Genomic DNA, 103,191 nt, shown 5'->3' with positions numbered 1-103,191 from the left:
ACAATGAAGCCTTTTTTATTTTAGGCATAGAGAATTTATATCAATCAAATATATTGAGCTGTGGAGTAATTTTTTCTATCTTGGCTTTAGGTACATAGGAACATTCAAACTCTTCCACTGGAAATCCCTGCATAAACTGGAACATTTGATTCGGCCGTTTCAAGCTTAGCCAATCATCCAGACGCTCATGTGGAATCACCACAACTGACCTTTTTACATCACCTGGTTCATGAAATTCTTTCATCATGGGATGATCTATCGCGTCCATTGTCAGCATTGTTGCTGAACGAATCACTTCATCATTTATTTTGCAGATTTCGTAAAGTGCAGCGATAAAGAAAACCTTGTCATCTCTACGGCGCACTCCCCATCGTTGGGGTTTATTATCAATATATTTACTTTCATAAAACTCAGTAACAGGGATTACACCAAACTTACATTTATAGGCGGCTTCCTGAAAGCTGGGCTTCTGAAAAATGGTTTCGTGTCTAGCATTATACGTACGTTTAGAAACATTGCTATCCTCTGCCCACTTGGGTACTAAGCCAAATAAAACCTCTCGCCATTCCAGCCCATGCTCAGATTTAAACAATAAGGGAGTTTTATAAGCAGGATAAACTTCATCAGAATATTCAAACGGAATTTGTGGCAAACCTAATTGTTGCGCTTGTGAACGAGTTAAAGGTTTAAAGTTGGCACACATACATTACCAAATCCATTCTATATCATATTGATGGATACTTTCATCTGCTGTAATTAATGGTATGTTCTCATATTTTGCTGTTGCAATAATCAGTCGATCAAAAGGATCTCGATGAATAAATGGTAAATCAAACACACCTAACATATATTCATCTTTAATTGGCAATATTTCAAAACCATTTTGTCGTACAAGTTGGCAAAAAGCAGAAAAGCCACCAACAAATTCATATTTACCAATATTCATTTTAATTGCAACTTCCCACAAAGAAGCAGCACTGACAAAGTTTTGTCCAAAAATAATTCTGTCACGTAAATTAGGGGATAATTTTTCGCCATTCAGAAACCAAAGTACAATATGAGTATCAAGCAATTGCTTCATTCCATATAATCCTTTAATTCATCAAGCGGTTCATCAAAATCATCTGCAATACGCATTAGCCCTTTACCCGAACCATAGACAGGACGGGTTTCTACTTTTTCTGTTTCATACATTACAATAATACGTGCTTTTTTTGCTTTAATATTTTCAGGCAGTTGTACATGTATTTGATGATTAGAATCAATTTCTACAGGTAACTCAATTGCATGCATCAAATATTCTCCCTAAAGATATCAAATACTTTCATTGAGCATAACATAATTTTTTCGTGATCACGAAAAACAAAAACCTTTCGATACGAAAGGTTTTTGCTAGATTCAAATAACTAATCGAAATTAGTCACCTGTATAACCTTTAAGTTTTAAACGTGCAGCATGTAACAATGGCTCTGTATAACCTGATGGTTGCTCAGCGCCTTTGAAGATCAGGTCAGAAGCTGCTTGGAACGCGATACCATCAAAGTTAGGTGCCATTGGTGTATAAAGTGAATCATTGGCATTTTGCTGATCGACAATCACTGCCATACGCTTCAACACTTCTTCAACCTGTTCACGCGTTACAATCCCGTGACGCAACCAGTTCGCAACGTGTTGAGAGGAAATACGCAATGTTGCACGGTCTTCCATCAAACCAACGTTGTTGATGTCTGGAACCTTAGAACAACCTACGCCCAAGTCAACCCAACGAACTACATAACCCAAGATACCTTGACAATTATTTTCAAGTTCATTATTCAACTCTTCAGCAGTCCAGTTGGTTTCTGAGGCAAATGGTGGTGTTAACAAATCATCCAGAGACAACATGTTTTCATTTGCCAACTCATCCTGACGTGCTTTGACATTGATTTGATGGTAATGCAATGCATGAAGTACCGCACCTGTTGGAGATGGAACCCATGCACAAGAAGCACCCGCATTTGGATGTGCAGTTTTGGTCGCCAACATATCTTTCATGCTGTCTGGTTTTGGCCACATGCCTTTACCAATTTGCGCCTTACCTTGTAGGCCGCATGCTAAACCAATCGCAACGTTACGGTTTTCGTAAGATGCAATCCATTTTTGGGTTTTAACCGCTTCTTTACGAACCACTGGCGCAGCTTCCATAGAAGTATGGATTTCATCACCTGTGCGGTCCATGAAGCCTGTGTTAATGAAAATCGTACGATCTTTTGCAGCAGCGATACAGTTTTTCAAGTTGACAGAGGTACGACGTTCTTCGTCCATGATACCGATTTTAAGCGTCTTCGCTGGCAAGCCAAGTGCCTGTTCTGCACGCTCAAACAATTCAACCGCGAATGCAACTTCTTCTGGACCATGCATTTTTGGCTTAACAATATACATTGAACCTTTACGAGAGTTGTGGTTTTCGTTTTGACCACGGATATCAGCAATTGTCAGTAACGGCGTTACCAACGCATCCATGATCCCCTCGAATACTTCCTCACCTTCTACAAGGATCGCTGGATTTGTCATTAAATGACCAACGTTACGAAGAAGCATCAATGAACGACCATGTAAAGTTGTGGTGCCACCAATCAGGTTTTGAACTGTACGGTCTTTGTTCAAGGCACGTGTAATGGTTTTACCATTTTTCTCGATAGACTCTTGTAAGTCACCTTTCATCAATCCTAACCAGTTACGGTAGCCTTCAACTTTCTCTTCTGCGTCAACAGCCGCAACAGAATCTTCCAAATCCTGAATGGTTGTGATTGCTGCTTCAAGGGTTAAATCCTTTACACCAGCAGCATCAGTTTTACCCACTGGGCTGTTTGCATCAATATCAATGATAACGTGCAGGCCATTATTTAATAAAACGATTTCAGTTGGGTTTGCAGCTTCACCGTTGAAGCCAACAAATTGTGCTTCATGCGCCAAAGAAGTAGTCGAACCATCTTTTAAAGTCACAACTAAACGATTGTGATCAACCGCATATTGAGTTGCATCAGCATGTGAGCCTTGTGCCAACGGGAAAGTTTGGTTTAAGAAATCTTTAGCGAATGCAATAACCTTGTCACCACGCACTGGGTTATAGCCTTTACCTTTTTCCGCACCATTTTCTTCAGAAATTACATCTGTACCATAAAGCGCATCGTATAAAGAGCCCCAACGTGCATTGGCTGCGTTTAAGCAATAACGTGCATTACGTACTGGTACAACTAGCTGTGGACCTGCCAACAATGCGATTTCTTCATCCACATTTTCAGTCGTCACCTGGAAATCCGCAACTTCTGGTTCCAAATAACCAATTTCAGTCAAGAATGCTTTATAGGCATTCAGTTCAAATTTATTATTGCGGTGCCATTCATCAATCTTGGCTTGTAGTTCATCACGCTTAGCCAATAATGCCTTGTTTTTTGGGCTAAGATCGACAACGACTTGCTCGAAGTTTTTCCAGTAAGTTTCACTATCTAAACCAGATCCTGGTAAAGCTTCATTTTCGATGAAATCGTAAAGTTCTTTAGCAATCGCTAGCTTGCCTTGTTGAATACGTACAGTCATTGTCTTTCCTGATGGTGCTAACTTTTTATAACAAGATTCCTAGTATACCGATTTATACTAGCCTGAATAGTAATATCACATTCCTAAATAGTAAGCATTTTCTCTATAAGACGTATTGACAAGCGCAACTTTATCTCTTTATCAAAAAATCAAATCCTGGGTACTTACAGTTTAGGCCTGCAATGTCCTCACATTTTTAAACGACTTTATTTATAGCAAAATTCAAACAACAATAAAGCTTTCTCTATGTAAATTTATAAAAAAAGACATTCCGAAGAATGTCTTTCTAATTTTATGAAGTTTTTGCAACCTGTATCTGTCGATGTTCAGAATGCAGGTAATCATCCGACTGCATTTCCAGCAAGCGTGAACGTGTCCGTTCAATTTCAAATGCCAGTTTCTGACCTTCATACAGCTCAATAATCGAGTCTTCAGAAGTCAGCAACAGCTTCACACCACGGTCATAGAACTCATCGACCAGATAAATAAAGCGTCGTGTTCCTTCTGACAGGAAATCGGTCAAATGCGGAATATTGCTAACCAATACAGTATTGTAAATATTGGCAATTTCAATAAAGTCTGCTGGACTACGTGGCTTAAAGCATAATTCAGAGAACTCACACCACAATACATCTTCTGTATGCCCTAGAGTCTCAACCACACGATTATTAATCATGATGGGTGTATTAGAGAGCATTTGAGTATGTGTAAGCGATTGAAAACGTTCAAACATCCATGATTGTGTATCATTGCTTAATGGATGTTTAAACAATTGTGCCTGTTTCAATACACGTAAGCGATAATCCACACCTGCATCAACATTTAAAACCACACAGTTTTTTTGTACCAGTTCAATGGTTGGCATAAAACGGTCACGGTGAATCCCATTTTTGTATAAACCGTCTGGTGCAATATTAGAGGTTGCAACCAGGGTAATGCCGCGCTCAAATAGTTTCTGGAATAAATCACTGAGAATCATTGCATCTGTCACGTTCGATACAAAGAATTCATCAAAACAAATCACAACTGCATCTTTATAAATTTGATCAGCAACCAAATCCAACGGATTACGCTGGCCTGACAGCTTGTTTAATTCTTTATGAACGTGTTGCATAAAGTGATGAAAATGCATACGGGTTTTGCGACGGAATGGAACAGCATCATAGAACTGGTCCATTAACCATGTCTTGCCACGCCCTACGCCGCCCCACATATAAACCCCTCTCGGATAGGTTTGGCGACGGAAACGTCGAAACGCTTTCTTGGATGCTTTATAACGCGTGAGTAATTCTTTCCATACTCGATCCAACTCTTGCACTGCCTGAGCCTGAGCTTCATCAGGCATAAACTGACCTGACTCAAGTGCTTGAGTATAACGCTCGGCAGGTGATGTAGGAATAAATGCAGTGCTATGTGAGTCTGGTTTAGAATTTGACATAAGGACTTATTGCAATTTTAATTGGTGAAAATTATATCGAACATTCTGTTCAAAGGCATTAGATTTTAGGCTTAATTATGATGCTGTTTAAACATCATAATCTACCATTTTTAATTATTTAGCTATTTCGATGATATTGTCTAGGGCTTTGTCCAAACCATCTTTTAAAGGCATGATTAAACGCCGCAGGTTCAGAATATCCCAACATTTCGGCCACCTGTTCAATTGAATACGAACTATTTTCAATAAATTTTAATGCCTTTTGTTTAATCAGTCTTTCCCGAATTTCCTTATAGCTGGTCTGCATTTGCTGTAATTGATGCCTTAAGGTTCGCTCAGGCATGTTCAGTGCACAGGCCGTTTCCGCCATGGTTGGAATCACGCCATTCTGCATTTCCAGATAATCTTCAACATATTCGACAACGGTCAGCTTGAGATTCTCATTCTTCTCTAGCTTGGCCAGATCCTGTAGGCATTTTTCCTCATACACCCGATAGGTCAATGTATCTGCGGAGGGAACTTTAATTTTTAGAATATCAATGTTATCCAGAATGAATGCAGCTTGTTCACACTCAAATTTAACATCCTGTCCATAATAGTCCTGATAGGCAGCCATCAATGCCAAGTCTTTTGGCCTTTTAAATGGCAATTCAATTTGAATGTGGGGAATTTCCAGTCCCATCATCTTAAAAATATCCTGTAAAAACTTATAGGTACCTGAGATTTCACATTGTGCTCGGAGATGGCCCAATGGACTCATCAAGTCAATGGGCTGGTAATTTAAATGAATTAAAGATTGGTCTATTGTTAATTGTAATGAACCAAATAAATGGGTTAAGCGTTGAAATCGCACCCCGTTTTTTAAAGCGGAATGGAGTGTGTCACTGGTTACAAGCAGCATTAAAAATGGACCATACCCTGCAAGAGCATAATGCTGGCCGATGAATAAACCTTGTTCAGGGGAAATATCCTGACTAATATGCTGCAAGATATCCCATTCAATCTCATCTGGAATAATTGAAGCTGGATCAAGTGCATCGGCCTGTATGCCCATATTTGCCAGACGCGTGTCCACATCAATACCGACATGACGCATGCCTTGAATCAAATACATTAATCCGAGGATAGATCTCTTCATAATTCCAAATGCAATTCTCAAAACTTTAGGGACTGTTGGTACTTTATCTATGATTGCGACAGAGGATATTTTTTAGACGATACAAGGCATGTTTTGCGAGATTTAGTATTCTAAATGAGCAGAACATAACGCAGTAGCGGCAAAAAATATCCCTGTCCCGTAGGGTTGTGGCTAAAAATCCCTCATACTTCGTTATGAAACTTGGCAAGGGAATAGCCATTCCCTGCGTTTCATGCCTCGTCTGATGAGTTTTTAGCCTACAACGCAATTCATTTATAAAGCAGCAACAGCCCCTATGTTGTACTATAAAAAAGCATGTAAATGAATTGCCGAAATGATCAAGTTCTGCGTCTATACAATCATATTTAATCTCGATAAAACCTTTAAACTTGCACGAAATTTAGCTGTGCAGGGCGTGAACTATGCGTGACGTAACCAAAAATGCGATTCAAAAAACTAAAGTTGCCATTATTGGTGCAGGTTTTGGTGGTTTGGCAATGGCAATTCGACTATTACAAAGTCAAATCAATGATTTTGTGATTTTGGAAAAGACCAATGATGTTGGTGGTACATGGCGAGAAAACCAATATCCAGGCGCAGCATGTGACGTTCAATCGCATATGTATTCCCTTTCATTTGCACCTAAAACTGACTGGTCCAAGCGTTACGCAGAAGCAGATGAAATCTTTGGCTATATTCAGGATATTACCGAACAATACAAACTTAAGGATTACTGCAAGTTTAACCATGAAGTAACTCATGCTGAATTTGATGAAAACCGTAATGTCTGGACTGTAGAGTTGAAAGACCAGCCAACAATTGAAGCACAATTTGTGATTTTTGCTTCTGGCCCATTGCATGTACCACAAATTCCACATATTAAAGGCATTGAGAACTTTAAGGGTAAAGTGTTCCATTCATCAAAATGGGAACATGATTATGATTTAACAGGTAAATCTGTTGCCTCTATTGGTACAGGTGGCAGTGCCATTCAATATATTCCTGAGATTGCACCAGAGGTAAAACAGCTTTATGTGTTCCAGCGTACCGCAGCCTGGGTCATTCCACGTGATGAACGTAAGTATTCACAACTGAGTAAGTCCTTATTTAAGGCATCTAACATTTATCGTCAAATTCACCGTACTCGCCTGTACTGGACCAATGAATCCCGTGTGGTACCCATTGTACAGCCACAAATCATGAAATATGGTCAAAAACTGGCAGAAGCTTTTATTCGTTTTCAGGTAAAAGATAAAGAGCTTGCCAAGAAACTGACGCCTGACTTTGTTATGGGCTGTAAGCGTATTTTGATTTCCAACAAATATTTTCCAACCTTTAATCGTAAAAACGTTGAATTGGTTACAGACGGTATTCAGGAAATTACGGCAAATGGCATCATCACCAAAGATGGCCAAGAGCGTCAGATTGACTGTTTGATCTATGGTACAGGCTTTATTACCGATCCACGTATCTACTTAAAGCATTTTGATTGTGTGGGCCGTAATGGCATTGAGCTTAAACAGGCATGGAAAGATGGCGCTGAAAGCTATTATGGGATTGCCACCAAGAACTTCCCTAACCTGTTCCAGTTACTCGGCCCAAATACGATCCTAGGTCATAACTCTGTGATTTTCATGATTGAATCACAAGTGAACTATATTCTCCAGTTGATCCAGACCGTTGATAAAACAGGTACTCAGGCGGTTGAAATCAAGCATGATGTACAAGATCAGTTCAATGATCGTGTACAGGAACAGCTCAAAGGGACAGTATGGCAAGCAGGTGGCTGTAGTAGTTGGTATCAGGCGGCTGATGGCAAAAACTTCTCCTTATGGCCAACCTATACCTGGAAATATTGGTTAGAGACTCGTAAAGTGAATGTGGCTGATTACAACTTTATTAACACCACTACAAATGCAAAAAGCAATGCAGCCTAATCTATAATTCTCCATAATAAGCAGGTTATTCTTAACCTGCTTTTTTTATGCAATCTTTTACACTGATCTTCCAAATTTTTATTGCAATTAGCTTAGGCTATTTTATCGCTCCTCATCTTTCACAAGCCATTAAGAAATTTGTATTTAAAATTCTTCCCTATTTTTCCTATATTTTATTGATCGCAGTCGCATTTGAACTCACTAAGGCTTTAAACCATATCCAGAACCCAGCAACTATTTTGCCACCAGCCCTATTAATTGCATTTACTACTTCGATTGGCTCATTCTCTATTTGTTTGCTGACCTTTAAACTGGTTGATCGTCAAAGTATACAAGGCAAAATTTCCTTTCATCTCTTTATAAATGCCTTAAAAAATATAGCCAAAGCTTTTCTGGCACTGGCTGTAGGTATCCTGCTTGGCATCATCGTAAATTTATCAAATTTAGATATTGCATTTAACAGTTGGTATTTACTACTGGTCTTTATCTTTCTAATTGGTATTGAACTGGCATTTACCCAATTTGATCGGAGTTGGCTAAGCTGGAAAATTTTACTTGTTCCGATTGCGGCATTTATTGGCTCGTGTCTGGCTTCGGTTTTAAACTATTTCCTCTTATTAGATCACTATAAGTTGAATGAAGTCATGGCCTTGGCACAGGGTTACGGCTGGTATTCCATGTCAGGAATTTTATTTACAGAACTGCACTCTGCCCAATTGGGGGGCATTGGCTTACTTACCGATTTGTTTAGGGAAATTTTTGCGATTTTATTGATGTATTGTCTGGGCTGGCGTTTTCCGCGCTCCGCTATTTCCAGTGCGGGCGCAACCTCAATGGATGTTACCCTCGCCATGGTGAAACAGTCATGTGGCACGCATTATGTGCCACATGCCATGATGAGTGGACTCATCTTGACGCTCTTGGCACCACTCTTAATCAGTTTATTTTTAAATTTGAAGCTTTAAATGGTGTTGCAACGCAAATGAGAGGTAACCATAAGTTGCCTCAAATTTTATGGCATCTTCATCTTAGAAATTAATATCAATATTGCTAAAAACATCACCCAAAAAATCCAAAATATCTGCACCAATTTCAATTACATCCACGCCCGATGTCCAATCTGTACTCTGACTTTGTTGTGCCTGCTGTTGTTCGGTTTCTTCTAACTGTTGTGCAATTTCATCGGCTTGTTGTTGTAAATCTGTCGTATTTAATTCAGGGGACATGAGAGAATCCTCAATTAAAAAATCACACCATATTCAAAATGAATAAAATGCTTTTAATTACAATCACTATAAATGAAAAGCCTTTCTTAAAAAAGGCTTTTCGTACTCATATGACAGAGTAAAAATACAACAATTACAACGTCGCTAGAATATCTTTTAAGGTCTGATTTGGATTGGCGGCTTGTGTAATTGGACGACCAATCACCAAATGGGTTGAGCCATCCAGCATTGCCTGTTTAGGTGTCACGATACGTTTTTGATCATCCGCATTAGAACCTTCAGGACGAATACCTGGTGTGACCAATGCAAAATCCCCCCCTAACATTTCACTGAGTATTTTTGCTTCCTGTGCCGAACAAACCACACCATCCAGACCACTTTCTTGGGTTAGTTTAGCCAAGCGTTTTACTTGCTCTACAGGTTCAATATCCAGACCAATATCACGCAGGTCTTCACGTCCCATCGAAGTTAATACTGTGACCGCAATCAATTGTGTTTGATAATTTCCTGCTTGCAAACGCTCTACACAGGTTTCCATCATCTTGCGGCCACCAGATGCATGCACATTGACCATCCAAACACCTAGATCAGCCGCCGCACAAACCGCCTGAGCGGTGGTATTCGGAATATCATGGAATTTTAAATCTAGAAAAACCTCAAAACCCTTGTTCTGTAAGTTTTTAACAACAGATGGCCCCTCATGAGTAAAAAGCTCCTTGCCAACTTTGACGCGACATAGAGTAGGATCAAGCTGTTCCACAATTGTCAGAGCGTCGTATTCGCTTTTTGCATCCAAGGCAACAATGATACTCAAGAGCTTTTCTTCCCAATAAAAATAAAGCCCATATTATAATGGGCTTTTATTTTCTGTGTGAATATCCAGCACAGTTTTTTCATGTCTTGTACTTGCGGCAGCCTGAGCGGCAGCTTGTTGAGCCACCTGAATTTGTTCTTTCCGCAAATGATCAATGTCTTTACGTAAACGTTTAATTTCCCAATTGGTTTGGAAAACCCTAAATACCTGAACACCAAGAAGTAGACCAACAATAATGCCTAACGCCAATGTTAATAGAAGCAATAGACCTAAACGCATCGCAGGTACTTGGGTAAACAATAAGTTTACCTCCAGCTCTGCTGGATTCTGCAAAACCAGGGCAAGCGAATAACCAAATATAGCAATAAGTAATGCGATTAAAATATAACGCATAAACACCTCGAATATTATTCAGCAGATTCGTTTACCGCATCACGAAGTGCTTTACCTGGTTTAAAGTGAGGAACAGCTTTTGCTGCAACATCGACAGCTTTACCAGTTTTAGGATTACGCCCTAAACGTGGTTCACGATGATGTAATGCAAAGCTGCCAAAACCACGAATTTCGATACGATCACCATTTGAAAGCGCTTCAATCATTTGGTCAATCATGATCTTAACTGCATCTTCAACTAAAGGCTCAGCCAAGTGTGGGTTTTTAAGTGCAATCCGTTCAATCAAATCAGATTTATTAAGTGCTTCAGTAGTCATCGATGACCTCTTTAATTATTGCTACTTTTCAATGTTTTTAATAATAACCTGTTTAAATACAAAACGGTAGCGCAGTACATCAATACTACGCTACCGTTTACAGTATTTTTGTATAAAAAAGTACTTCTCTGTTACAAGAAACGTACTTTTTAACAAATTACTTCATTTGAGCTTTAATTAAGTCACCAATAGTCTTAGGACCATTGCTGTCAGCAACTTGTGCAGCAGCAGCTTGACGAGCATTGTTTACAGCTTCTTTCTCTTCAGCTTCGTCTTTCGCTTTGATAGACAAGTTGATTGAACGAGACTTGCGATCAACGTTGATGATCTTCGCTTCAACTTCCTGACCAACTTCTAGGAATTTAGTCGCATCTTCAACGCGGTCACGGTTGATTTCAGAAGCTTTAAGTGTTGCTTCGATGTCATCAGCCAATTTAACTGTAGCACCTTTAGCATCAACAGCAGTTACAGTACCTTTAACCAAGGCACCGCGCTCATTCGCAGCCAAGAAGTCATTGAATGGGTCGCTATTTAATTGCTTGATACCAAGGCTGATACGGTTGCCTTCAGCGTCAACAGATAAGATAACCGCTTCAACTGTGTCACCTTTCTTGTAACGACGAATTGCTTCTTCGCCCTGCTCGTTCCAAGAAATGTCAGACAAGTGTACTAGACCGTCAATACCACCAGATAAACCGATGAAGATACCGAAGTCAGTGATTGACTTGATCGTACCAGAAACTTTCTCGCCTTTCTCATGAGACTTGGCAAACTCTTCCCATGGGTTAGCACGAGTTTGTTTGATACCCAATGAAATACGACGACGTTCTTCGTCAACTTCAAGAACCATAACATCAACTTCATCACCGATCTGAACAACTTTAGATGGGTGGATGTTTTTGTTGGTGTGGTCCATTTCTGAAACGTGTACCAAACCTTCAACGCCTTCAGCGATTTCAGCAAAGCAACCGTAGTCAGTTAGGTTAGTAACACGCGCCTTAACGATAGAACCTTTAGGATAACGGCTCATGATCGCCAACCATGGATCTTCGCCTAATTGTTTAAGGCCTAACGATACACGGTTACGGTCACGGTCAAATTTAAGTACTTTAACAGTAACTTCCTGACCAACTTCAACAACTTCTGATGGATGCTTGATACGTTTCCAAGCCATATCAGTGATATGGAGAAGACCATCAATACCACCAAGATCAACGAATGCACCGTAATCTGTAAGGTTCTTGATTGTACCAGTAACAGTTTGACCTTCTTCAAGCTGAGCAAGCAATGCTTCACGGTCAGCTGAAGATTCAGCTTCCATTACGGCACGACGGGAAACCACAACGTTGTTGCGTTTAGCATCAAGCTTGATAACCTTGAACTCCAACTCTTTACCTTCAAGGTGAGTTGTGTCACGAATTGGACGAGTGTCAACCAAAGAACCTGGCAGGAATGCACGTACAGGACCGATGTCAACAGTGAAACCACCTTTAACCTTACCAGAGATAACACCAGTAACGATTTCGCCATCTTCAAAGATTTTCTCAAGTTTAGTCCAGGTTTCAGCACGTTTTGCTTTTTCACGTGATAAAACTGTTTGACCCATACCGTTGTCAAGTGCCTCAACAACAACATCAACTTCGTCACCAACCTGAACTTCAAGTTCACGTTGTTCATTTAAAAACTCAGCACGGTCAACAACGCCTTCAGATTTAAGGCCAGTGTCAACAGTTACCCAGTCAGAGTCGATGCTAACAACGATACCTTTAATTACGGCACCTTTGTCAATATTAAGGGTTGATTCGCTTTCTTCAAAGAGGGCTGCAAAAGATTCGGTCATGATATACCTAAAAAATTCAACGGTCTTGGATCAGACAAGATCGGTTTAGTTAAGTTGTTACATAGCCATAAAAATCTGACCAGACCATGCTTCAACTGAAAATTCATTGAATATCTATTTATATACGACTATCGATATAATCAACCATGAGCTTAAAGACCTCATCAATGCCTATTGTAGAGCTATCAATGATGTAGGCGTCTTCCGCTGGCTTGAGTGGAGCGACTTCACGCTCCATATCTCTTTTATCTCTAGCCTGTATGTTAGATAAAATGTCGCTTATTTTAGCATCAACCCCCATACCCTGCAACTGTTTTACACGTCGCTCAGCACGGGACTCAGCTGATGCTGTAAGGTATAGCTTGGCTTGCGCTTCAGGAAAAATGGAGGTTGCCATGTCACGACCATCGGCAACCAGTCCTGGATGCTGGATAAATGCGCGTTGACGTTGGAACAATGCCTTGCGCAGTTCAGGAACGGTTGCAACTTTAGAGGCATACTCACCCACTTGTTCAGTACGAATCGTATTGGTGACATCTGCACCCTCAAGCAAAACCTGCGTAGCGGTCTCACTTGATTTAAATTCAATATCCAAATGAGTTGCATAATCAATACATTGATCTAGCTTTGCTTCAATTTGGTTCAACAAGCCCTTTTGAAACAATGACAGCCCAAGTAAACGATAAAGCGCACCAGAATCCAATAAATTAAAATGATAATGTGCAGCTATTTTCGCCGCCAATGTTCCCTTACCAGATCCACTCGGACCATCAATCGTAATAATTTGAACTGTCATTCCTGTCTCTTATGAAGCAACTGATTTTGCTAGTTTTGAAAAACCTAGTGTAATCGCTGCCTTGAGTTGTGCAAGAACTAATTTACTTACAAATGGTGCTTTTGCGGTAAATTCAATCTTATAGGTCACCAAAGTGATGTAGGGTGTGATTTCCCTAAAATCAATTTGTCCCAAATGATGTTTTACCAATGGGTTGTTAATCAGCTTATATTCAATCCGCTTGTTTTCTTCCAGCAGGGTAATCTCTTCCTGTAATGGCTTAATCGGGCCAAAACCCATGCGACGAATTGAACCGATGCCATCAGGACGTTGAGGGTCAGCAGAATCCTTTATACGCACCACCTGTAAAGGTGCAAACGCCTTGTTGTAGGTTGCATGTTTTGACAATAAATCAAAAACATCAGAGATCGGTGCATTGAATTCTTTTTGTATGGTGATTGCATTACGCATAGCTTCGCCTTTTTGATCTAACCAAAATCATGGGAGGGCCTAGTTTGCCACAACTACAAGGGCATTATGAATCATTTAAGGACGTTTTTGACGAACGGATTTTTCTCTTTTCCTCACGTCTACGCTTAAAAAACGCACTTAACTGGGTTGAGCATTGGGCCTGCATACAGCCCTGTTCGAATGTGAATTTATGATTGTAATAGCCACTTTCAAGTAACTGTCTTGCGCTGACCAAAGAACCCGCTTTAGGCTCAGTGGTTGCAAACACCACGCGTTGAATCCTCGCATGGATTAAAGCTCCCACGCACATGGTACAGGGTTCAAGCGTCACATAAAGTATGGCATCATCTGGCAAACGGTAATTATCTATGGCCTGGCAGGCAGAACGAAGTGCCTGGATTTCAGCATGTGCAGTTGGATCGGAAAGCGTGATGGGCGCATTATAACCCGAACCAATCACCTTACCCTGGCTTACAATTACCGCCCCAACTGGAATTTCATCCTGTGAGGCAGCCAGGGCAGCTTGCTCATAGGCAAACTGCATCCAGTATTCATCATTCGTTTCAGTTGAACTCATATAGGGTTAAACAATCACACCATATTGTCTTAACAATGCGTTCCAGCTATCAATCGTGGTCACTGGAGGGCAGTCAGATAAAATATCTTGTAACGTAATTTTTTCGGCTGCTTTCCATTCTGGTGACAAATCTTTATCGACCAAACGGGCACGCACCCCCTCGACAAAATCGGGATGACGAATTTTCCAGTCAGAAATTTGTGATTCAAGCGCAAAAACCTCATCCCAAGCATGGCCCTGCTTGCCCCATTGCCACAGCAACCAAGTAATTGCGGCTGTGCTTGGTGAACCTTTTTGCAGATTTTCACTTGCCTGACGCAACCAGTCACTGCTTGCCTCACTCAGACCAATAATTGCCTGATAGTCATCTTCAAATTTCTGACCACGGCAAACGCTATGGATCACATCAATTGAGTTTTGTAGAGGACCTGCCGCTACAGGACGATGTAAACTATTTAAAGTATCATCAATGGCACGGAACGCACCTGCTGGGTAATCATTCCAGTCTATACTTAATATTTTTTGCAATACGTTATCACGCTGAGCCTCACAAATATGGGTCGCCCAACCCACACTATACGCGCCAGCCGCTGTCATGATTGAACCCGTTAAACCCGTAAAGAGACCGATTGGCCCTCGGTCTGCAAGGAAACGGCTTCCACCCACATCTGGGTATAAACCGATATTGATCTCAGGCATGGCCAAACGCGAGTAAGGCGTTACCAAACGGAATGGTGCGGCCATAAACAGGCCCAGACCTCCGCCCATGACATAGCCCTCACCCCAGACCACAATCGGTTTTGCATAATTATGCAACAGCAAGTCAAGCGCATATTCCTGTGTAAAGAACAGGTTGGCTGTGTCAACTTCCTGATTGATCACAAGCTGGCGTAGTTTACGAACATCTCCACCTGCACAAAAGGCTTTAGGTGTAGTTGAATCAAACCAAATCGCCGTAACACTGTCATCACTGTGAAAATATTCAAAAACTTGCAACAATGCACTGACAATAGACTCATCTAGGGCATGTAAGGATTTTGGACGGTTCAGGCGAACAATACGCCAGCCATTTTTTGCTTGTTCAATAACCAAGTCAGGATGATAGCTATTTAGGTCAGGAGAAGTCATTATGCGTCCAGTTGCCAGTCTATGGGCTCAATGCCATGTTGTTTCAAATATTGATTGGTTTTTGAAAATACTTTGCAGCCAAAAAAACCACCTCTGTTTGCAGACAAAGGGGATGGATGTGCCGCAGTTAATACAAGGTGCTTGTTTCGATTAATACGTTGTCCTTTTCGCTGGGCATACGCACCCCACAAAATAAAGACCACATGCTCCCGCTGTTCATTCAACACATCAATGACAGCATCGGTAAACTCTTCCCATCCCTGTTTCTGATGCGATGTCGGTTGCCCTGCCGCGACGGTAAGTACGCTGTTGAGTAACAGCACGCCTTGTGCCGCCCATTTACTCAGGTCACCATGACGAGAAATTGGAATACCAAGATCAGTATTGAGTTCATGAAAAATATTACGCAAAGATGGAGGTAATGCAACCCCTCTATGCACAGAAAAACTTAATCCATTTGCCTGATTTGGGCCATGGTAAGGATCTTGTCCCAAAATCACGACTTTTACATCATTTAAAGGTGTGGTATTCAGCGCACTAAAAATCTCTTTACTGGGCGGATAAATGGTTTTTTGGGCGAGTTTTTCCTGCTGCAAAAACTCACGCAAATGGTCCATTTTATGACCCAGTAGAAATTCGGATAATGAGGTTTTCCAGGACTCATCCAACTGAACTTTATTTAACTTGTCCTGCTGTTGTTCAGTAAATTGCATCAACATTCCCTGCAATAAATTCATTTGTTGTAAAGTAACAGACCACTCAAATATTGACTTGCAGTTCTACGTTTGGATTCTGGAATCTTATTCCTTTTTTCAGATTTTCATACATTTGAGGATCACTCCATTCTGTCTGTACCTGTTCTGAAAAAACAATCTGATCTAAACTTAAAATACCCATTTGTTCATTTTCAATATCTTCTATGAAACTTTGTGCATAACCTGTATCCGTTTCATGCACAATCACCGAATAGACTTCTACATCACCCTCACCATTTTGGGTAGTGGTTGAGTGAAGCACCTGCTGCGCAAGATAAAAGAAAATTCGTGAAAATTGCTCGGCAGATGGCGAAACAGGTAAGGCAATCCAGCGTGCACTAAATGTTTGACATGCGGCGATATATTCAGGGTCATCTTTCTGCCAATAGCAAATGGCATGATCAAAACTGTCAAAAAGCTCCTTAATCACACCTTTTAACAACCCAAAATCATACACCATTTGCCCATGATCCAGCTTTGAGGCTTTTAACAGTAATTCAACTTTATAGCTGTGCCCATGAATCGAACGCTTACAACGGTCCGATGTACAGTTACGCACAATATGAGCATTTTCAAACTTAAATAATTTACGAATTAACATGCACCAAGCTGATCTTTATTTGCAAAACGGATTTTATTATAAAGCAAAAAAACCAAGCATTGTGATTGATTTTAAACCCTGTGACCATTCAATAATCCAATTTATACATTTTAGGTTTACCCACTAGATTTCTATGGTGCTGGCACCACTGTATTAAATGGCGCAAGGCTTCTGGAATAGACTGTTACCTGCTTGTCTTTGCGCATCATGGCACTGGTAAACTGTCGTTTGCGTTCACTTAAAACCACTTCAATTTGAGCAGTGAAATAATTCGATTTACTGTCTAGCCATGCCGCAGCATCGGTCTTGTTTTGTGGTTCTATTCCAGAAAAAGTATTCAGTTTCCATAAATCTTCAACACTATTGAAATAGGTCAATTCTGCCTGTTTCGCTTTTAATTCCTGTTCTAGCATTTTCACATCTATTTTGGGATCAATACTTGCCAATAATAAGGGAGCCGCCGTGTTCATGTTGATTTTTGTGGCTTCTGGCAATGCGGTGACATACGGTGCAATGAGGTCATAATTTTTTCCCTCGAATCCTCTGACCAGCTTTAACTCCTCTACCTGATGAAACTTGGTATTGGAAGCCAAATAGGATGGATCCAAACCCTGATAATAATTACTTTCCGCACCCATCGCGCCCGTGGTTTCATCATCGGCATCTTGCCAGTCAATTACGGCCTGACTCAGTTCAGCAGGCAACCCGACGCGTTGCAATAATTTTTCAAACCAGCGTCGTGCTGAATCATCCACACTGCCATCAGCTTTTAACAAATTATTTAAATTGAATTTTCCAGACTCATCCAGCAAACGGCCTGAAACAAAACCATCATCTACAGGAAAGGCTGGCATTGGTTTTGCCCAGTTTTCCTGTAGATGATCAATATTACCGCCATTGTCACTGTCCTGAATCAGCAATTCAGAGAAAAATGCCTCTGCACTTTTGGCATAAAGTAAGGATTGATCCTGACGCATCAAATAACCTGTATTTTCAGAGGTATTGGTCTGTCGTTTGGCAATGGTTGCAGCCAGAATTGTGGCTAAGGCCACCATCACTAAAATAGTGAGTAATGCGATACCACGTTGAGATGAATCATTCTTCATAGCAATCATGGCCCTGTTTTATTTTCTGACAATTTATTGGTATTCAGTAGACTATAAATCCACTCATAATCTGTGCCTGCAACAGTCAACTGCACCTTAAACCCTAAAGGTAGTTTTTTTAATTCAGTCACATTGTTTGGATCACTGATATTTTCAGGCCATTGGGTCAGTTCTTGTGGGTTGAGAACGGTAATTTTAAACTGGTCCACCCGTTCTAACAGCGTACTGGAAATCGGTTGCACCCGATTAGGGATATTGAGATTTGCATATTTTAAACGATAGACTTTCTTCTGTGCAGAATCATAGCGATATTCGATACGTTCATAAGGCGACACACCCTGCTTTAATGGATCTGAGACACCAGCCTTACTAAACATAAAACTTCGATCATTTAACAATAAAGCCGCTTGTAATTGTCTGCCATCATTGGCAGTCAATGGAATGATTTGCAGGCTATCCCTTAAAATTTGCTGATAAGCGTCCTGTAGTTCAAACAGATAGCTTTCATGTTCCGCATTACGGTCTTTAACCTTTAACAAATAATCAAAGACTTTCCAGCCCAGCATTGAAAGTACCGCAAAAATGGCAATCGCAACCAACAATTCAACCAAGGTAAATGCTTGTTTATATTTCATGATGTTTTGGCTTTTACTGGGTAGTTAAAAAACACCATATTGGTGACCCCTGCTTCAACTTTACCTTGTTCTGTATTAAAAAGGCTCACCTGCAATTCTATCCGCTGAATATTAGGACTAATGGTTGCGTGTGCCTTTTTGTCAATCTGCCAGGTTTCCCCCTGTGAGGTGACTTGTTTGGACTGCGTTCCCTCCAGCCATTCCTGATTCATTTCCATCATGGCCACTTCATTCATGGCCACAAATTGTGCCTTGGTCCGCAAAATCGCATTGGAGGTTGACTGTGTGTATTGCATGGCAATTTTAGTTAATGCAATCGCTGCCACAGCAAAGATAGCAAGTGCCACCATCACTTCAAGTAAGGTAAAGGCTTTAATCTTGTTCATTTATTTTACCCAGGTGATCGAGTTCCAGCTCATGGCCAATGGGTTGCTGTTCATAATAAAACTGAATACGAACAGGTTTGGCCTCGCCATTGCCAAACCAGATCAACTGTGGTGATTTACCACCTAATAAATCTTCATTCTTGGCTTTCGAATAATTCTCGCCATCTAAACTTTGAATGCTAAACGAAACCTGATCAGGTAACTGGCGTGGTTTAAATTCAGGATAAGGTTGCCAAGTACGATTAGCCTGTTGGATTTGCTCAAGGCTTTGATCATGATATTCAAATAAATTATAGCTAAAAGGTGCAACATCGGTTGCATTTTGCGTATTTAATGCCAGCACCTTGGCTTGATCGGTTGCTTCCTTATTTATTTTTTTTAAATCGAGAATAAACATTTCTCTGGCTTGCATGGCACGGCGCTGATCAACACCACCAATATTTAATACCACCAAGGATGCCATGATGGTCATAATCACAATCACCACCATAATCTCAATGAGGGTGAATGCCTGTTGTAATCGACGAGGTGATCTCATTTGCCTGACCAATTATGAAGCAGCCACTTGTTCAAGTTGTTTTGGCATAGCCAAAGCTTGCTCAATATAGGCAACGCGCAATGTATCTCGAGAGCCCAAATAACGCTGATAAAAACTTGAGTTGAGAATCACCGCAGCACCATAAGTCAAAGACCAGATGGAAGCCAAATAATCCCGAGTAGTCATGCTGCTATGGATATCCGCCAGATAGCTTTCTGTCATACGAATGATAATCCGCAGACGTTGACGGCGAATTTTATACAATTCGCTGAATAGCAATTGAATCCCTTGTCCTGTGGTGGAGAGACGTTCCTCAATCTGGTGAAACAAGGCGGTACGTTCAGGATGATGGAGATGATGCAGCATAAAAAATGCCAGATGTTCAGGAAAAGCCTTTTCAGTATCCTGAATCATTTCCAGCAACATTTTCTCGTTACGAATAATCAGCAACATATACAATTCATCTTTACTCTGAAAATGCTTGTATAAAGTCCCTTTCGCAAGATCCAGTTCAGCAGCCAGCGCATCAAGCGTCATGCCAGCTTCACCATTTTCCAATAAGAGTTGTTCAGCAATCTGAAAAATCAAGACTTCTCGTGCTCTAAACTGAGCTTGGCGATCCATTTTCACGTGATAACTCTTCCTAGTGCAACAAAACCGTTTATTTCAAATTTAAAAGATTTTCAAAATTCTGGGCAGTGATCATGCCAATCTCTTCGACCGATTTATCATATACATCACCGAGCGCTTTTGCTACATACGGCACATATTTCGGTTCGTTGGTTTTACCACGATAAGGTACAGGTGCCAAATAAGGACTATCTGTTTCAATCAGTACACGGTCAAGTGGAACCTGTTTGGCGACATCTCGCAAATCCTGTGCATTTTTAAATGAGATGATGCCAGAGAATGAAATGTAGTAGCCATAGTCCAGAACAGCTTTCGCAGTTTCCCAGTCTTCGGTAAAACAATGCAAAATTCCATGCGTTGACTGCTCCGCCTTTATAATATCAACCGTGTCATGCTTAGCCGAACGTGTATGCACCACCACAGGTTTCTTTAAAATCTTTGAGGCCTGAATATGCCGTGCAAAACACTGCTTTTGCGCTGCAATAAAATCGGTGCTGTGATAGTAATCCAGACCAGTTTCACCCAAAGCCCAGACTTTTTCAGATTGGGCAAGCTCCACCAAATAATCTGTTGTCGCACGTGCCATGGTCTGCTCATCCTCACATGGATGAATACCAACCGTATAGCCAACATCAGCATGTCTGGACGCGATCTGTGACAATTGAATATGGTCATCCAGATCAACTGAAATTCCCATAAATTTTGACACACCCGCGAGTCTGGCCTGTGCAAGTGCCTGATCCAGATCTCCTTGATAAGGCGTTAAATCCAGCATGGTTAAATGGCAATGCGTATCAACAAACACTCTTTTTTTCCTATCTATAACGCTTACATGGTGTAACTTGGACGATCGAGGCCTTTTGAACCTGCCAGTAACTTTTCAGCCTCATTTTTATAATACACACCTTTTTCACCCATCAGTTGGATTGCAAAACCCTGTGGTTTAAAATGTGTTTGTTTATAAGAAATCCAGATCACTTTACCCGTCAATGGAATCTTCTGTGCCTGATCTGGTAAGGTTGCCAGAACAAATACCTCCTGTCCCATCTTGACCGCCTGCTTGGTTGGAACAAATAAACCGCCGCCTTGAACAAAAGGCATATAACTTGATTGCAACGTTGCTTTATCAGGAATATTAACCTGTATAATTCCACCCATCATTTGTGGTTGCATAACATTCCCCTGTTAACACAAAAACCGAACACTTTATATCACGCTGATTAATCTAACAAATTGAACCGTCTATAAAAATCAATCTAACTCACACTTAGCAGATAAAAGATAAGTAATGAGTTAAAACATTTACATCATTACTTTTTGATTATAGGAAACATTGCTGGAAACAACAAATAATGTTTAATAAAAACGTTCAAACCAAAGGAATTTGCTTATTCTTTAAACAGAAGAAATTTTCTTTATATTTTTTATCTACATAAATAATATGAGCAAATACTCCAATAAATAAAACAGGACTTTAATAGTCCTGCCTACTTTTTTAAATTATAAATTTTTATAAAAATCTATCACTTAGGATTTTTGACAATCTCCACTTTATCAAATGAGAACCAACATTCACCCTGTTCAGACCATTTTGATTCCGTGGTTCCCAATACGCCTGTCACTGTAATCCGATCACCCACTTTCAGGCTACTGATTTTATCGGTATTGACCTTAAGGTCATCTCGCGTCAGTCCCTGACCTTTACATTTACTATTGACAGGATCCTTAAAGATCACGGCAATCTGGTTTTGAAACACCACATCACCCGTTTTGGTAATACGGGTCACAATTCCTGGCACCTCTAAACGTTGAGAATCCCACTTACGTTTTGCAGTGATTTCATTCTGTTGCCAGTCTTTCCAGATTTCCGACAATGTTGCTTTCTTTGCAGGAGCAAGGCCACGAAAGTCTCCACTAAGAATATCCCCTGTTTTATTCAATATGCCATCTGTTGCAGACATAGCAGAGTCCATAACCTGACAACCAGTTAACAATACAATTCCCAAGCCAACCATGCTTGCTTTTATATACATTTCGAAGTTCCTCTGTCGAACTAGATAATTACCCGTATGTGAAAAAATAACATATTAAATTGTAAATGTGAAATTTTAACACTCTTTAATTAATCTTTCACTGTGACTCTCAAAACGTAAAAAAACCGCCATAAAAGCGGTTTTTTTATTGAAGTTAAAGGTCTATTTATTTTTTAAAACACTTATAGTCAAAGTTTAATCTGCTGATCATTTGATCAGTATTACGCGTAATAACCGCGATATTATTTACCCCAGCTTCAATGTAGAATTTTCCACTCACCTGATTTGGCGTAGAATTTTGAGGGTGATTAAATGAATAAGTATATACACACTCATAAGCCTGTGAACCAACATTAGAGGCATTGATTACAAAGGAAGAGCCATTAATATCTGATATAAATTGTGGTTCCGCCATTGTAAGCATTGGTATAATTGTGAAGGATAGGGCGATTGCTATAGATTTTATTTTCATCACTATATTCCTTATTTTTTAATATTATTGTGAAGTACCTCACATTTTATATTTTTTTTATACAGATGAAAGACTACAAAACAATTTAGATACAAATGTTACAGAAACACCTTAAAGTCATTTAATTAAGCCGATGTCTTAACCTTTCACAAATGCCTGTAATAGACGTCATTTTGATACAAGATTTTTTGACGGTACAAGATATGACAATAGCAACAAAACTTAAGCATTCATTAATTGTATAAACAGTTCATCAAGCACCAATTGCATCTGAACATTTTGCTCCACCATCAATTTCTTCTGCTGTAGATCTGAATAAATTGAAAACAGCCATTCCAAGTCATAGCATTGAATAATTTCTTGAAAATCCAGATCTCCATTCTTGGTTGACTGATTTAATTTTAAGGCAATGACATCAGCTAAAAGATATTCAAACATCATCAGAAATTCTGAAAAATTTAATTCCTTAGACCACTTGTTTGCGTAGTGCAAAGGCATATTCTTTTCAGATACCAGCTTCAGCCAATCGTTTAAAAATGTAGCCCGTTTCTCTAGCCAGTGACTCTGTTGAATCTCGATTGCCTTTAATGGCATATCATTGCCAAGATTCAACAACAGTGAAGTTTGCTCAGATGTTAAATCTGGAATTTGCTGTTGCACAAAAGTCTGTGACTCTTGAGGGGTTAAACGATCTAAGGCGAAATGCTGTAGCCGACTGCGGATGGTTGCGGGTAGTTTTAAGTAATGATCGGCAAGTAAAATCAGCACCACACGCTCACCTGGTTCTTCCAAGGTCTTGAGCAATGCATTGGAAGAGGCAATATTGAGTGCTTCTGCTGGCTCAATCATCACCACACGCCAGCCTTCACCTGTCTGCTGCACAAAAGGCAGTAAATCACGGATTTTTTCAATTTTTATTTTTGCATTTTGCTTTTTATTGTCTTCGTCTGTGGTGATATGCACATAATTGGGATGGGTGTCAGATTTCAGCCATTGGCAGCTAGAACACTCACCACATGCCGCCTCAGTCTGTTTATTCAGACAAAGTACCCATGCAACAAACCGTTCGGCAAACTCCTGCTTGGCACAGCCTTGTTTACCATAAAACAGCAAACCATGACCAAGCTCAGGAAAGCGCGTGGTGAGCAAAGACCATGTTTGCTCATGCCAGGGATAAATCATGGTTTGTTGCATATCACTCAAGACTATTCAAATAAACTAACAGGCATCGCATTTAAACGGTCTAAATCCGTTTGTGTATCTACCCCAGGAGGTAAATTCGCTTCTGCAACAGCAATCGCAATACGGTGGCCATTTTCCAATACACGCAATTGCTCCAGGCTTTCCAGTTTTTCCAGATTTCCCTGTTCCCAGGTGACATACTCTTGTAGTAATTTGACACGGTAAGCATATAAACCCAGATGGCGGAATGCCTGATCATGCAGGGTAGGCTGTGACTTTTTTGCCCCATCACGATCATACGGAATGGTGGCACGGCTAAAATACAATGCTTCATTGCGATTGCTCATCACCACTTTCACAATGCTGTCACGTTGAAACTCATCTAACTGATGAATAGGCTCACATAAAGTAGACATTGAACATTGTGGTTGCTCGACCAGAAGTTGCGTTACCTGCTGTACCAACTGTGCTGGAAGCAAAGGCTCATCACCCTGAACATTGACAATAATGTCATCGGCAGACCAGCCTTTTAGACGGGCAACCTCACTTAAACGATCTGTACCTGATGGATGATCAGCACTGGTCAACACCACATCCACTCCCTCAGCTCGACACACTTCGGCAATACGTTCGTCATCCGTTGCCACACACAAATCATCAAAGCCCTGTACTTTTTTAGCTTGATCAACTACACGCAAAATCATGTGGCGACCATGAATAAACAATAAAGGCTTGCCTGGTAAACGAGAACTGGCAAAACGCGCAGGAATAACGATATGTTTCATAATATTTCCCTAAGAGAATTGAATACCAATTTGTTGTAATTGTTGCTGCAATAAATCATAACAATCTGATGATAAAACTGCCTCAACAGGCACCACCCAAATAGGAATATTAAATTCAGGATGTTGCTTTAATAATGTCTTAAACTTAACCGCATCTTTTTCAGTAGTGATAATTACATCATGATTATCAAATGTTAAATCAGCAATTTCATAATCATGGTGATCTGGAAACTCATGTGCCTGATATTGGTTAACACCCAGCCTATTTAGTGTTTGATAAAAACGCTGCGGAAAACCGATGCCCACCACAGCATTAAAATACTGCTTGGAATCAAAAGTGTTTGTGCTTGAATTGGGATTGAGAAGATAGGGTTGCCCGATCTCTAAATGCATATTTCGCTGAGCTTGTGCAGTTTTGCTATGCTCAATCACTGTACCCTGTTTTAATCGCGATTTAGGTTCACGCAGATAACCTTCAGGCAATAACTTTTCATTGCCTAAACCACGGTTTTGATCCAGCACAATCCATTCAAGCTGACGTGCCAAAGCCCAATGCTGCAAACCATCATCACTAATAATCAGGTCAATCGCGGTAGATTTTAATAACAGTTCAATCGCTGCCTGACGGTTTGGACCAACCGCCATGGGAACATGGGTTGCCTGTACAATCAGACAGGGTTCATCACCCACCTCGTCAGGTTCAGAGGTTGTGGTCACCAGCGCAGGAAAATCTCCCTTACCGCCATAACCACGGCTGATCACCCCAACACGAATATTGTGTTGCTGGAGATACTTGACCAGTTGAATCAATAAAGGGGTTTTGCCACTTCCCCCAACCGTGATATTACCAATCACCATCACAGGCACAGGTGCGGTATATACTTTCTTGATTCCAGTTTTATACAAGCCCTGATTCAGGCAAAAACCAAAACGGTATAACCATGACAATGGACGCAACAACACTAACCATGCTGCCTGTTTATTCCAGGCATCCTGAATGGTTTGCGCCAAAGACATGCCCAGAAACATATTTAGTTTTCCTCAAAATTGCGTTGATGCAATTGGTAGTACATACCATGTTTTGCCAGCAATTCGGTATGTGTGCCTTGTTCTATAATCTGCCCTTTGTCCATCACCACAATCACATCAGCATTTTCAATGGTCGATAAACGATGCGCAATCACAATGGTAGTACGACCTTGCATCGCCTCATCAAAGGCCTGTTGAATAAAATACTCAGATTCATTATCCAGCGCACTGGTGGCCTCATCCAGAATCAGGATTGGAGAGTCTTTTAAAATCGCTCTTGCAATGGCAATACGCTGACGTTGACCACCAGAAAGACTCAAGCCCTGTGCACCCAAAACCGTGTCATAGCCCTGTGGCAAGTTCATGATAAAGTCATGCGCATAAGCCGCTTTTGCCGCCGCAATCACCTGCTCGTCACTTGCATCCTGCAATTGACCATAGGCGATATTGTCACGGACTGAACGGTTAAACAGAATCACCTGTTGATTGACCATTGCAATCTGTGATCTCAGGCAAGACAATTCAATGTCCTGAACAGGCACACCATCAAAATTCAGTTGCCCACCGCTTAACTCCTGAAAGCGTGGCAGCATATTCACCAATGAGGTTTTACCCGCACCTGAACGTCCCACCAATGCAACTGTCTGTCCAGAATGTATCTTTAAAGAAAAATCTTTAATCGCATGTGTACCGTCTTCATAACGTAAATCTGCATGTTCAAACTGGATATTACCTTTAAGCACAGGTGTGAGTTGCCCCTTATTCTGTTCTTCAGGCAAATCCAGCAGTTCAAATACAGAGTGTGCTGCTGCCAAACCACGCTGTAATTTTTCATTAATATCCGTCAGGTTCTTCACAGGTTTTGAGATTAAACCTGCCGCCGCAATATAGGCAACAAACTCACCTGCGGAAGTGTCACCCAAAACTTGTGGACGTAGTGCAATCCATAAAATCACCGCCATCGCACAAGATAAAATCAACTGGATAATCGGGCTGTTAATATTTTGCACCACCACCATTTTTAAGCCACGGCGAAGGTTTTCTTCTGATGATTTATAAAAACGCTGTTGTTCAAATGCTTCACCTGTAAAGCTTTTAACAACACTATTGCCATTGATGGTTTCCTGTACCACATGGTTGACATCACCCATGGTATTTTGTACCTGAATCGACAGCTTACGCATTTTTTTCGAGGCAATACGCACCAGGATGCCAATCACTGGCATAAAGACGATAAAACATAGTGTTAAACGCCAATTGGTATACAGTAAATAGCTCAACAACCCAATAACAATCAAACCGTCTTTGATCAGGGTCTGTAAAGACTCTGATGACGCGGCTGAAAGCTGTTCAACGTTATACATTAACTTGGCAGTAATATGGCCAGAGCTATGATCAAGATAATATTGTGCAGGGAGCCTTAATAATTTGGCGTAAACTTCCTGACGAATACCAAAGACCAGCTGGCGTGAAATAACGGCGGTAAAATATCCACCTAAAAATAATCCAACGCCACGAAAAAACATCAATAGCACAATTAAAACAGGAAACCAGTTCAGATTCTCTCGATCACCATTTTGAATGGCATCAATAATATATTTCATCAGCTTGGCGACAGAGACTTCTGTTGTGGCATTAATCGCAAAACCGATCAATATAAATAAGGCAATGCCCCAATAAGATTTTAAATATGAGATGAGGCGCAAATAAACCTTAAAATCCTGATTCACTCAGTAAAACCTCTAGTCGGAACTTTAGTGCTGATATTGACATTAACAAAGCCAAGCTGACCTGCCACGTCCATCACACGAATCACGTCCTGATGGGTTGCCTTGGCATCAGCCGCAATAATAAACATGAGATCACGCCGATCCTGTGCAGCCTGCTTGATTGCGGTACTTAAATCAGCAATATCCTTGGTTGATAATGCCTGACCATTCACAGAATAATGTCCAGTCGAGTCTACCATGATTTCAATTTTCTGATCGAACTGTTTTGGTGGTACACCCTGCGCATCTGGCAAGGTCAGATTGATACGGCTTTGCTGGCTGAATGTTGTGGACAATAGCAAGAACACCAGAATGAACAACATACAGTCAATCATGGGGGTCAGGTTGATATGAATATCTTCAACCTGAGAACGTTTGAATTTCATCATGTCACCTACAATTTAGCTGGCACGACGATGTTCTTGTGCATGAGGCACTTTTCTATAAAAAAGCGCAGCATGAAACAAAGTGGATTGTTGTTCTAATTCAGCAACATACTCATGGACCACACGCTGAAAATAACGGTAGGCAATCATGGCAGGAATCGCAATCAACATCCCCACTGCGGTGGTAATCAGGGCCTTGGAAATTCCTGGCATCATCATGCTGGCATTGCCCGATGCACCGATATCAATCACTAAAAATGATTCGATAATTCCTAGAACTGTCCCTAACAAGCCAAGTAAAGGCGCAATTGCACTTAAAGTACCTAGGAAATTGATATTTTTTTCCAGATGGCTAATTTCCTGTGAAGCAGTTGCCTCCATCTGCGCACGCGCAAACTGCTCGCCTTGCTCGCGATGTTCATATCCCGCCTTGAGAATACGACCCAAAGGGCTTTTTGCGGCAGCATCCTGCTCCAAATGTGAAATGACAGATTCAGCATCTGAACCATTGACCAGCAAGGCCTGTGGTAATACCTGTGACCGTTTTAACCGAATATAACGCTCAATTGAAATTGCAACCGTAAAAATTGATGAGAGAATCAGCGGCAGCATTAACCAGCCACCTGCCTTGACAAGTTCCCACATATTATTCCCCAATAATATTTAAAATATAACAGGAGGTATTCTAAATTTTAGTTCGGTAAACAGATATTTAGAATGCCATCCAGCTCATCCAATGAGTGATAGTGAATGACCATTTTTCCTTTACCCTGTTGGTTATGGTCAATTTTTACATTCGCTCCAAAACGTTCTGAGAGTTTCTGGGTCAACTGCTCAATATCTGGAGAAACCTGAGCCTTTTCCTTTTCAGCTTTTGGTTCATTCCACTCACGTACCAATTGTTCAGTCTGACGCACTGACAGGGCTTTTTCAATCACGATTTGCGCCACATCAATCTGGTCTTTGGCTTTCAGGGTGAGAATGGCACGGGCATGTCCCATATCAATCTGCCCCTGTTGCATCAGGTCCTTAATTGGATCAGCCAGACTGAGCAAGCGTAATAAGTTACTGACTGTAGTACGCGCTTTACCCACAGTATCGGCTATTTCCTGATGGCTCAGACCAAACTCATCATGGAAACGTTGTAAGGCCAATGCCTGATCAATCGGATTCAGATCCTGACGCTGAATATTTTCAATCAAGGCCAATGCAATTGCGACCTGATCATTCAGTTCGCGCACAATGGCAGGGATTTCAGTTAAACCCGCTAACTGCGCTGCGCGCCAGCGACGTTCTCCCGCAATAATTTCGTAGGGGTGCTGTTCATCGTCAACAGGACGAATCACGATCGGCTGCATCACCCCATGTTTTTCGATGGATGACGCAAGTTCCTGTAAATCCTGTTCCTGAATAAAACGACGTGGCTGATATTCACCACGTTTTAACAAGTTGACATCAATCTGCTTGAGTTGACCATGATCCAGGGCTTGTGCTTCGAGTTGCAGTTTTTCTTTTTGAATTGAACCCAATAGCGCATCTAAACCACGACCTTTAGCCAATCCGCGTTTTTTGATGCTCATACAGCACTTCCTTTTTTCACTTTACTTTTCTTCAACATTTCTGCGGCAAGGTTTAAATAGGCAACCGCACCTTTAGAACTTTTCTCAAAATAAATCACTGGCAAACCATGTGCTGGTGCTTCCGCCAAACGAATATTTCGAGGAATCACCGTATCATACAGTTTTTTACCAAAATACTGCTCCAACTCTGCCGACACATCACGGGTCAGGGCATTACGGGCATCATACATGGTACGCAACACCCCAATGATTTCCAAGTTTGGATTGAGGGCTTTTTGTATACGGTCAATGGTCTGGGTCAAGTCAGCCAGACCTTCCAAAGCATAATATTCACACTGCATTGGAATAATAACACCATCTACTGCTGCCAAGGCATTCACAGTAATGAGGCTCAAACTTGGGGCACAATCCACAATAATATAGTCAAATGAGGACGCAACTTCCTGCAAGGCATTTTTCAGGATAAATTCACGCCCATCCTGCTCCGCAATGGCAAGCTCCACCCCTGCAAGCTCACGGTTCGCACCCAAGACCTTATAACCCACCTCAGCCTTTTGAATGGCTGTTTCAATGGGCACTTCGCCCAACAGCACATCGGTCACTGAATAAAGCAAGTCATTCTTTTGAACGCCAGACCCCATAGTAGCATTACCCTGTGAATCCATATCGACCAGCAACACACGTTTTTTCAAAATTGCCAAAGATGCGGCAAGATTCACTGCGGTCGTGGTTTTCCCGACACCACCTTTCTGGTTTGCAATTGCAATAATTTGAGCCATGACTACCCTTAATATTTTTTATTGAATACGTTGAAGTAACAGTAAATGACGTTGTTCATCTAATCTTGGTACACGAAGTTCAATCACCCTACATGAATATTGATCTTTGATTTGCTCAACTTCGTCGGTTGGTATCAAGCCTTTCATTGCGGCAATAATACTTTGCTCATGCATATAAGGCTGTGCAGCATCGACAAAGTCAGTCAGGGAAGCAAAGGCCCGACTTGTAATGACATCGAAATGACCAAGCTCGTTAATGCTGTCTTCATTTTCTACACGTGTTTGCACTGCAATTACATTTTTAAGCTTTAGATCGGCAATAAACTGCTTTAAAAAACGAATCTTTTTTCCATTCGAATCCAGAAGCACACAAGAACGCTCTGGTTGGCATAATGCAATGATCATGCCTGGCATACCACCACCCGTTCCCACATCCAGCAAACGTCCCTGAGGCAAATCATTCAGGATACTCAGGCTATCCAGTAAATGTTTCACCAGCATTTCTTTAGGATCACGAATGGCGGTCAGATTGTAGGCCTTATTCCATAGCACCAAAGCATCTTGATATTTCAATAAGAGTGTTAAGGCCTCATCACTCAGGTTTAAACCCAAAGCTTGGCTACCTTGCTTTAATTCTTGAAAAAAAGGATGCATAGCGGTGTAACATCTCGATAAATATGCTGTGCAGTATACCGATTTCTGATACAAGACACAGTAGGACTTGTTGAACGATTATGCAGTTAAACAGCGGCAAACATGATAAACTGCACAATCCTATAGGTTTTTGTCTTTTTCCATACAAATCAAATAAAGACAGTGTTTTACTACCTTTTAAGAAAAAACACCCTGTTTGATGTGTTGATCCAACTGCTGCAAGCGCTCAGGCGTACCCACATCCACCCAAACCGCCTGCATCTTTTCAGCCGAAACTTGCTGTTGCTGCATTGCCTGTTTTAACAATGGCGCCAAAGGTCGCTTGCCATTTTCCAGACCAGCAAACATCCGCGGATGAAGCACCGCAATACCGCTATAGGTTAATGCCTCGCCCAACTGTTCCTGTTCAAAGGTATAGGCCAGTCCATTGGAAAGGATAAAATCACCCTTTAAATGCTGTGGGGGATTTTCCACCAAGACCAAATGTGCCTGCTGCTCACCTAACTGAACATCTAATAATGAAGCAAAATCCATGGTGGTCCAGACATCCCCATTCACCAGAATGAATGGCTCATCACCCAACAATGGCAAGGCATTGATGATTCCACCTGCGGTTTCAAGACCCTCACCCTCATGTGACCATAGGATTTTGACACCGAATTGAGAACCATCACCCAAGGCATTCGCCAGTTTTTCGCCTAGCCATGCGGTATTGATGACGATTTCAGTCACACCAACTTTCTGGAGCTTTTCAATGTGCCAGACAATCAATGGCTTGCCACCAACTTCCAGTAAAGGTTTTGGAGTATGTAAGGTTAAAGGACGCATACGATTGCCGAGACCCGCAGCAAGAATCATGGCTTTCATTATGCTGCAACCTCATAGTCGCCATATTTGGCAACGAATTTTGGCATCACTACATCACGGATGAACTGCATAAAGTCATTCAGCTCTTCATAGCCTTGACTCTCTTCAAGCAGGTACCACATCACACGCGGTAAATCTTTTAAATAACCCGATTTACCATCACGCTCAAACAATCGCACGAAGATACCCAAAATCTTAAGGTGACGTTGAATCGCTATTAAATCAGCATCACGCTTGAATTGTTCAAAACTACGGTTTTCTTTTGCAGTTTCAGGCAACAGGTCATAGAACACTTTAAACCATGCATAAACACGTTCAGCATTCCATTGCACATAAGCATCACGGGTAATCGAGATCAGGTCATAGGTATCTGCACCAATCACTGCATCCTGAAAGTCAATTACGCCAAGCACTTGCTCATTGTCGATTTTCATGAGGTTACGACTATGAAAATCACGGTGCACGATGACTTGTGGTTGATGGGTTGCTTCAATCGCAAGGAAGTCGAATGCCTGCTCAATGGTTTCAAGCTGCTGTTCTGTAGGCTGAATATTCAAGGATGGCAACATCCATTCCGTCAACAGACGCATTTCGCTCATCAGCTTTTCATAGGAATAGGCAGGTAAATGATCTTTTCCATCAATCTGCTGCAACTCAATCAACTGCTTAAAGCTTTGTGCATAGTATTGGTCAACAGTTTCGTCATTCAATAAAGTGGACAACACCACATCACCAAAATCTTCAAGCAGCAACAAACCCTGGGTTAAATCCTTGGCGACGATATGTGGCACACGGACCCCATGTCCATCAAAGAACTCATCAATACTCACAAATGGAACACAGTCTTCTTTTTCAGGTGGCGCATCCATGAGCATATAGGTTTTGTTTTGTAACTTGATTCGCGCATAACGACGAAAGCTTGCATCTCCTGCCAAAAAACTGATCTCAAATTGATCGGACTGAAGAACGGCTTGAAGCCAAGTTTGTATCAATTGTTCACGTTGTGTATTCATTTGCAATAAAATCTAAAACTAGCTGAGATTTTGAAAGCTTAAGTGTAGCCACTTATCAACTTTTTCTCTATGATGCGACAATAATTAATTGTGAATTAGCGTACTGGTTAATGAGACAATGAAACATCAGTTTAAATTTAATCCTTTAGCAACAGCTATTTTGACACTTTTGTGTGGCGGCTCGATTCAGTCAGGTTTCGCAGCTTCAGCTGATGCCGTCTCTACGCTTGACAATAAACAGCTTAAAGCCCTCGCCCAACAAAATCAGGCTCAGCCAGAGCAAGAAAGCTATAAAGGTGAAAAGTTTTTCCATCAATATTATGTGGACAAATCAGCAGCAGAAGCCCAGTTACGCGACAATCGCTATCTAAGTTCCTCCTTTTGTCAGGGCACATGGATTACCCCGATTAATCCACAAACCAAGCCATCCGATGCCAATAACACCACTTCAGTAATCACCGCAGACTATGGTCATTACAACCCTGAGGGAAATTCTTTCCTGCAAGGCAATGTTGTTATTGATCAGGAAGGGCGCAGTATTCGCGCAGATCAGGTCACCATTGATTCATCCCAAACCCATGCAAAAGCGCAAGGACAAGTACAGCTTGCACAATCAGGCCTGCTCACGCAAAGTGATGAGATTGACTACAACCTAAAAACACAGACAGGTGATTTAAACAATAGTTTCTACATCTCTGAACAGCAGCATGCGCATGGTTATGCAAGTCAAATCCAGCGTCAGAATGAAAACCTGGTTGTCTTGAAAGATGCAAGCTATACCGCCTGCCCACCTGGACAAAAACCAGCCTGGAAAATTCAGGCAAAGCAAATTGAACTGAATCAGGATACAGGTCGTGGTGTAACACGTGGCACCAAGCTTTATGTCAAAGATGTCCCTGTACTTGCCATACCCTATTTCAATTTCCCGATTGATGACCGCCGTACTACAGGTATTTTAACCCCTACTTTCGGTTATACCAATGATGGTGGTGCACAGCTTGGCGTGCCTGTTTATCTTAACTTGGCACCAAACTACGACTTAACGCTTACCCCAAGCTTTATGAGTAGACGCGGTGGCAAACTGGATGGCGCATTCCGCTATATGACTGAGAGTTTTGGTTCAGGTCGAATCTGGGGCGGATATTTACCAAACGACAATCAATATGACAATAAAGACCGTGATGACCTGCATTTTATTCATTACTGGAAAATGAATAATCAATGGTCGACCAATTTAGAATATAACTATGCATCAGATAAGGATTATTTCGCAGACTTTGAAAATAATCCAAATAGCAAAACCGATGTGAATCTACGTCGTGCCTGGGAACTGAATTATCAAAATGGTATTCCTGGTCTTAAAGCTCAGTTGAAAGTCGAAGATTTCCAGACACTGGATAAAACCATCAAAGATGCAGACAAGCCTTATGCCCGACTGCCACAATTTTTATTAAATTACGTTACAGGCGATCCACAAGGATTACAGTATGAATTTAATAATGACACTGCATATTTCAAAAAGTCCATTGATGATGATTCAGCATTAGAGTCAAGTGGTACGCGTATCTACAACCAGTTTGCCGTTCGCTATAACTACATCACACCATCTTGGTTCTATGCAATCCCAGAAGTTTCTGTGCGTAGCATCAATACATTCTATGATCAGGACTCAAAAGAAAGCCTTGGTCTTTCCAAATCTGATGATCTGGAAAAATCCGTTGTTGTGCCTCAGTTTACGTTGGCAACAGGTGTCACTTTCGAAAAAGAGGGCAAATACCTGCAAAGTATTTCACCACGTGCTTTTTATGCCTACTCACCTTATAAAAAGCAGGATGATTATCCAAACTTCGATTCAACCACAGCCTCAATCAACTATGACCAGCTTTTTAACCCCTACCGTTTCTATGGCCATGACCGTCTGGATGACAACAACTTTTTGTCATTGGGTGTAACCTATAGTTTATTGGATACAGAAGGTCTGGAGCGTATTCGCGCCAGTGTCGGTCAAAGCTATTATTTTAGTGATCGACGTGTCAGCCTAAACCAACAGCCTGACGAGTTTGATACCCAGCGTCAGACAGGTCCTATTGTCAGTGTATCTAGTCAGCTCAACCAGAATTTCACCATTAACGCCAATTCAGCTTGGATGTCGAATGGTGACAATGCCCAGCGAGATGTGCAAGCCTACTATACAGGCGATCAGGGCAACCTATATAACTTAGGCTATTTCTACCGTAAAAATATTCCTGACCGTCAGAATTATTACGATCAGGTTGTTGCATCCTTTATACAACCTGTAAAGGATAATTGGCGTATTATGGGCCATGCTCAATATGACCTGGACAATAACTTAATGCGTGAGTACCTGCTTGGCATCAATTATGAGTCTTGCTGTTGGGCTGTTTCAGTCTATGGTCGTTCCTACTATAACGATCTGGATGATCCGAACTCTCCAGATGTTCGCAAAAAACGTGCGGTTATGGCTGAGTTTACCCTGAAAGGTCTAGGTGCCTTAAACAACAAACTTGCCTCTCTTCTGGAAAATAGAGTTTTAGGTTTCAACAAAATTAATCAATCTTGGACACAACGTTAATGAAGATACAACACTTTCAACATATCTTTAGAGCCACTGTTCTCGCTGCCCTAGTTTCTTCATCAATGCAAAGCTTTGCCCAACCTACGGATGAGGTTGTCGCAATTGTGGACGATAGTGTTATTCTTAAAAGTGACTTAGAGCAAGGAATTGCGGAAACGGAACACCAGTTAAAAGCACAAAATAAAACGGTTCCACCTCAACAGTATTTACAAATGCAGGTACTTGACCAATTGATCGTTCGTCAAGCCCAGTTAGAGCAAGTCAAACGCTATGGCATTAAACCAGACGAGAAAAGCCTGAATGCAGCAGTGTTAAAAGTTGCGAATCAATCAGGTGCCAGCACATTAGAGGCTTTCCAACAGAAACTGGATGCCATTGCGCCTGGTACTTATGAAAATCTACGCAACCGAATTGCTGAAGATTTGGCAATTGGTCGCCTGCGTCAACAACAGGTGATGTCGCGTATTAAAATCAGCGACCATGATGTTGAGAATTTCCTAAACTCACCTGAAGGTCAGGCTGCCTTAGGGATTCAGGCACACGTCATTCATATGCGTATTTCGGGTGAAAATACCGATGAAGTCCAAAAAGTAGCTCAAGAAGTTAAACAAGCCTTGGCTACAAGCGATGATCCTAAAGCGATTAGCTCAAAACTGTCCACTTCAACCGTCAAGGTTGATGGCGCAGATATGGGTTTCCGCCCACTGTCTGACATTCCTACCGAACTTTCGGCGCGCATCACCCCATTAAAAGTAGGTCAAACTACTGAACTGATCAATGTTCGTGATGGTGTTCATGTGCTTAAATTACTTGAACGCAAACAGAATGATCAAAAAGCCTTGGTTTCTCAATACCAGACCCGCCACATTCTGATTCAATCATCAGAAGTTGTAACGTTAGACCGTGCCAAGCAAATGATTGACAGTCTTTACAAGCGTGTAAAAGCAGGAGAAGATTTTGCAACATTGGCCGCAACCTATTCAAATGATACAGGTTCTGCCCGTGATGGTGGTAGTCTCGGCTGGGTTAGTCCAGGAATGATGGTTCCAGAGTTTGAACAGGTCATGAAAGACACACCTGTTGGGCAAGTCAGCAAACCATTCCAGACCCAGTTTGGGTGGCATATTCTACAGGTTACAGATACTCGCCAGCAGGACATGACCAAGGAAGTTCAGGAACGTATGGCCCGCCAGATTTTAGGTGAACGTCAGTTTGATACCGAAGTGGATAGCTGGACACGTGAACTTCGTGCCAATGCCTATGTTGAAATTAAAGATGCCAACTTAGATACCAAAGCTCCACAAAAATAATCCAGCTACTTTAATGCAAATGCCAGTTTTAAAGCTGGCATTTTTTATGTTCGTGATAAAGAAAAACAGCGGCAAATGCCGCCGTTTTTTTAGCTACAAATTATTATTTGTAACGATCAACCATTTTCTCTAAAGAAATTGGACGAATCTTGTCAGCATTACCTGCAGTACCAAAAGCTTCATAACGATCGATACAGATTTGTTTCATCGCTTCAACTGTCTCGCCAAAAAATTTACGTGGATCAAATTCGCTTGGTTTTTCAGCCATCATACGACGCATTGCACCCGTTGAAGCCAAGCGCAAGTCAGTATCAATATTAATTTTACGCACACCATGCTTGATTGCCTCAACAAGCTGCTCTACAGGCACACCGTAAGTTTCCTTAATATCACCACCGTATTGGTTAATCACAGCCAGCCATTCCTGTGGTACAGAGCTTGAGCCATGCATCACAAGATGCGTGTTTGGCAGTGCAGCATGAATTTCTTTAATACGGTCAATTGCCAGAATATCGCCTGTAGGTGGGCGAGTAAACTTGTATGCACCATGTGAAGTGCCAACAGCAATCGCCAGGGCATCAACATTGGTATCTGCCACAAACGAGGTTGCCTCTTCAACAGAAGTCAGCAATTGAGAATGGTCAAGTACACCTTCCGCACCAACACCATCTTCTTCACCAGCCATACCTGTTTCAAGACTACCCAGACAGCCAATCTCACCTTCAACTGAAACACCACATGCATGCGCCATCGCAACCACGCGACGCGTTACATCAACGTTGTAATCGTATGAGGTTGGTGTCTTACCATCCGCGCCCAATGAACCATCCATCATGACTGAGCTGAAACCCAACTGGATAGAACGCTGACAAACATCAGGGCTTGTACCATGATCCTGATGCATTACCACAGGAATATGCGGCCATTCTTCAATCGCTGCCAAAATAAGGTGGCGGAGGAACGGCGCACCTGCGTATTTACGCGCACCAGCCGAAGCCTGCACGATTACAGGTGAGTTTGTTGCATCCGCAGCGAGCATGATTGCACGCATTTGTTCTAAGTTGTTTACGTTAAATGCTGGTACGCCGTAGTTATGTTCCGCAGCGTGATCCAAGAGCTGGCGCATTGAGATGAGTGCCATAATATCCTCCCAGGTAATGCGCCATATTCTACATGCTGATTTATTTCAATTCAGCAACTAATCACAGGAAATCAAAAAAAATCCCCGATCTTTTATGTAATCTGGTAAACGAATTGTATTTTCCAATAAAAAAAGACCAAATTTATGAATAATTTGGTCTTTTCCGTATTTACACTGGGTTTATTAAAATTAACAATACCCATCCAGACGGGTCAACGGCAATTTTTTACCAATCGCCTTTTCAATCTCTGGTAAATAAAAAGCATCGTCTTCAGACAGGAAGCTAATACTTACGCCCTGCGCTCCTGCACGTCCTGTACGCCCAATACGGTGTACATAATCATCAGATTGCTCTGGCAAGGTAAAATTAATCACATGCGACACACCATCGACATGAATACCACGACCTGCCACATCGGTGGCAATCATAATGTTGTGCTTGCCCTGCTTGAATTGGTCCAGCATCTTTAAACGCTTGTCCTGGGCAATTTCACCCGACAACATCCCAACCTTATAACCATCACGTTTGAGATGGTCATATAAACGGCGGACCTGATCCCGACGGTTTGCAAAGATCATGACCTTATCAATAGGCTCATCACGCAAAATGTCTTGCAGAAGCTTGTACTTGTCTTTTTTCTCAACCACATACACACGTTGCTCAACATCCACATTGGTTTTCTGCTCAGGCTCAATCTCAACCGTAACAGGTTCATACAACCATTGGCGTGCAAGATTGAGGACATCGTAGCTAAACGTTGCCGAGAACATCAATGTCTGACGCTGTTCCTTAAATGGCGAATAACGCACAATACGTTTTACTGAAGGAATAAAGCCCATATCCAGCAGGCGGTCTGCTTCGTCAATCACTAAAAATTCGATTCGGTCCAGCCAGACTTCTTTTTGCTCAACAAAGTCAATCAAGCGCCCTGGTGTCGCAACAATAATATCAACAAAATTCTTGTCCAGCATTTTCTTTTGCTTATCAAAATCAACACCACCCAACAAAGTGACCAGATGTAAATTTGAGAATTTTGTTAAAGCCTGAGCATCACTTTCAATCTGTAAAGCCAACTCACGTGTCGGTGCCAGAATTAAGGCACGGGGTTCGCCACGAAAACGCTGGTCCTGAATGGGATTATTGAGTAGATCATTGATCACGCTAATCAAAAAGGCCGCTGTTTTGCCTGTACCCGTTTGCGCTCGACCAATGGCATCATGCCCTGCCAACGTATATTTTAAAACCTTTTGCTGAATTGGGGTCATTTGTGTAAAACCCAAAGCATCAATCGCTTTTTTTAACTGCGGATGTAAATTTAAGGTTTCAAAACCAGATGTCATATATGCACTCGAACCATCAATGAGCAAAAGAAAGTCGCTATTATAAACCATAAAAAATAAAAACGCCCCAATAAGATTGGAGCGTTTTTTATTGCGTTAGAGCAACAAATTAGTCTAAAGGCTGAACGTTTTCAGCTTGGAAACCTTTTTGTCCTTGAACTACGCTGAATTCTACGCGTTGGCCGTCACGCAAAGAACGGTGGCCATCACCCATAATTGCGCGGAAATGAACAAATACGTCATCACCACCATTACGCTGAATAAAACCAAAGCCTTTAGTGTCGTTAAACCACTTTACTACGCCTTGTTCACGAGCTGTCATAAGTCAATCCTCAGATATTGAAAGATAAGGACCTTCCGGTGTTGCAAACAGCAGAGCCAACAAGGTTTTAAAATTTTTTATAATTTTAAAGCTTGTAATCATTCTGTAAAACTATCAACAATTTCCGGTTACATCCATTTGTTATAGAGTTTAATATAATAAAATTTAATTAAACACTTTCTAAAACGCATCGAGCTTAACATGGGTTTATGATAATTAATAGATTTATTTTAAGTTATTTCTAATGTTTCTATCTGTTTTCTTCAATCATTTAGCTGTTTTTTTAATGAGATTTCCCCCTCTAAAATCACACGAAAATTTGCTAAGATAATGACGTATTCAGCGGTTTAAACGATTATGACTCTTATTTCCAGTTCACCTGAGATTATTGATGCCCTAGGACAACCCTGTCCAATGCCACTGTTGATGCTGAAACGTGCCTTAAAAAAGGCACCCGAAAAACAGCAGTTTTTACTCAAGTCATCCGATCCACATAGTGAAATTGATGTAACACGATATTGCCAAATCCAGCAACTTCAATGCCAGCCTCAAAAAATTTCAGAGAATGAGTTTCACTATTTAATTGAATCTATGTAATTCTTTGCTAAACTCTGACTAAAGATAAATGCATTAAATTTACATTTCTATACTCAAATTTCCTTAGTGATGAAGCGTATTCGCATTAAGATGAAATTGTTGACTTAAATATAATCCTATAAGGAGACTCCATGACTACTGACAGCAGCAATCAATTGATGCCCCTGTCATTGTCTGCGCCAGGTGTAAACCTTGGTGCATATATCAGTACTGTCAATCAAATTCCAATTTTAACGGCTGAGCAGGAAAAAGAACTTGCCGAACGTTACTATTATGACCAGGACCTCGACGCAGCCAAATTATTGGTGATGTCACACCTACGCTTTGTGGTACATATTGCACGTAGCTATGCAGGTTATGGTCTTCCGCAAGGTGACCTGATTCAGGAAGGCAACCTTGGACTAATGAAAGCGGTTAAACGCTTCGACCCAAACATGGGGGTTCGTCTGGTTTCTTTTGCTGTGCACTGGATTAAAGCCGAAATCCATGAATATGTGATTCGTAACTGGCGCATTGTTAAAATTGCCACAACCAAGGCACAGCGTAAATTATTCTTTAACTTACGCAGCCTAAAAAAATCAAGTAAAAAACTGACCTTAGAAGAAGCACGCTCAATTGCAAATGATTTGAATGTAACACCTGAGCAAGTGCTTGAAATGGAAGGTCGTTTAACCGCTTATGATGCTGCGTTTGAAGCACAGGGCGATGATGATGACGATACTCCACATACCGCCCCTGCACTGTATTTGGAAGACAATCGTTACGACCCTGCGCGCTTGATTGAAGAGGAAGATTACGAGGAACAAAGCACCACTGCCTTACATGAGGCCATGGATCAGCTTGATGACCGTTCACGTAACATTCTACAGCGTCGCTGGCTGGATGATGATAAGTCGACCTTGCATGAACTTGCTGCTGAATATAACGTTTCTGCGGAACGTATTCGCCAACTTGAAAAGAATGCGATGGAAAAAATCAAAACCGCCATGTCTGCGAGTTAAGATTACATCAAACACAAGGGCTTTCATGCCCTTTTGTTTTATCTGACTTTGTTTAAACACCCGAATATGTTAAGTTTGTTCATCAAATTTCCAGTTCCATTATTATTATGTGGATAGCAATCTCTGCGCTAAATCTCGCACTTGCGGTCATGTTAGGAGCCTTTGGTGCGCATGGACTCAAATCTTTTGCCACACCTGAGCAACTGGCTTGGTGGAGCACAGCAACCCAATATTTTTTCTATCATGCGCTTGGCTTACTGATTCTGGGTGTACTCCATAAAACCACACCAACTTTCCCAATAAAGACTCCTTTTATTTTGATGCAAATTGGCATCATTTTTTTCTGCGGTTCGTTGTACATTATGGCGCTCGGCTTACCTAGAATTCTTGGTGCTATCACCCCGATTGGGGGTGCATTCATGATTGTGGGTTGGCTTTTGCTCGCATGGCAAGCGCTTAAGCATGCGAAATAAGGATTTATCATGCACATCTATTTAAATGGCGAGTTGACTGACACGCCTTGTGAAAACCTACAGCAATTGATTCAGGTGTTGGCTTTAGAGGGCAAACGCTTCGCTGTGGAGAAAAATCAACAGATCATTCCGAAAAGTAAACTTGAGCAAACCACAATTGCTCCCGAAGATCGTATTGAAATCATTCAAGCTGTTGGTGGCGGCTAATCGGCTAAAAATGGAGTAGCCCATGCAAGATTCCCCTTTAATTATTGGCTCACGTACTTTCCAATCTCGTTTATTGGTCGGAACAGGTAAATATAAAGATTTAGATGAAACTGGTTTAGCCATTCAGGCCAGTGGCGCTGAAATTGTGACGGTGGCAATTCGCCGTGTAAATATCGGACAACATACTGATCAACCCAACCTGCTTTCAGTGATTTCACCTGAAAAATATACCATCCTGCCAAATACTGCGGGCTGCTTTGATGCAGATAGCGCAATCCGTACCTGTATGCTGGCACGTGAACTGCTTGATGGTCACAATCTGGTGAAGCTGGAAGTTTTGGGTGATGAAAAAACCTTATATCCAAACATCACTGCAACACTGAAAGCAGCCCAAACCTTGATTGATGATGGTTTTGAGATCATGGTCTATACCTCGGATGATCCAATTGTGGCGCAGGAGCTGGAAAGCATGGGTTGTGTGGCCATCATGCCTTTAGGTAGCTTAATTGGTTCTGGTCTTGGTATTTTGAATCCACATACCATTTCAATTATCAAGGAAAATGCCAAAGTACCTGTGTTGGTCGATGCAGGTGTGGGTACAGCCAGTGATGCAGCGATTGCAATGGAATTGGGCTGTGATGGTGTCCTGATGAATACAGCGATTGCGGCGGCTCAAAATCCGATCTTAATGGCTTCTGCCATGAAAAAAGCAGTTGAAGCAGGTCGTGAAGCTTATCTGGCAGGTCGTATGCCTCGTAAACGTATGGCAAATGCAAGCTCGCCTGAAACAGGTTATTTCTTTAAATAAAAATTAAATCTAAAATAAAAGGGCAAACATGCCCTTTTATTATTTTCAAATTTTAGCGTGATTCCAGATTGACAAGGTGAACAATACTTTCATTTGGCAATAAAACAAGTTCTTGCAAAACATCTGGTTTTAGCATTTTGATTTTGCTCTTAGGCATCCATGAAATGACTTCGGCAGCAGTTGAATTAGTTTCAAGATAAGCTGATTTCTGTTGAATTTCCCCTTTGTAAATATAAAGAAATTCATGGAATTGTCGTTCTGAAGCAGTGTCATAAAAGAAATTTTCAACAATGGCAAAAAGTACAGGTGAATTAAAAATCTCTCCTGTTTCCTCAAGTACTTCTCGTTGAATCCCTTCCAGTGTTGTTTCAGAAAATTTTAATCGCCCGCCAACTAAAGAAATACTCCCATCAGGAAAGTTTGATACTAAAATTTGATCTTCATGCTCGATCCATGCTGCTACACGGATATTAAGTTTCCCCTCAGCTACTTCCAATGTTAAGTCTTTCATCTAATACTCAATCATCTTAGTAGTGTTAATATTTTCAAATTATATTGATCGAAAATTTTTCGAACAAAAGGTGTAACATTCCAACTGTTTTCTAATAATTCATCACCATTAGACCAATAACAAATCGTATGAGCATGGATATTAATATTCTTCTCGAGTAATAGCAGAACAATGGCCCATCTACTATCATTATCTAAATCACCTATCTCTGTAAATGACTCAAGTAGTATCTCCATCAGTACAAATTTTTCTTCATCTAAAGTCTGATTGTGTAAATAATCTTCTAGAAATTCATCAATCCGAGTGGCATCAGCAACTTCGTATTCCCAATCTTGCATATTATTATGATAAGGTAAATTTAAACGTTTTGATAAAGCTGCTATTGCCTCTTTTGTTGGAAACTTAGGAATATATTCATTATCTTTCATTTAATATTTTTTCCAAATTCTGCTTTGCCTGTAATTCAAAATTCTGTTGAAAATATTCAGTCTGATAAAGCGGTTCTGTTTGATAGAAATATCTCAGGACTTCTTTTCTTTTGACTGAGTAAATTTCAGGATCAACCCAGACATATTCCTGTTGTATCTGTTGTTCATATGCTACAAAACGTGCTGGCGAGCTAGCTAAAATGGCTAAATCAATATCCAGTAAAAACTGTAAATCCAATTCATCTGTTGGCGCATGTTTTTGTGTGGCTAAAATCCATTGCTTAATTTTAATAACCGTTTGATCGGATAAATCAGCAGCCAAACACTGCTCAAATAATTCTGCACTCTTCAATTCATTATCTTTAGCTTTTGGGTCATAAACTGCATCATGAAACCAGAGTGCCAAGGCAACTGCATGTGCATCATTTAAATATGGTTTAACCGATTCAAGTAAGGTCAGACATTCATAAAGATGTTGAACTGTATGATACGCCCGTTGTTTTTCGCTATAGGCAGAGATCAGCTTATTCAACATTTTCTGTGGTTCAGAAAAATGATAATGCTGATCTAAATCACGCCATGATTTTTCCAAAGTTGATAGATATAGCTGCATGGCTTAACGCTGTATTTCCTGATTCAACCACTTTGCCAACGACTCGGCATCTTTACGCTCAAGAAATAGTTTAAATAAAGTGCAATCACCAAACTCATGCGTCAGTTCTTGCTGACGGACAGGATGGTTACCAAAACGGAAACGTCTAGTACCATCTGTATCCAGAGGCAGCGCATAAACACCGTAACTGCGAGGTTCAGTCAGTTTACCTTTTAAACAGACCTGATCGAATGAGATCGCATGTTTTAACAAATATTGCTTACTCAGCATCTCATCCCCCTAAAATGCCTAGGCTGCGTGCTGTTCATCCCGCTTAAAGACCAGTTCTTTTGCTGATGAACTCTCTGCATCAAAATAATAGCCATCCGTGTTAAATGCTTTGAGCTGTTCAGGTTGGCTCAATTGATGCTGAATCATGTAACGTGCCATAAGTCCCCGTGCTTTTTTGGCATAAAAACTAATGACTTTATATTTTCCATTTTTTTGATCCAGAAACACAGGCTTGATAATCTCTGCCTGAATGTTCTTTTCATTTACCGATTTATAATATTCGTCAGAGGCTAAATTTACCAATACTTTTGCATCAATATTTGCCAAGTCCTGATTGATCTGATCCGTAATAATATTGCCCCAAAACTCATATAGGTTATGGCCACGGGTATTGTGTAGTTTAGTACCCATTTCCAGACGGTATGGCATCATTAAGTCTAGCGGACGCAACAAACCATACAGCCCAGACAACATGCGTAAATGCTGTTGTGCAAAATCAATTTCCTGATCATCCAAATGATAGGCATCCAGCCCTGTATAGACATCGCCCTTAAATGCAAACATGGCTTGGCGGGCATTGGAAAAATCAAAGTCCGCATTCCAGTCACGGAAACGCCCAACATTTAGGTTGGCGATTTTCTCACTAACACTCATTAAAGAAGCAATTTCAGTTACTGAAAGTTTGCGGCACACGTCAATCAATTGTTGAGACTGTTGCAACAAACGAGGTTGGGTATAAGTATCTGTTGGTAAAGCTGTTTCGTAATCCAAAGTTTTTGCTGGGGAAATTAAGGCAAGCATAATCAATCAAAGTGAATCTAAATTCCCTAAACTATAACAGTTGATAATTTTTAATGCCAATTCGTGTTCTCGCTAAGTTTTATCGGTAAAATAGTGGATTCTTCCATTATCCATTACATTTCTTATGTCTGAACAAATATTCATTCAGGGTCCTGTTGGTCAAATCGAAATGTTTGTTGATCAACCCAAAGGTGAAATTACAGGTTTTGCGGTGGTGTGCCATCCTCACCCTTTACAAGGCGGCACACCACATCACAAGGTTCCTGTGTTGCTGGCACAGATTTTCAATGAAATGGGCTGTGTGGTCTATCGCCCAAGTTTTCGTGGTTTAGGCGGAAGCGAGGGTGTTCATGATCAGGGTCATGGTGAAACGGATGATATTCTGGCGGTGATTGAATATGCCCGTGAAAAACATGCTGGCCTAACATTTTATGCAGGTGGCTTTAGTTTTGGTTCGCATGTACTGGCAAAATGTCAGGCGCAACTCAGCGAAGAGCATCGTCCAAAACAACTGGTTTTATGTGGATTGCCTACAGGTTCAGTGGTCGAATTGCGTCATTACACCACTCCAGCGATTGATGGTGATATTTTATTTGTCCATGGAGAACAGGATGATATTACCCTGCTCTCTGACATGATCGCATGGGCAAAGCCACAAAAGCATCCGATTACCATTTTGCCAGGTGCCAACCACTTTTTTACAGGTTATTTAAAACAGCTCAAACAAGTGATTGCCCGCTTCCTCAATGTGTCGATTTAACAACAAATCTAACAAAAATTACGTCTTTTAGGCCTGATGTCTGTTATATCACTAGCGATAAATAGGCATTAGGGTTCTTTGATGAAATTAAATAAAAAACAGGGGCTTTTTTTAAAACATACCATTGAGTACTGGCAGCAGCAAGGCACCATTACGCCTGAGGTTGCCAATAATCTCAAAGACAGTTTTTCGATTCGTTCCTTTGACTGGGAACGGCTGGCAAAGTATTCATTCTGGATTTCGATGATCTGTGCAGTGATTGCCATTGCAGCGATTACCCTTGATGAGTTTTTGATGAATCTGATCGAGAAAATCTTTGTCGATTCAAAACTCATTCCCTGTCTGATTTTTGCTGTCGTTGCGGCTGCTTTTTATCTATTTGCCTATCGTCGACGTCAAACCAAACCCCTGCATCAGTTTAGCAATGAAGCCATTATTTTTGGCGGGGTACTTTCCACGGCTGTTTCGGTGGCTTATCTGGGACAGGCAATTGATACAGGGAGTGGGCATTTTTCATTATTATTCCTGCTTTCAACCATCATCTATGCTGCACTGGCCTTTTGGTTTCCCTCCAAATTGATCTGGGTGTTTTCCCTGCTTTCGCTCGGCTCATGGTTTGGTGCAGAGACAGGCTATATGTCAGGTTGGGGAGCTTATTATTTAGGCATGAATTATCCATTACGCTTTGTCTTATTTGGTGGCGTAGTGATTGGTTTAAGCTGGCTATTTAAACGTCATGTACGGTTTTCAGATTTTGCGCATTCTACCTATGTGATGGGCTTGTTATACCTGTTTATTGCCTTGTGGATTCTGTCGATCTTTGGCAATTATGGCGACCTGAATAGTTGGTACAATGTCAAACAATATGAGTTATTACACTGGGGCATTTTATTTGCCTTTGTCGCCATCATTGCAATTGTCTATGGCTTAAAACACGATGATGCAACTTCTCGTGGCTTTGGTATCACTTTCCTGTTTCTTAATCTGTATACCAAGTATTTTGAGTTTTTCTGGAATGGTATGCACAAGGCGATTTTCTTTATCTTGCTGGCAGCATCTTTCTGGTGGATTGGACGACATGCAGAAAAACTCTGGAATCTGGAGTTTTTAACGCATGAAACCAAGAAATAGAGAGCTAAAATTAAATAAGATATTGATTATATATAAATTTATCTATTAAATTTTCTATATTTTCAAGTTTCATGGTTTATATCTGACACTTTAAATCAATTAATAGTTCTTATATGAGCTATTAATTGATTTTCGGCTTAACTCGAATAGTGTTTAATTTAAATCTGCCCAACTTAACCCAAACTTTGCCAAATACTTTTTCACTCGGTCACTGTCATTGGTGGTATTGCGTTGCTGGCGAGAAGCAGCAAAAAGCTGTCGTCCAGCATCCGCCATTGACTTGGCATTTTCACAAACTTTCAGCACACCACGTAACTGAATCTGGTCAAACTCATCAATATCGGCAATCTGAGACTGATCTAAATATTTTAGTAAAATATCCTGTTGATTTTCTTTATTTAATTCCGTTTGTACAGACCAAAGCTGTTTTAAACGCTGAATTTCTTTTTCGACTGTTTCCGTTCGGATTAACTCCCCTTGAGACAAGGTCGCCAAACGTGTGACACTGGCGGTTAAATCACGGAAATTTCCTTGCCACGAGGCTTCTTTAGACTTGGCAAATTTTAAATAAACCTCTAAGGCATCACGCTGGAAACGCAGTTGACGCTGATGATTTGCGGCAAAACGTTGCAATTCAAACTCAATATTCGGGGCAATATCCTCAATACGATCTTTTAAATTGGGCAAGAAAAATGCCCATGTATTCAGTCTTGCCCATAAATCTTCACGAAAACGCCCCGCCTGCACTTCCTGACGTAAATCCTTATTCGTTCCTGCAATCAACTGAAAATCAGCCTGAACTTCTTTATCACTGCCCACTGGAAAAAAGGATTTATCTTCCAAAGCTTTCAGCAACATGGCTTGTTCATCCAGCCCTAATTCACCAATTTCATCCAGAAATAAAATGCCCTGATCAGCACTTTTCAGTAAACCTGAACGGGAAGCGGCTGCACCTGTAAATGCACCCTTGATATGACCAAATAGACTCGACATGGCACTGTCACCCCGTAAAGTCGCACAGTTCACATCAACAAAACGGCCACTTAAATGAAACTTGTCTTTCTTGAGCTGAAAAATCTGCTTGGCTAAATGTGATTTACCCACACCCGTTGCGCCCATAATGAGAATCGGTGCGCTGGAACGGGTAGCAACCAGTTCAACTTCGGTAATCAATTGATTAAATGCAGCATTATAAGTAGAAATATTGGCTTTAAGCTGTTGCCAGTTTTGTTGCTGCTCATCTTCAAAACGCTGTTTTAAAACATCATAACGGGATAAATCCAGATCAATAATGCGGTATTCACCCTCTGGTGTTTTTTGCTGGTTCGGTGCGCTCTGAATTAGCTTAGCAGGTAAATAGTTGGCATCCACCAATAAGTACCAACAGATTTGCGCAACGTGCGTACCTGTGGTGATATGCAAAAGATAGTTATTTTTTTCGGTATTAAAGGAATAACTTTTCACAAAGTCATACAGTGCGCCATAGACCTCAGCAAAATCCCAAGGATCACGAATACTAATTTTATGTCCTGAAATGGTGGTTTGTGGCGAAACTACTTGTGCATCTTCAGCGATAAATTTAACCAGATTCTGATGTTGGCGATCATGCAATAAGATCAATTCGTCTATGATCAAATCTTCATGCATTAATAAACTCATGGTTGGACGCCAGCGCTGCCAGCGATCTGGACGTTTTCCTTGATCTAAAGTTGAGCCAACAAAGCCTATCACAACGGTTTTTTTTACATTCGCAATCATTTCTATAAAATTTTATAACTATCTATCATATACAATACGCATTTAACCGAAAATTCCAATAAGATGCTACATTTTACTTTTTTAGGCACATCATCTGGCGTACCTACACTGACACGTAATGTTTCTGCCCTAGCCATACGAAACAGCAAAAATAAAGACTGGATACTGGTTGATGCTGGAGAAGGCACGCAACATCGCATTCAACAGGCCAAACTCTCATTGCAAAGCCTAGTTGCCATCTGTATTACTCATGTACATGGCGATCATTGTTATGGCTTGATTGGTTTATTGGCCAGTGCGGGTATGAATGCCCGTACCGCACCTTTAACCATTATCGCACCCAAAGAAATTCAGCAATGGGTTGAAACCACTGCTCGACTGACTGATTTATATTTACCCTATCCGTTAAAATTTATTGATGTCCATGATGCAATTCAACTCCAACACATTACAGATGAGCTTTCCATTCAAGCCCACCCACTGAGCCATCGCGTGCCAAGTTTTGCCTTTAGCATTATTGCGCAATACACCCAGCAAAAATTAGACATTCAGGCGCTCACACAGCTTGGCGTTCCCAAAGGCCAAGCTTGGGGAGATTTAAAGCAAGGTAAAGACATTGAATTTAATGGAAATATTCTAAAGTCAGCAGATTATTTGCAGACGCATACTCAACAGGTTCATGCCATTGTCGGTGGTGATAATGACCAACCAGAGTTATTGGCCCAAGCCTGCCAGACAGCACAACTCTTGATCCATGAATCAACTTATACACAAACAACCTTGGATAAAGTCGGCAAAAGTCCAATGCACAGCTCTGCCAAAATGGTGGCTGAATTTGCTCAACAGCAGCATTTAAGCAACTTAATCCTAACCCATTTTAGCCCTCGACATCAGGATCGTGCTGGACAACAGGCAATTGCTGATGAAGTGAGTCAATTTTATAAAGGCAATTTCAATTTAGCCGATGATTTTGACCAATTCACACTGGATACAACAGGACAACTGAGTAAAGTAAATTTGAAATAAATGAGATATAATGTTTTAATTAAGGAATATCTGGAGATAAAAAGTCAAATATTCCTCGCAACAAGCGAAATGGTAAAGTGATGATCCAGTAAATGATCTCTACAGGAAAATCAATTAAATCCAGCCAATCCCAAGCATTATCTCGATGATGATTTTTTCGTTTAGGCTTAATCCAATACGCCAATAAAAAACACACCAGACTGAATGCAAACAGTATCCAATCAAAACCAGCAAGCAAGCATTGGACAAAAAACACCACACCTGCCACAAATAATAGAATTGAAAAAAGATAACGAAGAAAAATCATCGTAGGGACGTATCCTATTGTCTTAACACAATTTATACCATGTTTTATTGCGGAATAACGCTATTTCACAGCTATAATACGCAATCCAACTCATTACAAAAAATATAATTAAAGATATAAATATATTTATTTTTATATTTAAAAAAATCAAACCAATCAAAACAACATAAAAAATAGATATTTAAAATTCTTTTAATTATTTAAAATCAATATCTTGAAAAATAAAAACATGCCATATAAAAAACTGGCACGGTGCCTGCAATAGTATAATTACACAACATCACTGGGATATTGTGGATATCACCTGCCTGCAAACGCTTGGCAGGCAGGCTTTGAAAGGAAAATGAAAATGTCTGTCATTGAAGAAATTAAGCAACAAGCTCAAATTGAACAAGCAAAACAACAACGCGCCTACCAAGTGCTGCAAAATGAAAAAAGTATGCCTGTGAAAATGTGGACAAATGGTGTTGTCGTTGATGACAACTCCAAAAAACAATTGCTACAAACCGCCCAAATGCCATTTATTTATAAATGGATGGCAGTGATGCCCGATGTGCATTTTGGTTTAGGTGCAACCATTGGAAGTGTGATTCCAACCAAAGGTGCGATTATTCCTGCTGCTGTGGGTGTCGATATTGGTTGTGGAATGATGGCAACTCGTACCAACCTGACTGCTTCTGATTTGCCTGATAATTTACATGCTTTGCGTACTGAACTGGAACGCTTGATTCCACATGGAATGACTAAACGTGGTCGAGATAAAGGGTCATGGGAAACACCACCTGAAATGGTTGACCAAGCTTGGGCTGACCTTGTTGCAGATTTTGAATTGATTTGTGTCAAGCACCCTCGCCTTAAAAATACCAATAACCGCAAACAATTGGGAACTTTAGGAACAGGCAACCACTTTGTGGAAATTTGTCTGGATGAGCATGATCATGTCTGGATTATGCTGCACTCAGGTTCTCGTGGGGTTGGTAATGCCATTGGGAATCACTTTATTGAGCTGGCACGTAAGGATATGCAAAAGCACTTTATTAACTTACCGAATAAAGATTTGGCTTATTTAGTTGAGGGTACAGAACATTTTGATGATTACTGGTTTGCGGTAGGTTGGGCACAACGTTTTGCCATGAAAAACCGTGAAATCATGATGCAAGCCGCAATCAAGGCTTTGGCGACAATTATTCCAAAGCCATTTAATGCCAAACTAGAAGCGGTAAACTGCCATCATAACTATGTGCAAAAAGAACAGCATTATGGTGAAGAAGTGATGGTAACCCGCAAAGGTGCTGTAAGTGCCAAACTTGGACAATATGGAATTATTCCAGGTTCAATGGGTGCGAAGTCCTTTATCGTGCGCGGGCTGGGAAATCAGGAATCGTTCTGTTCATGTTCGCATGGTGCAGGTCGTGTGATGAGTCGTGCTGAAGCCAAACGCCGTTTTACTGTCGAAGATCAGGTTGCACAGACTCAAGGGGTGGAATGCCGTAAAGACGCTGCCGTGATTGATGAAATTCCATCGGCTTATAAACCGATTGAAGATGTGATGAAAGCACAGCAGGATTTGGTTGAAGTGGTGTATACCTTAAGACAAGTGGTGTGTGTGAAGGGATAAAACTATGTCTGATATTCAGGTAGAAAAAATAAATCATATTCTTGAAGGGTTATGTATAACAGCAAATGCTTTACATCCTGAATTTCAGCCACAATTTGATTGCTATATAGAACAATTAAATTTCAATAACAGTTTATCTTTTGATGAAAATTTCAAGCAGTTTTTTATGATGTATTCATTTTGGAAAGACATGAAGAAAATGAGTGAACACTCACAATTTATCGATTGGCAATTTCAGATGGAAAACATTGGAACACTTAATGAAACGATAAACCATTTTTTCCATAGAAATTTATTTTCTTCTTTTAATGTTCAACAACTTGAAATCATTATGCAGAGCTTAATTTTACATCTTAGAGATTTAACTGGAGAATTTATCGATGCTCAACAAGGATATATAAGCCCTCCAAATAAATATCTTCCTGCATATATACAGCATTGGCAACATCTTTATATAAAAGGTCAAAATGCAGAAATTTTAATTACTTTTGAATCTAACACTTAAATATAGGTAAACGAAAATGAAACTCGCAGAAGCACTATTACTCCGAAGCGATCAACAAAAAAAGCTCGCTTCATTAAAACAACGGATCAACGCCAATGTATTGGTACAGGATGGTGATGAACCAAGCGAAGATCCCAATGAATTGATCAAACAAGTATTTGCTTTAATTCAGGAAAGCAATCAGTTGATTTGTCGTATCCATTTAACCAACGCACAGGCGAAACTAGATGATGGGAAGACATTGCTATCGCTACTGAGCTTACGGGATAATTATGCCGAACAGCATAAGATTCTCATTGATGCGATTGCCAATACTCATCGCGAACCTGATCGTTATAGTGCACGGGAAATTAAATGGCAAAAAGTCATTCCTGTTTCAAGTTTGCAAAAACAGGCGGATGATATTAGTGCCAAAATACGTGACCTCAATATTAAGATTCAGGCTGCAAATTGGCAGATTGATTTAGTCGAATAGACAACAGATTTTGTGAAGTCATTTCACAATACCAGTTTGGACATACTGGGCGAGTACAAGATCCTGCTTTACTCCGATCTGAGGGATTGAAAATAATTCAGGCGGCTACGGCAGCATGTGAGCCGTGCATTGATTCACTCATCAGGCTCAGCACCATGCACCTTGCAATCCTTTGCCAAAAGCAAAGTGACACGTTACTTCGCATTACCATGTACTGACAGTATGTTCATTTAAATAGAAAACAAGGAAAATAGAAGTGAATAAAGCTTTGGCAAATATGCCAGCAACCATCCAGATTGATGGTTCACAAGGCGAAGGTGGTGGTCAGATTTTACGAACTGCCCTTGCCCTTTCAATGATTACAGGTCAGGCATTTGAACTGATCAACATTCGGGCTGGACGTAAAAAACCTGGACTGATGCGCCAGCATCTGGTCTGTGTACAAGCTTCACAGCAAATCAGTCAGGCCTATGTTGAGGGTGCAGAACTGCATAGCCAGCGTTTGTACTTTGCGCCACAGCATGTACAAAGTGGAAAATATCAATTCCAGATTGGTTCGGCTGGCAGCACCACACTGGTTTTGCAAACCCTTTTGCCTGCGTTGTTATTGCAAAATGAAACCAGTGAATTAATCATTTCAGGCGGTACGCATAATCCACTTGCGCCAACAGCGGATTTTATTGAGCATTGCTTTTTACCTTGTTTAAAAAACATCGGGATTGATGTGGATTTTAAACTGGAAAAAGCGGGTTTCTTTCCAGTTGGTGCAGGCGAAATTCGAGTCAGGATTCAGCCATGGCAACATCGAGACAAGCTGAATTTACTAGATCGTGGTAACTTGCAAAGTACTGAGGCTTTTGCTGCTACACTGAATCTTGCAGAAGAAGCGCAAATCGCACAACGGGAACTGGCAACGTTAAATAAAAGACTGAAACTGGATACTCAGCAAGAATTCCATTTAAATGGGATCAGTCAGGGCAATACAGTGTATGTGAAAGTCAAGCATGAGCATCACGTTCAGCTATTCACCGCTTTAGGTGAAATGCGTAAAAGTGCAGAACAAGTAGCAAGTCAATTGGGGCAAAATGTCCAACACTATTTGGCTTCTCAGGCTGTAGTAGATGAATACTTAGCCGATCAATTGCTGTTACCTTTGGCACTCGGTCAAGGTGGTACGTTTACTGCGCAATGTATTAGCGAGCATACTCTTACCCAAGCTACCATGATTGAAAAATTTATTGATTGTGAAATTGAGTTTATCGAGCTGGATAAAAGTCAATTTCAGGTCAATGTCAAAGTTTAGAAGCCCATCAATGGGCTTCTTTTATTAGAGTTTTATTTAACAGCTTCCAAAGCTGTCACCAATAACTTCCAGCATTTTTCGACTGTATCCACTTTCACCCGTTCACCTGGTGCATGTGCCCCTTGAATATCTGGACCAAATGACACCATCTGTAAATCTGGATAATGCTCTGCAATAATGCCACATTCCAAACCTGCATGAATCACTTTCAAGTTTGGTTCAATTTCAAATGCGGATTGATAGGCCTGTTGTAGACACTTCAATGCAGCCGAATCTGGATTGGGTGTCCAACCAGATACCAGAGGTGTCAATTCAGATTGAATTTGGAAATTGGCAAAATGTTGTTGAATCTTCTGGGCAAATGACATGGCTTGCTGATTCACCATCGAACGAACCATAATTAAAGTCTTTGCTTCGTCTTTAGTGAGTCTGACCACGCCAATATTATTAGAGGTCTCAACCACATCGGGTAAAGCCTGACTCATTTCCTTAACGCCATAAGGACAAGTTGCCAATGCCTGCAACCAAGCCTGTTGCTGATGCAAAGAAATGACTTCACTAATTTGATTTAGATTTTGTTGAACTGTGATCTGAACCTGATCATCAATCCCTTGTAACTTTTGTTGCCATTCAGCTTGTGTTTGGGCAATGATTTTTTCCAATTCTGCTAATTTTTCTGCTTCAATTGCAATGGTTACCACCGCTTCTCTAGGAATGGCATTGCGGGCAGTTCCACCTACAAACTCAACCAATCGGGCATTTGTTTGGGCAAAATATTCATTTAAAAAGTTCGCCAAAATCACGTTGGCATTGCCACGACCTAAATGAATATCAACACCTGAATGTCCGCCCTTTAGGCCAGAAACCATGAGATCAACACAAATGGTATTTGCAGGTGCAGTCACATATTCAAGAGTTTGCTGTACCTCAATATCAATACTGCCAGCACAACCGAGATAGAGTTCGCCCCATTCTTCAGTATCAATATTAAATAACCACTGCCCTTTTAATATGCCTGCTTCAAGTAAACGAGCGCCATTCATGCCTGCTTCTTCATCAACTGTTAAAAGGACTTCAATTGGCCCATGTGCAATATCGTTTGATTCAAGAACAGCCAGTGCAAGTGCTACGCCAATCCCATTGTCCGCACCTAAAGTGGTATTCTCAGCGATCAACCAGCCGTCTTTGAGTATAGGTTGAATGGGATCTTTAAAAAAATCATGTTGCGTACCGCGATTTGCCTGCGTCACCATATCCAGATGACCCTGCAAAATCACACCTGCAACCTGTTCTTTACCAGCCACTGCGGCTTTGCGAATAATTAAATTACCAATATCATCAATATAAGTGTCAAGATTGCGCTGTTCCGCCCAATCCTTTAAATGTTGGCGTAGTTGTTGTTCGTGCTTGGATGGTCGGGGAATCGTACACAGGGTTTCAAAATGCTGCCAAACCATTTGTGGTGATAATTTAGAAAAATCAACCTGTGTCATGCACCCATACCCTTAAATAAAGTGTTCAAACAAATATACACCATACGCCTAAACAACGATGCTGTTAAGTCACTTCATTTAAGATTTTATTGGCAAAATGGGCTTAACTTTTCCAAATAAACTGTGAAAAGCTATGTTCAGCCTTTAAGCTATTTTCAACCGCCTGAGCCAATTGGCGAATAATGCTTTGTGTCTCAATCTTTTCAAACCAAGCCTGTTCCTGCTGAGGATTTGCGGAAATCTGACATAAGATATGTCCCTCAGTATCTTGCTGCGAACATAAGATAGAGAGTGGAAGCTGATGGTTATCGATACGAACCTCGATTTTCTCATGCTCATGACGGATATGCTGAGCATCAAAACCATATTGTTCCAGTTGCTTATACAGTAGTGCAGCCACGTATTCTTGCGTGATATAGCATTCATTGGGTGGATGATCAATCACCCCATGTTTAGGGCAATCTGCTATAAATTGCAATGTTTTCATGGTATTCCCTCTATTTTTATGTTTTTACTCTGGATCACAGAATAAAGCCTACTAGTTCGGTAAGAATTATTATATATACAATTGTCTTTAATTGATTAGCCGATTGTCTTACTTCTTTTGCTAAATTGATAAATTTAGACCTGATTAGATATGTACATATCCAAACCCAACATTTTTATTATTTAAACGTTTTATTGCAGTGATAAACAACTTGTTTTTATTGATAACTAAATAAGAAATGCAGCATTTGAACAAGCCAAACACTGCATTTTCCAATTCGCCTATTGATCTACAATCTGTAAGTCCAGACCTGCCGCATTGGCAAGTTCAGTAAAGGTTGGGAAACTGGTTGCCACTGTTTCCGTACCGTGAATGATGATTTCGCCAGAAGTACGCAAACCTGCAATACTAAAACTCATGGCAATACGGTGATCGTGGTGCGATTCAATTTCTCCGCCTGCGAAGATTGCTGACCAGTCACCAGACTTACCCTTACCTTCAATAATGATGCCATCTTCAGTTGGGGTGCAGTCAATACCCATGACCTTCAAACCATCCGCCATCACCTGAATACGGTCAGATTCTTTGACGCGAAGTTCCGCAGCGCCCGTCAATACTGTTTGACCTTCGGCACAAGCTGCTGCAATAAATAATGCAGGGAATTCATCAATCGCCAAAGGCACTTGATCTTCAGGCATGTGAATGCCTTTGAGTGTACGAGACCCCTTGATATGAATATCGGCAATCGGCTCACCGCCAGCGATGCGTTCATTTTCAACACTGATGTCCGCACCCATTTGCTTGAGGATTTCAATCACACCTGTACGGGTTGGGTTGATGCCCACTGCTTCAAGAATCACATCAGCATCCTCGGTAATCGCAGCGCCGACCATAAAGAATGCAGCCGATGAAATGTCTGATGGCACCTGAATATCTGTACCAACGAGTTTACCACCACCAACCAGCGAGATTTTATTGCCCTCAGTTTTTACCTCATAACCAAAGGCACGTAACATACGCTCAGTATGGTCACGAGTCGGCTCTGGTTCAGTCACCGAAGTCTCACCCTCGGCCCATAAACCTGCCAGTAAAATCCCTGATTTCACCTGAGCAGAAGCCATTGGTAAATCGTATTGAATCCCTTGTAAATTCTGGCTGCCTGTAATGCTGACTGGCGGTGTGCCTTTCTCACCTGTGGTCTGAATCTGTGCGCCCATTAAACGTAATGGTTTAGCAATACGCTCCATTGGACGTTTAGACAATGACGCATCACCTGTCATCACTGAATCAAACTTTTGTGCTGACAACATACCAGATAGCAGACGCATACTTGTGCCTGAGTTACCCATATATAAGGCACTGGCAGGCGCTTTTAGACCTTGCATGCCTACACCATGAATGGTCACCTCACCATTCTTTGGGCCTTCAATGCTGACCCCCATATCACGGAATGCCTGTAAGGTTGCCAACGCATCCTCACCCTCAAGGAAGCCAGTCACATGGGTTGTGCCTTCCGCAATCGCCCCAAACATGATGGAGCGATGTGACACTGACTTGTCACCTGGCACGGTGAATTTACCTGTAAATGTTTTCTTGCCTGGTAAAATGGTAAATTGCTGTGTCACCTTGTTTTTCTCCATCAAAGGTTTTTTGGCTAACATATGGTTAAAGTGTTGGCGTGCCGCTTGCGCATGTCCAAGCAGCCCCATCAACGCCTGAGAATCTTCATTTTCAATCAGTTTCTTTAAAACAGAGAGTTGCTGTTCAAAGCCAGCAACGGCATTTAGAATTGCGGTTTTATTGGCAAAGAAAATGTCATGCCACATCTGCGGATCACTGGCGGCAATCCGAGAGAAATCCCGAAAACCACCAGCCGCATAACGGAAAATATCTAAATTATCTTCACGATTGGCCAGTTGCTCGACCAGGTTAAACGCCATTAAATGCGGTAAATGACTGGTATGTGCCAACACTTCATCATGTTTTGCCACATCCATACAAATCACTTCAGCTTTGGCGGCTGACCAGAGTTGAATTAACTTCTCAACTGCCCAGTCGGCACTGCTTGGCAATGGTGTTAGAATCACTTTATGATTGGCAAATAAATCAACTTTGCCTGCATGTACGCCCGTATGTTCTGCTCCTGCAATCGGGTGTCCTGGTACAAAACCAACAGGCAGATTTTCACCAAACACTGCTTTGGCTGCATCGACGACATTGCCTTTGGTACTGCCTACATCGGTAATGATGACATTCTCTGCAAGATAAGGTTTGATCTGTTCCAACACTTTTTGCGTAGCACGAACAGGCAATGCCAAAACAATTAAATCCGCACCCTGAACCGCTTCCTCAGGATTTGCGTAACCCTGCTGAATAAGACCCAGTGCTTTGGCATCTTCCAATGTTTTTTTTGAGCGTGTTGAAGCGACAATTTCAGATGCAAGTTGTTCTGCCACAATCACACGTGCAAGACTTGACCCAATCAGCCCAAGTCCAATAAATGCAACTTTTTTAAACAATACTTTAGAAACAGATGCTTGAGACATAAAAGATGTTTGCCTAATGAGACGACTTTGATATGGATAGATGATTCATCCACCTATCCATACGATAAAACAGTTTTATAAAACAGCGATTGGATAAGAACCCAGTACACGTAACTCTTTGACCATCGGACGAATTTCACTCAATGCGGCTGCTACATTGTCCTGATCAATATGCCCTTCCAGATCAATAAAGAATACATAGGCCCATTTTTCAGGTAAGGCTGGACGGGTTTCAATACTGGTCAAGCTGATTTGATGCTTTGCAAATGGTGCAAGAATTTCCAGCAATGCTCCTGCACGATCATGTGCTGAAATCAACAATGAGGTCTTATCATTGCCACTTTGTGGAATTTTCTCACGACCAATCACAAGGAAACGTGTGGTATTTTCAGGATTATCTTCAATATTGCTATACAAAATCTCAAGGTTGTACATGCTGGCTGCGATATCAGAGGCGATTGCAGCCGAATGCCATTCATTACGAATACGGCGAGCCGCTTCCGCATTTGAATTTAAGGCTACACGCTCTACCCCAGGATAATGTGCATCTAACCATTTACGACACTGTGCCAAAGTTTGCTGATGCGCATAAATCTGTTTAATGCTGTCTTTACGGGTATTTTCAGACACAAGGAATTGATGATGGATACGAAGCTCAACCTCACCAATCACATTTAAAGTTGATGCCTTAAAACAGTCCAGCGTATGGTTGACAATTCCTTCTGAGGAGTTCTCGACTGGAACCACACCATAATGGGCACTGCCCGCTTCCACTTCACGGAATACTTCATCAATGGTTGGCAATGGACGCACTACTGCATCCTTACCAAAATGTTTCAGCACCGCGGAGTGGGTATAGGTTCCTTCTGGCCCTAAAAAAGCAATACTTTGCGGGGCCTCAAGTGCCAGACATGCCGACATGATTTCACGGAACAAGCGTGCCATGGTCGCATCGGACAATGGCCCCTGATTACGCTCCATCACTTTACGCAAAACCTGCGCTTCACGTTCAGGGCGATAAAACAGGGGGTTGTCTTCGGCTGCAAACTTCGCCTTGGCTACGGCTTCCGCCAATGTGGCACGGCGATTGAGTAATTCCTGGATTTGTTGATCAACACTATCAATATCGTTACGAATTTGTTCTAAATTAAGTGAAGTCGATGTGTTTTGTCCATCGTTTACCATTGAATACAGCCTCAGCAAAATCATCTATAAGAATGGATTACAATTCATCTATGAATTGGTTATCTGGGCTAGTATAACAAGACTTTAAGCTATTAAACACGCTGAGTTTTAACTCTTTTCATGATTCAACTTTATTGATAATGATTTTCATTATATATTTCATGCTAAATTTCAATTCTCGTGAATAAGCCATGTTAAAACGTCTCAGTATTTTGACTTTCTCCTTAATGATCAGTACTCAACTGAGCTTTGCCCAACCAGCTTCAACGACTTCTGGCAATTCAGCTTTACAAGTCAATACCCTGACCCAACAAACCTTTATCCTGAAATCCAAATACACATCACATGATTACCTGATTCAGGTTTCAGTTCCCAATACTGAGACTCCAACGCAAGGCTTCCCTGTGCTTTATGTACTCGATGGCAATGCAAGCTTTGACAGTGCTGCCAACATTGCCAAATCTGTAGGTGCTGGCGCAAATCGTCTTGGCTTGGCTCCTGTTGCGATTGTCGCTATTGGCTATCCTGACGAGAAAACCTTTGCTGTCGAAAAACGTGCTTTGGACTACACACCCAAGGCATCGGAAGATGTGCAAAAACAGGCTAAATATCAATATGGTGGTGCAGACCAGTTCATTCAGTTTATTGAAAAAGAGCTTAAACCAGCAATCAATTCACGGATTAAGGTCAATCCACAACAACAAAGCCTGTTTGGACATTCATTTGGTGGATTGTTTGTATTACATGCTTTCTTTACCCAACCACAGAGTTTTCAACGCTATATCGCCGCAAGCCCATCTTTATGGTTTGATAATCAAGTACTATTTCAACAACAGGCAAACTGGCTTAGGCAAAAACCTGAAAATACCCATGCTATGCTGATGACCACAGTTGGCACGCATGAAGATAAAGGTCCAGCGAATAGTGATCGTTCCCAACAGGACCGTTTTTATCAAAACTTTCAGGCACAACGTTCCGAGCAATTTTTATTCTGGAATTTTAAACACCCAGCGGAACAGCATTTAACCAATCTCTATGCGAGTTTACCTAAAGCCATCATGTTGGCGGGTTGTAAAAATGGCAAAAGCTGCTCGGCCTTATTTGATGACACAACAAAACCTTGATATGGAATTGATCTTGGGAGAAAGATTATTTTCCTCTCAAATCTCAACATTTCTTTAGGAAAGCTTGGGATATAATTTATTCAATATTCTCTTAAATGCAATAAAATAATGAATAAAATCATTCTACTTTCTATACTTAGTCTTGCCAGCATTCAATTAACGGGCTGTATTGGATGCTATAACCCTACAGGTTGCAGCCGTGACACCTCACCTTACTACATCACCACAACAACGACTCAAGTACGTGGAATTACGGTGCCACCACAAAGCAAGCTAAAATATAAAGCTCAGCATTCTTTTCAGAAAGAACAGCAAACACAGCCATTAAATGAAAAGGATTTGACCGATATTAAGTTACCGCCTGATACGGCAATCATTTGGGGTGGAATGCCATCTTATATGTTTATTCAATTTTTTAATTCACAAATGAAAGGTTTTTCTGTTTATCCTGCTGATGGGTTCTCTCCCCAATCAACAAATGAATTTATCAGGTTGTGGCAAAGTTGTGCAAGTGATCTGGATGTGACCTTAAAAAATCCACATGACTGGTCGTTTAATCCTGACAATATGGAAGTCCGAGGTTGTGGGGTAAATATTCAAAAAAGAAGTGAATATAATAAAAATTGGCCTAATCAGGATCAGGCAGATGCGTTTCTGATTAAAATCAATCAGGCATTACAGAAATTGCCAAAACAACAAAGCTATCCTGTGGTGCATACCACAATAGAAAAATAGTATCTATCAAAAATCAGCCTACTCGAAAGCAGGCTGATTTATCAAGATTAATTAAGCTTTACCAATCAATCCACGTGCCACGATTTCTTTCATGATTTCATTGGTACCACCGTAAATACGCTGGATACGTGCATCAACAAAGAAGCGTGAAATTGGATATTCAGTCATATAACCATAGCCACCAAATAACTGAAGCAAGTTGTCAGCAACTTTCATTTGCATATCGGTACTGAAGCTCTTAAGTGCAGCCGCAGTTTCAACATCGAGCTTACCGTCGTTATATAAGGCCACGTTTTGATTGTAGAAAGCAGCTGTTGCCAATTCATCAATCTTCGCCTGAGCCAACACGAAACGTGTGTTCTGGAACTGGGCAATGGCCTGACCAAATGCCTGACGCTCTTTTACATAAGCGGTTGCCATATCAATTGCACCACGAATCGCACCTAAAGCGGTCGCTGCGATTGCAGTACGTTCACGTGGTAGTTCCTGCATCAAGTAAGCAAAGCCTGAACCTGCATTACCCAGTAATTGGTCTTTAGGTACTTTGACATTGTCAAAGAAAAGCTCTGAAGTATCTTGTGAATGCAAACCAATCTTGTCAAGGTTTGTACCCTTTTTAAAACCATCCAGATGGGTATCCACCAACATCAGTGATACACCTTTGGCACGGGCCTGTGGATCAGTTTTCACTGCCAAAACCACAACATCAGCATGCTGACCATTTGAGATAAAGGTTTTGGAACCATTTAACACGTAGTGATCACCCTGCAAAATGGCACTGGTACGCATTGCCTGCAAGTCTGAACCAGCGCCTGGCTCCGTCATGCCAATTGCACCAACCACTTCACCCGACACCATTTTTGGTAACCACTGCTGTTTTTGTTCTTCTGTTGCAATGTGCTGGATATATGGTGCAGCAATTTCAGAGTGGCATGAAATGGCAGTTGATAACGCGCAATAACCCGCACGGGCAGATTCTTCAACCAGCATCAATGAATAATGGGTTGGTACACCATAACCACCATACTCTTCTGGCACGTCTACACACAGGAAACCATTTTCACCCAATAATGTCCAAACAGAACGCGGCATAATGCCCTCACGTTCCCATTTTTCATAATGAGGTGCAATGTGTTCACTCATAAAACGTTTAAAGTTGTCACGGAAGAGTTCCAAATCTGCATCGTAAGCTAACATCTTTATTTCCTTTCGCTTTCATTTTTCTTGAAAATTTGCTTCGCAGCCATGCTAATGATTTTTAGGTGGGATGTCATGTCCCTTTTACATCAAATCACCCGACTGATTCGGTCAATAATTTTGTTTGCAGGGGTTATTTTCGAGACATAATTGCTTATTGAATAATCAGAACCTCTGATTTTTTATGCTAAATGCACCACTTTTATGTCATATTGATTTTAATTCTTCACCATAACTGCAAATACGATCATGAATACCAAACGCAATATTTATAAAGATGCTGAACATCCTTTCGCCCAATACATACGAATCATTGGTAAGGGTAAGACGGGTGCGCGTTCACTGACTTATGATGAGGCCTATCAGGCTTTTAGCATGATCTTAAAAAATGAAGTGCTTGATGTTCAGTTGGGTGCTTTTTTAATGTTGTTACGGGTTAAGGAAGAATCTGTTGATGAACTGACTGGTTTTGTTCAGGCAACACGTGATCAACTTAATTTTCAACCGCTGGATGTTGATCTGGATTGGTCATCATACGCAGGAAAACGTAAACATTATCCGTGGTTTTTATTGGCAGCATTAACACTGGCTCATCATGGCTATAAAATAGTGATGCATGGCGCATCGGGTCATACCATTAACCGTGTGTATACGGAACAGGTTTTACAATACTTAGGCTATTCGATTTGTCAAAATGAAGTAGATGCCAAAGAACAACTAGAAAAACATAACTTTGCTTTCCTGCCACTGGAAGTGATCTCACCTATTTTAAGTGATCTTATTTCTCTTCGGAATGTTATGGGCTTACGTTCACCCATTCATACCCTTGCCCGACTGATTAATCCTTTTAATGCCAAAGCTACCTTACAGGCCATTTTCCATCCAGCTTATCGAACCTCACATCAACACACCGCGTTTCGTTTAGGTTATCAAAATAGTGCGGTGATTAAAGGTGAAGGAGGTGAATTTGAACGGAATCCTGATGCAAAAACCCTTATTTGTGGGATTAAAAATGGTGAGTTATATGAACATGAATTGCCAAAACTGACACCTGAACGTAGCCCTATTGAAGAAGAACTTGATCTTGAAGTATTTAAAGCTGTTTGGTTAGGTCAGCAGCAACATGAATATGGTGAAATGGCTGTCACTGAAACCATGGGAATCGCTTTATATACGATGGGTGTGGTCAGTAGTTTTAATGAGGCGATGGTTAAAGCAAAAGAGCTTTGGGAAAGTCGAAAAATTTAGGCTTCATTCATTAAAAAACCCAGTGTTTTTACTGGGTCTTTAATTTAAACAAATCGAATCGGTTTAAATTCAGGTTCATGTTTGTGATGATCATCATCACACTCCTCACCCTCTTCTTTTGTACCACGATCGATATAACCACTACGCTGTTCTTCTGGTAAATGTTTCATTTCCCATGCATAAACAGCCTGCATACAGGTTTCACGTTGCTCTTTGGTCAATGCAATACCATTTGGCCATTTTCCAATTTCAACGGCTGTCTTTAAGCGCTCAACAATTTCAGGATTTAAAACAGCGAGCATTTGTTCAATATTCATGAGTCATCCTGTTGAAAAGATTCAAAATCTTGATTCCAGCCCAGTTTAGTACGGCAAGCCATATAAAAATCATAACCAGGCGGATGCAATAAGCTTAGTTTAAACGGATGTTTGCGAATATGCACAGTGTCACCCACATTTAATGCAACACTATGTTGTCCATCGGCGCTGACCATAGGTAAAACCCGATTTTCACGAATGGTAATTTTAATCTCACTTTGTCCACCAACCACAATCGGACGAGAGGACAAAGTATGCGGATGCATGGGCACCAATGCAATCGCATCCATACTTGGATGCAAAATAGGTCCACCACCAGACAATGCATATGCTGTCGAACCCGTTGGTGTGGAAACAATTAAACCATCGCTGTGCTGACGATAGACATATTGCCCATCAATACTGAGTTCGAAGTCAATCATATGGACTGATCGTCCAGAATGTAGAACCACATCATTTAATGCAATTGCATCATAAATGGTTTCACCATTGGATCGAATTTCCATTTCCAGCAGGAAACGGCGATCTAGTTGAAAATGTCCCTGCAACACCTGATCTAGCTTAAAGATTGCTTCGGCAGGTTTAATGTCGGTTAAAAAGCCCAGTCGCCCACGGTTAATCCCAATCACAGGGGTATTATAGCGAACCAAGGCTCGTGCAGCATGCAGTAGTGAACCATCACCGCCCACTACAATCACTAAATCCACGACTTCACCCAATAAATTACGGCTGACAGTCTGTCCATGGCTATAAGGTACGAGTTTCGCTGTTTCCTGATCAAAGACAGGATTTAAACCTAAGGTGATCAAGTGATCATGAATCAAACATAAGGTTTCTACTACAGAATCTTTATCTGGTCGCCCAATCAAACCAATATTTCGAAAGGATTTATGTGAAATTTGCACGAATAATTCAGCTCCGCTGCGCTTCCTGACTATCATATCATTAACTATCAGAATTTCGTTGACGATTGATTAAAAAGTATAAAAATGTCTATTCGTTGTTTTTTTACCCAGTTAATGTCAACACATTCTTAAAGTTTTTATTGCATGTTGCTATTTATTCACAGTTTTACGATTGCAAATTGCGCATAAGCTATCGCATCATTAGCCCCATTGTTTTGATTTTAACGCAAATCTATGAAGTGTGAACGTGGTATCGGTTTTCTTGCGCTAATTTTTTCCATTTTAGTGATTGGTGTTTTTATTGCCTTTAGTATCTATCTGATCCGTCTGGATAATATTATTCGCAATAAGTTTGAAGGTCAGCGCTGGGATATTCCAGCCAAGGTATTTGCTCGTCCATTAGAAATCTATGCAAATGCGCCAATTACTCAGGAAAACTTCATTCAGGAACTGAAATTACTGGGTTATAAAAATACGGCAAACTATGAAAAATCAGGTAGCTATGTCACCCAAGGCAACCAGATGTATGTACATACACGTGGTTTTGACTATGGTGACAGCAATGAACCTGAACAGGTGCTTGAAATTGGTTTCCTGAATGGGCAGGTCGGTGAAATCCGTTCAACCAAACCATCAAGCACAGGCATTGCACGGCTGGAACCTTTATTGATTGGTGGTATTTACCCTCAGCATAATGAAGACCGCGTACTCATTAAACTGGATAAAGTACCAAAAACGCTGATTGAGGCCTTGATCTCAACTGAGGATCGCAACTTCTATCACCATCACGGTATTTCAGTTCGTGGCACTGCACGTGCTCTAGTCAGCAATGTTACTGGGGGTAAACGCCAAGGTGGATCAACCCTCACACAACAGTTGGTGAAAAACTTTTATCTTTCCCCTGAAAAAACACTGAAACGTAAAGTCAATGAAGCCCTGATGGCGTTATTGATTGAACTGCATTACAGCAAGGATGAAATTCTTGAAACCTATCTGAATGAAGTGAATTTAGGTCAAAATGGCAGTTATTCCATCAATGGTTATGGTCTGGCTTCACAGTTTTATTTTGGTTTACCTTTACGTGAATTGAATATTTCCCAACAAGCCTATTTGGTTGGTTTAGTGCAAGGCCCTTCTTTATATAATCCTTGGCGTAATCCTGAAGCGGCTAAAAAACGCCGTGATGTTGTACTGAACAACATGAAAGTCATGGGCTACCTCAGTGAAGCTGAATATCAGGATGAAATTGCACGTCCTTTGAATGTGGTGAGCAAACCAACTCTAGGACCTGCGAAATTCCCTGATTTTCTTGATATTGTCCGTCGTCAGCTACGCACCGAATATCAGGAAAGTGACATTACCAATCAGGGTTTAAGAATTTTTACCACACTGGATCCAATCACACAGATTCAGGTGCAAAATGCGTTTAAAAATTCAGTTGATCGTCTGGCGAATGCCAATCCTGCCCGTTTAAAGAACTTACAGGGTGCCATTCTTGTCGCTCATCCTGACAATGGTGAACTGGTTGCCGCTGTGGGATCGACTCAGGACTTTACAGGTTTTAACCGTACAGTGGATGCTAAACGTCAGGTAGGTTCTTTATTAAAACCTATCATTTATTTAAATGCACTTGAGTCAGGCCGTTATACATGGGCAAGCCCAATTGAAGATACAGCCGTCAGTATTCCAATTGATGGTGATAAAAACTGGACACCCAAAAATTATAGCGGTGGTGAGCACGGTGTGGTTCCAATGCAGCAGGCTTTGGCAAATTCATACAACCTTTCTACTGTACGTTTGGCGAACGAGTTTGGTCTATCTACATTTACCAACAAGCTCAGACAGTTTGGGGTAAGTTCAGATATTCCAGCCTACCCATCCATTTATCTGGGTGCGGTGAATATGTCACCAATGGAAGTGCTGAGCGTTTATGGAAACTTCGCGACAGGCGGCTTTAAATACCCTACCCGTTCTATCCGTACTGTTGTGGATGCAAAAGGACATTTATTAGAGCGTTATGGTTTGAATGTACAGCAAACCATTGACCCTGCCGCCGCCTACATCCTGAATTATGGCTTGCAGCAAGTCATGCGTTCAGGTACAGGCCGCTCTGCCTATGGCAGCTTGCCTGAATCACTGAATCTTGCAGGAAAATCAGGTACAACCAACGATACACGCGATTCATGGTTTGCAGGTTATTCTGGTAATCATGTCGCTGTGGTCTGGTTAGGGCTGGATGACAACAAGGTTACTGGTCTGACAGGTTCTTCTGGTGCATTGCCAGTCTGGACCAATGTCATGAAACAGCTTCGTCAGGAACCTGTAAATCTTCGTCAAACCGACAACGTTCAGTGGCAGTGGATTGATAGCGCCAGCGGTGACCTTTCTGCCGAGGGCTGTGACGGCGCATTGTATATTCCATTGCTTCGTCAAACTGTACCTCGCCGTGCAACGGTTTGCGGTCAATCTCATTATGAAGTTGAACCAACCTATATGCCTCAGGGTGGTACATCAGAAAATGATCATGATGATGGCATAAACAACTATATTCGGGAAAGCGAAAACCAGATGGACAATGATTTATCAAATCATACGCCAACACGCATCATTTCCAGTGGTAGCTACAGCGGTGAAAATTAATTTCTACAGGGATTTAGACATGATCAAGAAAATAACTTTCGCAATTGGTGTACTTGTACTGGCTGGCTGTACCGCCACCCCAGAAAAAGTCACGACCACCAAACCTATTAATCCATCAGCAGGCACGAATACGCAGAAGAAAAAAGTGACTCCACCTGCTTCTGGTGTGAAAGTCATTCCGTATGACCAAAAAGAGATTAAACGGCAAACCGTGACCCCACAGGTCGTGGTACCTGAACAAAAGGTGCAGCAGAAGTTTAGTAATGATGGTGCTCAACTCCCTGCCTTTAGAACCCTGATGCAAAAAACCCAGACCGCTTATAAAAGTCAGCAACTTGCAGAAGCAGAACGTTATGCACTTCAAGCCCAACGGATTGCACCGCAGGCTTCTGAAACCTATTTATATCTGGGCCTAATCGCCAACCAGCGAAAAGAGTATGCCAATGCCGAGGCCTTGGCACGCCGCGGTTTAAGCTACGCACAGAGCAATGCCATGAAAAAGCAGCTTTGGACAATTGTGCTTCGTGCCAGCGAAGCACGTAATCATCCAGTCAAGGCACAGGAAGCGAAAAAAGCAATTCAGTCACTTTAGAGCCTTGTTACTGGATTGATTCAAACTGGCGAATCCCCGCAAGCCCATAAGCATGATGTTTTTGGGCTTGTTCCAGATCAGTAGGCGCAACACCACCTAAAGCAAAAACAAGAATATCACTTTTTTCAGCGAGTTCAGCGAAACCCTCCCATCCCAATACTTTCGCTTCAGGATGCGTCTCGGTTATATTCACAGGACTTAAAAGCACCGCATCACAGCCAATCTGATGTGCATGTTGCAATGAAACTGCATCATGACACGCTGCAATAAAACGTTTCCCTACAACTAATTCACCTTTCTTTAATGCCATCAGTTGTGATTGCTTTAGGTGAATGGTCATTATTTTTTGCTGCAATGCTGCATCCAGTTGCTTCCAGATTCCAAAATTCACAATGAGTTTTTGATACTGCTCATCGCTGAGTGTTTCCAACTGCTGTCCAATCGCATCAAGATTTTCATTCTGTATCCGCCAATACAACAGGCTGTGCTGCTGTGGCAGTGCCGTCAACTGTTCACTCACCTTGATCAGATGAGGCCAGACCAGACGTTGCAAAATCACCTGATTGGCTTTAGGAAAATTTAACTCTTGTAGCTGATCACGACTATACCAATGCCACGGCTGCTGAATCAGTTCCAGTAACGCATCTGGTACATAGGCATGAAAGATATGCAAGTTCACAATCACATCATCATATTCATGACGAATCACATCAAAACGATGCCAGTCCTTTAAGCCAATGCCCACCTCTTCATAAATTTCCCTGCGGCAGGTCTGCTCAGGCGTTTCTCCCTGCTCAACCTTGCCCCCAGGAAATTCATGCTTATTGCCCTGATGTTGATTGGCTTGACGCCACCCCACCAATACCTTGGATTTATGCAATAAAATTGCAATCGCAACATCAATGACATTCTTTACTATCACAGTCCACATCCCTCATCTTTACAGAGTAAATCCCTGTCATTCATCAATTTGCACATCGTTCTGAAAAAAACTTATAAATGATTTTGTAAATTATTCAAATTTACGTTGACAGGTCTATTCGATAATGATTATCATTTAAAACGTTAGATAATACACCACGGAGCATAACAAATGAACGCACCATTTAACCTATTCACTCGTAGCACTGATGCAACTCAATCCTTACCAATGTTGCATTCAAACAACCTATTTGCCTTAGGCCGCGAAATTCGCATTATGCACGCTGGTGAAGAGTATCGCCTACGCCTCACCCGTAACAACCGTCTGATTTTAACCAAGTAAAATAATAATAATCGGATAATAATAAACGTGGAAATAGCAGTATGTCAGCGCGTACTGCTTTTTAATTCATCTAAAAAATAGAATAAAGCTTTAGGTAAGCAATCTGACTACGACTTTTAATCCGCCATATGAGGATGGCAGCAATTCAATCTGTCCATGATGCAGTTCGATAATTTTCCTACAAATGGATAAGCCTAAACCCGATCCCTGTGTCCTAGTTCCCAAACCACGATAGAAACGTTCTCCAAGATGCTGCAAGACTTCTGGATCAATGCCTTGTCCCTCATTTTCAATACTGATTTCCAGAGACTGACCCTGTTTATTCAGGCTGAGATAAACACAGCCTTTCTCTGGCGTATAGCGTATGGCATTGTCCAGCACATTACGGATACAGGTAAAAATCAGTTGTTGATTGGCAAAAATCCTATTGTCCTGTTCGGCTACTGGAATCTGCTGCTGAATCTGGATTGCTTTTTCCTTGATAAATGGCGTCAGAGCCTGAATCGCCTCGTCAATCACTGTGTGCAAGGTAAAATGTGTCTTGGGCAGGTTCTCAGCATGTTCAGGATCTAAACGTGCCAGTAACAATAAATTTTCCAGCATTTGAGTCCCTCGGCTGATGTCCTGCTGCATTGCAGCAAAATCACTGGCCCGTTCTGGATATTTACGTTGTAAAAGCTGTAAACGCATCTGAATCGCGGATAAGGGCGAACGCAGCTCATGCGAAGCATCCGCAGTAAAACGCTGTTCGGCTTTTAGCGACTGATCCAGACGTTGCAACAAATGATTTAACTGCCCCAGCATCGGCTGCAATTCCTTAAATTCAATGCTGGAGGACTGGATTGGCGTTAGATCATCCGCGTTTTTCTCTGAGATTTGATCGGATAATTGATGAATCGCCCTAAACTGCCGTTTGACCAGAAAATGCAGCATGATCCACTGCATCAGCCACAACATAATCAGAATGACAGAATAGCCAGCAAAGCTATGCATCAATTCTTTAAAGCGATCACCTAAAGGTTGTAACAGCAACACCTGCATGTGGGGCTGGTGATCTTCCACCCGATAACTACGCCAGAGCTGTCGCTCCTGCCAGATAAAGCCATACTGGTCATCACCTGTATTCAAGGTGTAATACTGTTGCTCAAGCTGAAAATCCTCAGACTGGGTCAGAATCTGTTGCTGGTAGCTCAGGCGATACTGGATATCAAACTGGTCACTCAGTTCATCAATCTGCTGCCCTGATGTTGAGGTCAGGTCAGCAATCAGTAACATATCCGAGATTTCATCCATGATTTCATCCTGAACCTGCATGGTTTGATAGATTGAAATCACCACAAATAAAAGCAATGCCACACAACCTGCAATCACGGAACTGATCAGTGAGGTTTTAATCAGCCTGTTTTGTAGCGACACCACTTTCATAAACTTAATCCTGATGCATCCGATAGCCTAAACCACGAATGGTTTTGATATATTGCCCGCCAATTTTTTTGCGAATCTGGTAGATATACACTTCGATGGCATTACTCTCGATTTCCTCGCCCCAGGCATACAGTGATTCTTCCAGTTGCTCACGGGTCAGGATATGTTCTGGTTTTTGCATTAATTTATGTAAAATCTGAAATTCTTTTGCAGTCAGGTTGATGACTTGCCCCGCTTGTGTCAGGGTCTTGGCTTGCGGATCAAGCTGTAGATTGGCAAAAGTCAAATATTGGCCTGCCTGAGTCTGATGTTGCCGCAATTGTGAGCGCACCCGTGCCGACAATTCTTCCAGATTAAACGGTTTGACCAGATAATCATTGGCACCCAAATCCAGCCCCTCCACCCGATCATGAATGGCATCTTTGGCGGTAATAAAAATGACGGGCGTATTGGAATTTTGATGGCGAATGCTTTTTAGAATGTCATCCCCCGAAGCCTTGGGCAAACCGCGATCCAGCAGGATACAATCATATTGATGCTGCTCAACCGCCAGTATCGCATGATCACCCCGCTCTACCCAGTCGACGCTATAGCCATCCAGCTCCAGCCAGTCCTTGATACTTTCTGCCTGAGAGGCATCATCCTCAGCCAATAAAATTCGCATAAAGCCATACTCGCATCTGATCCATCCACATCCATCATGCCTTTAAAATAAATCACATGCAAAAAAACCACATGATCATCATGTGGTTTTTTTGACAATATTGCAGTGATTAGAACTTCACTTGATCTACATCCACTTCTACACGTTTGGTCGGTTTATAGTCAATGTCGATTTCACCGATAATGGTTACAGGCGTTTTTGCTGAAACAGCCCTTTCTTGCCATAAATCATCATCAATATCGACCGTGATGCTGCCAGTCTGGTCACTAAACTGGTATTTCTCATCACCTGTTGCCTTGACCACATAGCCCTTAAGCTGAACAGGAGTGTCATCCTTTAAGGTCAATGCCTGTTTCACCGTAGTAATTTGTGTAGGGGCCAATGCCTGCTGATTGACTGCTGTCGTATTCGCAACCGCAAATGTTGTTGCACCAACCAAACCTGCAATTACAGCAACTTTAGAAAATACGTTCATTTTAATTTCCTCATCTTTGTTGATCATCTCGATGGAGTCATTAAAACAAAACAAGATGAGGTGAATCTTAGGTGATGAAAAAACTTAGCTTAATGGAACCACCCGAAGCACTTCTTCCAATGTGGTCACGCCCTCAATCACCTTACGCGCCCCTGCAATACGCAAAGGTTCAATGCCCTCTTTCTTGGCTTGCGCACGTAAATGATCCAGTGTGCCATTAGCACTAATGATGGACTTTAATTCCAGACTGACTGGCATAAACTCATAAATCCCGACACGCCCTTTATAACCTGTCTGGCGACACACTTCACAGCCCACAGCCTTATACATGGTGGTTGGCATATCCATCATATAGTCAAAAGTCAGGTGTTCCCATTCCTGCTCATTCATGGAAGTTTGCTGTTTGCAATGCGGGCAAAGACGACGCACCAGACGTTGTGCCAATACACCCAGAATCGTGGCTGCGGTTAAAAATGGCTGCACCCCCAGATCATGCAGACGGGTCAAGCTGGATGGCGCATCATTGGTATGCAATGTCGATAACACCAAATGTCCTGTCAGTGCCGCCTGAATCGCCATATTGGCAGTATCATGGTCACGAATCTCCCCGACCATAATAATGTCAGGGTCTTGACGCATGAGGGCACGCACACCATCAGCAAAGCCTAGTTCAATGTTTGGATTGACCTGCATCTGGTTAAAGCTGGGTTCCAGCATTTCAATCGGGTCTTCAATGGTACAGACATTGACCTGTTCAGTCGCCAGTTGCTTGAGTGATGAATATAGCGTGGTGGTTTTACCCGAACCTGTTGGCCCTGTCACCAGAATAATCCCATGGCTATGCTGGGTCAGTTGTTGCCAACTTTGTAAGAGATGCCCCTCAAAACCCAACTGCTGAAAACTGCGTACCAGCACTTCTGGATCAAAAATACGCATCACCAGTTTTTCGCCAAAGGCGGTTGGCAAAGTGGAGAGACGCAATTCGGTTTCCTGACCTTTTGGTGTCCGTGTCTTTAAACGTCCATCCTGTGGTTTACGCTTTTCCGCAACATTCATGCGACCCAAAATTTTAATACGGGAAATGACGGCAGTCAGCGTATTGGCTGGCATGTTATAAATGGTATGCAACACCCCATCAATACGGAAACGCACCTTGCCTTTGTCTTTTCGGGGTTCAAGATGAATGTCACTAGCCCCCTGTTCAAAGGCAAATTGCAGCACCCAGTCCACCAATTTGACAATATGTTGATCATTGGCATCAGGATTCTGGGTATCGCCCAACTGTAACAAGGCCTCAACGCCTTTATTGTCACGGTCAAAGGCACTGGTGTTTTGTGAAGAACTGACCGCACGACTAACCTGATAATACTCCACCAGATAGCGCTGTAATTGCTCAGGATTGAGTAACACCCGTTCAATCTTTCTTGGCGCTAAACTGCGCTCCAGATTATTTTGCCATTCCGTTAAAAATGGCTGATCCGTCCCGATCAGAATCCGATCTGCATGTACTTCAACAGCCAGAATATGATTCCGTACTGCAAATTCCTGTGACATGACGCTGGTTAATGCCGCCACATCAGCTTTTAGCGGATCAATTATAAATAAGGGAACTTCGGCTTTTTCAGCTAACCACTGACATAAACGATTCAAGGTTAAGGTTGTGGCAGGATTGAGTTGATCTTTTAAATTAAAATTGGCAATCCACTGTAAGGGATGCCATTTCAACTGATCTTTTTGACGATGAGTGGTTTGAATAAACAGTTTATCCCGTTCCGTAATTCGCCCATCTTTTTGTAATTGTTCCAGACACCACGTTACATCAATCGAAAAAGAAAAACCTGCAAATTTTGCCTGTGCTTGCATAACCGTCAAATCCCCAAATTTATGATTTATATTTTTAAGTTGCCTGTTCCACAGCAATGACTGTTACATTGCTTTCATCGACCTTAAAACGTACATTCAAGTCGGCAAAACACATGCCATAGACTCGTTCTGCATCTTCCTGATAGGCAGGACGAGGGTCTAAAGATAACACCTGTTCCAGTTCATCGAATACCTTTTTATTTAAAATAGCCTGCTTTAGTAATTGCTGTTGTTGTGTTTGTGCAGTTTCTGTCCAGATCACTGATTTACGTACAGGCTCATCCTGCGCATAGGCACTATTTGCCTCTGGCACTGCATCCGAATACTGGATATAAGGTTTAATATCCAGAATCGGTGTGCCATGTAGTAAATCACTACCCATCACATAAAGTCGCACGCTTTTCCCTTGCTTTTCCACTCGTAAAAACTGCACCACGGATAGACCGATTGGCGATGGACGATACATGCTTCGGGTGGCAAACACCCCCATTTTCTGGTTCCCACCTAAGCGTGGTGGTCTCACCTGCGCACGAAATTTAACCACTTGGTTTGAAGCGTTATCATTTTGTTTATTCTCATGAAACTGCCACAGCAACCATAAATGGCTAAACGCCTCGATCCCCTCAAATGCCAGAATATCGTTATAAGGTGCCACCATCTCTATATAAGACTCGACCTGTACCAGATTTGGCTGACGCGGAATACCAAACTTTTCACGGTAGGGAGAATGCATGTAGCCGATAATCGGCATCTCAACTAAATTACTCATCACTTTTTCTTATAAACACAATTAAATATATTCAGTTTATCGAGAATGATTTTAGATTAGAATAGCAACCTGTTTCTTTTAACTGTGATCGAGACCTTGAATGGCTGCTTTTAACGTTGAACGCATTACTCATGTTCACCACTGGAATGACACACTTTTTAGTTTTAAAACAACACGTGACACCAGTCTACGTTTCAAAAATGGTCAATTCGTCATGATCGGTCTTGAAGTGAATGGCAAGCCTTTAATGCGTGCTTATTCGATTGCAAGCGCGAATTATGAAGAAGAACTGGAGTTCTTCTCAATTAAGGTACAAGACGGTCCATTGACTTCCATTTTACAAAAAGTACAGGTTGGCGATGAAATCCTGATTTCTAAAAAACCAACAGGGACGCTCGTACACGACGATTTATTACCAGGTAAAAATTTATACCTTTTATCTTCTGGTACAGGTCTTGCTCCTTTCCTTTCCCTGCTGCGTGATCCTGAAACTTACGAAAAGTTTGAGAAAGTGATCATGGTTCATGGTACACGCTATGTTTCAGAGCTTGCCTATCAGGATTTAATCCTGAATGAACTGCCAAACAATGAATTTTTTGAAGAACTGGGCATCAAGGATAAATTGGTTTATTACCCAACCGTAACCCGCGAGCCATTCCATACACAAGGTCGTGTCACCACTGCCATTGAAACTGGCGAACTGTTTGAAAAAATCGGTTTACCACGTTTTAACCGTGAGACAGACCGTGCCATGCTCTGCGGTAGCCCAGCTTTCCTGAAAGATGTGGCTACCCTGCTAGACCAACATGGCCTGGTTGAATCACCACGTATGGGTGTTATGGGTGATTATGTTATTGAACGTGCTTTTGTAGAAAAATAACTTTTTCATGATGTACAAAAGAACCGAGGTGAATACCTCGGTTTTTAATTTTTATTTAAAATATTATTAAGGATTTATTTATATTAATTTATACAAAATAGTTTATTTAGAAATACTGTATTTATTTAAAAATCAAGCCGCATCCAAAGTAATCAATCTTTCAATATAATACCAACACTCCTCAATTTTCGCATGGTCTTTATTTACTTTCGCATATGCCGTCATACCATCCAGAATATTAATATACATTGCTGTCAATACATGCGGTTGAAACACTTTAGCTTTCTCAAACAGACTCTCTAGTAATCCCATTAACCATTCCCTATATTCTACAATCGGGCGAATAATCGATGGATATTGCTGCAATATCTCCAAGGAAGCCTTTTGAAACATGCATCCATGAAAATCATCTGAATTAAACCAGGCTAAATGCCAAAAATAGACAGCCTTAATTTTACCCAAATAATCGTCTTCTGCTTTCAGGCTAATTTCCTGCTCAATCGCTTCCTGAATACTCTTATTTCGTCGGGACAAACACTCCTCAATTAAGCTCTCTTTGGAGGGAAAGTACTTGTAGAACGTCATCTTGGCAACACCAGACTCACTGATAATTCGATCTACCCCGACAGAACTGTAGCTATAGCAATTGAAGAGACGAAGAGCTGTTGCAATAATATCTTCTTTTTTAGACATTTTATTATCCTTTTTAAATTCTATCAAAAAGCTTAATATATTATTTAGACATAGTTTAAATGCTGGATAAATCTGGCAACTATGTATTGTTTATCTTATTTTAAGAGCATTTAAGAAAATATAAAACATTTCTTCACTGTCTCTGTTATTAAGTTAAGCAAAAATGAACATATAAACAAGATGATTTGTAAAAAAACTTTTCTAATTAAAAATTTTTTAAATATATCGTGAAATAGTTCACCTTTTATTTAAAGTTAAGTTAATTAATAACGTATATTATCATTTTTTAGCCTATTTAATAAATTGATTTCACAAAAAAATCATTTTATATTTAAATTATCCAATAAAAAGATGTTTGGTTGATCTAATTCGTTATATTCATAAACAACCAAAGAAATCGAACTAAATAATTGGAAAAGCAATAATATTTATTAATACATGAGTACAAGACTATGCCAAAAAAATTTGAAAATTTTGACAGCCCTAGACAGAATGCTATAGACGGAATGAAAAATAGTATTTCTGCTGAACTATGGAATAAGAACTTGAACTTTCTGAATACCCTGAGAGCAGAAATTTCAAATCATCCTGTTTCCAAACACCCTGCTATCCAGCTTTTAAATGATGGCTTAATTGACAAGGAAACGCTCAAGCATATCCATCTGGAATACCGTCATGCGATTGTTCAGGTATTTACCGATGCCCTGCTCATGGCACAGTTCCAGACCAAACAACTGGAACCTCGCCTTTTGTCTGGTTCCAAAATGTTCCCTCGTTTCCTACTCAACCTGAACATTCTTGATGAATTTGGCTTCCGCCCAGGCCTGGATCAAGAGGGTTATTATTCAGGCAATCCACAATATGCACACTATCCATTATTTGAAGATGTTCTCAATGACTTTGAACTTAGCCAATCAGAACGCAATGATTATCAGCCATCCATTATCGCGCAACGAGTACGCAGCTATTTAGAAGATTCCTTTGATCGTTATGAAGCCGTTTCTGCCCTGCTGGCGGTTGCTGAAGAAGAGGTAATTTTATTTAGCCCAGCACTGCGTCAGGCAACCCATGCAGTTGGTTTCGATGTGGATAGTGGTTACTACTATGTGCATGGTGTATCCCACGATGCAACAGCAGAAGCGGCTGATGATGACCATGAAGATGATTTATGGTTTGTATTGGCTCAGGCCTGTGAAGAATCAGACTATGACTCGATTCGCCAAATTTGTCTGGAATATTGTGATCTCTGGCAGCAGTTCTGGGATGAACAAATTGCAACCTATCAATACGAAACGTTTAAGAAACTTGCTTAACTTTATGACCTGCTCCATTGAGGAAAAGCGCCCGAGAGCGCTTTTCTTTTTCTTATAGACCAGTTGCTATTAATACAACAAAACTAAATAACAACGAGCCGAAAGATCTTTTACAATGTACATGAACTTCTTGTTCAACCTTTTGCGTATACTGCTCTAAGTTTTCCATAACCTAATGCTCATTTAATGTACTGCAACTACTAATTTGCCTAAACAATCTATTAAATGAAATTAGCAAAAAGTCGTAGATCATACTAGGACAATAGTTTAACCATATGGTCTAAATGTGACAAAATTCAGCACTTTCTAAAAAATAATCCTGAACCTGAATATTTTTATTCTATCCATTTAATTTTCAGATAAAAAAAGCTCACCAAAGTGAGCTTTTTTTCAAAAGATTTTATTAGTTCTGGGCAACTACGGTGATACCCGTTGCCTGAGGACCTTTTTTACCTTGAGCAACAGTAAATGATACGCGTTGTCCTTCATGAAGAACTTTGAAACCATTGCTTTGGATTTCACTGAAATGAGCAAATACATCTTGCCCAGAATCGGCATGAATAAAACCAAAACCTTTAGTTTCATTGAACCATTTAACTGTACCAGTCACAGAATTAGACATAAATTAACCTATATACAAAAATACTTTGGATGCTTAGCAGCAATTAACTGGAAATAATAAACTCTGAAACTAAATCTGATAAAACGAAAGGTTTGGTTAAACTACGAAATCTAAGATTTGCTGAATCAACAGTATTATTCTTCTAGTTATTATTTACTATACACGCTTTCTCTTAACACGCAATCAATATCTGTTCATATCGATATACAAAATTTGGATGCGGGGGTTGGATTTGAACCAACGACCTTCGGGTTATGAGCCCGACGACTTATCATTTTTTATTATTATAATTTAATCACTTACATTTTACTTTCGTTTTCTTGACAGGTTTTTGACAGGTTTTACCCTTTTTAAGTATGTTTATTTAGCAGGCAAATATGCGTCTCAAGATGTCGCACTTTTTTACATAATTATTCTATTTGTCATTTATATTTATTAAAATATTGCTGCACTTTTGATCAGCGAGATAGATATGAGCACGAAAGGAATTAAGATAGAAAATCAAGAGTTCCCATCCGATGACTTCAATCAAGACAACTTTATTGATGAGTCACAAGTAAGCACTTTTGATGAATTCAACCAGGATATACCGCAAGATAGCGATCCCCAAATTGTTATTGATGAGTATAGTCAGGATTCTGGCTATGATGATTTCCTACAACCTGAAGCAACTGAAATACAGAAACAATCACGAAAAAAACGTTAATTAATCCTCCTTTAAAGGCGTGTTTCAACATGCCTTTAAAGATAGCTAAATGGAATGAATTATTCAAAACAGGATGAATACCATGCATTTATTTAAATTATCTAATGAACAATTAGCTCAGTTGCTTATCCCAAAACGTTTTATACCAATCAAACCCAAAGAGTTAGAGGGTAAGAATGTTGAATATATATTTGATAGCTCTGATAAATTTGAATTGACTTATGATGAGCTTGTTGAAATTATTGGAAAAGCTAGAGCTGCTGGACCGCGGTTGGTTCCTGTTATTGGTACAGTAGAATAAAATTTATCCAAGGATTTAGAATGTCATTTTTCGATCACCAAGCACTAATTTCTAGTGAGATGGCACCCACATGGGCTAAGGAGTTTTCTTCTAATGAATTTCTTTATTTAAAGCATGTCATAAATGGACTAATAAATAATAGTGGAGGTTTTGAGGACTTCTTAATTGAAGTGGATGGCAATTCTAAAACACTTCATATTTATGAACCATTTACTTCATTAAATTTTTTAGGGTATCTATCCCCGTCAGTTGTATCAATAAAGTTTATTTCTGAAAAAACAGTAAAATTTCTAACTGGTGATGATAATGGTATAGGTATACATTCATCTCGCTTACAAGAATCTGAAGAAATTAAGCTTCCAAATAACTTAACAGATAATATTTGCTTATGGCATTTCATTGATTCAATTGGGAATGCTTATCCTGACCACTATGAATGATTCAAGCCCTCTTTAGGGCTTTTTATCTCAATTGAGTAAGGCAACAATCAATACACTACAAAGTAAAGTAACTATTGATCGCTTGCAAATATGTACAACAATGTCAGGGACACCTCAAAGCTTCTTCAAAAATTACAGCATAATTAGCAACTTTTTCTGCCCTATCAGTGCCGTTAATGATACGGCGTGCACTTAAATAATTTTTGGTTGATGCATTGAAATAGTCAGAAAGCTTTTTGCCTGTGAATACACCATTTTTCATGCAATAGATCATGATTTTCACAGCGACATCTGGTTTTAAAGCCAAGTCAGGATTATTGAATAAATCAAGTCCCAAAGCTTTACCGACACGTTTATAGTTATCTGTACCCGTGATCTGAGTATAACCACGACCACGATATTTAAATCCATCCCCATCTAATGCAGGTGTATTACCCAGCCGCTTTGCTAACGTGCCCGTATCATACTTATCAAAATACTTTACGCTGCCATATTCAGTGATAGGCTGCATCGTTTTGTCAGTTTCAAGCCATGCCGTAGCAAGCATATAAGCAGCTTGTGGATAAGAAATTGTCTTGTCTGCATCAAAGGCCGCTACTAGGAAATTAATACCATCCACCTGATCTTGAATTAATTTTCCAAAATTTTGACGAAGTACATCAAACCCAGCTTTAGTCATTAACATTGTCTTTCCCCTGAATTGCGTTTCTTACTTCACTACCAACTTCAATAATTGTTGAATCTTCTCGTGCATTGATATAATTGAATGTCCATCGAACAATGGCCCAAAACGGCAAACCGCAACAGAACATGATCCCGCCAATTGCACACATCCCAAACCAGTTTGAGGACCAGTCATGTAGACCAAATTTCTGTACAACCAGCGAACCACCTGCCACACTTCCCACAACGGTTGTTACGAGTGAAACCACCCACTCTTGTCTGGTGCGTGGCACACGGGTCATTACGGCAACAAGATAGGCAAAAAATGTCGCAACCGCTAAAATTGTTAAGAGACCATATATCTTCACCAGTGCCGCCGCACCAACCCCACTACTCACTGGCTCAGCCATTTGTAAGTCACCTAAAGTTCTATTTAGGTTTATTCTGAATGATCGGTAAAACTGGACCTGGATGTTGTTCCAATAAAAAAGCCACCTTATGAAAGGTGGCTGTGTTTAGAGTTTTGAGTATTTATGCTGGCGCTAAGCAAAAAGCAGTCCATACATCATCTACAGCGTGCAATGTAGGGTTTGTATTTTCAGCATTAGGGCCGATATAGACACTTGCATTAAATCGAATACTTTTAAACTCATTAGTATTATTTATAAACTCAGCGCGACCATATGACGATGTATAAGTTATTCCAACTGACGATAGCAATGATGCGAGAGCACTCTCGCCACCACCTAAACCCCATACATCGTTAGATAGTACCTGATCATTAACTATCAGTTGCCAGATACGCTCAAAACCTGCTGTTATACAAGTAGTGGTAGCCCCATCACAACCAATAGGAATTTGTTGTGGAGATAAACATGCACGAAGATCATAATCATACTGAATGTTCTTGACAAAGAACGCTGTCGGATTTGAACTTTCAATATCTGTAATTTCAATACCATAAGCACCATCATCAGAATGGCCGTTAGCTATCACTTTCAACTTAATGCTGTTCGATGTCGCATTTTTTATAATAAGTGCATCATTTTCAACACTAAGGCTATATGTCAGAGCTTCATTTTGCTTATTCATGTTTAGTGTTTCAGCAAGATTTGGGCTGTTTTCATCAATATCATTATTTGTACAAGATGAATATAAGAGACCTGTTGTTGCATCATATATCTCTATGCGCCAAAGAACATCAGGAGTATGCATAGATAAATACTCAAACAATATCCCAATCTCTAGTGTAGCCCCATCACAACTAATTTGGTTTGGTGCTGGTACGGAGTGGGCCAAACAACACGTTACTAAATTAGTGTTCTCGTCCCATTGCAGCGTTGGATTACTATCCCAGTCAAAATACAATCCTTGCGGTCTGGCAAACTCAATGCGTTTATTCGGTCCAATATCATTAATCAGTTTAACCCTTGCACCATTGGCCTGCTCACTAATATTTTCGCTGCCGTTATAAAGTAAAACGAAATCCCAGCTAAATGGAAGCGAATTTGTAGGAACATTCACACCATCAATTTTAAAATCATTCACCCCAACATACCCAAATGGATCATAAGAAATCAGGGATAAATTATCTGTGAGTGGGAAAGAAATTGTGAAGCCTACATTGTCAGTTGCACCATCACAGCTTATTGCACTATTTGATGGTGCTAAACATGCAGAAACCTCTGCATACAATGGTGTATGACTATCTTCATCGTAAACTTGAGCTTCAACACTGATCGGTTGATCGTAATCAGGAAGTATTTTTCCAACACTTACAGTAGGGTTTGCAAGTGTTGGCAAGGTCCAGAAATTGTAATATCCCAGCACTTCATTTGTGTTTTCGTCAAAAGAACCAGCTATCACCCTTAGTCTTACAAACTGATTGGAAAGATTGACAATACCAACATTGTCAATAAAACAGAGGCCATATGGTGAAAGGATTTCGTTTATCGCAAGAATATTCAATCCACCATCAATGCGCCCCGCTATCTGATCATTCACAATAAACAATAAAGTTAGTTCCGCACCTTGTCCTGACAGCGGCAAATGAGATATAGCTCCAGCACAGCCAATAGGAACATTCCCATTTTCAATGCCACCAATGCGCAACACCTGGACACTGGGTACACCAGTGTCCAGACAGTCCTGCACGGCATTGTAATAAGGGTTATTCGGTTCATGCCCAAGCTGACCACGAATATTAGCATTGTGGATTGTCATGGGACGGTCAACACGGCCACGTTTAAACTGACCAATAATGATTGCACTGGTCAAGCCCAGATTGGTCTGTGTTTCTGTTTGGTCCAACACCCCTTGGCTCTGGATGCCTACAGCCTCACCTAACATCTTTGTAGTATTCATCGTCTTTTACCTAGGTTATTAAGACTTTTGATAATTTCATTACCCATTTTCATCAATGCATTTTGCTTCTGGACATCACTTTCCATTTCTTTCTTACGATCTTCCCATGCGTCTGATGCGTAATAGTCAGCCTCAAAACTGACAGGCAAATTCAGCACTTCAAACAGGGACATCTTGCAATGGTTGGCAAGGTCTTGGGCTGTACTAAGTAAATGACTTGTCCAGTTCCTTGATGATTCCGATAAATGCGGAAGCGGCGCGAAATCGTAAAGGAGCGTCATCTGCACCTCTTAACACCACAAGCCCATCATTGTTGACACTCAGCTGAACATGGGTGAAAAGCTGGTTGTTTAGCTTCTGAAAATCTTGGTAAACCAGGTCAAAATCACTCTGCGGCAAAGATTTAAGGTAATTTAGGCGCAAGGAAAATTGATCTTTATATGCCAGATCAGGCAGGCCACGGTCAGGAAAACTTCCCAGATGTTCGTGATTTTCATAGCTGATTTGAAAGGCCAACATGCAGGCAATCCATTCCGCTGCGTTCATGCAGTGCGCTTCAAGATATTCAGCTTCAGTACCGTTCAATTGACGTACCGTAACACCACGCTCGGTGATTTGGTCAAGCCATACCCCTTGTTCAAGGAAGCATTTCGAAAGGTCGGCATCACTTGAAAACAATGTATTTGTTTGCTGCTGAACATACTTAAGCATCAAGAAAATTCGTTCCTGTGCTGTCATCTTTAAAGGTAGCAGACTATCTTTTAGCGAGTGAGCCAGAAAAGCCGATATTCGCTTTTCATTGAATTTAGCGGGGACTGCTGCAACTTTTAACGCATCGTTGAAGATGACTTCATTCAACTGATAGCTTTTTTCGCCAATTGGTATGGGATCAAAATTAAGCATATTTACACCTTATAGCTATAGAGGTTACGAACATCCTGGGCATCCCACGCCGCCTTACTCATTAAACTGAGGGTTACGGCAAGGCTTAACCTGTTGCCAGCCTCATCAATTGGCGCAACGATGGGAGCTGAAACGCTCTGGAGAACAAAAGGAAAATAGGTTTTGCCGTGTGATGTAACAGTTAAAAAGGGTGGAATCACACCAGAAAACAAGCCATCAATACCCTGGTCGGAAATATCAGTCAGCACGGTTCCTTGCGATAGATGCGCTGGCACAGCCCAAGACTGCAAATGCATGATCTTGTTCTCAACTTCTTTTTGTGCATCATTCACGGCGATGAAAAAGACATTCAGGTTTAAGTGGACAGATGCGGTAGACAAAAAAACCTGAGTGGTATTGACCTTGTTTAAATTGGTCTTACCCTCGACCTTTTTTGCAAAATCAGCGATTGGCTGCATTGCTGATGCAATACCCTCCGCTGCCTTGCCAAACAACGCCCCGCCAACGGCACCGATAGAGGCAACCGTCTGACCAGTTTGCAGACCAGCCATAAGCATTGGCATTTTTAGTTCAGGATTGGAATTTTCAAACGGCGTTTGCCATTGGCTCTCAAAATTAATGTCACCATCGGTTAAAAATGCGCGGATTGTTGGCTGCGACGTATCTGTCACATATTTATCCTGTTCATTTTCATCCTTGGTTTTGATGCACAGGTTAAATTCGGCAAACTTATGCTTTGATACATATCCCCAGAACGGATCAGCGCTAAAATCCTCTGGCTGGGTCGTGGTGTCAGCGTTTGCCGCCTGTGCGCTTGCCAAATCTGCCATAAAAAAAGCCCTATTCAGATAGGGCTATTTTTAATGACAATGAACCACTGAATTAAGCTGAGTTCCAATTAGGCAGCGATATTACTGGCTTCAAATTCCTTGATCTTTTTAATGATTTCAGCCGACTTGTTATATGGCATAACAACCTCACCATATTCATTGACATCGGCAAACCAATAATCTGTAAGTATCTTGTTGATGTAGTCCACATTTAAGCCCTCACCATTGAAGATATAATTACTTCGCTCCGTTCGCATATATAAGCCATAGCTGTCCAGCTGCTCATCTATACGCAATTTTCTTGGCTTGACCTGTGCATGACGGATCATTTCAAACAATTGCTCTGGATTTTCCGCATGTGAAAAGTTCATGTTTCGTGGGTAACTTGGCGCATCTTCAGGATTGCTATGTCGTTCGATAATGACAATACGTGTATTTACGCCTGTGCCTGCATTTCTAAAGGTGCTTTGAGGCAATGATATTTCCCCAAAAACATAAGCCTCTTTTTCATCGGCAATCCAGTCAGAAAACTTGTCATCCATGCTGCCACGCGGGATGATCGCCACAATACGGCCACCATCATATAAATGCTCAAATGCCTTTTTAACATGGGTAAGTGCAAGTGAACCCGCGTTTCCAAAAGGTGGATTCATCACAATTGCATGGTACTTGTTGTTGGTACCGTGAACCTCAAAGCCACCTATGATGACATTTGCGCCCGTATTTGCCATTTTTGCCCGACTTGCCAATGATTCAGTTGGTTCAATCATGGTCAGGTTGACATCATTCGGCGCAAAACGCCCAATAGCACCATCCCCTGCACTTGGCTCTAAAACATCATCCCCAGTATGCACGCCAGCCCATTCAAGCATTTTGTAGCCCAATGGTTCAGGCGTTGCGTACCATTCCTTACCCTCCCTATTTTGGCGACTCTCGGTACGTTTCCCTTTGGCATGGTAATAGGTCATTGCCTTGTCGAATGGAGAAAGCCTTGCAATACGCGCATTTTCCTCATCATAGGCTTTACCACCAATACCATCCAGCAATGAGGGCTCATGATAATCCGCTTCCTCATAGGCCTGAATCAATGCCTGTTTAATGCTGACCAAGGCATCTTCACCTTTTGCCAGGTTGTCTACTGTTTCCGCCCGCCCTGCAATTGTCTCAGCAAAGGCCATACGCTCCCAGTTTGTGCCCGTGGTGAAGTAACGCTGGATTGCATTGGAAGCCTGTCCAACGCGATAAATACGGCCCTCGGTCTGACGTAGCTTGGCTGGCTTGATTGGCTGACCAATATTGACATTGACCCGTTGATGTGTGCCTGTGGTGTCATGTAATGAGATACCAGTTGACCCCGCATCAGACTGGACAATCAGCAAGTCAAAACCACTGTTGTCCTGGTTGAACAGGTCCACATTCTTCTGACGTTCTTTCTTGGAAATACGTCCATTGAATAGCAATGCTTTAGGGAAAGCACGGCGTAATGTCACCAATGGCGAATTATAGTTACAGTTCAGACGGATTAAATCGGGACGCTCTTGGCAAAACAATTCATATTCAGCAGCTGCAATATCATTGTAATCACCATTTTTTGCGGAATTAAATTGATGGTCCACAAATGCAAATGGCCTAAAACCTCCGCCCTCGTTATAGTCATGGAAAATAATGACTTTACGCCCCAGCGCAATGTTCTTTTTAAAGAATGGCAATCCCTCCTCAGCCTTGATTGCCTCCAGCAGGCGACGGCGTGAAAGGTAGTCAAAGCGCTTGTTGACCAATTGACTTAACTCGGAATATTTACGGTCTCCTTTTTCATTCTTGGAGTCACTTAAATAATCCAGTCCCTCATCAATTTTTTGCCCAATATTCGATTTAATGAGAACAAACTTGCGGTCATAGTCAAACTTAAGCTGCAATTCCCGTCCACTCATTGCACCAGACTTTTTTAAACCCTCTGCAAACTGCCGCTCAAACACACCCTCATCTACGCCGCCAACAGGACGGGTCAGCTTGTTATAGCGCATTCGATAGCCAAAATTACTCATATAGAATTTTTCACGGGAACCACCAGAGTTATAACCACCAACATCATCATGCTTGAATTGGTTGGCTGGTTCCTTGAAGTGGAATAAATATCCCTCAGCCCAGTCAATTGTTTTGACATAGGCAAATGGTGTGGCTGAAAGAAAAACCACTTTGGCGCGTTTTCCAGTCTGGTTGGTCCAGTTCTTTTCCCATTCGAGTCTATAGTCATGGATAAATGCATACCAATCCGTTACAGCCTGATCTGTCCGTTCTTCTTTAGGAATCACAAATGGATCACGTTCAGAGAATCGCATCTTTGCCCATGTATCAAAACCAGCATGGTGTCCAGACAGTGCCCTTAAATTTGCCAGTGCAGAGGTCACATCCCCATCAGCACTTTGCATAAGCGTATGGGACTCATCAACGAGAATGAGGTCCCAGTCTTTTTTCCCTAAAGACTTGTTCTGACCAAAATTTGCATAGGTCGTGACAACCACATTGTTATTATCACTGCCGTTGTCATCCGTGCTTAATAACTGGTGAATATTGATATTTAATGGCTTGCCTGACTTAATGAAATCATTGGCAATCTTGTCACTTAAGGTAATGATAAGGATATTGTTTAGCCCAGCATTCAGGAATCGTTTGACCGTGCCCAGCCCTGTAAATGTTTTGCCTGTCCCTGTGCCATTGGTAATCAAGACACCATTGGCATTGTCTTGAATCAGCCTTTTTTCAACTTTTGCAACATCATCACATTGCTCAGTTAAAAGATAGGGTAAGGCTTCATTGATATTTTGCTGATCACCCCACTCCGTTGGCGTGCCCTCGGCAGCAGCCTGAAGCTGTGCCTTGGCATCTAGCTCAACTCTACCTGATTTAGCAGACTGAACAATTGATCTATCTCGTTTAGATCGAGTAGATGGTCGAGTGATGCCAGCTTGACTGCCTCCGATGCTGTCAGCCCCTGTATGATCGGTTGCACCTCCCCCATCTGTAGGTTCATTTCCTCTATTTCCTGTGCCAGGTAAACCTGCATCATAAACTTCTGGTAAGCCAGTATCACCGTTTCGGTATAACCCTTGCCCTGTAGCAACTGTTCCTGTTGCTTGAGGCGTTGCTCCAGCTCCACCTGATTCAGGCTCAGGAATTGCTGGTCCTCTTGATCGGCGACGAAGTTCACTAAGTCGTGCCACACTTGAATCGGTATCTGTAACATTGGACAAGACCCCTTTAACTAAAACTTGGTTTTCGGTCAGTAAATCATCTGGTATTTCAGCAATATGCTTTGCCCGTACCAAGGTATGACCGTTATATATGAACGCATACGGATCGTATTGCTTAGCGTCCTTGACTCCAACATTTTCCAGTGACAATACTAAAAGCGGTTTGCCTTTTTTGGTCACATATTCAATCAGTTCATCTTCACAGGCCAGATATGCGATTGCAGCCTGAATCTGGGATAAGGCATCGGATGGAGTATCTTTGACAATGAAAGCGCGTAGACTTTCATCTAAACGCTGCACGGAATGTAGATAGACAAAATCGGCAACATCACCCAGGAACCCCTTATCTTGGTCCTGTTCTGCAAATGACAAAATCTTTTTGGCTTCAGGTAAATCAAGTTCAATTTCCCCAGCCAAGACCTTTTTAAAATACAGTGTAATGTCACTGAGACTTTTTAATGCATCGATTAATTTATCAAGAGAACCCAGAACATTTTCAGGCTTTAAAATGAAGTTCTTTTCAAAAATGGACATACAACCCTCAACATGGGATTTTTTCATCTGCCCATGTTAAAGGTGTAAAAGTGTATGATTTTTAAAATGTTCCAATTAACATGGCTGATATAAAACATTAAGGAAATCATCAGTGACAGAATCAAACTCTGACCAAGTGTGCTGAATTTTCTGTAATAGATCAGCCATTGATATTTTTCTAATGTCGCCTAAACCCTGCCAGCCCTGTTCATAGTTGGAAAGATAAATTTCTTTGGCCTCATCCTCAGTTTCAGCACCTAAAATAACCTTGTGCTCATCAAACTTTCCATCTTTATCCAGTTGTTTAATGATGTAGGCATTATCAGGAATATGGTCTAAATGGTTTTTAACAAATACATCGATTTCATCTCCATCGGCACCCGTGGTGTTTTCCAAAAAACCATAGTGGTGCTGCATCCTAATTTTCCATTCGTTACCCAATTCATCAGTACCTGAACGAATTGAACCTGCGGGATTCTCAATTGCAATGTTTAAGTCACTAATAGCAAGGTGGCCCTTTTGGTAATCCCCTGACTCTTTTTGTTCGCTAGATGGGAGTTCAAGATCATTTAATGTTGATGTGGCAGCTTCATGGGCTTTTTGGTCCAATTCTGTAAAATCATTGTCATTGCCTGTATTGGATTGAACTTCAAACGTCCCACTTGGCAAATAGATCAGTGTGGCAAAATTAGTATTAGAAATTCTCAAAGCCAAGCCATACCAAACTTTATTTAATTTAAATTTAATATCAGCAATGAAAGCATCAAATTTAAACATTGAGCTATTTTCATCAGTATCAGTGATCGAAATAAAAACCTTATCTCCAATTTGGTGCTCAGCAGGCAACTCTAATGAGTGTAGGTAGTTTTTATCAGGCTCATCAAACCACCGAATAATTTGCCCATTCATCCAACTATCAGCATTTGAACTATTTTCATCTGCATTGTCATAATCACTTATAATTTTAGGATCAATCTGCTGTTCATCGAGTAAAAAACCATTAATATACTCAAAGATTTCAGAAATCTTCTTATCTTTGCATCCCCCAATCTCTGCTACAAAACCTCCATCAGATTCAGCAATTTCAATTGAAAAATCATTTTGATTTTCATTCATATTGAAAAGAAGTTTTCTTGCTCCATTGATATGCTCTTTAATATAAGTATTTTTATCAGAATCCTTTTTCTTCCATCCAGATTTGCATAATAGATGTCCGATAAAATATCTTTTCTCAATAACACTATAATCTTGGAGTACAGAATCAAACATACTCAGATTGGTATTTTCCCCGTAATTTTCTTCAATGATTTTTACAGCATAATCAATCGCATCTTTAATACTGACGGGTTCAGGATCACCAAACAGTCCAATATTCTGTTGATCTAATGCCTGTTTCTCTGCAAATTCAGCCATTGCCTTAAACAGTAGACTCATCTTTTTTGCGCTGCGACTGTTTTTAGACAAGAAAATCGCAAGCTCTGGAACGCCCTCTGCCAAGTCACCAAAAAGCCCCTGCTGTTTCACAAATTCCGCAATATCCTGATCATTCTGCTTTGCAGCCAATATCGTATTTGCAGCGTCAATAATGGCATTAGCAACCCGTTTATCCAATGCCTGTTCAATACCATCAACTATCGACGATGAAACATCCTGAACATTACCACGGCTGACCGACTGGGCTTCAATGAATTTTGGTGCCGCTGCGCCCAAGGCATTCAGCATATTCTGCAAGTCTGGCTTGGTTTGATCTGCCATCATCTCTAGTAGGCGGTCATCATTATAGGCTTTGCTAAATATTGCGGCTTTTATACGTGTCACCAATGCCTGCGTTGGCTTTCCATCTGTGGTGATATATTGCGCCGCCTCTGTTTCGCCCAATGATTTAAGAAAACCCTGCACGAATTTTTGATTTCCCACTGTCAGTAAATCGCCATCATCACCAGGCATAAACAATGACAATAAGTTCTCATCCAATCGTCTTGCATCAGATTTCGCACGTTCCGTAGCACTGAATGAAAGCTTGTCATCCTGGTTTGCCTCTACAGTAAATTGAATACGGTCAATTTCTGAAGTACGGATACGGACAAGAATTGGTTTTTCAAAATGCTTAATCTTTTCAGGATCAAAACCAAAATATTCAGCTTCATCAATCAGCCACTGTTTATATTCATTCGCATTTCCACGCTCATAGGCAAGCTGTATTGCCATGGTTCGCCCATTGCCAGATTCCACAACCAGATCATCACCGACAATTGGCGCACCTGTATCAGCGCGTCCAGAACGTCCCAAGCTTTCAGGATCAAGTGTGTTTGAGGTTTTTTGCACCCATGCCTGTGATGACTCACGGCTGCGGTCACGCGGTTGTAACTCTTGCGGGTAATTTGGATTCTCTGCACCAGTGGCGGTATGCGATGCAATGATCTTGTCAGCATCAAGCACCGCAAAAACTGTAGACACCTTGGTGCCCTTTGCTGTTTTTACATTGTTACTACGACCTTTTAATACCTTATTTTCACTACCATGCAGGTTTTGTAATGCAACGATCATGGAATCAATCTTATCCAATACCCATTGCCCATCCGCATCAATGCTGTCAAAACCATCAACACTATCAAATGCACCCTGTTCATAATCTGCCTGAAACTCAGTTCTGATTCGCAACACATCTTCATGATCTAGGGGTTTATCATTTTCATTCGGGTTTTTATTAAATTCTTCTAATTTATGATGTACAGCCCAGCTCAGCACATCTAACTTCTTTCGCCCAGCCTGATCATAAACATAAATATTAGTTCTTTGTTCCTGTGGTATGAAATGTTCTTTCTGAGCTTTTAACGTAAGAATTTCCAGTTGCTCAAACGTCAGGTTTCTTGCCATTTCTACAGCTTTCCAGCCATACACTTTAATTTTCTTTGATTTTTGCTCAATATTGACATTCAAGGCATCATGCAGTACATTTAATAAACGGGAGCGTCCTCCATTTTGGGTAAGCAAATTATTTTGCCCAGCCACTTGGTCTGAAGGGATGTTCCCTTTTTTTATGTCTTTAGCAATGGTAACGGCCTGAGTGTAAAATCTGGGTTTATCATTCTTATCTTCTGTATGTCGTCTTAAACGAACCACCATATAACATTTTTCATCATCCAGATTAATTGGGGCAGCTACAACAATATTTTCAATTGGCTTGCCCTCATCATCCATTGACCTATTTAGAACCCTCGCTTTTTCAATAATCAGGGGTAAAGCAGGCAATCCCTGAATATCTATCTGTTTAGGTTTATGGCTCATAGCGGATTTAATACCACTGGGAGCTATGATTACCGTACCTAACTGCTCGTTTTGAAATTCCTGACCTTGGTTATTTGCAGCCAGCCAATCACGCAACCATTGCATTGCATTTTTTATAATTTTACCCTCGGCATCAGGCTTGATCTGTCCTGATTTAATTGATGCGATAGGCGGCCCTGACAGAAATTTGAAATTCTTTTTTTGGAATTCTGTAATGAGATTCGACATCTCATCCAAAGCAGTTAAAGCTTCTGTCTCGTTTGTCACATTTTTGACTTTGCTCATTTCACACACAAAAAAATAGCCCAATTAAGGACTATTCTCTTAGGATATATAGTTGTTAAGCCTGTGCTGTTCCAACCAGTTCATTCACTTGATTAATCAACATATTAACGGCATCAATCAACAAGGGATCATTAGGATTCTTTTCCGCTTCACTACGAACATTTTGTAGTAACTCAACAGAAACACTCACCTTTCCATCAATAATCGACTGAAATAGTTCATTGACTGATTCAGGAATTTTTCCGCCAAGTAATTCAATCAACTCACGCAACCGTTTTGTACCCTGTAACTTTTCCATGCCTTTTAAACCTGGAATATTTTCTATCAAGGCACGTAATTCTTTCGTGAGTTTCAATTTCTCTAATGCATTCACTTGAAAATATCCTTAATTAATCAATTTAGCCTGATCTACTTGATATACAGAATATGCCGTTACAGCCTGCTCAAACAGGTCATTAATCTCAGAAGTTAATCGCCCACCAATCGCTTCAAGTTGAGTCTCAATCTCACTCGAATTAGAGAAATCCACCTCTCCCTTAATGACTTTGTTCAGGTAATCGACATCATCTGTAGATGCCTCATTCCCAGTATCATCAGGTTCATTTCCATCTGGTACTTTTGCCTCCAGCAAAGCAGGCAATGATCTAAACGCTGGATACTTCACCATCATTTCCTCAATTGTTTTAAAGAAACGTGGTGCACCTAGTCCACGATTCCATGATGCTCGTGACTGAGCATTGTTGGCTGAAACCTCCCATTCGCCATTTGGATTAATATGTGCAGTCCAAGTATCAACCTTTTTATCGTTTTTAAATGCACGATAGAAACCATTTCCCAAGTCCTCAATGGGTGGATAAGTCTTGGTTTTTGGTGCATCTTCTGTTTTACCAGCTTTCCAGCGTTCAATCGTGTTTTCAACGGATTGAACCATTCGCTCAATTGACTGTTTAAGGCCCGATGCGGTTGCAACTTTCCCGAAAGGCCTATCCAGCAATGCTTTAGCCTCTGTTAAGGCTTCATTGATACTTTCTGGGTAGTTCTGTCTAAAGAATTCTTCAGTGGTCCCGCCAGTGAGCCAACTATGACGAATACTGAGCGCATCATAGATATTTTTGGCTTCGGTTTTCGTCACAAGTTTTGGCTTATCATGTTGTGCTGGTTCATTATTTGCCTGTTTTTCTGCCTGATAGCGTGCCAGTGCATCACTGTCATCTGGATACTTTAAATTCGCTTCTCGGCTTTCAAGCATACTTTGATATGCCTGTTCCAAGGTTGGCAATGTTTCGGAAGCACTATACTTGCCATCTGGAAGCTGATAAAAAAAGGTATATCCTTGATCTGACTGTTTAATCACCCAGGAACCATCAGGCATATCTTTTACTTTTTCTGCATCCTCAATTGATGTAACAACGCCCTGATAGCCTGCCTTGTCTGCACCAAAAGCATTCATCTCATCATTAACTTTCTGGGATTGTTCTATTTCAGTCTGTGTTTGTGATTTAGCTGATTCCTCACTCTGCTCCAACAATCCCTGAATTTGAGCCTCAAGCGCAGATTTCTGATTCCGCTTATCTGCAATACGCTGTTCAGCATCTGCCAAAGCCTGAGCACTGGCAGCTTTCTTGACTTGGGTTCGTTTGAATCGGGCACTGTTCTGATTAATCAACTTCACTACACGACCTGCAAGCACTGGCAAGGCAATGCCCTCTCCCTGATTCGGCTGAATCACACCCGTTACATCTCGGTTATTCATCAGGATTTTCCAAGACAGCAAGGTGTCCTGTGGTGCAATACGCTTTGCATCACGGTCAGGATGATGAAACAGGATCGTTATAGTTTGCCCATCTTCAAAGTCATAAGAAACGGCAACATTTAATACTTTTTTATGGCGGAAAGGCTTGTCGCTCTGGTCCACTTTCAAGACTTTTACACCGCCTTTTGATGCGGTCTGCATTGCCTTATGCAGCATGTTTACCAGTCTGTCGAGATACTGGTACTCCACAATGATCGAGTCAAAGTCTGCATATTCGGCACCAATGGATTCAAGCAATTGTGCCAATCCATCAAAACTTGACAGTAATCCTGACTGGTCATCATGGCGCTGCATATCCAAAAGTAAATTGGCAGTTTTGCCCTCATGTGTAGTGAGTTCAATCCCATCCCAACCAGGTACAACGGCGCAGGGAACGTCCTGTAATGCTGTTAAATGACAACGATGAATTAACTGTTTATTCTTGTGAAAATGTGGAGTTGCCAGATGACGTAAAAGGCCATTTAAATTGGTTTCAATCACATCATCCTCAATTGCATCAAACATACGCCCAAACTGTAATTGAGCCAAGGCACTGGCTTGATCGTCATCCACAGCACCCAATACAGCGATTGAATCAAAAGCAGGTACTTGTTTAATTTGCCCCTTGAGATTCACAATACGCCATTGGTCATCATCGGTTGCGGTTTCAGTCACAATTGCATTGAGCTGACGGTATTGCCCTTTAATGACTCCAATTGAACATGATCCACTGTTGACTGAATCAAAACCCTCTACAATGCGGCTGGTATGCGGTTCATGCAATGGATGAAAAATGTCGATATTACGCATTGAAAAATGCCCCAAAATTATTTTGTGATTGAGGCAATTTTTACATTTCAGGCTTTCTATAAAGATAGGCTGTTCCAATCATGGCAGCATTGGAAACATCTTCACAAAATTAAGGGTAACAATACCGATCCCATTTCTATTGGTCGCATCGAGTGGAATGCTCCCCGTCTGCAATGCGACCAAATGCTGTACTTCAAACACCCATGTTGAAAAGCTGTGTTTGTCATAAATAAAGACTGTCATACGCATCAGGTAGTCTTTCGGTAATGCCTGAGTGCCTCCGTGCTCCCCTTTTGGAAACATGATTTCTTTTATTGCCATGGCACTATTTAAAATCGAGGCATTACGGGTTTCAATGAATGGGATTGATATTTCACCAGAGCCATTCCCAGTGATGTGGTTCAATTGATAGGTTCCCACCTGGACACTATCCGTATTTGCATCCAAAAGCGAAAGGTCGATACTTTGACATAGCCACGGTAGACTAAACTCCTCATCCACCAGTGGAACAGGAATACTAATTTCCTCTGGTTTAAAACCCTCTTGCCCCTGTTCAAAGGCATTAAAGAATCCCGCTTCCTGATGGGTCAGGTCATATGTATCAAAAACCTTGATTTCCTTATTTGCCAAGGCACCATTGAGATCAAATGGTTCAAGCTTCACGCCAAAGTGGATGGTTGAAAGCGCATCTAACGCATAGATTTTGCTGTATTCCACTTTTGCCTGATCTATCGGCATTCCTGACCACACACCAACTGAACTACTTGCCCTAACCGAAATTGGAGACATCTCCGCTGTACCAGGATCGTTATCATATCTGACATCATATTCGGCCATAATTATTGCTCCATATTCTGTGCTTGTGATTGAGCCTGTGCCCGCGTTTCAGCAATATCCTTGGCTATACGACAGGCATCATCATAATTAAAACCAGCGTCTTTTTCTAAAATGTATTGCATGGTTTCTTCTGATAAATCGGATTCTTTTAATGAGTTGATCACCTGAATCTTAAGCAGGGTTGTATTCATCTGTGTCTGCTTATTTGTGTTTTCCTCAGTCACAGCAGCCGATTGCGTGCTTGAAAACTCAACCTGCCAAGGAAAATCTCGTTCGTCAAAATCTTCGTTATAGCAAAGCCCCCAGTCAATGCACATGATCATGTTGACCAACTGTACAGCAGATTGTCGAATGTACATTGAACGGCGCATGATCTGGCTTGAAGTATGAAATGCTGCACCATCTCCAAGTCCACCCGCCAACATATCCGCCCAGCCGACTAAGCTGGGATCAAGCCCAATCCCGCCCATTAAGATACGAACATTAATCATAAAGGTTTCAATGTTAATGGGTGAGTTACGCTGCCCCTTAATGTCTCCCACAGGGTTTAATACTTGCTTTTCATCCCATGTAGGTAGTACATGGTATTTTGTATTCCATATGCTCTCACCACCCTCCAAGGCATTTTTTACAAACTTCTCATGGTCCCTAAGCATCCCCTCCAGTCCACGGGTGTATGCTTCCCGCTGGGCTGGAGGCATCCCCGACATATTCAGGGTTAAAAACATCTGGTTGACAGCATCGGCAACCTGCTGGCTGTTCATTGTTGTCAGTGCAAGAATGACATCATCGTATGCTTTCTCGATTGTGTAGAGAAATGAACCACCGACTTGACTTGGTAAAATTGGCAACTGTTCAGGATCGTCATTCTCAAGCATTCTGGTGATCATGCTTGCTTCCACAGGATTAAACTGGGGAACGTTTTGAATCCTTGGCAATTTCATGCGAACCATCTGGTTCTTGTTGAGCTTGGTGATTACCTTTGACCAATTTTTTGGATCAAGACCGAAATACGCAACCGTTTTGCTGCCCTGTTCATAGGCTTCAATCTGAGGCGGATAGGTATATTCATTGCTTAATAAGTCAGTAATCCCTACTTTCTTTTCCCCATAAACACGGGCATAGGCATCACCGAATGAGATACCCTCAGAACACAATTTTGTAATGTATTTATTAACGATGTTTTCTATTGGCTTGATACGGGCTTCAAGTTTTTTCAACTGTGCCTTTTCCGTGACACTTATCTCCTTGCCCCGCAAACGTTCAGATGGAGTGATAAAAATTTGTTGGCCGTTGTGGGTATCACCACCCAATGCAGCCATTACATGAATCCCGATACCCTCTGCGATAGGTGCAAACTTTAGCATTTGCTCCCACTTGGTATAGATTTCCTTGCGTGTCCGTTTTTTATTTTCCTTGGTGGTATAGGTACCGAGTGAAAATGGCGCAATGGATTCATACATATGCGCCATGGCTTCCTGGTTCGCGTCCACCATTTGCTGTGGCACAACGCTATTAACACTTGGTCCCAGCAAGAGCGATAAGATGTCTGTAGCAGCCATATCTAAGCCAAAAATTGAGAATTAAGGCAATTTTGGCGAATATTGCTTGATCAAAATCTAATATGTTCCAATCATATAGGTTGTGAGGTAGTGCCTCCACCATTTTGTACACCACCATGTACATGAGTTTTTAATGATTTACCGCCACTCACTACATCTTCCGTTGCAGTAATTTTACCTGTTGTTGTCTGGTTTCCCGTGTGTTCAATGTCACCCTCAATCACCACTTTCCCTTTTAAATTGATGGTGGGTGCTTCAATAGTCGCTTTAGTGCGGGCCAATAGCTCGATGTTTTCCTGACGGATGCGTCGGGTATCCACCACTGCCCCCGTACCATGACTGCTAAAAAAAGCGATAACAGGCCGTGAAACCTCACCATTATCAAAGAAAATATAAACATCTTCATCAGTATTAATTTCACGCTCTGTTTCTTTGTCACTGTCTCCAACTGGATATGCAAAAGTTGCTGTTAGTCCATCACTCGCACCATCAGTTAAACCTGGGATGTGAATTTTTGCGGTACGCCTGTTTTTATCATATGAGAGAATTTTTGCCTTTCTAAATCCCAGGTTCATTTCATTCCCCTAAATGTATTTATAAACTGGCAAGCCAGAGTTTAGTTTCTGAACCCACATTTCCACCAATTGCCCCCGTCTCGACATGATGCGCAGCGGTTAGGATCACATAGTTCTTTTTGTCAATTTCAATGAGATCACCTGCATTAAGCTCAAAGTTTATTGGACGATGAACAATTCCACGCGGGATTAAAACCTTTTCAAGATTCTTTAACTGACGCGCATCCAGTCCAGCCTTTTGAATGACAGACTGCCCCTGTGTTGTGGTGTCATCACCAATTACGGTAGAGCCATCGACATCAACCGATACATATGACGACTTTTGGTGCTTTTCCAACACTTTGCTGTCAATCCACTGCACCTCACTCGGATCAAGCTTTAAAACAGGTGCCTGTTTAAAAATTGCATCAAGTTTTAATGCACTGATCTTTAGGTCCTTGAAACAGATCACCGCGGCTTCCTGTTGCAAATACAAGGCTAAGCGTTCTGTCGGCAGATCACCTCTAAGGCATATGAATTCAGGTAATGGAATATCCTCACCCAGACGGATATTGGATGCACCGCAGGCACGGTAGGCAGCATTAAATGAAGTTTGATCAAGAATTGTGGCATTTGAAGCAAACTCCAGCAATTTCTTGCAGCCCTTTAAAACCGCAATACATGAAATCCCCCCGATGCGGCCATCTTCTTTAATGGTTTGGGATTTAATTGGATTGGCATAAACAATTTCAAAGGAATGCGGAATATCAGTGACAAGGAGTTCAGCACCATAGGCCAGTTGTTTTTCAAGCTCTTTTGTATACTTGACAGCAAATTCGACACTGACAGGTACAGGCACCAGATCAGTCCTTAAAGTTGCCACAATGAGTTCAGATGCTGAAATCACCTTGTTGGTTGATAGAATCGCAATCCGCATTAATCACGCTCTCCCATCGTTTTAAAGCTAAAAGGAGGCGCAACAAAGGCATTTTTAGGCATCAATTCCTTGGCTTCACGAAATGCCTGTTCAGCATCACTGACTGACAGACCAAAACCATCACCTCCCATGCTTCTCGAACCCTCCACCAGTTGCGCCTGAATCAAGTCGCAGTTGGCACTAAAACAGGGTTCAATGATTGCGTACTCAAAGCCCTCCAACACCAGGTTCCCATCAATTTCAATGGCACTGGTTAAGCCACGTTGACAAGACAACTTAGCCCAACCCGCGTAACGCTCGGTTTCCTGTATCAGTGCGGCGGTCACATCCTCCAAAAGTAGGGAATACCCTTTCATTTGCAATTTTTGATAAAAATTGTTTGCCAGTACCGAAATTGGACCAGCAACTACTTTTGGATTTTGTGAGCCATCGTCTGGTAAAAGTTGCATAGCAAATTACCCGAATAGTGAACCGATCTGACGAGCAGTATTTAATGCTGAACGAGCAGTATTAGTTGCTGACTGTGCTGCACTGACAACACTCTGGACACGGTTGATCAAGCCCTCAACACCTGCAACCCCTCTTTGACCTGGCAATACGGTACCGTTAGCACCTATGCTGGCAAAGTTACCAAAGAAGTTAAAATCGATTGGACAGGAAATCGTCATTACTTGACCACGACTCTCTGTATCAAACTCTGGCATTTCAAATCGGATTGCGCAGTTTTCCAATTCATATGCACGGGTAAAGCTTGCCACATGACCGTCATAGTAGTCACAGTCAATCATTCCTTTATTTGCCACGATATAGTCTGCAAACAGTTGAGCATGAGCCGCTTCAGTCTCCAGAAGCTGTAGAGTGCCTGTATACCAGTCTTTTGGAGGCCCTGCGACAATACCCGTATGCCCGCCTGGATACTGTACCTGCACTGGATCATCATTAGTAATAATTGGACGTGGGCAACTTTTAATTAAAAAACGATAATCTTCCAGTCCACGCGGTACCAACATCCCCTGACATGACAGAATGGGTGAACCTAACTGCTGAATAGCCAAAGAATCGGCTTTCATCTGGCTTAAAAGTATTGGATTGACCTGACGCATCTTGCTTCTCAAATCTTATGTGATAAGTGTATTTTCAATGATCGTCAGAATGGATTTTTAGAAGTGTTCCAAAACAAAAAGGCCGCATCATCATGCAGCCTTTTTTTATCCATCGAATAAGAGGATCAATAGAATCCCATATTTCGACCTTTTTTAAAGGATTTTACTTTTTTCTTGAGTGCATTGGCTGTATAAGCATGTAGGCGGGCTTTCTTCAACCCTGCTTTCTGAGCAGCCGACAAACGCACCTTTTGTCCAGGCAATCGTTTATTTACGATAGCTCTGACTCCCTTTCGAATCGCCAAAACACCACGATAGGCAACTTTACGACCATTCACCTTTTTCTGGGAGAAAGCTCCTACACGGGCTTTAATTTCTGCTTTAGACAAGCGCTTACTTTTGTTTGCAGAATCAAAGCCATCTTCAACTTCATCAGGTTCACCGTAGATAAACTCACGAATCAGTTCATCCAGTGGATCACCCTCGTCAGGCATATTGGCAATCACTGTACTTGCAGCAGCTTCAATTGCAGCATCCGCAGCGTCAACATTATCGCTGAAAATTTCTTGAATCACGGAGTCATCAACACCGAATGTTGAAAAGGCATCATCAATTGAGGCGATCAATGCATTTTCATAGGTGCCGTCCTCATCATCAGCACCGTCAAGGGCATCAATAATCAAGGCATCCAGTCGGTCAGTCGGCAACTCATCTTCATCAAGTGTACCGTCTGATACGGCGTTCACAAGATCAGATACGATATGCAATGCAGTTTCACGCACATGCTCAATAAATGAAAGTTCTTCACGCATTGCGCTTGTCAATGTATTTACGCTGGTAGTAATCCCAGCAGCAGCCGAATCAAAATCACGAAGCACCGTTGGTTGATTCAGCGTTTTATTGAATGGACCATTTGTACCAAACATTTATATCACCATTATAATTTAAGGTTACTTAACAAGAACATCTTCATCGAAGATGACTGAACGTGTTGTACCCTGTGGACAGCGTGCCATATACAGTCGAACACGTTCAAAAGGCTTGTCCTGATCAGGTGTTAATCGGAAGTCATAAGGCTTCCCACCTAAATCATCGGCTGGTACCAACCATCCAGAAGTGACCGCACCAGACAAATATTTATCAATATCCTTACTGGCTTTTTCCAGATAATCTGCTGTTGGCTTCAACATATGGCGCTTAAGAATATTGACCGCATCATTCTTGGTGCGCATTGCAATTTCAGCGGCTGGTACCAAACGTAATGCACTGGTTGCACTCTGGTACTGAGTCAATACGTCGCTTAAGACAAACTGCACTACATCAAACTTAATCGGACGCACCACATTTACTTTTGCAACTGCAAGCATTTCCATGGTTGGTTCATCGAGCACAACATCTGGACGAAGTTCCAGCGCCTTTTTACGGAAAGGGAAATCTTTCCAAGCCACCGCAACGTGAATAGGTGCATAGCCCTGTGCATTGGTACGCGCATTGCGGAGAAGTTTGTCACCGATATGTTGACCAATATAAGTTGCGAAAATCTTTCGTCCTTTTAAAGAAACTGCATCACGGGGACGACAAAGGTTTGGAGACCAGATTGTTTGAACCTGCTGTGTCTGTGCATCCAGGGTCTCTGCAAATTGTGCAGCCTGTTCAGGTGTGATGGATGGATCAATTTCAACATCAAGCGGAATATTCAGCTTTTCTGCTGCCCTAAGCAATGCGACATAAATCGGCAATTCCTCGGCAACAGGCAAGGCCAAATATGCTGGTGGATCAACCAATGTTGTAAGGAGTGTATAGGTCACATCTGGATCAAACACAGGTGGTTCTTCATCTTCCAATGCCAAGTTGACCTTGTTACGTCCTAAACTGTTCAGGGAGTTAAAGGCATCACAGTCCAAGATGGCGTTAAATACCCCTACACCAAAGGATAGTTCAAACTGCTCAAATGCTTCAGTCGCATCGGCCACAGCAACTATAGATGCCATGTTTTCAGGATCAGCATCCACAATACCCTGAATTTTAATTACCTCGTCACCCGTCGTGGCATCCACAATGCGTAAACGCATGATGAGATCAGAAAGTAAGACAGGCGCACTGATTTTGCTGAAAAACGCGACTTCCAATTCGGTGTCAGATAAATAGCTATGTGTTGAAAAATCCAATGTCAGCACACTGGCACCAACACCGTTAATGGACAACCCACCTGCTGCTGATAATTTTAACGTACTCATGTTTGCTCCATTATTCGCCTGAAATTAAGCTACCAACTCGCAATACATTGACACTGGGTACACCCGTATCCAGACAATCTTGCACAGCCATGTAGTAAGGATTATTCGGCTCGTAGCCAAGTTGTCCACGGATATTGCCATTATGGATCGTCATCGGACGGTCAACACGCCCCCGTCTAAACAGCCCAACGATAATTGCACTGGTTAAACCAACCTTTGTCTGTGTTTCTGTGCGATCAATTACCCCTTGGCTTTGGATACCAACCGCCTCTCCCAAAATCTTTGTTGTGTTCACTTTGTTTGCGCCTTTGGCTAAACGTTTTAGTTATTTTGCGCCGTGGCTATTGTGGTAATTTTTGTTAGTTCCAATGAAAAAAAACTCCGCGATAAGCAGAGTTTTAAAGATGAATCTGAATTGTTTAGGGTTCAGGATCAGGTTCATCCTCAACAACTTCAACACTCATGGCGAGAACATCATAGTCTTTTAAGGCTTTCAACTGATCAATATTGCTCTTGATCTGATTAAAAGCCGCATCACCAGTGACTCGGATCACAACTGTCTGACCTGGTTGAATGTGGACACCCGTCAATGGTTCAATGATTCGTTTATAACTTTGATTGAACAAAGTCACGTCCCGAACTGTTGGCTCATCACCAAGGGCTTCCAGCAGTGGATTAGTACCATCAAAATCATGATCAGCCATTTTTTAGAACCTCAACGTTTTTGCCAAGCGCTTTAAACTGTTTAATATTGTTTAGAACCGACGTTTTTACGGTTTTTGTCGGGCACTCAATAGTAACAGTCTCACCCGCTTTGATTGAAGTTTTTGTTACGGGTTCATAAATGGTGCTAAGCCCATTATTTCGAATAGTAACTTCCAGCGGATTTTGATGTTGGGTGGCTTCTTTTTGAACCACGATTTTTTCGTTGTTCTTTTCTTCACCGACTAGTGGTTGCATATCAGCATTAGGTAAAAAACTGGCTTCATCAATCCACTTCAAGTGTTTGTTTGATTGATCACCAGCAGCCTGCAAAAACGGATTTTCATTTTTGGCTGGCGTTGATTTCACTTCCAGTGTTTTCGATTCATCTGTCAAATCGGAAATTACCTTTTCAACATCTGGTTCCTTATTCTCAGGTGTTGAATCTGTTTCCTGGTTCGCTTGTAATTCCGCTTGTGAAGATGATTCAGTGGCCTTAGCCCCAGTATCAGCTTCTTCG

At 41.3% G+C, this 103,191-nt stretch carries 109 protein-coding genes and 1 pseudogene; 27 read left to right on the top strand and 83 right to left on the bottom strand.

Annotation, left to right across the window (positions count from 1 at the left end; genetic code table 11):
* Window positions 1–40: 40 nt before the first annotated feature.
* The 6 genes from N5J47_RS12620 to N5J47_RS12595 all read right to left on the bottom strand — a co-directional run bounded on the left by N5J47_RS12620 (window position 41) and on the right by N5J47_RS12595 (window position 6,155).
* Complete coding sequence (locus tag N5J47_RS12620; protein ID WP_279960467.1) at window positions 41–703, bottom strand: SOS response-associated peptidase family protein; 663 nt, start codon at window positions 701–703, stop codon at window positions 41–43.
* Window positions 704–706: 3 nt separating this feature from the next.
* Window positions 707–1,081 (bottom strand): type II toxin-antitoxin system VapC family toxin, encoded by a 375-nt coding sequence (locus N5J47_RS12615; protein ID WP_279960466.1) that lies wholly within the window; start codon window positions 1,079–1,081, stop codon window positions 707–709.
* Window positions 1,078–1,293 (bottom strand): hypothetical protein, encoded by a 216-nt coding sequence (locus N5J47_RS12610; protein ID WP_279960465.1) that lies wholly within the window; start codon window positions 1,291–1,293, stop codon window positions 1,078–1,080. Before N5J47_RS12610 ends, N5J47_RS12615 begins: the two co-directional genes overlap by 4 nt.
* 123 nt (window positions 1,294–1,416) lie before the next feature.
* Window positions 1,417–3,579, bottom strand: coding sequence for a malate synthase G (locus N5J47_RS12605; protein ID WP_279960464.1), 2,163 nt, complete (start codon window positions 3,577–3,579; stop codon window positions 1,417–1,419).
* Between the two features lie 292 nt (window positions 3,580–3,871).
* Window positions 3,872–5,017: a cell division protein ZapE gene (gene zapE, locus N5J47_RS12600; protein WP_279960463.1), complete on the bottom strand. Its 1,146-nt coding sequence runs from the start codon at window positions 5,015–5,017 to the stop codon at window positions 3,872–3,874.
* Between the two features lie 118 nt (window positions 5,018–5,135).
* Window positions 5,136–6,155 carry an AraC family transcriptional regulator gene (locus tag N5J47_RS12595; RefSeq protein WP_279960462.1) on the bottom strand — a complete coding sequence of 340 codons (1,020 nt, stop codon included), beginning with the start codon at window positions 6,153–6,155 and terminating at the stop codon, window positions 5,136–5,138.
* Between the two features lie 422 nt (window positions 6,156–6,577).
* Here N5J47_RS12595 and N5J47_RS12590 point away from each other — a divergent pair, with 422 nt between their 5' ends.
* Both N5J47_RS12590 and N5J47_RS12585 read left to right on the top strand, forming a co-directional pair.
* Window positions 6,578–8,092, top strand: coding sequence for an NAD(P)/FAD-dependent oxidoreductase (locus N5J47_RS12590; RefSeq protein WP_279960461.1), 1,515 nt, complete (start codon window positions 6,578–6,580; stop codon window positions 8,090–8,092).
* Window positions 8,093–8,139: 47 nt separating this feature from the next.
* Window positions 8,140–9,057, top strand: coding sequence for a lysine exporter LysO family protein (locus N5J47_RS12585; protein ID WP_279960460.1), 918 nt, complete (start codon window positions 8,140–8,142; stop codon window positions 9,055–9,057).
* A 63-nt stretch (window positions 9,058–9,120) separates the two neighbouring features.
* On the opposite strand, the gene N5J47_RS12580 is transcribed toward N5J47_RS12585, so the two are convergent.
* From N5J47_RS12580 to N5J47_RS12430, 31 genes are all read right to left on the bottom strand, one after another.
* A complete protein-coding gene (locus N5J47_RS12580) occupies window positions 9,121–9,318 on the bottom strand; it encodes a hypothetical protein (RefSeq protein WP_279960459.1) in 198 nt (65 codons plus the stop codon).
* A 133-nt stretch (window positions 9,319–9,451) separates the two neighbouring features.
* Entirely contained in the window at window positions 9,452–10,132 is a 681-nt protein-coding gene (gene pyrF / locus N5J47_RS12575; RefSeq protein WP_279960458.1) for an orotidine-5'-phosphate decarboxylase, read from the bottom strand.
* Window positions 10,133–10,165: 33 nt separating this feature from the next.
* On the bottom strand, window positions 10,166–10,525 hold the full coding sequence (locus N5J47_RS12570) for a lipopolysaccharide assembly protein LapA domain-containing protein (RefSeq protein WP_267979630.1): 360 nt from the start codon (window positions 10,523–10,525) through the stop codon (window positions 10,166–10,168).
* Window positions 10,526–10,539: 14 nt separating this feature from the next.
* Entirely contained in the window at window positions 10,540–10,842 is a 303-nt protein-coding gene (locus N5J47_RS12565; protein WP_004679473.1) for an integration host factor subunit beta, read from the bottom strand.
* Window positions 10,843–10,999: 157 nt separating this feature from the next.
* Window positions 11,000–12,682 (bottom strand): 30S ribosomal protein S1, encoded by a 1,683-nt coding sequence (gene rpsA / locus N5J47_RS12560; RefSeq protein ID WP_267979631.1) that lies wholly within the window; start codon window positions 12,680–12,682, stop codon window positions 11,000–11,002.
* A 118-nt stretch (window positions 12,683–12,800) separates the two neighbouring features.
* A complete protein-coding gene (cmk, locus tag N5J47_RS12555; protein ID WP_279960457.1) occupies window positions 12,801–13,478 on the bottom strand; it encodes a (d)CMP kinase in 678 nt (225 codons plus the stop codon).
* 9 nt (window positions 13,479–13,487) lie between these two features.
* Window positions 13,488–13,928 (bottom strand): SRPBCC family protein, encoded by a 441-nt coding sequence (locus tag N5J47_RS12550; protein ID WP_279960456.1) that lies wholly within the window; start codon window positions 13,926–13,928, stop codon window positions 13,488–13,490.
* Window positions 13,929–13,992: 64 nt separating this feature from the next.
* Window positions 13,993–14,505, bottom strand: coding sequence for a tRNA adenosine(34) deaminase TadA (gene tadA / locus N5J47_RS12545; RefSeq protein WP_267979633.1), 513 nt, complete (start codon window positions 14,503–14,505; stop codon window positions 13,993–13,995).
* 6 nt (window positions 14,506–14,511) lie between these two features.
* Window positions 14,512–15,636: an enoyl-CoA hydratase/isomerase family protein gene (locus N5J47_RS12540; protein WP_267980034.1), complete on the bottom strand. Its 1,125-nt coding sequence runs from the start codon at window positions 15,634–15,636 to the stop codon at window positions 14,512–14,514.
* Window positions 15,633–16,346 carry a uracil-DNA glycosylase gene (gene ung / locus N5J47_RS12535; protein ID WP_279960455.1) on the bottom strand — a complete coding sequence of 238 codons (714 nt, stop codon included), beginning with the start codon at window positions 16,344–16,346 and terminating at the stop codon, window positions 15,633–15,635. The genes N5J47_RS12540 and ung overlap by 4 nt, the downstream gene beginning before the upstream one ends.
* Window positions 16,347–16,392: 46 nt before the next feature.
* Window positions 16,393–16,989, bottom strand: coding sequence for a 6-carboxytetrahydropterin synthase (locus N5J47_RS12530; RefSeq protein WP_267979635.1), 597 nt, complete (start codon window positions 16,987–16,989; stop codon window positions 16,393–16,395).
* Between the two features lie 131 nt (window positions 16,990–17,120).
* On the bottom strand, window positions 17,121–18,095 hold the full coding sequence (gene gspK, locus N5J47_RS12525; RefSeq protein WP_279960454.1) for a type II secretion system minor pseudopilin GspK: 975 nt from the start codon (window positions 18,093–18,095) through the stop codon (window positions 17,121–17,123).
* A gap of 5 nt (window positions 18,096–18,100) precedes the next feature.
* Window positions 18,101–18,730, bottom strand: a complete 630-nt coding sequence (gene gspJ, locus N5J47_RS12520; RefSeq protein ID WP_279960453.1) for a type II secretion system minor pseudopilin GspJ — start codon at window positions 18,728–18,730, stop codon at window positions 18,101–18,103.
* Window positions 18,727–19,116, bottom strand: a complete 390-nt coding sequence (gene gspI / locus N5J47_RS12515; RefSeq protein WP_279960452.1) for a type II secretion system minor pseudopilin GspI — start codon at window positions 19,114–19,116, stop codon at window positions 18,727–18,729. The genes gspJ and gspI overlap by 4 nt, the downstream gene beginning before the upstream one ends.
* Window positions 19,103–19,654, bottom strand: a complete 552-nt coding sequence (locus N5J47_RS12510; protein WP_004682228.1) for a type II secretion system protein — start codon at window positions 19,652–19,654, stop codon at window positions 19,103–19,105. Before N5J47_RS12510 ends, gspI begins: the two co-directional genes overlap by 14 nt.
* Window positions 19,655–19,666: 12 nt before the next feature.
* Entirely contained in the window at window positions 19,667–20,278 is a 612-nt protein-coding gene (locus tag N5J47_RS12505; protein WP_279960471.1) for a TetR/AcrR family transcriptional regulator, read from the bottom strand.
* A 37-nt stretch (window positions 20,279–20,315) separates the two neighbouring features.
* Window positions 20,316–21,089 carry a TatD family hydrolase gene (locus N5J47_RS12500; protein ID WP_279960451.1) on the bottom strand — a complete coding sequence of 258 codons (774 nt, stop codon included), beginning with the start codon at window positions 21,087–21,089 and terminating at the stop codon, window positions 20,316–20,318.
* 23 nt (window positions 21,090–21,112) lie between these two features.
* A complete protein-coding gene (locus tag N5J47_RS12495; RefSeq protein WP_004682232.1) occupies window positions 21,113–21,457 on the bottom strand; it encodes a PilZ domain-containing protein in 345 nt (114 codons plus the stop codon).
* Window positions 21,458–21,807: 350 nt separating this feature from the next.
* Window positions 21,808–22,317: a hypothetical protein gene (locus N5J47_RS12490; RefSeq protein WP_279960450.1), complete on the bottom strand. Its 510-nt coding sequence runs from the start codon at window positions 22,315–22,317 to the stop codon at window positions 21,808–21,810.
* A 166-nt stretch (window positions 22,318–22,483) separates the two neighbouring features.
* Window positions 22,484–22,789 carry a hypothetical protein gene (locus N5J47_RS12485; RefSeq protein WP_279960449.1) on the bottom strand — a complete coding sequence of 102 codons (306 nt, stop codon included), beginning with the start codon at window positions 22,787–22,789 and terminating at the stop codon, window positions 22,484–22,486.
* A 222-nt stretch (window positions 22,790–23,011) separates the two neighbouring features.
* The gene (locus N5J47_RS12480) at window positions 23,012–23,983 is read right to left on the bottom strand and encodes a DNA polymerase III subunit delta' (protein WP_279960470.1); all 972 of its coding nucleotides are present in this window, start codon (window positions 23,981–23,983) and stop codon (window positions 23,012–23,014) included.
* 11 nt (window positions 23,984–23,994) lie between these two features.
* On the bottom strand, window positions 23,995–24,756 hold the full coding sequence (kdsB, locus tag N5J47_RS12475; RefSeq protein ID WP_279960448.1) for a 3-deoxy-manno-octulosonate cytidylyltransferase: 762 nt from the start codon (window positions 24,754–24,756) through the stop codon (window positions 23,995–23,997).
* 9 nt (window positions 24,757–24,765) lie between these two features.
* Entirely contained in the window at window positions 24,766–25,773 is a 1,008-nt protein-coding gene (lpxK, locus tag N5J47_RS12470) for a tetraacyldisaccharide 4'-kinase (protein WP_279960469.1), read from the bottom strand.
* A gap of 14 nt (window positions 25,774–25,787) precedes the next feature.
* Window positions 25,788–27,515, bottom strand: a complete 1,728-nt coding sequence (gene msbA, locus N5J47_RS12465) for a lipid A export permease/ATP-binding protein MsbA (RefSeq protein WP_279960447.1) — start codon at window positions 27,513–27,515, stop codon at window positions 25,788–25,790.
* Complete coding sequence (locus N5J47_RS12460; protein WP_004679501.1) at window positions 27,512–27,940, bottom strand: biopolymer transporter ExbD; 429 nt, start codon at window positions 27,938–27,940, stop codon at window positions 27,512–27,514. Before N5J47_RS12460 ends, msbA begins: the two co-directional genes overlap by 4 nt.
* Before the next feature lie 15 nt (window positions 27,941–27,955).
* Entirely contained in the window at window positions 27,956–28,585 is a 630-nt protein-coding gene (locus N5J47_RS12455) for a MotA/TolQ/ExbB proton channel family protein (RefSeq protein WP_279960446.1), read from the bottom strand.
* 47 nt (window positions 28,586–28,632) lie between these two features.
* Window positions 28,633–29,520 carry a ParB/RepB/Spo0J family partition protein gene (locus N5J47_RS12450; RefSeq protein WP_279960445.1) on the bottom strand — a complete coding sequence of 296 codons (888 nt, stop codon included), beginning with the start codon at window positions 29,518–29,520 and terminating at the stop codon, window positions 28,633–28,635.
* Window positions 29,517–30,299 (bottom strand): ParA family protein, encoded by a 783-nt coding sequence (locus N5J47_RS12445; protein ID WP_267979647.1) that lies wholly within the window; start codon window positions 30,297–30,299, stop codon window positions 29,517–29,519. The genes N5J47_RS12450 and N5J47_RS12445 overlap by 4 nt, the downstream gene beginning before the upstream one ends.
* 18 nt (window positions 30,300–30,317) lie before the next feature.
* Window positions 30,318–30,953 carry a 16S rRNA (guanine(527)-N(7))-methyltransferase RsmG gene (gene rsmG, locus N5J47_RS12440; RefSeq protein ID WP_267979648.1) on the bottom strand — a complete coding sequence of 212 codons (636 nt, stop codon included), beginning with the start codon at window positions 30,951–30,953 and terminating at the stop codon, window positions 30,318–30,320.
* A 177-nt stretch (window positions 30,954–31,130) separates the two neighbouring features.
* Window positions 31,131–31,820: an N-acetylmuramate alpha-1-phosphate uridylyltransferase MurU gene (gene murU, locus N5J47_RS12435; RefSeq protein ID WP_279960444.1), complete on the bottom strand. Its 690-nt coding sequence runs from the start codon at window positions 31,818–31,820 to the stop codon at window positions 31,131–31,133.
* Window positions 31,820–32,833 (bottom strand): phosphotransferase, encoded by a 1,014-nt coding sequence (locus tag N5J47_RS12430; RefSeq protein ID WP_279960443.1) that lies wholly within the window; start codon window positions 32,831–32,833, stop codon window positions 31,820–31,822. The genes murU and N5J47_RS12430 overlap by 1 nt, the downstream gene beginning before the upstream one ends.
* Before the next feature lie 118 nt (window positions 32,834–32,951).
* Here N5J47_RS12430 and N5J47_RS12425 point away from each other — a divergent pair, with 118 nt between their 5' ends.
* Window positions 32,952–35,426 (top strand): LPS-assembly protein LptD, encoded by a 2,475-nt coding sequence (locus tag N5J47_RS12425; protein WP_279960442.1) that lies wholly within the window; start codon window positions 32,952–32,954, stop codon window positions 35,424–35,426.
* Complete coding sequence (locus tag N5J47_RS12420) at window positions 35,426–36,739, top strand: peptidylprolyl isomerase (protein ID WP_279960441.1); 1,314 nt, start codon at window positions 35,426–35,428, stop codon at window positions 36,737–36,739. Before N5J47_RS12425 ends, N5J47_RS12420 begins: the two co-directional genes overlap by 1 nt.
* A 103-nt stretch (window positions 36,740–36,842) precedes the next feature.
* Here N5J47_RS12420 and fba read toward each other — a convergent pair whose 3' ends face one another.
* The 3 genes from fba to N5J47_RS12405 all read right to left on the bottom strand — a co-directional run bounded on the left by fba (window position 36,843) and on the right by N5J47_RS12405 (window position 39,543).
* On the bottom strand, window positions 36,843–37,880 hold the full coding sequence (gene fba / locus N5J47_RS12415) for a class II fructose-bisphosphate aldolase (protein WP_267979653.1): 1,038 nt from the start codon (window positions 37,878–37,880) through the stop codon (window positions 36,843–36,845).
* Window positions 37,881–38,069: 189 nt separating this feature from the next.
* Entirely contained in the window at window positions 38,070–39,221 is a 1,152-nt protein-coding gene (gene rhlB, locus N5J47_RS12410; protein ID WP_279960440.1) for an ATP-dependent RNA helicase RhlB, read from the bottom strand.
* A 109-nt stretch (window positions 39,222–39,330) separates the two neighbouring features.
* On the bottom strand, window positions 39,331–39,543 hold the full coding sequence (locus N5J47_RS12405; protein WP_004653893.1) for a cold-shock protein: 213 nt from the start codon (window positions 39,541–39,543) through the stop codon (window positions 39,331–39,333).
* A gap of 357 nt (window positions 39,544–39,900) precedes the next feature.
* On the opposite strand from N5J47_RS12405, the gene N5J47_RS12400 reads away from it, so the two are divergent.
* The 5 genes from N5J47_RS12400 (at window position 39,901) to N5J47_RS12380 (ending at window position 42,629) form a co-directional block, all read left to right on the top strand.
* Window positions 39,901–40,140 carry a sulfurtransferase TusA family protein gene (locus tag N5J47_RS12400; RefSeq protein ID WP_004679523.1) on the top strand — a complete coding sequence of 80 codons (240 nt, stop codon included), beginning with the start codon at window positions 39,901–39,903 and terminating at the stop codon, window positions 40,138–40,140.
* A 131-nt stretch (window positions 40,141–40,271) separates the two neighbouring features.
* Window positions 40,272–41,141, top strand: coding sequence for an RNA polymerase sigma factor RpoH (rpoH, locus tag N5J47_RS12395; protein WP_004679525.1), 870 nt, complete (start codon window positions 40,272–40,274; stop codon window positions 41,139–41,141).
* A 107-nt stretch (window positions 41,142–41,248) separates the two neighbouring features.
* A complete protein-coding gene (locus tag N5J47_RS12390; RefSeq protein ID WP_279960439.1) occupies window positions 41,249–41,614 on the top strand; it encodes a DUF423 domain-containing protein in 366 nt (121 codons plus the stop codon).
* Window positions 41,615–41,623: 9 nt separating this feature from the next.
* On the top strand, window positions 41,624–41,821 hold the full coding sequence (thiS, locus tag N5J47_RS12385; protein WP_004682254.1) for a sulfur carrier protein ThiS: 198 nt from the start codon (window positions 41,624–41,626) through the stop codon (window positions 41,819–41,821).
* A gap of 22 nt (window positions 41,822–41,843) precedes the next feature.
* The gene (locus N5J47_RS12380) at window positions 41,844–42,629 is read left to right on the top strand and encodes a thiazole synthase (protein ID WP_279960438.1); all 786 of its coding nucleotides are present in this window, start codon (window positions 41,844–41,846) and stop codon (window positions 42,627–42,629) included.
* Window positions 42,630–42,681: 52 nt separating this feature from the next.
* On the opposite strand, the gene N5J47_RS12375 is transcribed toward N5J47_RS12380, so the two are convergent.
* From N5J47_RS12375 to yaaA, 5 genes are read right to left on the bottom strand one after another with little or no spacing between them, the layout of a single operon-like run.
* On the bottom strand, window positions 42,682–43,140 hold the full coding sequence (locus tag N5J47_RS12375) for an NUDIX domain-containing protein (protein ID WP_279960436.1): 459 nt from the start codon (window positions 43,138–43,140) through the stop codon (window positions 42,682–42,684).
* A gap of 11 nt (window positions 43,141–43,151) precedes the next feature.
* Window positions 43,152–43,568, bottom strand: a complete 417-nt coding sequence (locus tag N5J47_RS12370; protein ID WP_279960435.1) for a hypothetical protein — start codon at window positions 43,566–43,568, stop codon at window positions 43,152–43,154.
* On the bottom strand, window positions 43,558–44,181 hold the full coding sequence (locus tag N5J47_RS12365; protein WP_279960434.1) for a metal-dependent hydrolase: 624 nt from the start codon (window positions 44,179–44,181) through the stop codon (window positions 43,558–43,560). The genes N5J47_RS12370 and N5J47_RS12365 overlap by 11 nt, the downstream gene beginning before the upstream one ends.
* A gap of 3 nt (window positions 44,182–44,184) precedes the next feature.
* Entirely contained in the window at window positions 44,185–44,451 is a 267-nt protein-coding gene (locus tag N5J47_RS12360; protein WP_279960433.1) for a hypothetical protein, read from the bottom strand.
* 18 nt (window positions 44,452–44,469) lie between these two features.
* Window positions 44,470–45,252: a peroxide stress protein YaaA gene (gene yaaA, locus N5J47_RS12355; RefSeq protein ID WP_279960432.1), complete on the bottom strand. Its 783-nt coding sequence runs from the start codon at window positions 45,250–45,252 to the stop codon at window positions 44,470–44,472.
* Window positions 45,253–45,376: 124 nt separating this feature from the next.
* Between yaaA and N5J47_RS12350 the strand changes: the two genes are divergently transcribed.
* The gene (locus tag N5J47_RS12350) at window positions 45,377–46,012 is read left to right on the top strand and encodes a hydrolase (RefSeq protein ID WP_279960430.1); all 636 of its coding nucleotides are present in this window, start codon (window positions 45,377–45,379) and stop codon (window positions 46,010–46,012) included.
* 81 nt (window positions 46,013–46,093) lie between these two features.
* The gene (locus N5J47_RS12345; RefSeq protein ID WP_279960429.1) at window positions 46,094–47,143 is read left to right on the top strand and encodes a DUF2157 domain-containing protein; all 1,050 of its coding nucleotides are present in this window, start codon (window positions 46,094–46,096) and stop codon (window positions 47,141–47,143) included.
* Window positions 47,144–47,296: 153 nt separating this feature from the next.
* Here the strand turns inward: N5J47_RS12345 and rtcR are convergent, their stop codons facing one another.
* Entirely contained in the window at window positions 47,297–48,898 is a 1,602-nt protein-coding gene (gene rtcR, locus N5J47_RS12340) for an RNA repair transcriptional activator RtcR (RefSeq protein WP_279960468.1), read from the bottom strand.
* Between the two features lie 66 nt (window positions 48,899–48,964).
* Between rtcR and N5J47_RS12335 the strand changes: the two genes are divergently transcribed.
* A complete protein-coding gene (locus tag N5J47_RS12335) occupies window positions 48,965–49,927 on the top strand; it encodes a ribonuclease Z (protein WP_279960428.1) in 963 nt (320 codons plus the stop codon).
* 19 nt (window positions 49,928–49,946) lie between these two features.
* On the opposite strand, the gene N5J47_RS12330 is transcribed toward N5J47_RS12335, so the two are convergent.
* The gene (locus N5J47_RS12330) at window positions 49,947–50,234 is read right to left on the bottom strand and encodes a hypothetical protein (RefSeq protein WP_279960427.1); all 288 of its coding nucleotides are present in this window, start codon (window positions 50,232–50,234) and stop codon (window positions 49,947–49,949) included.
* Window positions 50,235–50,583: 349 nt separating this feature from the next.
* Between N5J47_RS12330 and N5J47_RS12325 the strand changes: the two genes are divergently transcribed.
* From N5J47_RS12325 to rtcA, 4 genes are all read left to right on the top strand, one after another.
* Window positions 50,584–51,852, top strand: a complete 1,269-nt coding sequence (locus N5J47_RS12325; RefSeq protein WP_279960426.1) for an RtcB family protein — start codon at window positions 50,584–50,586, stop codon at window positions 51,850–51,852.
* Between the two features lie 4 nt (window positions 51,853–51,856).
* Window positions 51,857–52,357, top strand: coding sequence for a hypothetical protein (locus N5J47_RS12320; protein ID WP_279960425.1), 501 nt, complete (start codon window positions 51,857–51,859; stop codon window positions 52,355–52,357).
* A gap of 16 nt (window positions 52,358–52,373) precedes the next feature.
* Entirely contained in the window at window positions 52,374–52,832 is a 459-nt protein-coding gene (locus tag N5J47_RS12315) for a DIP1984 family protein (protein ID WP_279960424.1), read from the top strand.
* A 256-nt stretch (window positions 52,833–53,088) separates the two neighbouring features.
* Complete coding sequence (gene rtcA / locus N5J47_RS12310) at window positions 53,089–54,135, top strand: RNA 3'-terminal phosphate cyclase (RefSeq protein WP_279960423.1); 1,047 nt, start codon at window positions 53,089–53,091, stop codon at window positions 54,133–54,135.
* Between the two features lie 32 nt (window positions 54,136–54,167).
* Here the strand turns inward: rtcA and N5J47_RS12305 are convergent, their stop codons facing one another.
* From N5J47_RS12305 to pheA, 4 genes are all read right to left on the bottom strand, one after another.
* Window positions 54,168–55,628, bottom strand: a complete 1,461-nt coding sequence (locus N5J47_RS12305; RefSeq protein WP_279960422.1) for an aminoacyl-histidine dipeptidase — start codon at window positions 55,626–55,628, stop codon at window positions 54,168–54,170.
* Window positions 55,629–55,731: 103 nt separating this feature from the next.
* Window positions 55,732–56,115, bottom strand: a complete 384-nt coding sequence (locus N5J47_RS12300; protein WP_267979672.1) for a hypothetical protein — start codon at window positions 56,113–56,115, stop codon at window positions 55,732–55,734.
* A gap of 281 nt (window positions 56,116–56,396) precedes the next feature.
* A complete protein-coding gene (locus N5J47_RS12295) occupies window positions 56,397–58,661 on the bottom strand; it encodes a bifunctional prephenate dehydrogenase/3-phosphoshikimate 1-carboxyvinyltransferase (RefSeq protein ID WP_279960421.1) in 2,265 nt (754 codons plus the stop codon).
* A 75-nt stretch (window positions 58,662–58,736) separates the two neighbouring features.
* Entirely contained in the window at window positions 58,737–59,846 is a 1,110-nt protein-coding gene (pheA, locus tag N5J47_RS12290) for a prephenate dehydratase (protein WP_279960420.1), read from the bottom strand.
* Window positions 59,847–60,037: 191 nt separating this feature from the next.
* Here pheA and N5J47_RS12285 point away from each other — a divergent pair, with 191 nt between their 5' ends.
* Window positions 60,038–60,970, top strand: coding sequence for an alpha/beta hydrolase-fold protein (locus N5J47_RS12285; RefSeq protein WP_279960419.1), 933 nt, complete (start codon window positions 60,038–60,040; stop codon window positions 60,968–60,970).
* 108 nt (window positions 60,971–61,078) lie between these two features.
* Window positions 61,079–61,705, top strand: coding sequence for a hypothetical protein (locus N5J47_RS12280; RefSeq protein WP_279960418.1), 627 nt, complete (start codon window positions 61,079–61,081; stop codon window positions 61,703–61,705).
* 51 nt (window positions 61,706–61,756) lie between these two features.
* On the opposite strand, the gene N5J47_RS12275 is transcribed toward N5J47_RS12280, so the two are convergent.
* Window positions 61,757–62,902 (bottom strand): acyl-CoA dehydrogenase family protein, encoded by a 1,146-nt coding sequence (locus tag N5J47_RS12275; protein ID WP_279960417.1) that lies wholly within the window; start codon window positions 62,900–62,902, stop codon window positions 61,757–61,759.
* A gap of 249 nt (window positions 62,903–63,151) precedes the next feature.
* On the opposite strand from N5J47_RS12275, the gene N5J47_RS12270 reads away from it, so the two are divergent.
* Window positions 63,152–64,150, top strand: a complete 999-nt coding sequence (locus N5J47_RS12270) for a glycosyl transferase family protein (protein ID WP_279960416.1) — start codon at window positions 63,152–63,154, stop codon at window positions 64,148–64,150.
* Between the two features lie 44 nt (window positions 64,151–64,194).
* Here N5J47_RS12270 and N5J47_RS12265 read toward each other — a convergent pair whose 3' ends face one another.
* The gene (locus N5J47_RS12265) at window positions 64,195–64,467 is read right to left on the bottom strand and encodes a YeaC family protein (RefSeq protein WP_004679703.1); all 273 of its coding nucleotides are present in this window, start codon (window positions 64,465–64,467) and stop codon (window positions 64,195–64,197) included.
* A complete protein-coding gene (locus N5J47_RS12260; RefSeq protein WP_004679704.1) occupies window positions 64,464–65,372 on the bottom strand; it encodes an NAD(+) kinase in 909 nt (302 codons plus the stop codon). The genes N5J47_RS12265 and N5J47_RS12260 overlap by 4 nt, the downstream gene beginning before the upstream one ends.
* Window positions 65,373–65,606: 234 nt before the next feature.
* Here N5J47_RS12260 and mrcB point away from each other — a divergent pair, with 234 nt between their 5' ends.
* Window positions 65,607–68,012 (top strand): penicillin-binding protein 1B, encoded by a 2,406-nt coding sequence (mrcB, locus tag N5J47_RS12255; RefSeq protein WP_267979679.1) that lies wholly within the window; start codon window positions 65,607–65,609, stop codon window positions 68,010–68,012.
* Window positions 68,013–68,031: 19 nt separating this feature from the next.
* Window positions 68,032–68,604: a tetratricopeptide repeat protein gene (locus N5J47_RS12250; protein ID WP_279960415.1), complete on the top strand. Its 573-nt coding sequence runs from the start codon at window positions 68,032–68,034 to the stop codon at window positions 68,602–68,604.
* A 7-nt stretch (window positions 68,605–68,611) separates the two neighbouring features.
* On the opposite strand, the gene N5J47_RS12245 is transcribed toward N5J47_RS12250, so the two are convergent.
* Window positions 68,612–69,535 carry a thiamine phosphate synthase gene (locus tag N5J47_RS12245; protein WP_279960414.1) on the bottom strand — a complete coding sequence of 308 codons (924 nt, stop codon included), beginning with the start codon at window positions 69,533–69,535 and terminating at the stop codon, window positions 68,612–68,614.
* Between the two features lie 162 nt (window positions 69,536–69,697).
* Between N5J47_RS12245 and N5J47_RS12240 the strand changes: the two genes are divergently transcribed.
* Window positions 69,698–69,868 (top strand): hemin uptake protein HemP, encoded by a 171-nt coding sequence (locus N5J47_RS12240; RefSeq protein ID WP_004679713.1) that lies wholly within the window; start codon window positions 69,698–69,700, stop codon window positions 69,866–69,868.
* Window positions 69,869–69,958: 90 nt separating this feature from the next.
* Here N5J47_RS12240 and N5J47_RS12235 read toward each other — a convergent pair whose 3' ends face one another.
* From N5J47_RS12235 to tsaA, 5 genes are all read right to left on the bottom strand, one after another.
* On the bottom strand, window positions 69,959–71,293 hold the full coding sequence (locus N5J47_RS12235) for a HAMP domain-containing sensor histidine kinase (protein ID WP_279960412.1): 1,335 nt from the start codon (window positions 71,291–71,293) through the stop codon (window positions 69,959–69,961).
* A 4-nt stretch (window positions 71,294–71,297) separates the two neighbouring features.
* Entirely contained in the window at window positions 71,298–71,957 is a 660-nt protein-coding gene (locus N5J47_RS12230; RefSeq protein ID WP_279960411.1) for a response regulator transcription factor, read from the bottom strand.
* A gap of 109 nt (window positions 71,958–72,066) precedes the next feature.
* The gene (locus tag N5J47_RS12225) at window positions 72,067–72,432 is read right to left on the bottom strand and encodes a NirD/YgiW/YdeI family stress tolerance protein (protein WP_279960410.1); all 366 of its coding nucleotides are present in this window, start codon (window positions 72,430–72,432) and stop codon (window positions 72,067–72,069) included.
* A gap of 84 nt (window positions 72,433–72,516) precedes the next feature.
* Window positions 72,517–74,295: an ATPase, T2SS/T4P/T4SS family gene (locus tag N5J47_RS12220; protein WP_267979685.1), complete on the bottom strand. Its 1,779-nt coding sequence runs from the start codon at window positions 74,293–74,295 to the stop codon at window positions 72,517–72,519.
* Window positions 74,296–74,329: 34 nt separating this feature from the next.
* Window positions 74,330–75,064: a tRNA (N6-threonylcarbamoyladenosine(37)-N6)-methyltransferase TrmO gene (gene tsaA / locus N5J47_RS12215; RefSeq protein WP_279960409.1), complete on the bottom strand. Its 735-nt coding sequence runs from the start codon at window positions 75,062–75,064 to the stop codon at window positions 74,330–74,332.
* A gap of 100 nt (window positions 75,065–75,164) precedes the next feature.
* Here tsaA and N5J47_RS12210 point away from each other — a divergent pair, with 100 nt between their 5' ends.
* On the top strand, window positions 75,165–75,944 hold the full coding sequence (locus N5J47_RS12210) for a ferredoxin--NADP reductase (RefSeq protein ID WP_279960408.1): 780 nt from the start codon (window positions 75,165–75,167) through the stop codon (window positions 75,942–75,944).
* A gap of 132 nt (window positions 75,945–76,076) precedes the next feature.
* Here the strand turns inward: N5J47_RS12210 and N5J47_RS12205 are convergent, their stop codons facing one another.
* Window positions 76,077–76,637: a TetR/AcrR family transcriptional regulator gene (locus N5J47_RS12205; protein ID WP_279960407.1), complete on the bottom strand. Its 561-nt coding sequence runs from the start codon at window positions 76,635–76,637 to the stop codon at window positions 76,077–76,079.
* Between the two features lie 452 nt (window positions 76,638–77,089).
* On the opposite strand from N5J47_RS12205, the gene N5J47_RS12200 reads away from it, so the two are divergent.
* Window positions 77,090–77,950: a hypothetical protein gene (locus tag N5J47_RS12200; RefSeq protein WP_279960406.1), complete on the top strand. Its 861-nt coding sequence runs from the start codon at window positions 77,090–77,092 to the stop codon at window positions 77,948–77,950.
* 403 nt (window positions 77,951–78,353) lie between these two features.
* Here the strand turns inward: N5J47_RS12200 and N5J47_RS12195 are convergent, their stop codons facing one another.
* Window positions 78,354–78,572 carry a cold-shock protein gene (locus tag N5J47_RS12195; protein WP_004679548.1) on the bottom strand — a complete coding sequence of 73 codons (219 nt, stop codon included), beginning with the start codon at window positions 78,570–78,572 and terminating at the stop codon, window positions 78,354–78,356.
* 472 nt (window positions 78,573–79,044) lie between these two features.
* On the opposite strand from N5J47_RS12195, the gene N5J47_RS12190 reads away from it, so the two are divergent.
* The 3 genes from N5J47_RS12190 (at window position 79,045) to N5J47_RS12180 (ending at window position 80,019) form a co-directional block, all read left to right on the top strand.
* Complete coding sequence (locus tag N5J47_RS12190; RefSeq protein ID WP_279961266.1) at window positions 79,045–79,278, top strand: hypothetical protein; 234 nt, start codon at window positions 79,045–79,047, stop codon at window positions 79,276–79,278.
* An 82-nt stretch (window positions 79,279–79,360) separates the two neighbouring features.
* Window positions 79,361–79,579 (top strand): hypothetical protein, encoded by a 219-nt coding sequence (locus N5J47_RS12185; protein ID WP_279961265.1) that lies wholly within the window; start codon window positions 79,361–79,363, stop codon window positions 79,577–79,579.
* 20 nt (window positions 79,580–79,599) lie between these two features.
* On the top strand, window positions 79,600–80,019 hold the full coding sequence (locus N5J47_RS12180; RefSeq protein WP_279961264.1) for a hypothetical protein: 420 nt from the start codon (window positions 79,600–79,602) through the stop codon (window positions 80,017–80,019).
* A gap of 103 nt (window positions 80,020–80,122) precedes the next feature.
* Here N5J47_RS12180 and N5J47_RS12175 read toward each other — a convergent pair whose 3' ends face one another.
* From N5J47_RS12175 to N5J47_RS12075, 21 genes and pseudogenes are all read right to left on the bottom strand, one after another.
* Window positions 80,123–80,704, bottom strand: coding sequence for a glycoside hydrolase family 19 protein (locus tag N5J47_RS12175; protein WP_279961263.1), 582 nt, complete (start codon window positions 80,702–80,704; stop codon window positions 80,123–80,125).
* Window positions 80,691–81,092, bottom strand: a complete 402-nt coding sequence (locus N5J47_RS12170; RefSeq protein WP_279961262.1) for a hypothetical protein — start codon at window positions 81,090–81,092, stop codon at window positions 80,691–80,693. The genes N5J47_RS12175 and N5J47_RS12170 overlap by 14 nt, the downstream gene beginning before the upstream one ends.
* Window positions 81,093–82,788: 1,696 nt before the next feature.
* Window positions 82,789–83,046 (bottom strand): annotated as a pseudogene (locus N5J47_RS18110) (hypothetical protein); the annotation flags it as partial.
* On the bottom strand, window positions 83,043–83,219 hold the full coding sequence (locus tag N5J47_RS12160) for a hypothetical protein (protein ID WP_279961260.1): 177 nt from the start codon (window positions 83,217–83,219) through the stop codon (window positions 83,043–83,045). The pseudogene N5J47_RS18110 and the gene N5J47_RS12160, both read right to left, overlap by 4 nt.
* A gap of 31 nt (window positions 83,220–83,250) precedes the next feature.
* On the bottom strand, window positions 83,251–83,949 hold the full coding sequence (locus tag N5J47_RS12155; RefSeq protein ID WP_279961259.1) for a hypothetical protein: 699 nt from the start codon (window positions 83,947–83,949) through the stop codon (window positions 83,251–83,253).
* 2 nt (window positions 83,950–83,951) lie between these two features.
* Window positions 83,952–84,779 (bottom strand): hypothetical protein, encoded by an 828-nt coding sequence (locus N5J47_RS12150; RefSeq protein WP_279961258.1) that lies wholly within the window; start codon window positions 84,777–84,779, stop codon window positions 83,952–83,954.
* A gap of 68 nt (window positions 84,780–84,847) precedes the next feature.
* Window positions 84,848–88,564 (bottom strand): DEAD/DEAH box helicase family protein, encoded by a 3,717-nt coding sequence (locus N5J47_RS12145; RefSeq protein WP_279961257.1) that lies wholly within the window; start codon window positions 88,562–88,564, stop codon window positions 84,848–84,850.
* A 75-nt stretch (window positions 88,565–88,639) separates the two neighbouring features.
* Window positions 88,640–92,137, bottom strand: coding sequence for a hypothetical protein (locus N5J47_RS12140; RefSeq protein ID WP_279961256.1), 3,498 nt, complete (start codon window positions 92,135–92,137; stop codon window positions 88,640–88,642).
* 55 nt (window positions 92,138–92,192) lie between these two features.
* Window positions 92,193–92,510 carry a hypothetical protein gene (locus N5J47_RS12135; protein WP_279961255.1) on the bottom strand — a complete coding sequence of 106 codons (318 nt, stop codon included), beginning with the start codon at window positions 92,508–92,510 and terminating at the stop codon, window positions 92,193–92,195.
* Window positions 92,511–92,522: 12 nt separating this feature from the next.
* Window positions 92,523–94,739, bottom strand: a complete 2,217-nt coding sequence (locus tag N5J47_RS12130) for a hypothetical protein (RefSeq protein ID WP_279961254.1) — start codon at window positions 94,737–94,739, stop codon at window positions 92,523–92,525.
* Between the two features lie 78 nt (window positions 94,740–94,817).
* Window positions 94,818–95,576: a hypothetical protein gene (locus N5J47_RS12125; RefSeq protein WP_279961253.1), complete on the bottom strand. Its 759-nt coding sequence runs from the start codon at window positions 95,574–95,576 to the stop codon at window positions 94,818–94,820.
* A gap of 2 nt (window positions 95,577–95,578) precedes the next feature.
* Window positions 95,579–97,138: a hypothetical protein gene (locus N5J47_RS12120; protein ID WP_279961252.1), complete on the bottom strand. Its 1,560-nt coding sequence runs from the start codon at window positions 97,136–97,138 to the stop codon at window positions 95,579–95,581.
* A gap of 71 nt (window positions 97,139–97,209) precedes the next feature.
* Complete coding sequence (locus N5J47_RS12115) at window positions 97,210–97,713, bottom strand: hypothetical protein (protein ID WP_279961251.1); 504 nt, start codon at window positions 97,711–97,713, stop codon at window positions 97,210–97,212.
* Between the two features lie 19 nt (window positions 97,714–97,732).
* A complete protein-coding gene (locus N5J47_RS12110; RefSeq protein ID WP_279961250.1) occupies window positions 97,733–98,629 on the bottom strand; it encodes a hypothetical protein in 897 nt (298 codons plus the stop codon).
* Window positions 98,629–99,078 carry a hypothetical protein gene (locus N5J47_RS12105; RefSeq protein WP_279961249.1) on the bottom strand — a complete coding sequence of 150 codons (450 nt, stop codon included), beginning with the start codon at window positions 99,076–99,078 and terminating at the stop codon, window positions 98,629–98,631. Before N5J47_RS12105 ends, N5J47_RS12110 begins: the two co-directional genes overlap by 1 nt.
* Before the next feature lie 6 nt (window positions 99,079–99,084).
* Complete coding sequence (locus tag N5J47_RS12100) at window positions 99,085–99,732, bottom strand: hypothetical protein (RefSeq protein ID WP_279961248.1); 648 nt, start codon at window positions 99,730–99,732, stop codon at window positions 99,085–99,087.
* Window positions 99,733–99,857: 125 nt separating this feature from the next.
* On the bottom strand, window positions 99,858–100,658 hold the full coding sequence (locus N5J47_RS12095; RefSeq protein ID WP_279961247.1) for a hypothetical protein: 801 nt from the start codon (window positions 100,656–100,658) through the stop codon (window positions 99,858–99,860).
* Between the two features lie 24 nt (window positions 100,659–100,682).
* Complete coding sequence (locus N5J47_RS12090) at window positions 100,683–101,969, bottom strand: hypothetical protein (protein WP_279961246.1); 1,287 nt, start codon at window positions 101,967–101,969, stop codon at window positions 100,683–100,685.
* A gap of 10 nt (window positions 101,970–101,979) precedes the next feature.
* Window positions 101,980–102,264: a hypothetical protein gene (locus tag N5J47_RS12085; protein WP_279961245.1), complete on the bottom strand. Its 285-nt coding sequence runs from the start codon at window positions 102,262–102,264 to the stop codon at window positions 101,980–101,982.
* Between the two features lie 124 nt (window positions 102,265–102,388).
* Window positions 102,389–102,673: a hypothetical protein gene (locus N5J47_RS12080; RefSeq protein ID WP_279961244.1), complete on the bottom strand. Its 285-nt coding sequence runs from the start codon at window positions 102,671–102,673 to the stop codon at window positions 102,389–102,391.
* On the bottom strand, window positions 102,666–103,191 hold a 526-nt coding region (locus N5J47_RS12075), incomplete at its 5' end, for a hypothetical protein (RefSeq protein ID WP_279961243.1). The genes N5J47_RS12075 and N5J47_RS12080, both read right to left, overlap by 8 nt.

The sequence above is a fragment of the Acinetobacter sp. GD03645 genome, from assembly GCF_029845285.1.
In the GTDB taxonomy this organism is placed as follows: Bacteria; Pseudomonadota; Gammaproteobacteria; order Pseudomonadales; family Moraxellaceae; genus Acinetobacter; species Acinetobacter corruptisaponis.
This window is presented reverse-complemented; position numbering and strand designations above follow the sequence as displayed.

Coding starts and splice junctions, on each gene's coding strand:
- N5J47_RS12620 (WP_279960467.1), bottom strand. CDS start 703: ATGTGTGCCAACTTTAAACCTTTAACTCGTTCACAAGCGCAACAATTA.
- N5J47_RS12615 (WP_279960466.1), bottom strand. CDS start 1,081: ATGAAGCAATTGCTTGATACTCATATTGTACTTTGGTTTCTGAATGGC.
- N5J47_RS12610 (WP_279960465.1), bottom strand. CDS start 1,293: ATGCATGCAATTGAGTTACCTGTAGAAATTGATTCTAATCATCAAATA.
- N5J47_RS12605 (WP_279960464.1), bottom strand. CDS start 3,579: ATGACTGTACGTATTCAACAAGGCAAGCTAGCGATTGCTAAAGAACTT.
- zapE (WP_279960463.1), bottom strand. CDS start 5,017: ATGTCAAATTCTAAACCAGACTCACATAGCACTGCATTTATTCCTACA.
- N5J47_RS12595 (WP_279960462.1), bottom strand. CDS start 6,155: ATGAAGAGATCTATCCTCGGATTAATGTATTTGATTCAAGGCATGCGT.
- N5J47_RS12590 (WP_279960461.1), top strand. CDS start 6,578: ATGCGTGACGTAACCAAAAATGCGATTCAAAAAACTAAAGTTGCCATT.
- N5J47_RS12585 (WP_279960460.1), top strand. CDS start 8,140: ATGCAATCTTTTACACTGATCTTCCAAATTTTTATTGCAATTAGCTTA.
- N5J47_RS12580 (WP_279960459.1), bottom strand. CDS start 9,318: ATGTCCCCTGAATTAAATACGACAGATTTACAACAACAAGCCGATGAA.
- N5J47_RS12570 (WP_267979630.1), bottom strand. CDS start 10,525: ATGCGTTATATTTTAATCGCATTACTTATTGCTATATTTGGTTATTCG.
- N5J47_RS12565 (WP_004679473.1), bottom strand. CDS start 10,842: ATGACTACTGAAGCACTTAATAAATCTGATTTGATTGAACGGATTGCA.
- rpsA (WP_267979631.1), bottom strand. CDS start 12,682: ATGACCGAATCTTTTGCAGCCCTCTTTGAAGAAAGCGAATCAACCCTT.
- cmk (WP_279960457.1), bottom strand. CDS start 13,478: ATGACAGTTCAAATTATTACGATTGATGGTCCGAGTGGATCTGGTAAG.
- N5J47_RS12550 (WP_279960456.1), bottom strand. CDS start 13,928: ATGCGTAATGCAATCACCATACAAAAAGAATTCAATGCACCGATCTCT.
- tadA (WP_267979633.1), bottom strand. CDS start 14,505: ATGAGTTCAACTGAAACGAATGATGAATACTGGATGCAGTTTGCCTAT.
- ung (WP_279960455.1), bottom strand. CDS start 16,346: ATGCAATTTACTGAACAACAGCAGGACAAGTTAAATAAAGTTCAGTTG.
- N5J47_RS12530 (WP_267979635.1), bottom strand. CDS start 16,989: ATGTTAATTCGTAAATTATTTAAGTTTGAAAATGCTCATATTGTGCGT.
- gspK (WP_279960454.1), bottom strand. CDS start 18,095: ATGAAGAATGATTCATCTCAACGTGGTATCGCATTACTCACTATTTTA.
- gspJ (WP_279960453.1), bottom strand. CDS start 18,730: ATGAAATATAAACAAGCATTTACCTTGGTTGAATTGTTGGTTGCGATT.
- gspI (WP_279960452.1), bottom strand. CDS start 19,116: ATGAACAAGATTAAAGCCTTTACCTTACTTGAAGTGATGGTGGCACTT.
- N5J47_RS12510 (WP_004682228.1), bottom strand. CDS start 19,654: ATGAGATCACCTCGTCGATTACAACAGGCATTCACCCTCATTGAGATT.
- N5J47_RS12505 (WP_279960471.1), bottom strand. CDS start 20,278: ATGGATCGCCAAGCTCAGTTTAGAGCACGAGAAGTCTTGATTTTTCAG.
- N5J47_RS12495 (WP_004682232.1), bottom strand. CDS start 21,457: ATGCAACCACAAATGATGGGTGGAATTATACAGGTTAATATTCCTGAT.
- N5J47_RS12490 (WP_279960450.1), bottom strand. CDS start 22,317: ATGTATATAAAAGCAAGCATGGTTGGCTTGGGAATTGTATTGTTAACT.
- N5J47_RS12485 (WP_279960449.1), bottom strand. CDS start 22,789: ATGAAAATAAAATCTATAGCAATCGCCCTATCCTTCACAATTATACCA.
- N5J47_RS12480 (WP_279960470.1), bottom strand. CDS start 23,983: ATGCAACAAACCATGATTTATCCCTGGCATGAGCAAACATGGTCTTTG.
- kdsB (WP_279960448.1), bottom strand. CDS start 24,756: ATGAAACATATCGTTATTCCTGCGCGTTTTGCCAGTTCTCGTTTACCA.
- lpxK (WP_279960469.1), bottom strand. CDS start 25,773: ATGTCTTTGGCGCAAACCATTCAGGATGCCTGGAATAAACAGGCAGCA.
- N5J47_RS12460 (WP_004679501.1), bottom strand. CDS start 27,940: ATGAAATTCAAACGTTCTCAGGTTGAAGATATTCATATCAACCTGACC.
- N5J47_RS12455 (WP_279960446.1), bottom strand. CDS start 28,585: ATGTGGGAACTTGTCAAGGCAGGTGGCTGGTTAATGCTGCCGCTGATT.
- N5J47_RS12450 (WP_279960445.1), bottom strand. CDS start 29,520: ATGAGCATCAAAAAACGCGGATTGGCTAAAGGTCGTGGTTTAGATGCG.
- N5J47_RS12445 (WP_267979647.1), bottom strand. CDS start 30,299: ATGGCTCAAATTATTGCAATTGCAAACCAGAAAGGTGGTGTCGGGAAA.
- rsmG (WP_267979648.1), bottom strand. CDS start 30,953: ATGCATCCTTTTTTTCAAGAATTAAAGCAAGGTAGCCAAGCTTTGGGT.
- murU (WP_279960444.1), bottom strand. CDS start 31,820: ATGAAAGCCATGATTCTTGCTGCGGGTCTCGGCAATCGTATGCGTCCT.
- N5J47_RS12430 (WP_279960443.1), bottom strand. CDS start 32,833: ATGAATACACAACGTGAACAATTGATACAAACTTGGCTTCAAGCCGTT.
- N5J47_RS12425 (WP_279960442.1), top strand. CDS start 32,952: ATGAAACATCAGTTTAAATTTAATCCTTTAGCAACAGCTATTTTGACA.
- N5J47_RS12420 (WP_279960441.1), top strand. CDS start 35,426: ATGAAGATACAACACTTTCAACATATCTTTAGAGCCACTGTTCTCGCT.
- fba (WP_267979653.1), bottom strand. CDS start 37,880: ATGGCACTCATCTCAATGCGCCAGCTCTTGGATCACGCTGCGGAACAT.
- rhlB (WP_279960440.1), bottom strand. CDS start 39,221: ATGACATCTGGTTTTGAAACCTTAAATTTACATCCGCAGTTAAAAAAA.
- N5J47_RS12405 (WP_004653893.1), bottom strand. CDS start 39,543: ATGACAGCTCGTGAACAAGGCGTAGTAAAGTGGTTTAACGACACTAAA.
- N5J47_RS12400 (WP_004679523.1), top strand. CDS start 39,901: ATGACTCTTATTTCCAGTTCACCTGAGATTATTGATGCCCTAGGACAA.
- rpoH (WP_004679525.1), top strand. CDS start 40,272: ATGACTACTGACAGCAGCAATCAATTGATGCCCCTGTCATTGTCTGCG.
- N5J47_RS12390 (WP_279960439.1), top strand. CDS start 41,249: ATGTGGATAGCAATCTCTGCGCTAAATCTCGCACTTGCGGTCATGTTA.
- thiS (WP_004682254.1), top strand. CDS start 41,624: ATGCACATCTATTTAAATGGCGAGTTGACTGACACGCCTTGTGAAAAC.
- N5J47_RS12380 (WP_279960438.1), top strand. CDS start 41,844: ATGCAAGATTCCCCTTTAATTATTGGCTCACGTACTTTCCAATCTCGT.
- N5J47_RS12375 (WP_279960436.1), bottom strand. CDS start 43,140: ATGAAAGACTTAACATTGGAAGTAGCTGAGGGGAAACTTAATATCCGT.
- N5J47_RS12370 (WP_279960435.1), bottom strand. CDS start 43,568: ATGAAAGATAATGAATATATTCCTAAGTTTCCAACAAAAGAGGCAATA.
- N5J47_RS12365 (WP_279960434.1), bottom strand. CDS start 44,181: ATGCAGCTATATCTATCAACTTTGGAAAAATCATGGCGTGATTTAGAT.
- N5J47_RS12360 (WP_279960433.1), bottom strand. CDS start 44,451: ATGCTGAGTAAGCAATATTTGTTAAAACATGCGATCTCATTCGATCAG.
- yaaA (WP_279960432.1), bottom strand. CDS start 45,252: ATGCTTGCCTTAATTTCCCCAGCAAAAACTTTGGATTACGAAACAGCT.
- N5J47_RS12350 (WP_279960430.1), top strand. CDS start 45,377: ATGTCTGAACAAATATTCATTCAGGGTCCTGTTGGTCAAATCGAAATG.
- N5J47_RS12345 (WP_279960429.1), top strand. CDS start 46,094: ATGAAATTAAATAAAAAACAGGGGCTTTTTTTAAAACATACCATTGAG.
- N5J47_RS12335 (WP_279960428.1), top strand. CDS start 48,965: ATGCTACATTTTACTTTTTTAGGCACATCATCTGGCGTACCTACACTG.
- N5J47_RS12330 (WP_279960427.1), bottom strand. CDS start 50,234: ATGATTTTTCTTCGTTATCTTTTTTCAATTCTATTATTTGTGGCAGGT.
- N5J47_RS12325 (WP_279960426.1), top strand. CDS start 50,584: ATGTCTGTCATTGAAGAAATTAAGCAACAAGCTCAAATTGAACAAGCA.
- N5J47_RS12320 (WP_279960425.1), top strand. CDS start 51,857: ATGTCTGATATTCAGGTAGAAAAAATAAATCATATTCTTGAAGGGTTA.
- N5J47_RS12315 (WP_279960424.1), top strand. CDS start 52,374: ATGAAACTCGCAGAAGCACTATTACTCCGAAGCGATCAACAAAAAAAG.
- N5J47_RS12305 (WP_279960422.1), bottom strand. CDS start 55,628: ATGACACAGGTTGATTTTTCTAAATTATCACCACAAATGGTTTGGCAG.
- N5J47_RS12300 (WP_267979672.1), bottom strand. CDS start 56,115: ATGAAAACATTGCAATTTATAGCAGATTGCCCTAAACATGGGGTGATT.
- N5J47_RS12295 (WP_279960421.1), bottom strand. CDS start 58,661: ATGTCTCAAGCATCTGTTTCTAAAGTATTGTTTAAAAAAGTTGCATTT.
- pheA (WP_279960420.1), bottom strand. CDS start 59,846: ATGGTAAACGATGGACAAAACACATCGACTTCACTTAATTTAGAACAA.
- N5J47_RS12285 (WP_279960419.1), top strand. CDS start 60,038: ATGTTAAAACGTCTCAGTATTTTGACTTTCTCCTTAATGATCAGTACT.
- N5J47_RS12280 (WP_279960418.1), top strand. CDS start 61,079: ATGAATAAAATCATTCTACTTTCTATACTTAGTCTTGCCAGCATTCAA.
- N5J47_RS12275 (WP_279960417.1), bottom strand. CDS start 62,902: ATGTTAGCTTACGATGCAGATTTGGAACTCTTCCGTGACAACTTTAAA.
- N5J47_RS12270 (WP_279960416.1), top strand. CDS start 63,152: ATGAATACCAAACGCAATATTTATAAAGATGCTGAACATCCTTTCGCC.
- N5J47_RS12265 (WP_004679703.1), bottom strand. CDS start 64,467: ATGAATATTGAACAAATGCTCGCTGTTTTAAATCCTGAAATTGTTGAG.
- mrcB (WP_267979679.1), top strand. CDS start 65,607: ATGAAGTGTGAACGTGGTATCGGTTTTCTTGCGCTAATTTTTTCCATT.
- N5J47_RS12250 (WP_279960415.1), top strand. CDS start 68,032: ATGATCAAGAAAATAACTTTCGCAATTGGTGTACTTGTACTGGCTGGC.
- N5J47_RS12245 (WP_279960414.1), bottom strand. CDS start 69,535: ATGTGGACTGTGATAGTAAAGAATGTCATTGATGTTGCGATTGCAATT.
- N5J47_RS12240 (WP_004679713.1), top strand. CDS start 69,698: ATGAACGCACCATTTAACCTATTCACTCGTAGCACTGATGCAACTCAA.
- N5J47_RS12235 (WP_279960412.1), bottom strand. CDS start 71,293: ATGAAAGTGGTGTCGCTACAAAACAGGCTGATTAAAACCTCACTGATC.
- N5J47_RS12230 (WP_279960411.1), bottom strand. CDS start 71,957: ATGCGAATTTTATTGGCTGAGGATGATGCCTCTCAGGCAGAAAGTATC.
- N5J47_RS12225 (WP_279960410.1), bottom strand. CDS start 72,432: ATGAACGTATTTTCTAAAGTTGCTGTAATTGCAGGTTTGGTTGGTGCA.
- N5J47_RS12220 (WP_267979685.1), bottom strand. CDS start 74,295: ATGCAAGCACAGGCAAAATTTGCAGGTTTTTCTTTTTCGATTGATGTA.
- tsaA (WP_279960409.1), bottom strand. CDS start 75,064: ATGAGTAATTTAGTTGAGATGCCGATTATCGGCTACATGCATTCTCCC.
- N5J47_RS12210 (WP_279960408.1), top strand. CDS start 75,165: ATGGCTGCTTTTAACGTTGAACGCATTACTCATGTTCACCACTGGAAT.
- N5J47_RS12205 (WP_279960407.1), bottom strand. CDS start 76,637: ATGTCTAAAAAAGAAGATATTATTGCAACAGCTCTTCGTCTCTTCAAT.
- N5J47_RS12200 (WP_279960406.1), top strand. CDS start 77,090: ATGCCAAAAAAATTTGAAAATTTTGACAGCCCTAGACAGAATGCTATA.
- N5J47_RS12195 (WP_004679548.1), bottom strand. CDS start 78,572: ATGTCTAATTCTGTGACTGGTACAGTTAAATGGTTCAATGAAACTAAA.
- N5J47_RS12190 (WP_279961266.1), top strand. CDS start 79,045: ATGAGCACGAAAGGAATTAAGATAGAAAATCAAGAGTTCCCATCCGAT.
- N5J47_RS12185 (WP_279961265.1), top strand. CDS start 79,361: ATGCATTTATTTAAATTATCTAATGAACAATTAGCTCAGTTGCTTATC.
- N5J47_RS12180 (WP_279961264.1), top strand. CDS start 79,600: ATGTCATTTTTCGATCACCAAGCACTAATTTCTAGTGAGATGGCACCC.
- N5J47_RS12175 (WP_279961263.1), bottom strand. CDS start 80,704: ATGTTAATGACTAAAGCTGGGTTTGATGTACTTCGTCAAAATTTTGGA.
- N5J47_RS12170 (WP_279961262.1), bottom strand. CDS start 81,092: ATGGCTGAGCCAGTGAGTAGTGGGGTTGGTGCGGCGGCACTGGTGAAG.
- N5J47_RS12160 (WP_279961260.1), bottom strand. CDS start 83,219: ATGTCCCTGTTTGAAGTGCTGAATTTGCCTGTCAGTTTTGAGGCTGAC.
- N5J47_RS12155 (WP_279961259.1), bottom strand. CDS start 83,949: ATGCTTAATTTTGATCCCATACCAATTGGCGAAAAAAGCTATCAGTTG.
- N5J47_RS12150 (WP_279961258.1), bottom strand. CDS start 84,779: ATGGCAGATTTGGCAAGCGCACAGGCGGCAAACGCTGACACCACGACC.
- N5J47_RS12145 (WP_279961257.1), bottom strand. CDS start 88,564: ATGTCCATTTTTGAAAAGAACTTCATTTTAAAGCCTGAAAATGTTCTG.
- N5J47_RS12140 (WP_279961256.1), bottom strand. CDS start 92,137: ATGAGCAAAGTCAAAAATGTGACAAACGAGACAGAAGCTTTAACTGCT.
- N5J47_RS12130 (WP_279961254.1), bottom strand. CDS start 94,739: ATGCGTAATATCGACATTTTTCATCCATTGCATGAACCGCATACCAGC.
- N5J47_RS12125 (WP_279961253.1), bottom strand. CDS start 95,576: ATGGCCGAATATGATGTCAGATATGATAACGATCCTGGTACAGCGGAG.
- N5J47_RS12120 (WP_279961252.1), bottom strand. CDS start 97,138: ATGGCTGCTACAGACATCTTATCGCTCTTGCTGGGACCAAGTGTTAAT.
- N5J47_RS12115 (WP_279961251.1), bottom strand. CDS start 97,713: ATGAACCTGGGATTTAGAAAGGCAAAAATTCTCTCATATGATAAAAAC.
- N5J47_RS12110 (WP_279961250.1), bottom strand. CDS start 98,629: ATGCGGATTGCGATTCTATCAACCAACAAGGTGATTTCAGCATCTGAA.
- N5J47_RS12105 (WP_279961249.1), bottom strand. CDS start 99,078: ATGCAACTTTTACCAGACGATGGCTCACAAAATCCAAAAGTAGTTGCT.
- N5J47_RS12100 (WP_279961248.1), bottom strand. CDS start 99,732: ATGCGTCAGGTCAATCCAATACTTTTAAGCCAGATGAAAGCCGATTCT.
- N5J47_RS12095 (WP_279961247.1), bottom strand. CDS start 100,658: ATGTTTGGTACAAATGGTCCATTCAATAAAACGCTGAATCAACCAACG.
- N5J47_RS12090 (WP_279961246.1), bottom strand. CDS start 101,969: ATGAGTACGTTAAAATTATCAGCAGCAGGTGGGTTGTCCATTAACGGT.
- N5J47_RS12080 (WP_279961244.1), bottom strand. CDS start 102,673: ATGGCTGATCATGATTTTGATGGTACTAATCCACTGCTGGAAGCCCTT.